At 57.3% G+C, this 115,343-nt stretch carries 108 protein-coding genes and 1 riboswitch (1 of these 109 running past the window's edge); of the genes, 56 read left to right on the forward strand and 52 right to left on the reverse strand.

The window, feature by feature from the left end; translation table 11 throughout:
- The 5 genes from GG681_RS14080 to GG681_RS14100 form a co-directional block, all read right to left on the reverse strand.
- Positions 1-179, reverse strand: a 179-nt coding sequence (locus tag GG681_RS14080) for an acetyl-coenzyme A synthetase N-terminal domain-containing protein (protein WP_153548670.1), incomplete at its 3' end; no start/stop codon positions are given.
- A gap of 545 nt (positions 180-724) precedes the next feature.
- Positions 725-2,053: a type II toxin-antitoxin system HipA family toxin gene (locus GG681_RS14085; protein WP_153548671.1), complete on the reverse strand. Its 1,329-nt coding sequence runs from the start codon at positions 2,051-2,053 to the stop codon at positions 725-727.
- The gene (locus GG681_RS14090) at positions 2,053-2,304 is read right to left on the reverse strand and encodes a helix-turn-helix domain-containing protein (RefSeq protein WP_153548672.1); all 252 of its coding nucleotides are present in this window, start codon (positions 2,302-2,304) and stop codon (positions 2,053-2,055) included. The genes GG681_RS14085 and GG681_RS14090 overlap by 1 nt, the downstream gene beginning before the upstream one ends.
- A gap of 233 nt (positions 2,305-2,537) precedes the next feature.
- Complete coding sequence (locus GG681_RS14095) at positions 2,538-3,227, reverse strand: aspartate/glutamate racemase family protein (RefSeq protein WP_153548673.1); 690 nt, start codon at positions 3,225-3,227, stop codon at positions 2,538-2,540.
- Positions 3,224-4,156: a LysR family transcriptional regulator gene (locus GG681_RS14100; protein WP_153548674.1), complete on the reverse strand. Its 933-nt coding sequence runs from the start codon at positions 4,154-4,156 to the stop codon at positions 3,224-3,226. The genes GG681_RS14095 and GG681_RS14100 overlap by 4 nt, the downstream gene beginning before the upstream one ends.
- 105 nt (positions 4,157-4,261) lie before the next feature.
- Between GG681_RS14100 and GG681_RS14105 the strand changes: the two genes are divergently transcribed.
- The 4 genes from GG681_RS14105 (at position 4,262) to GG681_RS14120 (ending at position 8,615) form a co-directional block, all read left to right on the forward strand.
- A complete protein-coding gene (locus tag GG681_RS14105; protein ID WP_153548675.1) occupies positions 4,262-5,503 on the forward strand; it encodes an NAD(P)/FAD-dependent oxidoreductase in 1,242 nt (413 codons plus the stop codon).
- Positions 5,504-5,544: 41 nt separating this feature from the next.
- Positions 5,545-6,525, forward strand: coding sequence for a TRAP transporter substrate-binding protein (locus GG681_RS14110; RefSeq protein ID WP_153548676.1), 981 nt, complete (start codon positions 5,545-5,547; stop codon positions 6,523-6,525).
- Positions 6,526-6,597: 72 nt separating this feature from the next.
- Positions 6,598-7,311, forward strand: coding sequence for a TRAP transporter small permease (locus tag GG681_RS14115; RefSeq protein ID WP_153548677.1), 714 nt, complete (start codon positions 6,598-6,600; stop codon positions 7,309-7,311).
- Positions 7,308-8,615, forward strand: coding sequence for a TRAP transporter large permease (locus tag GG681_RS14120; protein WP_153548678.1), 1,308 nt, complete (start codon positions 7,308-7,310; stop codon positions 8,613-8,615). The genes GG681_RS14115 and GG681_RS14120 overlap by 4 nt, the downstream gene beginning before the upstream one ends.
- Positions 8,616-8,693: 78 nt before the next feature.
- Here GG681_RS14120 and GG681_RS14125 read toward each other — a convergent pair whose 3' ends face one another.
- The 3 genes from GG681_RS14125 to GG681_RS14135 all read right to left on the reverse strand — a co-directional run bounded on the left by GG681_RS14125 (position 8,694) and on the right by GG681_RS14135 (position 12,787).
- Positions 8,694-9,134 (reverse strand): universal stress protein, encoded by a 441-nt coding sequence (locus GG681_RS14125; protein WP_153548679.1) that lies wholly within the window; start codon positions 9,132-9,134, stop codon positions 8,694-8,696.
- Positions 9,131-11,752 carry a TRAP transporter permease gene (locus tag GG681_RS14130; protein ID WP_153548680.1) on the reverse strand — a complete coding sequence of 874 codons (2,622 nt, stop codon included), beginning with the start codon at positions 11,750-11,752 and terminating at the stop codon, positions 9,131-9,133. Before GG681_RS14130 ends, GG681_RS14125 begins: the two co-directional genes overlap by 4 nt.
- 93 nt (positions 11,753-11,845) lie before the next feature.
- A complete protein-coding gene (locus GG681_RS14135; protein WP_153548790.1) occupies positions 11,846-12,787 on the reverse strand; it encodes a TAXI family TRAP transporter solute-binding subunit in 942 nt (313 codons plus the stop codon).
- 312 nt (positions 12,788-13,099) lie between these two features.
- Here GG681_RS14135 and GG681_RS14140 point away from each other — a divergent pair, with 312 nt between their 5' ends.
- On the forward strand, positions 13,100-15,433 hold the full coding sequence (locus GG681_RS14140; RefSeq protein ID WP_328593397.1) for a cache domain-containing protein: 2,334 nt from the start codon (positions 13,100-13,102) through the stop codon (positions 15,431-15,433).
- Positions 15,430-16,062, forward strand: coding sequence for a response regulator transcription factor (locus GG681_RS14145; protein WP_328593398.1), 633 nt, complete (start codon positions 15,430-15,432; stop codon positions 16,060-16,062). Before GG681_RS14140 ends, GG681_RS14145 begins: the two co-directional genes overlap by 4 nt.
- A 378-nt stretch (positions 16,063-16,440) precedes the next feature.
- Here the strand turns inward: GG681_RS14145 and maiA are convergent, their stop codons facing one another.
- Positions 16,441-17,055 (reverse strand): maleylacetoacetate isomerase, encoded by a 615-nt coding sequence (gene maiA / locus GG681_RS14150; protein ID WP_328593399.1) that lies wholly within the window; start codon positions 17,053-17,055, stop codon positions 16,441-16,443.
- Positions 17,056-17,174: 119 nt separating this feature from the next.
- Between maiA and hmgA the strand changes: the two genes are divergently transcribed.
- The 8 genes from hmgA to GG681_RS14190 all read left to right on the forward strand — a co-directional run bounded on the left by hmgA (position 17,175) and on the right by GG681_RS14190 (position 25,552).
- Positions 17,175-18,530, forward strand: a complete 1,356-nt coding sequence (hmgA, locus tag GG681_RS14155) for a homogentisate 1,2-dioxygenase (protein ID WP_153548682.1) — start codon at positions 17,175-17,177, stop codon at positions 18,528-18,530.
- 65 nt (positions 18,531-18,595) lie between these two features.
- On the forward strand, positions 18,596-19,816 hold the full coding sequence (gene fahA, locus GG681_RS14160) for a fumarylacetoacetase (protein ID WP_214645148.1): 1,221 nt from the start codon (positions 18,596-18,598) through the stop codon (positions 19,814-19,816).
- Positions 19,817-19,880: 64 nt separating this feature from the next.
- A complete protein-coding gene (locus GG681_RS14165) occupies positions 19,881-20,831 on the forward strand; it encodes an MBL fold metallo-hydrolase (protein WP_153548684.1) in 951 nt (316 codons plus the stop codon).
- Between the two features lie 21 nt (positions 20,832-20,852).
- A complete protein-coding gene (locus tag GG681_RS14170; RefSeq protein ID WP_153548685.1) occupies positions 20,853-22,472 on the forward strand; it encodes an FAD-dependent oxidoreductase in 1,620 nt (539 codons plus the stop codon).
- Positions 22,473-22,475: 3 nt separating this feature from the next.
- Entirely contained in the window at positions 22,476-22,697 is a 222-nt protein-coding gene (locus GG681_RS14175; protein WP_153548686.1) for a DUF2783 domain-containing protein, read from the forward strand.
- Positions 22,681-23,715, forward strand: coding sequence for a TRAP transporter substrate-binding protein (locus GG681_RS14180; RefSeq protein WP_153548687.1), 1,035 nt, complete (start codon positions 22,681-22,683; stop codon positions 23,713-23,715). Before GG681_RS14175 ends, GG681_RS14180 begins: the two co-directional genes overlap by 17 nt.
- The gene (locus GG681_RS14185) at positions 23,715-24,236 is read left to right on the forward strand and encodes a TRAP transporter small permease (protein WP_235899977.1); all 522 of its coding nucleotides are present in this window, start codon (positions 23,715-23,717) and stop codon (positions 24,234-24,236) included. The genes GG681_RS14180 and GG681_RS14185 overlap by 1 nt, the downstream gene beginning before the upstream one ends.
- Entirely contained in the window at positions 24,236-25,552 is a 1,317-nt protein-coding gene (locus tag GG681_RS14190; RefSeq protein ID WP_153548688.1) for a TRAP transporter large permease, read from the forward strand. The genes GG681_RS14185 and GG681_RS14190 overlap by 1 nt, the downstream gene beginning before the upstream one ends.
- Before the next feature lie 28 nt (positions 25,553-25,580).
- Here the strand turns inward: GG681_RS14190 and GG681_RS14195 are convergent, their stop codons facing one another.
- The 7 genes from GG681_RS14195 to GG681_RS14225 all read right to left on the reverse strand — a co-directional run bounded on the left by GG681_RS14195 (position 25,581) and on the right by GG681_RS14225 (position 33,954).
- A complete protein-coding gene (locus GG681_RS14195; RefSeq protein ID WP_153548689.1) occupies positions 25,581-26,036 on the reverse strand; it encodes a MarR family winged helix-turn-helix transcriptional regulator in 456 nt (151 codons plus the stop codon).
- 93 nt (positions 26,037-26,129) lie between these two features.
- Complete coding sequence (locus GG681_RS14200; RefSeq protein ID WP_153548690.1) at positions 26,130-26,888, reverse strand: PaaX family transcriptional regulator C-terminal domain-containing protein; 759 nt, start codon at positions 26,886-26,888, stop codon at positions 26,130-26,132.
- A gap of 31 nt (positions 26,889-26,919) precedes the next feature.
- Positions 26,920-28,962, reverse strand: a complete 2,043-nt coding sequence (gene paaZ / locus GG681_RS14205; RefSeq protein WP_153548691.1) for a phenylacetic acid degradation bifunctional protein PaaZ — start codon at positions 28,960-28,962, stop codon at positions 26,920-26,922.
- Positions 28,963-28,987: 25 nt separating this feature from the next.
- Positions 28,988-30,340, reverse strand: a complete 1,353-nt coding sequence (locus GG681_RS14210; protein WP_153548692.1) for a TRAP transporter large permease — start codon at positions 30,338-30,340, stop codon at positions 28,988-28,990.
- Complete coding sequence (locus tag GG681_RS14215) at positions 30,325-30,831, reverse strand: TRAP transporter small permease (RefSeq protein ID WP_153548693.1); 507 nt, start codon at positions 30,829-30,831, stop codon at positions 30,325-30,327. The genes GG681_RS14210 and GG681_RS14215 overlap by 16 nt, the downstream gene beginning before the upstream one ends.
- 73 nt (positions 30,832-30,904) lie before the next feature.
- Positions 30,905-31,924 carry a TRAP transporter substrate-binding protein gene (locus GG681_RS14220; RefSeq protein ID WP_153548694.1) on the reverse strand — a complete coding sequence of 340 codons (1,020 nt, stop codon included), beginning with the start codon at positions 31,922-31,924 and terminating at the stop codon, positions 30,905-30,907.
- Positions 31,925-31,950: 26 nt separating this feature from the next.
- Positions 31,951-33,954, reverse strand: a complete 2,004-nt coding sequence (locus tag GG681_RS14225) for a 3-hydroxyacyl-CoA dehydrogenase NAD-binding domain-containing protein (protein WP_153548695.1) — start codon at positions 33,952-33,954, stop codon at positions 31,951-31,953.
- Between the two features lie 112 nt (positions 33,955-34,066).
- On the opposite strand from GG681_RS14225, the gene paaG reads away from it, so the two are divergent.
- From paaG to GG681_RS14245, 4 genes are read left to right on the forward strand one after another with little or no spacing between them, the layout of a single operon-like run.
- Complete coding sequence (paaG, locus tag GG681_RS14230; protein WP_153548696.1) at positions 34,067-34,864, forward strand: 2-(1,2-epoxy-1,2-dihydrophenyl)acetyl-CoA isomerase PaaG; 798 nt, start codon at positions 34,067-34,069, stop codon at positions 34,862-34,864.
- Positions 34,865-34,866: 2 nt separating this feature from the next.
- Positions 34,867-35,292 carry a hydroxyphenylacetyl-CoA thioesterase PaaI gene (gene paaI / locus GG681_RS14235; protein ID WP_153548697.1) on the forward strand — a complete coding sequence of 142 codons (426 nt, stop codon included), beginning with the start codon at positions 34,867-34,869 and terminating at the stop codon, positions 35,290-35,292.
- A gap of 11 nt (positions 35,293-35,303) precedes the next feature.
- Complete coding sequence (paaK, locus tag GG681_RS14240; RefSeq protein WP_153548698.1) at positions 35,304-36,614, forward strand: phenylacetate--CoA ligase PaaK; 1,311 nt, start codon at positions 35,304-35,306, stop codon at positions 36,612-36,614.
- Positions 36,615-36,617: 3 nt separating this feature from the next.
- A complete protein-coding gene (locus GG681_RS14245; protein ID WP_328593400.1) occupies positions 36,618-37,217 on the forward strand; it encodes a TetR/AcrR family transcriptional regulator in 600 nt (199 codons plus the stop codon).
- 50 nt (positions 37,218-37,267) lie between these two features.
- Here the strand turns inward: GG681_RS14245 and GG681_RS14250 are convergent, their stop codons facing one another.
- The 5 genes from GG681_RS14250 to GG681_RS14270 form a co-directional block, all read right to left on the reverse strand.
- On the reverse strand, positions 37,268-38,515 hold the full coding sequence (locus tag GG681_RS14250; RefSeq protein ID WP_153548699.1) for a Tm-1-like ATP-binding domain-containing protein: 1,248 nt from the start codon (positions 38,513-38,515) through the stop codon (positions 37,268-37,270).
- 119 nt (positions 38,516-38,634) lie between these two features.
- On the reverse strand, positions 38,635-40,119 hold the full coding sequence (locus GG681_RS14255; RefSeq protein ID WP_153548700.1) for an aldehyde dehydrogenase: 1,485 nt from the start codon (positions 40,117-40,119) through the stop codon (positions 38,635-38,637).
- A 6-nt stretch (positions 40,120-40,125) separates the two neighbouring features.
- Positions 40,126-41,658, reverse strand: a complete 1,533-nt coding sequence (locus GG681_RS14260; RefSeq protein ID WP_153548701.1) for a tripartite tricarboxylate transporter permease — start codon at positions 41,656-41,658, stop codon at positions 40,126-40,128.
- 9 nt (positions 41,659-41,667) lie between these two features.
- Positions 41,668-42,204: a tripartite tricarboxylate transporter TctB family protein gene (locus GG681_RS14265; RefSeq protein ID WP_153548702.1), complete on the reverse strand. Its 537-nt coding sequence runs from the start codon at positions 42,202-42,204 to the stop codon at positions 41,668-41,670.
- Between the two features lie 57 nt (positions 42,205-42,261).
- A complete protein-coding gene (locus GG681_RS14270) occupies positions 42,262-43,191 on the reverse strand; it encodes a tripartite tricarboxylate transporter substrate-binding protein (protein WP_153548703.1) in 930 nt (309 codons plus the stop codon).
- Positions 43,192-43,300: 109 nt separating this feature from the next.
- On the opposite strand from GG681_RS14270, the gene GG681_RS14275 reads away from it, so the two are divergent.
- The gene (locus GG681_RS14275) at positions 43,301-44,080 is read left to right on the forward strand and encodes an IclR family transcriptional regulator (RefSeq protein WP_194287189.1); all 780 of its coding nucleotides are present in this window, start codon (positions 43,301-43,303) and stop codon (positions 44,078-44,080) included.
- A 33-nt stretch (positions 44,081-44,113) separates the two neighbouring features.
- A complete protein-coding gene (locus tag GG681_RS14280; RefSeq protein ID WP_153548705.1) occupies positions 44,114-45,466 on the forward strand; it encodes an aminotransferase class III-fold pyridoxal phosphate-dependent enzyme in 1,353 nt (450 codons plus the stop codon).
- Positions 45,467-45,533: 67 nt separating this feature from the next.
- Here the strand turns inward: GG681_RS14280 and hpaR are convergent, their stop codons facing one another.
- Positions 45,534-45,974 (reverse strand): homoprotocatechuate degradation operon regulator HpaR, encoded by a 441-nt coding sequence (gene hpaR, locus GG681_RS14285; protein WP_153548706.1) that lies wholly within the window; start codon positions 45,972-45,974, stop codon positions 45,534-45,536.
- A gap of 107 nt (positions 45,975-46,081) precedes the next feature.
- Between hpaR and GG681_RS14290 the strand changes: the two genes are divergently transcribed.
- The 8 genes from GG681_RS14290 to GG681_RS14325 all read left to right on the forward strand — a co-directional run bounded on the left by GG681_RS14290 (position 46,082) and on the right by GG681_RS14325 (position 54,050).
- Positions 46,082-46,480 (forward strand): 5-carboxymethyl-2-hydroxymuconate Delta-isomerase, encoded by a 399-nt coding sequence (locus GG681_RS14290; RefSeq protein ID WP_153548707.1) that lies wholly within the window; start codon positions 46,082-46,084, stop codon positions 46,478-46,480.
- Between the two features lie 3 nt (positions 46,481-46,483).
- Entirely contained in the window at positions 46,484-47,995 is a 1,512-nt protein-coding gene (gene hpaE / locus GG681_RS14295; RefSeq protein ID WP_153548708.1) for a 5-carboxymethyl-2-hydroxymuconate semialdehyde dehydrogenase, read from the forward strand.
- A 132-nt stretch (positions 47,996-48,127) separates the two neighbouring features.
- Positions 48,128-49,111 (forward strand): 3,4-dihydroxyphenylacetate 2,3-dioxygenase, encoded by a 984-nt coding sequence (hpaD, locus tag GG681_RS14300; protein WP_153548709.1) that lies wholly within the window; start codon positions 48,128-48,130, stop codon positions 49,109-49,111.
- Positions 49,112-49,193: 82 nt separating this feature from the next.
- Positions 49,194-50,591 carry a pyridoxal phosphate-dependent decarboxylase family protein gene (locus GG681_RS14305; RefSeq protein WP_153548710.1) on the forward strand — a complete coding sequence of 466 codons (1,398 nt, stop codon included), beginning with the start codon at positions 49,194-49,196 and terminating at the stop codon, positions 50,589-50,591.
- On the forward strand, positions 50,588-51,439 hold the full coding sequence (locus GG681_RS14310) for a fumarylacetoacetate hydrolase family protein (RefSeq protein ID WP_153548711.1): 852 nt from the start codon (positions 50,588-50,590) through the stop codon (positions 51,437-51,439). The genes GG681_RS14305 and GG681_RS14310 overlap by 4 nt, the downstream gene beginning before the upstream one ends.
- The gene (gene hpaH, locus GG681_RS14315) at positions 51,439-52,239 is read left to right on the forward strand and encodes a 2-oxo-hept-4-ene-1,7-dioate hydratase (protein ID WP_153548712.1); all 801 of its coding nucleotides are present in this window, start codon (positions 51,439-51,441) and stop codon (positions 52,237-52,239) included. The genes GG681_RS14310 and hpaH overlap by 1 nt, the downstream gene beginning before the upstream one ends.
- 12 nt (positions 52,240-52,251) lie before the next feature.
- The gene (locus tag GG681_RS14320; protein ID WP_153548713.1) at positions 52,252-53,319 is read left to right on the forward strand and encodes an aldolase/citrate lyase family protein; all 1,068 of its coding nucleotides are present in this window, start codon (positions 52,252-52,254) and stop codon (positions 53,317-53,319) included.
- Positions 53,319-54,050, forward strand: a complete 732-nt coding sequence (locus tag GG681_RS14325; protein WP_153548714.1) for a metallophosphoesterase family protein — start codon at positions 53,319-53,321, stop codon at positions 54,048-54,050. Before GG681_RS14320 ends, GG681_RS14325 begins: the two co-directional genes overlap by 1 nt.
- 36 nt (positions 54,051-54,086) lie before the next feature.
- On the opposite strand, the gene GG681_RS14330 is transcribed toward GG681_RS14325, so the two are convergent.
- The 6 genes from GG681_RS14330 to pcaF are packed head-to-tail and all read right to left on the reverse strand — an operon-like array spanning position 54,087 to position 58,849.
- Entirely contained in the window at positions 54,087-55,151 is a 1,065-nt protein-coding gene (locus GG681_RS14330; protein ID WP_153548715.1) for a 2Fe-2S iron-sulfur cluster-binding protein, read from the reverse strand.
- 9 nt (positions 55,152-55,160) lie between these two features.
- Positions 55,161-55,619, reverse strand: coding sequence for a 1,2-phenylacetyl-CoA epoxidase subunit PaaD (gene paaD, locus GG681_RS14335; RefSeq protein ID WP_153548794.1), 459 nt, complete (start codon positions 55,617-55,619; stop codon positions 55,161-55,163).
- Positions 55,619-56,374 (reverse strand): 1,2-phenylacetyl-CoA epoxidase subunit PaaC, encoded by a 756-nt coding sequence (paaC, locus tag GG681_RS14340; protein WP_153548716.1) that lies wholly within the window; start codon positions 56,372-56,374, stop codon positions 55,619-55,621. Before paaC ends, paaD begins: the two co-directional genes overlap by 1 nt.
- Positions 56,374-56,667 (reverse strand): 1,2-phenylacetyl-CoA epoxidase subunit PaaB, encoded by a 294-nt coding sequence (gene paaB / locus GG681_RS14345; RefSeq protein WP_153548717.1) that lies wholly within the window; start codon positions 56,665-56,667, stop codon positions 56,374-56,376. The genes paaC and paaB overlap by 1 nt, the downstream gene beginning before the upstream one ends.
- Positions 56,664-57,641: a 1,2-phenylacetyl-CoA epoxidase subunit PaaA gene (paaA, locus tag GG681_RS14350; protein WP_153548718.1), complete on the reverse strand. Its 978-nt coding sequence runs from the start codon at positions 57,639-57,641 to the stop codon at positions 56,664-56,666. The genes paaB and paaA overlap by 4 nt, the downstream gene beginning before the upstream one ends.
- 2 nt (positions 57,642-57,643) lie before the next feature.
- Positions 57,644-58,849 (reverse strand): 3-oxoadipyl-CoA thiolase, encoded by a 1,206-nt coding sequence (gene pcaF / locus GG681_RS14355; protein WP_153548719.1) that lies wholly within the window; start codon positions 58,847-58,849, stop codon positions 57,644-57,646.
- An 852-nt stretch (positions 58,850-59,701) separates the two neighbouring features.
- On the opposite strand from pcaF, the gene GG681_RS14360 reads away from it, so the two are divergent.
- From GG681_RS14360 to GG681_RS14375, 4 genes are all read left to right on the forward strand, one after another.
- Positions 59,702-60,640: a substrate-binding domain-containing protein gene (locus GG681_RS14360; RefSeq protein ID WP_153548720.1), complete on the forward strand. Its 939-nt coding sequence runs from the start codon at positions 59,702-59,704 to the stop codon at positions 60,638-60,640.
- Between the two features lie 93 nt (positions 60,641-60,733).
- Positions 60,734-61,816 (forward strand): ABC transporter permease, encoded by a 1,083-nt coding sequence (locus GG681_RS14365; protein WP_153548721.1) that lies wholly within the window; start codon positions 60,734-60,736, stop codon positions 61,814-61,816.
- Positions 61,817-61,820: 4 nt separating this feature from the next.
- The gene (locus GG681_RS14370) at positions 61,821-62,597 is read left to right on the forward strand and encodes an ATP-binding cassette domain-containing protein (RefSeq protein WP_153548722.1); all 777 of its coding nucleotides are present in this window, start codon (positions 61,821-61,823) and stop codon (positions 62,595-62,597) included.
- A gap of 111 nt (positions 62,598-62,708) precedes the next feature.
- Positions 62,709-63,710, forward strand: a complete 1,002-nt coding sequence (locus tag GG681_RS14375) for a LacI family DNA-binding transcriptional regulator (protein ID WP_153548723.1) — start codon at positions 62,709-62,711, stop codon at positions 63,708-63,710.
- A gap of 67 nt (positions 63,711-63,777) precedes the next feature.
- On the opposite strand, the gene GG681_RS14380 is transcribed toward GG681_RS14375, so the two are convergent.
- From GG681_RS14380 to GG681_RS14390, 3 genes are read right to left on the reverse strand one after another with little or no spacing between them, the layout of a single operon-like run.
- Positions 63,778-64,911 (reverse strand): Gfo/Idh/MocA family protein, encoded by a 1,134-nt coding sequence (locus GG681_RS14380; RefSeq protein WP_153548724.1) that lies wholly within the window; start codon positions 64,909-64,911, stop codon positions 63,778-63,780.
- Positions 64,912-64,922: 11 nt separating this feature from the next.
- On the reverse strand, positions 64,923-65,810 hold the full coding sequence (locus tag GG681_RS14385; protein WP_153548725.1) for a TIM barrel protein: 888 nt from the start codon (positions 65,808-65,810) through the stop codon (positions 64,923-64,925).
- Positions 65,811-65,822: 12 nt separating this feature from the next.
- Positions 65,823-66,920: a Gfo/Idh/MocA family protein gene (locus tag GG681_RS14390; RefSeq protein ID WP_153548726.1), complete on the reverse strand. Its 1,098-nt coding sequence runs from the start codon at positions 66,918-66,920 to the stop codon at positions 65,823-65,825.
- 135 nt (positions 66,921-67,055) lie between these two features.
- Between GG681_RS14390 and iolD the strand changes: the two genes are divergently transcribed.
- From iolD to ahpF, 8 genes are all read left to right on the forward strand, one after another.
- Complete coding sequence (iolD, locus tag GG681_RS14395) at positions 67,056-68,921, forward strand: 3D-(3,5/4)-trihydroxycyclohexane-1,2-dione acylhydrolase (decyclizing) (protein ID WP_153548727.1); 1,866 nt, start codon at positions 67,056-67,058, stop codon at positions 68,919-68,921.
- Complete coding sequence (gene iolC / locus GG681_RS14400; RefSeq protein WP_153548728.1) at positions 68,921-69,901, forward strand: 5-dehydro-2-deoxygluconokinase; 981 nt, start codon at positions 68,921-68,923, stop codon at positions 69,899-69,901. Before iolD ends, iolC begins: the two co-directional genes overlap by 1 nt.
- A gap of 12 nt (positions 69,902-69,913) precedes the next feature.
- Positions 69,914-70,771 carry a 5-deoxy-glucuronate isomerase gene (locus GG681_RS14405; protein ID WP_153548729.1) on the forward strand — a complete coding sequence of 286 codons (858 nt, stop codon included), beginning with the start codon at positions 69,914-69,916 and terminating at the stop codon, positions 70,769-70,771.
- Positions 70,768-71,601, forward strand: a complete 834-nt coding sequence (locus GG681_RS14410; RefSeq protein WP_153548730.1) for a class II fructose-bisphosphate aldolase — start codon at positions 70,768-70,770, stop codon at positions 71,599-71,601. The genes GG681_RS14405 and GG681_RS14410 overlap by 4 nt, the downstream gene beginning before the upstream one ends.
- A complete protein-coding gene (iolG, locus tag GG681_RS14415) occupies positions 71,598-72,584 on the forward strand; it encodes an inositol 2-dehydrogenase (protein ID WP_153548731.1) in 987 nt (328 codons plus the stop codon). Before GG681_RS14410 ends, iolG begins: the two co-directional genes overlap by 4 nt.
- A gap of 270 nt (positions 72,585-72,854) precedes the next feature.
- Positions 72,855-73,760 carry a LysR substrate-binding domain-containing protein gene (locus tag GG681_RS14420; protein WP_153548732.1) on the forward strand — a complete coding sequence of 302 codons (906 nt, stop codon included), beginning with the start codon at positions 72,855-72,857 and terminating at the stop codon, positions 73,758-73,760.
- 186 nt (positions 73,761-73,946) lie between these two features.
- The gene (ahpC, locus tag GG681_RS14425) at positions 73,947-74,510 is read left to right on the forward strand and encodes an alkyl hydroperoxide reductase subunit C (RefSeq protein ID WP_328593402.1); all 564 of its coding nucleotides are present in this window, start codon (positions 73,947-73,949) and stop codon (positions 74,508-74,510) included.
- 117 nt (positions 74,511-74,627) lie between these two features.
- Positions 74,628-76,202 (forward strand): alkyl hydroperoxide reductase subunit F, encoded by a 1,575-nt coding sequence (gene ahpF / locus GG681_RS14430; protein ID WP_153548734.1) that lies wholly within the window; start codon positions 74,628-74,630, stop codon positions 76,200-76,202.
- 65 nt (positions 76,203-76,267) lie between these two features.
- Here ahpF and GG681_RS14435 read toward each other — a convergent pair whose 3' ends face one another.
- Positions 76,268-77,314 carry a helix-turn-helix domain-containing protein gene (locus GG681_RS14435; protein ID WP_153548735.1) on the reverse strand — a complete coding sequence of 349 codons (1,047 nt, stop codon included), beginning with the start codon at positions 77,312-77,314 and terminating at the stop codon, positions 76,268-76,270.
- A gap of 112 nt (positions 77,315-77,426) precedes the next feature.
- Here GG681_RS14435 and GG681_RS14440 point away from each other — a divergent pair, with 112 nt between their 5' ends.
- The 3 genes from GG681_RS14440 to hglS all read left to right on the forward strand — a co-directional run bounded on the left by GG681_RS14440 (position 77,427) and on the right by hglS (position 81,055).
- Positions 77,427-78,440 (forward strand): alpha/beta hydrolase family protein, encoded by a 1,014-nt coding sequence (locus tag GG681_RS14440; RefSeq protein ID WP_153548736.1) that lies wholly within the window; start codon positions 77,427-77,429, stop codon positions 78,438-78,440.
- 221 nt (positions 78,441-78,661) lie between these two features.
- The gene (locus GG681_RS14445; protein ID WP_153548737.1) at positions 78,662-79,600 is read left to right on the forward strand and encodes a LysR substrate-binding domain-containing protein; all 939 of its coding nucleotides are present in this window, start codon (positions 78,662-78,664) and stop codon (positions 79,598-79,600) included.
- A 75-nt stretch (positions 79,601-79,675) separates the two neighbouring features.
- Positions 79,676-81,055, forward strand: a complete 1,380-nt coding sequence (hglS, locus tag GG681_RS14450; RefSeq protein ID WP_153548738.1) for a 2-oxoadipate dioxygenase/decarboxylase HglS — start codon at positions 79,676-79,678, stop codon at positions 81,053-81,055.
- Positions 81,056-81,215: 160 nt separating this feature from the next.
- On the opposite strand, the gene purU is transcribed toward hglS, so the two are convergent.
- The 7 genes from purU to GG681_RS14485 are packed head-to-tail and all read right to left on the reverse strand — an operon-like array spanning position 81,216 to position 88,560.
- Complete coding sequence (gene purU / locus GG681_RS14455; protein ID WP_153548739.1) at positions 81,216-82,100, reverse strand: formyltetrahydrofolate deformylase; 885 nt, start codon at positions 82,098-82,100, stop codon at positions 81,216-81,218.
- Positions 82,101-82,151: 51 nt separating this feature from the next.
- Positions 82,152-83,054 (reverse strand): bifunctional methylenetetrahydrofolate dehydrogenase/methenyltetrahydrofolate cyclohydrolase FolD, encoded by a 903-nt coding sequence (gene folD, locus GG681_RS14460; RefSeq protein ID WP_153548740.1) that lies wholly within the window; start codon positions 83,052-83,054, stop codon positions 82,152-82,154.
- On the reverse strand, positions 83,051-83,605 hold the full coding sequence (locus tag GG681_RS14465; protein ID WP_328593403.1) for a sarcosine oxidase subunit gamma: 555 nt from the start codon (positions 83,603-83,605) through the stop codon (positions 83,051-83,053). The genes folD and GG681_RS14465 overlap by 4 nt, the downstream gene beginning before the upstream one ends.
- Positions 83,598-86,543 carry a sarcosine oxidase subunit alpha family protein gene (locus tag GG681_RS14470; protein ID WP_153548742.1) on the reverse strand — a complete coding sequence of 982 codons (2,946 nt, stop codon included), beginning with the start codon at positions 86,541-86,543 and terminating at the stop codon, positions 83,598-83,600. Before GG681_RS14470 ends, GG681_RS14465 begins: the two co-directional genes overlap by 8 nt.
- The gene (locus GG681_RS14475) at positions 86,540-86,818 is read right to left on the reverse strand and encodes a sarcosine oxidase subunit delta (RefSeq protein ID WP_153548743.1); all 279 of its coding nucleotides are present in this window, start codon (positions 86,816-86,818) and stop codon (positions 86,540-86,542) included. Before GG681_RS14475 ends, GG681_RS14470 begins: the two co-directional genes overlap by 4 nt.
- Positions 86,812-87,297, reverse strand: coding sequence for a pyridoxamine 5'-phosphate oxidase family protein (locus GG681_RS14480; protein ID WP_153548744.1), 486 nt, complete (start codon positions 87,295-87,297; stop codon positions 86,812-86,814). The genes GG681_RS14475 and GG681_RS14480 overlap by 7 nt, the downstream gene beginning before the upstream one ends.
- 12 nt (positions 87,298-87,309) lie before the next feature.
- Positions 87,310-88,560 carry a sarcosine oxidase subunit beta family protein gene (locus GG681_RS14485; protein ID WP_153548745.1) on the reverse strand — a complete coding sequence of 417 codons (1,251 nt, stop codon included), beginning with the start codon at positions 88,558-88,560 and terminating at the stop codon, positions 87,310-87,312.
- A gap of 94 nt (positions 88,561-88,654) precedes the next feature.
- Between GG681_RS14485 and GG681_RS14490 the strand changes: the two genes are divergently transcribed.
- On the forward strand, positions 88,655-89,632 hold the full coding sequence (locus GG681_RS14490) for a GlxA family transcriptional regulator (protein WP_235899979.1): 978 nt from the start codon (positions 88,655-88,657) through the stop codon (positions 89,630-89,632).
- On the opposite strand, the gene GG681_RS14495 is transcribed toward GG681_RS14490, so the two are convergent.
- Positions 89,596-90,549 carry a GlxA family transcriptional regulator gene (locus tag GG681_RS14495; protein ID WP_153548746.1) on the reverse strand — a complete coding sequence of 318 codons (954 nt, stop codon included), beginning with the start codon at positions 90,547-90,549 and terminating at the stop codon, positions 89,596-89,598. The two genes, GG681_RS14490 and GG681_RS14495, sit on opposite strands and share 37 nt — an antisense overlap.
- A gap of 280 nt (positions 90,550-90,829) precedes the next feature.
- On the opposite strand from GG681_RS14495, the gene GG681_RS14500 reads away from it, so the two are divergent.
- Entirely contained in the window at positions 90,830-92,176 is a 1,347-nt protein-coding gene (locus tag GG681_RS14500) for an NAD(P)/FAD-dependent oxidoreductase (RefSeq protein ID WP_153548747.1), read from the forward strand.
- A gap of 76 nt (positions 92,177-92,252) precedes the next feature.
- Here the strand turns inward: GG681_RS14500 and GG681_RS14505 are convergent, their stop codons facing one another.
- The 5 genes from GG681_RS14505 to GG681_RS14525 form a co-directional block, all read right to left on the reverse strand.
- Entirely contained in the window at positions 92,253-92,939 is a 687-nt protein-coding gene (locus GG681_RS14505; RefSeq protein WP_328593404.1) for a D-lyxose/D-mannose family sugar isomerase, read from the reverse strand.
- A gap of 182 nt (positions 92,940-93,121) precedes the next feature.
- On the reverse strand, positions 93,122-93,814 hold the full coding sequence (locus tag GG681_RS14510; protein ID WP_153548748.1) for a thiamine ABC transporter ATP-binding protein: 693 nt from the start codon (positions 93,812-93,814) through the stop codon (positions 93,122-93,124).
- Positions 93,801-95,297 (reverse strand): ABC transporter permease family protein, encoded by a 1,497-nt coding sequence (locus GG681_RS14515; protein ID WP_153548749.1) that lies wholly within the window; start codon positions 95,295-95,297, stop codon positions 93,801-93,803. Before GG681_RS14515 ends, GG681_RS14510 begins: the two co-directional genes overlap by 14 nt.
- Positions 95,273-96,253: a thiamine ABC transporter substrate-binding protein gene (locus GG681_RS14520; protein ID WP_153548750.1), complete on the reverse strand. Its 981-nt coding sequence runs from the start codon at positions 96,251-96,253 to the stop codon at positions 95,273-95,275. Before GG681_RS14520 ends, GG681_RS14515 begins: the two co-directional genes overlap by 25 nt.
- A gap of 55 nt (positions 96,254-96,308) precedes the next feature.
- Positions 96,309-96,412, reverse strand: a riboswitch (TPP riboswitch).
- 110 nt (positions 96,413-96,522) lie between these two features.
- Positions 96,523-97,467: a PDR/VanB family oxidoreductase gene (locus tag GG681_RS14525; RefSeq protein WP_153548751.1), complete on the reverse strand. Its 945-nt coding sequence runs from the start codon at positions 97,465-97,467 to the stop codon at positions 96,523-96,525.
- Between the two features lie 181 nt (positions 97,468-97,648).
- Here GG681_RS14525 and GG681_RS14530 point away from each other — a divergent pair, with 181 nt between their 5' ends.
- The 6 genes from GG681_RS14530 to GG681_RS14555 all read left to right on the forward strand — a co-directional run bounded on the left by GG681_RS14530 (position 97,649) and on the right by GG681_RS14555 (position 103,729).
- The gene (locus GG681_RS14530; RefSeq protein WP_153548752.1) at positions 97,649-98,554 is read left to right on the forward strand and encodes a LysR substrate-binding domain-containing protein; all 906 of its coding nucleotides are present in this window, start codon (positions 97,649-97,651) and stop codon (positions 98,552-98,554) included.
- A gap of 92 nt (positions 98,555-98,646) precedes the next feature.
- Positions 98,647-99,804 carry an aromatic ring-hydroxylating oxygenase subunit alpha gene (locus GG681_RS14535; RefSeq protein WP_153548753.1) on the forward strand — a complete coding sequence of 386 codons (1,158 nt, stop codon included), beginning with the start codon at positions 98,647-98,649 and terminating at the stop codon, positions 99,802-99,804.
- The gene (locus tag GG681_RS14540) at positions 99,801-101,252 is read left to right on the forward strand and encodes an aldehyde dehydrogenase family protein (protein WP_153548754.1); all 1,452 of its coding nucleotides are present in this window, start codon (positions 99,801-99,803) and stop codon (positions 101,250-101,252) included. Before GG681_RS14535 ends, GG681_RS14540 begins: the two co-directional genes overlap by 4 nt.
- Before the next feature lie 2 nt (positions 101,253-101,254).
- Positions 101,255-101,494 carry a hypothetical protein gene (locus GG681_RS14545; protein WP_328593405.1) on the forward strand — a complete coding sequence of 80 codons (240 nt, stop codon included), beginning with the start codon at positions 101,255-101,257 and terminating at the stop codon, positions 101,492-101,494.
- A gap of 32 nt (positions 101,495-101,526) precedes the next feature.
- On the forward strand, positions 101,527-102,636 hold the full coding sequence (locus GG681_RS14550) for a mandelate racemase/muconate lactonizing enzyme family protein (RefSeq protein WP_153548756.1): 1,110 nt from the start codon (positions 101,527-101,529) through the stop codon (positions 102,634-102,636).
- 4 nt (positions 102,637-102,640) lie between these two features.
- Complete coding sequence (locus tag GG681_RS14555) at positions 102,641-103,729, forward strand: alcohol dehydrogenase family protein (RefSeq protein WP_235899981.1); 1,089 nt, start codon at positions 102,641-102,643, stop codon at positions 103,727-103,729.
- Between the two features lie 26 nt (positions 103,730-103,755).
- Here the strand turns inward: GG681_RS14555 and GG681_RS14560 are convergent, their stop codons facing one another.
- Complete coding sequence (locus GG681_RS14560; protein WP_153548757.1) at positions 103,756-104,796, reverse strand: replication initiation protein; 1,041 nt, start codon at positions 104,794-104,796, stop codon at positions 103,756-103,758.
- A gap of 521 nt (positions 104,797-105,317) precedes the next feature.
- Between GG681_RS14560 and GG681_RS14565 the strand changes: the two genes are divergently transcribed.
- Positions 105,318-106,520, forward strand: a complete 1,203-nt coding sequence (locus GG681_RS14565) for an AAA family ATPase (protein WP_153548758.1) — start codon at positions 105,318-105,320, stop codon at positions 106,518-106,520.
- On the forward strand, positions 106,517-107,524 hold the full coding sequence (locus GG681_RS14570; protein ID WP_153548759.1) for a ParB/RepB/Spo0J family partition protein: 1,008 nt from the start codon (positions 106,517-106,519) through the stop codon (positions 107,522-107,524). The genes GG681_RS14565 and GG681_RS14570 overlap by 4 nt, the downstream gene beginning before the upstream one ends.
- A 282-nt stretch (positions 107,525-107,806) precedes the next feature.
- Here GG681_RS14570 and GG681_RS14575 read toward each other — a convergent pair whose 3' ends face one another.
- The 6 genes from GG681_RS14575 to GG681_RS14600 all read right to left on the reverse strand — a co-directional run bounded on the left by GG681_RS14575 (position 107,807) and on the right by GG681_RS14600 (position 113,520).
- Positions 107,807-108,859 (reverse strand): tyrosine-type recombinase/integrase, encoded by a 1,053-nt coding sequence (locus tag GG681_RS14575; protein WP_153548760.1) that lies wholly within the window; start codon positions 108,857-108,859, stop codon positions 107,807-107,809.
- 362 nt (positions 108,860-109,221) lie between these two features.
- Positions 109,222-110,298: a molybdenum ABC transporter ATP-binding protein gene (modC, locus tag GG681_RS14580; protein WP_153548761.1), complete on the reverse strand. Its 1,077-nt coding sequence runs from the start codon at positions 110,296-110,298 to the stop codon at positions 109,222-109,224.
- On the reverse strand, positions 110,298-110,990 hold the full coding sequence (gene modB, locus GG681_RS14585) for a molybdate ABC transporter permease subunit (RefSeq protein ID WP_153548762.1): 693 nt from the start codon (positions 110,988-110,990) through the stop codon (positions 110,298-110,300). Before modB ends, modC begins: the two co-directional genes overlap by 1 nt.
- Position 110,991: 1 nt before the next feature.
- Complete coding sequence (gene modA / locus GG681_RS14590; RefSeq protein ID WP_235899982.1) at positions 110,992-111,801, reverse strand: molybdate ABC transporter substrate-binding protein; 810 nt, start codon at positions 111,799-111,801, stop codon at positions 110,992-110,994.
- 192 nt (positions 111,802-111,993) lie between these two features.
- Entirely contained in the window at positions 111,994-112,557 is a 564-nt protein-coding gene (locus GG681_RS14595; protein ID WP_153548763.1) for a chemotaxis protein CheD, read from the reverse strand.
- 24 nt (positions 112,558-112,581) lie between these two features.
- Positions 112,582-113,520, reverse strand: a complete 939-nt coding sequence (locus GG681_RS14600) for a CheB methylesterase domain-containing protein (protein WP_153548764.1) — start codon at positions 113,518-113,520, stop codon at positions 112,582-112,584.
- A gap of 619 nt (positions 113,521-114,139) precedes the next feature.
- On the opposite strand from GG681_RS14600, the gene GG681_RS14605 reads away from it, so the two are divergent.
- The 3 genes in view from GG681_RS14605 to GG681_RS14615 are tightly spaced (at most 1 nt apart) and all read left to right on the forward strand, a layout consistent with a single transcriptional unit that may run on beyond the window.
- On the forward strand, positions 114,140-114,427 hold the full coding sequence (locus tag GG681_RS14605) for an STAS domain-containing protein (RefSeq protein ID WP_153548765.1): 288 nt from the start codon (positions 114,140-114,142) through the stop codon (positions 114,425-114,427).
- Positions 114,424-114,798 carry a response regulator gene (locus GG681_RS14610; protein ID WP_153548766.1) on the forward strand — a complete coding sequence of 125 codons (375 nt, stop codon included), beginning with the start codon at positions 114,424-114,426 and terminating at the stop codon, positions 114,796-114,798. Before GG681_RS14605 ends, GG681_RS14610 begins: the two co-directional genes overlap by 4 nt.
- A 1-nt stretch (position 114,799) precedes the next feature.
- Positions 114,800-115,343 carry the beginning of a chemotaxis protein CheA gene (locus tag GG681_RS14615; protein WP_153548767.1) on the forward strand. Its footprint extends 1,562 nt past the window's final position, so the window shows 544 of its 2,106 coding nt (coding positions 1-544); its start codon is at positions 114,800-114,802; its stop codon lies beyond the right edge, outside the window.

Raw genomic sequence — 115,343 nt, forward strand, 5'->3', positions numbered from 1 at the left:
TCTTTGACCTGGGTGAACGGTTTGATCCAATCAATCCGCTGCGCCTGCTCACCCCAGAACGCTTCGGGATCTGAAACAGAAGCCTCATAAAGCGCGGTGTAGGATTTTTCGGTAACGTTTGCCTGCGCAACAAAGTCGGGCGACGGGGCATAGGTGGCATTGGTGACGTCGGCGGTCATGCGATCTCTTCCTCCCAAGAGCTATGTTCGTTTGCTGCGCCCTCCAGCTAGCAGCGTTGTTCAAAGGATAGGGCATTTTGAAAAGAACTGAATAAATAACTGAAACTACGCAGCAAAAATGTAAATAATATTTCACAAGCACTACCAAGAACTGTAAATTAACTTTCACAAAACCAGAGTTTTGCATAAATTCGGATACTTACAGCACCTTCCGACGGCGCGAGTAGCCTATGCGTGTACCGCCGTGACGGCACAATTTACAGCTGTTTGGGGGTGGGCTGTTTAACCGGTATATGAAGGTTTAACGCAACCATAACGATCACAGTAAAGCGGCTCACAGCAGCAGTGGTGGGAGAGATGCGAATCGAATCAAAGGTTGCGCGGAGGTGAAGGCGCGTATGATTCTTGCGTCTGATGCCGGTCAGAAGACAGATTCGCTTGTGTGAGTTGATGTGTCGTTTTTCGACCGGTCGCGCAGTTATTGGACGGTCTGGGGCTAAAAAATGAGCTGATGAAGTGGCCCAAGGTAAGCTGGCTGTCGAAGTCTAATCCAGCAGTGCGAGGACGGCGCGGGCACGGGTGTTTGCGTCGGTTTGGATTGGATCGGTGACACTGCGGGGCACCTGGCTGCCAAGACCATTGATGCTGCGTTCAATCGCGGTTTCTAGTTTTGCAGACATATCCCGCAGCAGCGCCTGCACATAATCAGCGCTGAAACCGCTTGCGGCCCCTTCGGCCACAAAATGGCGCGGAACCAGTTCATCAATGCCGTAGTGGCCATCAATTGACATGGCCAGACGATAGCGTTTGCGTTGCAGGCGGCCCATTGCCACCACCGGGGCCAGGCTGATGATGTCATAAAGCGGCGCAAGGCGGAAGCGGCCCTGACGGCCGAGGCGCAGGCTGAAATTCTTGGCGTGACCGTCGCTGGCCCCGATCAGGTAGAAAAAGATCTGCGCCTTGAAGAACGTTTCGCGGTCTTGTCTTGGGTCATCGGATTCACGCAGCAGGTTCAGAATGTCAGCCACGCTGGGGCCGCCGCTTTTTTGGTATTTCTGACTGGATGCCACACCAAGCGATTGGCACAGATCTTCCTGCGGCAGGCGTTTCAAAACGTCGCCGTCCCATATGCGGTCAAACCGCTCAACCGCCAAGGCGGTGATTTCGGGGAGCGTGATTTTTTCGACCCGCGCAACGGGCAGGCCGATTTCATGCGCCAGTGTCATGCAGAACAGTTCGTTTTCCACGCTGTCGCTGAGGTCGATCTGCTCGGGGCCGGGTAAGATACCCATTGGGGTTTTGAAAATATGGCTGGTGGGGGTGATGCCGCGTGGTTTTGCCCAGCCCGATGTGAGGCGCAGATAGGCGGTTTTCTCCTGGGCCCCGGCTATGGAAATTCTGAAATCCTTATCGGTGCCAATGGCCAGCGGCGCGGCGGCCAGACCGGTGAGATCGGCCTGCATTTCGGCGTTGCTCACTGCGCGATAACACATGTCTTGGGCTGCGGGTTGTTCATTCTCGGGGAGAAACTGGAGCGCGCCAACGCAGTCACGGCCCAGAACAGACAGTAGCGAATAGGGATCGACCCCTGCGGCCCCGATGCGTTCGGCAATCTTTTCGCGCAGCTCCCCTTCGGCGTCGGGGAGCAGGTTGTCAAAGACCGATATGACCATGGGCCCATGCAGCGTTTCGCTGCTGAGCGGGAGTGAACTGGCCACCGGAAAGGCATCTGCATTTTGTAGCCATGTGGGCGCATAGGCGAATGTCACGCGGCCATCCGGGGCTTTGACGAGGGTGCCAACCTGACTGCGCCCATACCAGACGCCGGTTTTGAAAGTTTTGGGCCGTCGTAAGGCGCGCGGATTTCGGGCCATTACGCCAAACCTTCATCTTTGCTACGGTCGGACACAGTGAGTTCCGCATCGAGCGCTTCGAGCAGGCGGAGATAGACATCAAGGCTGACGGAGACATAGCCGCCCTCAATGTCTGAGATGCTCGATTGGGCGGTGCCGGTGGCGGTGGCCAGCTGCATCTGCGTCATGTTCTGCGCCTTGCGACGTCGGCGCAGGATGTCACCGGCCTGTCGCAGGCTGCGGACATGAGAGGGGGCGAGGGGGGCTGTCATAGCTATTTATAGGCTGATAGCTATAATTACTCAATATATCTTTGGAGCTATATTTGTGAAATATAGGCAATTGGCTATAGGGCGGCTCACCTGATGGAGCGGCTGGGGAAGCCGATTTGGGATGCCGGGTGCAAATGCATGGCGATCAGTAAAGGCCGTGGTTGCAACGCCCCGTGAAATTATCCCCCCGAAATCACCCCTGAGCAACCACCCCTGAAATTGCAGAGTTTAGATTATTGCGGGTATGCGATTGGGGCGAGCCCGGCGTGAAACCAGTTGATGAAACTCACGATTGAGAAAACAGGACATCCCGTTGCCTGCGCAATCTCAGCGGCATAGGGGGCCATATTGGTGCACTCCAGCACAATTGCGCCGGTCTTTTCTGTCATCAGCGCTTGGGCCTGAGCAATCATTTCGCTTTGGCAGGCCGCGTGGTCCAGTTCGGTCTGGTCGGTGAGAATAGCACTTGCAAACGCCCCAGCAGGCGGCATGCCCATAATCCGAGTGTCAGCGCGCGCTCCGGCGGCGCGTAGGTGATTGGGCGATAAGCTGTCTTTTGAGATGGTCAAAACCACAGCTTCTTTACCCGCAGGCAGCGTGGCCTCGATCAGCGGCAGTTGCATCAAGGATGAGCTTGCAAAGGGAACGCCCAGTTCTGCTTTCAATTCTGTTTGAAGCAGTGAGAGAAATCCGCAGGAGGTGGTCAGTGCCCCGCAGCCCTGTGCAATCAAATCACGCCCCGCTTCGACAAAATCGGGCAGCAGTTTCAACGGATCATCAAACACAACGCTGGCAGCATTTGCGCAGTTCACAGTGCGAAATTTAACCGGAAAATCAAATGTTTCCGGGTTGCCGATATCCCCAACAAAACGGGGAAACTGCGTGTTGAGCATTAAAATGCCAATGGTGGGTTTGGTTATCATGTTGTGCCGATCTCAAGCTGGGTCAAAGGTCTTTCTTCCGCAGAATAGGGCGCAAGTTTTTCCAAAAGGAAAGCCAGAAACTCCTTGCCGACCTGCGACAACGGGCGGGTTGAGGCGGTGACAATGGCCATATCCATGGTGATCTGGGGCGCAAAGCTGCGGGCGACAACACGGTCATCATAGTCAAATTCAAGGCCAAACCGATCCACCAGAGCAACCCCCATGTCCTCTTTTACAAAGCTCAGCAGGTTTTTGAACAGATGGGAATGAACCCTTGGATTCAGCGGGATGTTTTTCTCGTCAAAGGCCCGTCGCAACCGCCGTGATGTAATGTGATCCGGCCCCATAACAACAAATGGCACATCTTTGAGCAGCTCGGGTGTCAGCACCTCATGCTGGGCTAAAGGATTGTCCCGGTGAAGTGCGATTTTGGTTTCCACATGCAGCGGGTGAACCGTCAGCGTATCATAGAGCAGCGGCATTTCACACACGCCGATTTCAAACAGGCCTGACAAAATCCATTCCTGGATCTTGGAACTATATTGCGACTGAAACGAGATATTCATATCTGGGCGATCGCGGGAAAACTCGGCAATGAGTTCGGGCATGATACCAAAGGACATGGAATGCTGGGACGCCACCTGCAGATGCCCGGCTTGTTTGTTTTGCAGATCCACAACGGCTTGGGTCACATGGTCGAGCCCGCGCACCACTGTTTCAATTTCACGATACAGGATGTGGGCTTCTGGAGTGGGCACCAGGCGGCCGTGCAGACGTTCAAACAATCGCAAATTGGTCTGCCGCTCCAGCTCTGCCAGCAGATTTGAAATGCCGGGTTGGGAAATGCCCAAGGCTTCAGCGGCACCTGTTACGGTGCCGGTGTCTACGATTGCGTGAAACGCCTGAAGTTGTCTGAATTTAAGTTTCATATCTGTCTATATCATCTTTTATGATACTTTGTGCATTTTTTTGTATTTGAAATGATGAACTTCACTTGCGACAATTGGGCCCACCACCAAAAGAGCTTGGACAAGATGAAGACGAAACACATCGTGATTGTAGGCGCCGGTATTGTTGGGGCTGCAACAGCCATCTGGTTAAAGCGTTCTGGTTTCGACGTAACCCTTGTGGACAAAGCGACGCCTGGCATGGCGACCTCATATGGCAACGGCTGTATTCTGGCGAGTTGTTCCGTTGTACCCGTCACCGGCCCCGGGCTGATCAAGAACAGCCCAGGCTATCTTGCGGATCCCAATTTCCCTTTGTTTCTGCGCTGGAGCTATGTGCCCAAACTGATCCCGTGGTTGGCGAAATATCTGTCGCATGCCAATGCCAAGGACGCAGAGCGCATCAGTAAGGGCCTGACCACGATTGTTGGCGACAGTCTGGAGCAGCATCAATCGCTTGCGGCTGGCACCAGGGCTGAAAAATGGGTGCAAAGCAGCCTTTATAGTTTTGCTTATGCTGATCGTGCCGCCTTTGACGCGGATGCCTTTACCTGGAAACTGCGCGCTGAGGCGGGATTTGTCCCCGAGTTGATCGAAGGCGCGGCGGTTCAGGAGGTTGAGCCGATCCTTGGCGCGAACACTCAGCTGCTGGCGGTTTTGAAAAACCACGGGTTCATTCTCAACCCGGCGTCCTATGTGCAGGATCTGGTGGCTGTGCTGGCGGATCTGGGGGGGCGTTTTGTGCAGGCTGAGGTGAAGGATTTTGATCTCAGCGGTGGGCACGTCAGCGCGGTTGAGACAACACAGGGCCGCATTGAGTGTGATGAGGTGGTGATCTCTTCGGGGATCTGGTCGGTGCCATTGATGAAAAAACTGGGTCTCAATGTCCCACTTGAGGCGGAACGAGGGTATCACGTCACGCTAAAAGATCCCAGCATGCGGCCCAATAACCCGATGATGCTGGCCGCTGGGAAATTTGTTGCCACGGCGATGGATCAGGGCATCCGTTGCGCGGGTGTGGTTGAATTTGGTGGCCTCAGCGAAAAGCGCTCGAAGGCGCCGCTGAATTTGCTGCGCCGCAAGGTGAAAGAGGTGTTCCCAAATCTGGAATATGCCTCAGATGAGGAATGGCTTGGCTTTCGCCCGGCACCGTCGGACAGTTTGCCTTTGATCGGCCAAGTCCGGAATACCGGCATCTACACCGCATTTGGGCACCATCATATTGGCCTGACAGGGGGGGCAAAAACCGGCCGAATGATCGCGGAGCTGATCAGCGGCACCCATCCCAATGTCGATATGGCGGCCTTTAGCCCCATGCGCTTCAATTGAACAAGATAAACAAAAACCAACACAAACCCAGGGAGAATACCATGACTTCATTTGCTCACCTCAAATCGGCGGTCGCGCTTGCGGCGCTTTCTGTTGCAGCAACGGCGGCAACGGCTGAGAAATGGGACATGCCAATGGCCTATGCGGCCACGAATTTTCACTCTGAACATGGGGTGATGTTTGCGGATAAAGTGCGCGAATACACCAATGGTGAGATCGATATCACTCCGCATCATGGTGGTTCTTTGTTTGGTGGCGGAGAAATCAAACGTGCGGTTCAGACTGGCCAGGCTCCGATTGGTGAACGTTTCATGTCTGCCCATGCCAACGAAGACCCGATCCTGGGTTGGGATAACCTGCCGTTTGTGGCCACAAGCTATGCGGATAACAACAAGCTTTGGGAAGCGGCAAAAGGCCCGGTGAATGAACGCCTCGCGGAGCATAATCTGGTGACACTTTATACCTGCCCCTGGCCGGGACAGGGGTTTTATTTCAACCAAGAGGTCAACTCATCAGCGGATATCGCCGGAGTGAAATTCCGCGCGTACAATACGGCAACGGCCAATATTGCAGAGACGCTTGGCATGGTTCCGGTTCAGATCGAAGCGGCCGAAATTGCCCAGGCTTTTGCAACCGGTGTGGCCTCTTCGATGATTTCTTCGGGCTCAACCGGATATGACCGCAAGCTCTGGGAGCATGTGTCGACCTACTACAAGGTCAACGCTTGGTTCCCACGCAACTATGTCATGGTCAACAAAGGGATCTGGGATGGTCTGGATGCGCAGACCCAGGCTGCTGTCCAAAAAGCCGCTGATGAAACCGCAGTGTCATGTTCTGCCAAATCCGAAGAGCTGGCAAACTGGTATTTTGAGCAGTTCGCGGAAAACGGCATGGTGGTTTCTGAGGCAACCCCCGCGTTTCGCGCAGAGCTTGAAACGATTGGCGAAAGCATGACCGCAGATTGGCTTAAGGCGGTTGGCGACGATGGTCAGGCCATTCTCGACGCTTACAAAGCCAACTGAATAATACACTGAATTTTGCAACGGTTCCTTCCTGTAAGGAGCCGTTGCGCATTTGATACGGGGAGTATGTCAATGCGAGATTGGCAACCGTTTCTGGGGCTGCCTCTTTGGGTGTGGCTATTCGTTTTTCCAACCCTTCTGGCCTTATACTGTTTGTGGCAGGGGCCGCGTGCAGTGCAGTTGCTGGGCCCGGTCTGGCGTGGCCTTGATGCGGTATACAAAGCTGCGGGGGTCATTGCCGCCGGTTTCATGGTGACGATCCTGCTGCTTATCATCCTGCAGATGGTTGCGCGCTGGACAAGTTCGGCCTTTCCGGGCGCAACGGAATATGCGGGTTACGCCATGGCGGCGACTTCGTTTTTTGCCTTGGCACATACATTGGTCCAGGGCGGCCATATCCGCGTGTCGGTGCTGTTGCAGATCAATGCGTTTACCCGCTTTTGGCTGGATGCATTGGCCATGTTTATCGCTGCAGTCACCGCCACCTATTTTGCCCGCTATGCGATCAAGACCAATATCGTGTCTGAAATGATCAATGACCGTACGCAGGGGCAGGATTTTGTGCCTGAGTGGTTACTGACGGTGTTTTCGATGTTTGCGACCGCTCCGGCACAATGGGGAGAGCTGTGGGCGCAGTCTGGCTCGGAATGGGTGCCCACTCCGATCTGGTTGCCGCAGCTGCCAATGTCGATTGGGGCCGTGCTGCTTGCGATTGCCATTTGGGACTATCTGACCCGGCTGCTTGCTTATGGAGAAAGCCAGATCCAGGGGGAGGTTGTCGAATGAGCGAGCTATACACAACGGTTATCTTCCTATTTGTGCTGTTTGCATTGCTGGGGGGATCGGTCTGGATCGGCCTGGCGTTGATGGGTGTTGCCTGGGTCGGGATGGAGCTTTTCACCTCACGTCCTGCGGGTGATGCAATGATCACAACCATCTGGGCGGGGTCGTCCAGTTGGACCCTGACGGCGCTGCCGCTGTTTATCTGGATGGGAGAAATCCTGTATCGCACCCGATTATCCCAGGATATGTTCCGCGGTCTGGCCCCCTGGATGCGGTTTCTGCCCGGTGGGCTTTTGCACACCAATATTGCGGGTTGCGCCATTTTTGCCGCGGTTTCAGGTTCGTCTGCGGCCACGCTGAATATGGTTGGCAAAATGTCGATCCCGGAGCTGCGCAAACGTGGCTATCCTGAGTTCATGATCATCGGCACCTTGGCCGGGGCGGCAACATTGGGGCTGATGATCCCGCCGTCGCTGACGCTTATTGTCTATGGTGTGACGATCAATGAAAGCATCACCAAACTGTTCATGGCAGGCGTGTTTCCCGGTTTGGTTCTGGCGGGGCTGTTCATGCTTTATATCGTGTTCTGGCACGTTGTTTACAAAGATCAGCGCCCTGAGCCAGAGCCTGCAATGCCATTTAAGCACATGCTGGCAGAGAGCCGGTTTCTCCTGCCGCTTTTGGGTCTGGTCTTTGTTGTCATTGGCTCGATGTATATGGGGTTTGCCACCGCGACCGAAGCTGCTGCTGTTGGGGTGACGGGTGCTTTGCTGCTGTCGGCTGTGCAAGGTTCGCTTTCGTTGCGGACCTTCAAAGAGAGTTTGATGGGCGCCACCAGAACCTCGGCGATGATTGCCTTTATCCTGATGGGGGCAGAGTTTTTGTCGCTTTCGATGGGCTTTACCGGCCTGCCACGTGCCTTGGCTCAAACGATTGACAGCTATCACCTGTCTCCGGTCGCGTTGATTGCGGTGCTGACCGTGTTCTACCTTATCTTGGGTATGTTCATGGACGGGCTGTCATCGGTTGTACTGACCATGGCCATTGTCGAGCCGATGATCCGCGCGGCAGGTATTGATGTGATTTGGTTTGGCATTTTCCTGGTTGTGGTCATCGAAACCGCACAGGTTACGCCGCCGATCGGTTTCAACCTGTTTGTGCTGCAAGGGATGACCCGCCACCAGATCGGCTATATCGCCAAGACAGCTATCCCGATGGTGGGGCTGATGCTGCTGATGGTGGTGATCCTTGTGGTGTGGCCGGAACTGGCGACCTGGCTGCCTGATAACATCCGCCGCACCCCATAGGGTTGATGGTGGCTTGATTGGCGCTGGATCCGTCCAGCGCCAATATCAATCAGGTTTGTCTTTGTCCGTCACACGAACCTAGTCATTGTCGCGGACAACAAAAACCGATGTGGTGGCATGGCGCACAACGCGCGCCGCATTTGGCCCCAGCAGATAGTCTTTTACATCCGGCTTATGAGCGCCCAGCACGATAAGATCGGCATTGTCGGTTGCGGCCGTGGTCAGGATCACATGATAGGCTTTGCCAACGCCAACAATGTGGCGCACCTGATCATTTGCCTCTTCGCCAATGGTGTTTTTGACCAGATCAAACAGGATCTGGCGCGCAGCCTCGCGGGCTTTTTCAGTGTGAGCCTCATCAAAGAACGTGCCAACAACGCTCATACCGAAATCAGGAATAACGGTGATCACATCAAGCTGGGCCTGCTCCATCTGTGCCAGCTTAAAAGCCTGCAACAGGACTTTGGCTTCGGCGTCCGGCCGGTTGACGTCCAGCGCACATAGGATGGTCTTGGTCATGCGGTCACTCCTTGCTCATAGTCTTCCTGTTTGGCGCGCCGGGTCTGCAAAAGCGCAATAAGACCCAACAGCAGCAGAGCCGGAATAAAGATCAGCTCCTTGGGCATCTGTTCCGCGGGCGCCTGAACTGCGGTGATCTGCACCGGGTCATCGCCGTAGAAATCAAAGCTCGCCAGCTTGTCTGCGAGAGCAGTGCCAAACATCGGCTCATCCAGCTGCATGATACCATCTTGCGGCACCACAGTCAGACCTGCGGCTTCAAGACGGGCGGTGCCGCCTGCTGCGTCTGCGACATTCAACACTACAGTCAGGTCTTTTACGGCCAGCGTGTCAAAGTCTGGTCCTGAAATCACCACGCGGATGGCATCACCAACCTCGGCCGTTTCAAAAGCCTGTTCAACCTGTGTGGGGGCAATTTCAGCAAAGGGTGGCTGGATCTGGTTCATAAAGAAGCCGGGACGGAACAGGGCAAAGGCAACCAGCAGCAGCGCAGCGGTTTCCCAGATACGCGATTTGGTGAGGAAGAATCCCATGGTCGCAGCGGTGAAGACCAAAATACCAATGGTAGCGACGATAAAGACGATGATGCCCTGCGTTAGTGTCACATCAATCAGCAACAGATCAGTGTTGAAGATGAACACAAAAGGCAGCGCCACGGTGCGCAGGCTATAAAAGAACGCGGTGAAGCCGGTGCGGATGGCATCGCCGCCCGACACAGCCGCAGCCGCAAAACTGGCCAGCCCCACAGGCGGTGTCACATCGGCCATAATGCCGAAGTAGAACACAAACAGATGCACCGCGATCAGCGGGACTACCAGACCGGATTGCGCACCCAGTTCAACCACAACGCCAACCATCAGCGAAGACACCACGATGTAGTTTGCAGTGGTGGGCAGCCCCATCCCCAGGATCAGTGACAGAATCGCCACAAACATCAGCATCAAGATCAGGTTGCCGCCGGACAGAAATTCAACAAAATCTGCCATCACCTGACCAATCCCGGTGAGCGAAACAGTCCCCACAATGATGCCCGCGGTTGCGGTGGCAAGGCCGATGCCGATCATATTGCGTGCGCCGTCGATCAGCCCTTCGATCAGATCAGTGACACCTTCATGCAGGCGTACCGCCGGATCGATCTCGCCGCGGAAGAACGCCTTGAGCGATTTCTGAGTCAGCAGAATGCCAAACAGCAGCATGGTTGCCCAAAAGGCCGAAAGCCCCGGTGATTTGCGTTCGATCATCAAGAAATAGACCAACACAATAATGGGCAGCAGGTAGTAGAGGCCGGATTTGTAGATCTTGGCCACATCCGGCAGCTCAACGATTTCTGCGTTGGGGTCATCCGCTTCCAGATCGGGAACCTGTGCCGCGAGGTAGACCAGGAACACATAGATCGCAAAAAGGATGAGCGATAGCGCCCAGCCAGAGCCTGCAGGTAACAAGGAAACAATCCAGCCCACCGGGTATTGGGTGGCATAGCAAAGCGCCGCAAACCCTGCAAAAAAGGCAAACATGCCGCCGATGGTTTTGGCGAGTGAAACAACTTTGTTGCCAATGGTCGGCATGCGGTTTTTCACCGCTTCCAGATGCACGATATAGACCAGCGCGATGTATGAAATGACCGCGGGCAAGAAGGCGTGGGTGATGACTTCGACGTAGGAAATCCCCACATATTCAACCATCAAAAACGCAGCAGCACCCATGACCGGGGGCATGATCTGACCGTTGACTGAGGAGGCAACCTCAACCGAGCCCGCCTTTTCAGCGCTAAAGCCCACGCGTTTCATCAAGGGAATGGTAAAGGTGCCGGTGGTGACAACATTGGCGATGGAAGAGCCGGAAATCAGCCCGGTTGCAGCAGAACCCACAACCGCGGCCTTGGCCGGGCCACCGCGCAGGTGACCAAGGGCGCCAAAGGCCATCTTGATGAAATAATTGCCTGCGCCCGCGCGATCAAGCAGCGCACCAAACAGCACGAACAGGAACACAAATTTGGTCGAGACCCCAAGCGCAATGCCAAACACCCCCTCGGAGGTGATCCACATGTGGCTCATGGCTTTGCGCAGACTTGCACCGGCCCAGCGGATCTGGTCGGGCACAATTTCGGAAGAGCCAAAAAACACATAAGCTAAAAAGACGATCGCAAGCGCCACCATCACCGGCCCTAATGTACGATAGGCCGCCACGAACAAAAAGAGCAGGCCCGCCACCGCTGCATAGGCGTCTGTCTGATCCGCAAGCCCGCCATTGTTGACGATTTTCTGATAGAAGAAATAGCCATACAGCGCCAGAAACACGCCGCCGAGGCCAAACAGCCAGTCATACCACGGGATGCAATGGCGCGGGCTGGACTTGAACAAAGGATAGGCCATCGCCGCCAAAAACATCGCAAAAGCCAGATGGAACTGGCGCGAGTTGTTGATCAGATCGCCGGGCAGCACATAGGGTGCAATGGGTGAGGCCAGCAGCACCTGAAACAGAGACCAAATCACCGCAACCGCAGCGATCAACAGGCCAACTGACCCGTGTGGATCCCGTGCCCCGGTATCGCTGGCGGCGACGAGCTCTTGTAGCTCGGCCTCGCTCAAAGCTTGGTTTTTTGTGCTATCTGACGACATATTCCCCCCTCACGTCATGCTTATAACTGTCTGTAAAAATTGGACTTTAGGAAAAACCAAGGCGGCTGAGAGCCGCCTTGGTTCAAGTGGATTTTACTCAATCCAGCCTTGTTCTTTGTAGTATTTCGCCGCACCCGGATGCAGCGGAGCGGACAGGCCCGCGGTTGCCATCTCTTTGGGGTCAAGATTTGCAAATGCAGGGTGCAGTTTTTTGAAATCCTCGAAGTTTTCGAAAACCGAAGACACAACTACATACACCGCTTCGTCAGACACATCTGCGGAGGTCACGAAGGTTGCGCCAACGCCGAAAGTTGCGGTGTCGGCGTCATTGCCACGGTACATGCCACCTGGAACGGTTGCAGAGCGGTAGAAAGAGTTGTCTGCGATCAGTTGATCTACAACGTCACCCTGAACATTCACCAGAACCGAGTCACAGGCGGTTGTTGCCTCTTGGATAGAACCGGACGGGTGACCAACGGTATAGACCATTGCGTCGATCTGGTTGTCACACAGTGCTGCAGATTGTTCTGCTGCCTTCAGCTCGGTTGCCAGGGCAAAATCATCTGTGCTCCAGCCCATCGCGCCGAGCAGAACTTCCATGGTGCCGCGCTGACCGGAACCGGGGTTGCCGATGTTTACACGCTTGCCTTTGAGGTCTTCAAAGGAGGTCACACCTGCGTCCGCACGGGCCACAACGGTGAAGGGCTCCGGGTGCACGGAAAACACCGCGCGCAGGCCTTCGAATGCGCCTTTGTCTTCAAATTTTGAAGTGCCGTTATAGGCGTGATACTGCCAGTCAGACTGGGCCACACCAAACTCCAGCTCGCCTTCGCGGATGGTGTTGATGTTGTAAACGGAACCGCCAGTAGATTCCACCGAGCAGCGAATACCGTGATCACGACGACCTTTGTTTACCAGACGGCAGATCGCGCCACCGGTCGGGTAGTACACGCCGGTTACGCCGCCGGTGCCAATTGTAATGAATTCTTCCGCAAATGCGGCCGGTGCTAGGACAGCTGCGGCTGCCACACCCATCGCGGTTGTTTTGAACTTAGAATACAATTCTATCTCTCCCTAAATAGCGGATGCTAGTGTTTCTCGTGCCGACTGTGCGCCCGTCGCAATCGCAAAAAATTTCCCAGGTGCAGCTGTGCGGCGATACGGTACTTGTTAATTTCACGATCGGTGCTGGAGTCTATACGAGTGATTACGTATGTTGAGTGCCGACGCTTTGTGAAACACTCCCGCAGAGCGGTTTCAGAGCAGCAAGGCCTCGTCATCAAAATCAGTCGTCAAAACCAGCCCGGGCGTGCCGAATTGGGCACCAGAAGGCAGACAAACCGCAAAGTGGTTTCGCTCAAGGCGGTCTTAGCGCTCAGCCTTGGTGGCTTACAGTTTGTGGCGGTTTTGACCGTGGTGCTTTCGACTTATTTCACCTCGGAACGCGCGATCCTGCGCCAGCTTGGCAGCACCATGCATGAGGTGAATTTCAGCATTATTAGCCAGGTCACAAGCTTTCTTGATCCGGCCCGCAACACGCTGAACACGACCCGGCGCCTGGCCGAAAGCGACCTGCTCGACATTTCAGATGACGCAGCCCTGGAAAAACATTTTTTCCAACAGATTCAGGTCGCTCCGCAGTTGGCAGGGCTTTATTTTGCGGATGCTTCCGGCCGTTTTGTCTATGTGATGCGCACCGATGAACCACAGCGCTATCGCAGCAAATTTGTGCCCCCATTTGACCAAGGCGCTGCGCACCACCCTGCGTCATTTATCTGGCGCAATGACCGGTTTGTGATCGAGGACAGGGCACGGGATCTTTCCGACCAATATGAAGCGCGCACGCGGCCCTGGTATGTGAACGTCACGGCATCCCGCGAGCCGGTCTGGACCAACCCCTATATCTTTTTCACCACGCGCCGTCCGGGCATCACCTACGCGGTGCCCATTCTTGCGGCGGATGGTGAGATCCGTGGCATCCTGGGTATGGATATCGAGATTGATGCGATTTCAGATTTCATGCGCAATCTCTGGTCAGACCAGCAGGGTGCGACGCTTATTCTTAATGAAACGGGGGAGGTGATCGCCCATCCCGAGCTCAACCTGATCAAAAACGATGCCGATCAGAATTACCCTGAACTCGTGCGGGTGGATGAAATCAATGATGACATCGCCAATGCGGCCTTTGGTGCCATGCCTGACGTGCCGGATCTGGGGCGGGGGGAAACCATCTTCTCCAACTTCGAATTCGATGGAGAGCGCTATGTCTCAACGTTGGTTAGCATTGTTGAGCCAGACGTCAGATGGATGATTGGCATCTATGTGCGTGCGGATAATTTCATTGGTGAAATTCGCAAGGACCGCTACCGCGGTATCTGGATCGCGCTGGCGATTGCGTTGTTGACCAGTTTCATCGGGCTAAAGATCGCAGATCGCATCAACCGGCCGCTGCGCGTTTTTGCTGATCGCACCCGGCGTGTGTCTGCCGGGCAGGGTGGGCCGCTCGAGGCGCTCAGCAGCCCGTATCGCGAATTGGATGCCACCAGCCAGGCCTTTACCAAGGAAATCAAGCGACGGCAGAAATTCGAAAACGCCTATGGCCGCACGTTTGAGCTGGCGTCGCGCGGCATGGCGCAGATCGATCCCAATTCTGGAGGCTTTTTGCGCACCAATGCGCAGTTGGGGGCCTTGCTTGGCTATGATCAAGACGTGCTGTCACGGATGAACCTGGACGACCTAATGGGTCAGAATGGGCTCAGCTTTGTTGACGATATTCTCAAGGCGCTGCTTGAAGACAGTGAATATATAGATGAGCACCGTTTTGCTCGCAAAGATGGCTCACCGATCTGGTTGCGTATGAATGCGATCTTGATCCGGGATGAACGGGGCGATCCCGATCACGTGGTGATTATCTTTGACGATATTGATGAACAGAAACGCACCGAAGCCTTTGCCGCCCAATTGAAACGCGATGTGTCCCATACGGCGCGGGTCAATCAGATGGGGGAAATGGCCTCAAGCCTTGCGCATGAGCTGAACCAACCGCTGAGCGCTATTTCATATAATGTGGATGCGGCGATGCTGTCGTTGAATTCCCCGGATGACGCAGATGATGAGCTGAAGGAAATTCTAGGTGATATTGATCGCCAGTCTTTCCGCGCGGGTGAGATTATCCGCGCTTTGCGCGGCATCGTGCGCAAGGACCGGGGCCGTATGCTGCCGTTTGATCTGAACGATCTGGTTCGTCAGTCCGTGTCGCTTATTGAGGCGGAGGCAAAACAGCACGGTGTCACGATCAAGCAGCAAAGGACTGATACGCTTCAGGTGGTTGGCAATCGGACACAAATTGCCCAAGTGGTTGTGAATCTGCTGAAAAATGCAATTGAAGCCATCAGCGAAAGCGGCCAGGGCAAAGGCAGCATCCACATCAGCTTTAGCGCAGAGGGGGATGAGGTGACTACTCAGATCAGTGACAGTGGACCGGGGGTTGGGGCCACGGAATTGTTCCAGCCTTATGACACGCTGAAACAGGGCGGTATGGGGCTGGGTCTTTCGATCTGCAGAACGATCATTCAGGACCACGGCGGCCAGATCTGGAATACGCCGGATGTTGCGCGCGGTGCGCAGTTTTGTTTCTCGCTCAAAGCGGCCTCGGCAGATGATAAGGATTTCGCCCAGTGACACAGGTAGTGACACAAACAGAGACACGCGCGCCAACGGTGTATCTGGTTGATGACGACAATGACGTTCGCACCGCATTGACGCGCTCGCTTAGCAAGCGGGGTTTTCATGTGCTGTCGTTTGCCAGTGCAGATGCTTTCCTGCAGGAGGTTGAGCCGGGTGTTGATGGCTGCCTGATCCTGGATTACGGCATGCCAAAAATGGATGGTCTTGAACTGCAGGCCCATTTGAATGCAACCGGCTGCGATCTGCCGGTTATCTTCATTACCGGACATGGTGGCATTCCGGAATCGGTGCGCGCCACCAAGGCGGGCGCGCTCGATTTTCTGGAAAAACCCTTTTCGCTGCCCATTCTGCTGGAGCGCATAGAGACGGCTTTGGAAATTTCAACACAGCGGTCTAAGGCCAAGGAGAAAGAGGCTGAAATTGCCAATCGGCTGGCAACGCTCACCAAACGTGAGCATGAAGTCTTTGCCTTTATTCTGGCCAACCCGTCGCTCACCTCCAGCAAGGAGATTGCCCAAAACCTGGGGATCAGCCCGCGCACTGTCGACATTCATCGCGGCCGGGTGCTGAAGAAATTAGTGGTTAAAACAATGGTTGAGCTGATCGACGTTTATGCGGTGTGACATCTGGCGAAACGCCACTTTGGATCACCGCTCCCGTTGCGATTATTTTGCAGAGTGCCTGCTGGATCGGGTTTGACCCAGAGGCAGTTCTAGTCAACCATTGTTCATGGCATCGTTGACCCAGATTGAAATCTTGCTCCCGGAATTGCGGCCTATGCGTTTTCTTTGGTGCGCAATGCCTATAACAAACTGCCGCGACGTTGGAGCAATGGCGTCATCTAGCAGCTCAGGTGGGGATTCCGCATTCACTGCTGGTCACTCAGGGGTGTTAGCCCGTCTTTGCTCACCAGAAGGTCTTCGCCTGCCGTTGCGGCGCGAATGGTGCTGACCCTGCTGCGCAAACCTGGACACTGAGCGAAGGCCATTACCACTGCGCGTTTACTCTGCCCATTGATCCGGATGCGCCGCCGCAAAGGCCGGGTGTTGCGCCAGCGCGGTTTCAATGGCGCGCAGTTTTGGCAAGGCTGTAAGATCAACTTGCCAGCGGTGGGCGTTATACATCTGTGGCATCAGGCAGATGTCCGCGAGGCTGATCGTATCACCGCAGGTGTAGGGGGTGTCATCGGCAACCAACTGTTCAACCGCTGCAAGTCCGGGCGTGATGAAGGCCTGCATCCAGTCCTGCATGTTCAGTTCGCTTTGAGACGTGGCAAAGCGCGCGACTTTGAGATTGCAGATCGGGTGAATATCCATGGCAATGACATGTGACACCGAACGGGTTTTTGCGCGTTCAACCGGGTCATTTGGCAGCAGGCCAAGATCGCGGGTTTCGTTGAGGTACTCCACAATTGCCAGCGACTGGGTGAATCGCTGCCCATCGATATCAAGCACCGGCACCAGACCCTGAGGATTGCGCGCGAGGTGTTCGGGCTGTTGCTGGGCACCGGCAACCAGATCGACCGAAAGGGCCTGCCAGTCCAGCCCAGCAAGGCCGAGCGCGATTCTTACCCGGTAGCTCGCCGATGAACGCCAGTAGTCATAGAGCTCAATCACGGATCATCCTCCTCAGTCGATCATGTTTGTTTCATTTGCAACGAATAGCTTGACATCGTTGCGATTGCAACGAACTATTACATCAATTCGAATCTGCATCGCTGGCAGGGGAGGGCACTATGCAGCGTTATGATCTACCCGAGGGAATGATTCAGGCATCCGGTGGCAGTGATGCGCATCCAGGTTATATGCCAGGCTGGGGCAATGACTTTGAAAGTGAAGTGTTGCCCGGTGCGCTGCCGCAGGGGATGAATTCTCCGCAAAAATGCGAGTACGGCCTTTATGGTGAACAGCTGTCGGGCACCGCTTTTACCGCGGATCCGCCAGAGCGCACCTGGACCTATCGCATTCGCCCCAGCGTCAAACATTCCAGCCGCTACGAGCGTATTGATCTGCCTTACTGGTGTTCTGCGCCCCATGTGGTGGAAGATGTCACCAGCCTTGGCCAATATCGCTGGGATCCGGTGCCCCACAGCGATGCACCGCTGACCTGGCTGACGGGTATGCGTACCATGACCACAGCGGGGGATGTGAATACGCAGGTTGGCATGGCGGCCCATGTCTATCTGGTGAACACCTCGATGCAGGATGAGTATTTCTTTTCAGCGGATAGTGAGCTGTTGGTGGTGCCGCAGGAAGGTCATCTGCGCTTTGCCACTGAGCTGGGCATTATTGATGTGGCACCAAAAGAGATTGCTATTCTGCCGCGCGGGCTGGTGTATCGCGTTGAGGTGCTGGAAGGGCCGTGCCGTGGTTTTGTCTGCGAAAACTACGGTCAGAAGTTTGATCTGCCGGGGCGCGGACCGATTGGGGCCAATTGCATGGCCAACCCGCGCGATTTCAAAGCGCCGGTGGCCGCCTATGAAGACCGGGAAGTGCCGTCAACCGTGACGGTGAAATGGTGTGGCCAGTTCCACCGCACCAACATCGATCAAAGCCCGCTGGATGTGGTGGCCTGGCATGGCAATTATGCGCCGTATAAATATGATCTGACCACCTATTGCCCGGTGGGGGCGATCCTGTTTGATCACCCGGATCCGTCGATCTTTACCCTGCTCACCGCGCCTTCTGGTGTGCCGGGCACCGCAAATATCGATTTTGTGCTGTTCCGCGAGCGTTGGATGGTGGCGGAAAACACCTTCCGCCCGCCGTGGTATCACAAGAACATCATGTCAGAGCTGATGGGTAATATTTACGGCCAATATGATGCCAAGCCGCAGGGGTTTGTGCCGGGGGGCGTGTCGCTCCACAATATGATGCTGCCGCATGGGCCGGATCGCGATGCCTTTGAAGGGGCGTCGAATTCCAACCTTGGGCCCGAGAAGCTCGACAATACCATGTCGTTTATGTTTGAGACCCGTTTCCCACAGCATCTGACCCGTTTTGCGGGCAATGAAGCACCGCTGCAGGATGATTACATCAGCTGTTGGGACACGCTGGAAAAGAAATTCGACGGCAAGCCCGGCGTGAAATGAACGAACTGGGGGCGTTGCCCCCAGACCCCCAGAGTATTTTTGAAAAGATGAAGGACGCGCGTGAGATGGAGACCTCCTGGCTTGAGAGTGCAAATGGGGACACTGATTTCCCGATCCAGAACCTGCCGTATGGGGTGTTTGATGCCGGAAGCGGCGCACGCATGGGCGTGGCTATCGGTGATCTGATCCTGGATGTCGCAGCCGTGGATCACGGGCTGGATCCGGCACTGTTTTCTGCACCCAGCTGGAACGCGGTGATGGCGGCGGGGCCTGAGGTTTGGGCCCGTTTGCGCGCGCGTCTGACCGAGCTGTTGTCGGATGAAAGCCAGCGCGCCGCTGTTGAGCCGCATCTGGTGGCGCAATCGGGGGCACGGATGCTGATGCCGCTTGAGGTGGTGGAGTTTACTGATTTTTATGCGGGCAAACATCACGCGATGAATGTGGGCACCATGTTCCGCGGGGCAGAAAACGCGCTGCCGCCGAACTGGCTGTCGATCCCAATTGGGTATAACGGTCGCGCCTCATCGGTTGTCGTGTCAGGCACCGATGTGCGTCGCCCCCATGGCCAGCTGAAAGCGCCGGATGCGGAGCTGCCGCATTTTGGCCCCTGTAAACGGTTTGATCTGGAACTGGAGCTGGGCGCGATTGTGGGCCAGCCGTCCACTGGTCCGGTGAGCGTGGCTGCGGCGGATGAGATGATCTTTGGCTATGTGTTGCTCAATGACTGGTCCGCGCGTGACATTCAGGCCTGGGAATACCAGCCGCTGGGCCCGTTTCAGGCCAAGGCCACCGCAACCACCGTCAGCCCCTGGATTGTGACCAAGGCGGCGCTGGAGCCGTTCCGGGTGTCAACGCCCGCGCGTGAGCGTGATCTTCTGCCCTATCTGCAAGAGCCCCAGCCGATGCTTTATGACATCGACCTTGAGGTGGGGCTGGCGCCCGAGGGCAAGGATGAGAGCATCATTGCGCGCACGAATTATCGCGAGATGTATTATTCCGCCGCGCAGCAGCTGTGCCATCACACCACCTCGGGCTGTCCGATGCGGGTGGGCGATCTGCTGGGCTCGGGCACCATTTCCGGGGCGGAAAAACATCAGCGTGGCTCCATGCTGGAGCTGAGCTGGGGCGGCAAAGAGCCGATAACACTCGACAGTGGTGATGAACGCAGCTTCCTTGAAGACGGCGACACGCTGACATTGCGCGGCGCGGCCAAAGGCGAGGGTTATCGCATTGGCTTTGGTTCTTGCGCGGGCAAGGTGACGCCCGCGGGTGAGTTCGGCGCGTAACAAACAGGTATTTGGCGCGCGACCGCAAAAACGGGCGCGCCACACAGAACGACAGGAGAGAGACATGGGTAAGGCTTTTGCGTCACAAGGTGACATGGAAGACAAAGAGATCAGCTTCACCGAGGTGGGCGAGGGGCTTTATGCCTTTACCGCTGAGGGTGATCCCAACACCGGTGTGATCATTGGTGACGACAGCGTCATGATTGTTGAGGCGCAGGCCACCCCGCGCCTCGCGCGCAAGGTGATTGAATGTGTGCGCTCTGTCACCGACAAGCCGATCAGCCATGTGGTGCTGACCCATTATCACGCGGTACGGGTGCTGGGAGCGTCAGCTTATGGCGCGCGCGAAATCATCATGTCTGATGCCGCCGCTGCGATGGTCGAAGAGCGTGGCCAGGAAGACTGGGACAGTGAATTTGACCGTTTCCCGCGCCTGTTTCAGGGCCATGAGGAAATCCCTGGTCTGACCCGTCCGACCACCACATTCAGCGACAAAATGACGGTTTACCTTGGCAAGCGCCGGGTGGATCTGATCACGCTGGGTCGCGCACATACCGCGGGCGACGCGGTGATTTGGGTGCCGGATCAGGAAGTGATGTTTACCGGTGATATCGTTGAATACCACTCTGCATGTTATTGCGGTGATGGCCATTTTGGCGACTGGGAACAGACCCTGCAAAACATCGCCGCCTATGAACCCAAGGCGATTGCGCCGGGGCGTGGGGATGCGTTGATCGGCGAAGAGATGGTTGGCAAAGCGATTGCTGCTACGGCGGATTTTGTGCGCTCGACCTATAAGCCCGTGGCGCGGGTTGTTGGCCGTGGCGGCAGCCTGAAAGAGGCCTGGGACGCGGTGCGTGCGGAATGCGACCCGAAATTCAAGGACTATGCCATCTATGAACACTGCCTGCCGTTCAACGTAGCGCGTGCTTATGACGAGGCTCGCGGCATCGACACGCCACGCGTCTGGACCGCTCAGCGTGACAAAGACATGTGGAACGAACTGCAGGGGTAACCCAACGAAAGGAGAGCACCAATGTTGCAAGATCGCTATCAGCTGGCTTTCCGGCTTTATCCATATGAACGCAGTCAAGATCAGGACGCGGCAGAGATCCCCCGTCACCCGGTTGTGGTGATGGGCGGAGGCCCGATTGGCATTGCCATGGCGCTTGATCTGGGACTTGCGGGCATTCCGGTTGTGGTGCTCGACGATCACGAAGGGGTGGGCCAGGGCAGCCGCGCCATTTGTTTTGCCAAACGCACGCTTGAGATCGCAGCGCGGTATGGCTGCGGCCAGGAGATGGTCGACAAAGGGGTGATCTGGAACCTTGGCAAAGTGTTCCACGAAGACCGTAAGGTATTTGAATTCAATCTGTTGCCCGAAGATGGCCATGAATACCCGGCCTTTATCAACCTGCAGCAGCCCTATTTTGAAAAGTTCCTGGTGGATCGGGTGCGCAAGGCACAGGCGGAAGGTGCGCCGATTGAGCTGCGCGGCAAAAACCGTATTGATGCAGTACATCCCGAAGATGATCACGTGCGTCTTGAAATCAGCACGTCCGAAGGCCCGTATACCATTGAAGCTGAGTATCTGATCGGCTGCGATGGGGCCTCAAGCCCGTTGCGGACCATGCTCGGGCTGGAATTTGAAGGGCGGGTGTTTCAGGACAGCTTCTTGATTGCCGACATCAAGATGAAAAACACCGAGTTCCCGACCGAGCGTTGGTTCTGGTTTGAACCAACCCACGGATCCGGGGCTTCGGCATTGCTGCACAAACAGCCCGATGATGTGTGGCGGGTTGATTTCCAGATCGGCTGGGATGTGGACCGGGCCGAAGAGATGAAACCCGAAAACATTCACCGCCGTTTGGATGCGATGTTTGGCGATGATGTCGACTATGAGCTAGTGTGGTCATCGATTTATACTTTCCAGTGCAAACGGATGGAGCGGTTCCGCCACGGACGGGTGATTTTTGCCGGTGATGCCGCGCATCAGGTGTCGCCCTTTGGCGCGCGCGGGGCCAATTCCGGCATTCAGGACGTGGACAACCTGGGTTGGAAACTGGCGATGGTGCTGAAAGGTGACGCGCCTGAAAGCCTGCTCGAAAGCTATAACGAAGAGCGGATTTATGGCGCGGATGAAAACATCCTGAACTCGACCCGCTCTACCGACTTCATCACCCCAAAAAGCAAGACAAGCCATGTGTTCCGCAATGCGGTGCTGGATCTGGCCGAGCGTCATTCCTTTGCCCGGCCGCTGGTGAACTCTGGCCGCTTGTCGCTGCCGTGCACCTATGACGGCTTGTCGCTGACCGGAGAAGACGCGCTGACGGATGGCCCAGCCCGCACACGTCCCGGCAGCCCGTGCCCGGATGCACCGCTGGGGGCCGATGATTATCTGCTGGCCTCGCTTGGCAATGATTTCACCCTGCTGACAGTGAACGTGGATATTGATGCCGCGCTTGATGATCTGGATGTGCCGCTACGCCGGCTTGCGTTGAACGCTGACAGCGGGCCCCTGGCAGAACGTTATCTGGGATCGGCCAAAAGCGCGATCTATCTGATCCGTCCGGACCAGCACGTTGTGGCGCGTTGGGCTGAATTTGATGAAACCGGTCTGCGCGCTGCGCTGCGCCGGGCCCTTGGGAAGGACTGAGCCATGGCAGAGCTGATCACCACCCCCAATCTGGCGGATCCGGACAAGTTCTACGCGGCACTGATCGAGGCCTATGAAGGACTGGATACAGACGCAGCAAGCGCCTTTAGTGCGCGGCTTATCCTGCTTTTGAGCAATCACATCGGAGATGATGCGGTATTAAAACGGGCGCTTGAGGAGGCGACCGGCAACACGGAGGAAAATCATAATGTTGGCGACACTTAAAACAATTGTGCGCGCGTCAGCGCTAGCGGCGCTGTCTGCGGGTACCCTGGCTTCAAGCGCCTGGGCCGAAACCGAGCTGGTAATGTCAAGCTGGCTGCCACCGCGCCACCCGATTGTGGTTGGGGCGATGAAGCCTTGGGCCAAAGAAGTAGAAAAAGTGACCGAGGGCCGTGTCAGCGTGCGGGTTCTGGCCCGTCCGCTTGGTGCGCCGCCGGCCCATTATGATATGGCTGAAGAAGGGGTTGCAGATATCACCTATGGTCTGCACTCCTTTACCACCGATGATCGTTTCCAGCGCTCGCGCATTGGGCAGTTTTCCTTCCTCGGCGATGATGCGGTGAGCGCATCTGTGGCGTTCTGGAATGTCTATTCCGGCCCGCTGGATGCCCAGAGCGAGCACCACGGCACCAAGCTGTTGGGCCTGTTTGTTCATGGTCCCGGTGCGCTGCATAACAATGTGCGCAAAATCGAAGCGGATGGGGATCTTTCTGGTCTCAAAATCCGGGTGCCCGGCGGCTATATTGCGGATCTGATGGGTGATCTGGGTGCGAGCACCCTGTTTATGTCATCGGGTGAGGTCTATGAAAAACTCAGCCGTGGCGTGATTGATGGGGTGACCTTCCCAAAAGAAGGGCTGACCGCCTTTAACCTGACCGACGACATCAGCTATTCGCTGAACATTCCCGGCGGCCTGTATAACACCACCTGGTTTCTGGTGATGAACGACGGCAAGTGGAATGAGATCTCTGCCGAGGATCAGGCGGCAATCGAAGCGATTTCCGGCGAGGCGTTTGCCCGTCTGGTGGGCGCAGCCTGGAACAAGGCGGATGGCGCGGCCGTTGATAAGCTGAAATCAGCAGGCATTGATGATCACATGGCGTCTGATGCGCTCGTGGCCAAAATCAAATCTGTGGCGGCCGCCCATGAGGCAAGCTGGGCCGATGCGATTTCTGGTGCGGGCTTTGATGGGGCGGCGGCCCTGGCTGAGCTGCGCAAGCAAACCGGCGTAGACTACTGATGCGGGCCCATCACAGCCATATGTGGCTGCGCCCCCTGTTGGAGCGCAGCCTGGGCCTTGGAGCGGCGCTGATACTTGTGGCGCTGATAGCCATCACCTGTGTGGATGTGGTGGGGCGCTATTTCCTTGATGCGCCGTTGCGCGGTGCGTTTGAATTGACTGAAATTCTGGTGGCAGCGCTGGTGTTTAGTGCGCTGCCCCTTACCACCGAGCGGCAGGAACATGTAGAAGTTGACCTGTTGCAGAGCCTGTTTACCCCGGCCATGAACCGCTGGTGTCAGCTGTTTGCTGGCTTGTTTTCGGCAGCGCTGTTGCTGACTTTTGCGTGGCGACTGCTTTCGCAGGCACTCAAGACCTTACACGACGGCGCTGTAACCAATGCGCTTGAAATCCCGCTGGCACCCTTTGGCTTTCTGGCGGCAGCGGCCTGTTTGATCAGCGCAGTTCTGGCGGGCTTGCGTGGCATTTACCCAGCCGAAATACGTGCCTTCCCGGCGCCATCAGACCAAAAGGACAGCTGATGAGTGAATCTTTGATCGGCTTTGCCATCCTGCTTGTGTTGACACTGTTGCGGGTTCCAATTGCTTTTGCCATGGCGGCGGTGGGCGGTATCGGTTTTGCGCTGATGCGCGGCTGGGAGCCAGCCTGGGCGATGACGGGGCAGGTAGCTTTTGACACCGCGCTATCTTATTCGCTGTCTGTGATCCCTTTGTTTATTTTTATGGGCAATGTGCTGGCGGCTTCAGGCGTGGCGCATGGGCTTTTTGCTGGGGCGGATCGGCTGTTTGGCCGATTTCGCGGTGGGCTGGCGTTGGCGTCGGTGTTTTCCTGCGGGGCGTTTTCCGCCGTGTGCGGATCATCACTGGCCACGGCAGCAACCATGTCAAAAGTGGCGATGCCATCTATGCGCAAATTTGGCTATGATGACCGCCTGGCGACGGGATCGATTGCGGCGGGTGGCACCTTGGGGATCCTTATTCCACCTAGCGTGATCCTGATCATCTATGGGCTGATCACAGAAACTGACATTGCCAAACTGTTTGTTGCGGGCATCCTGCCGGGGCTGATCGGCATTGCCCTGTATCTGGCAGCGGTGCGGATCACCGTGATGATCAACCCGGATCTTGCGCCAGACGTTGAAGAAAAAGAACCGATGGACCGCAAGGACAAGATCGGGGTGATCTGCGTGCTGGGGCTGTTTGCCTTTATCATGATCGGCATCTACGGCGGGTTTTTCACCCCAACCGAGGCTGCGGGCATGGGTGCGGGCGCCTCGGTGCTGATCGCCATCGGATTGCGCACAATGGGCTGGGGCGCGTTCCAAGCAGCGCTGTTTGATAGCATTCGCGCCACTGCGATGATCTTTGCCATTATCATTGGGGCGGAACTGTTCACCAATTTCATCAACTTTGCGGGCTTGCCCGATGCGCTTGCGGATCTGGTGCTGGACAATGAACTGCCGGTCTGGATGGTGATGCTGTCGATCCTGGCGATCTATATGGTTCTGGGCTGTGTGCTAGAGAGCCTGTCGATGATTTTGCTGACGGTGCCGGTATTTTACCCGCTGATGTATCAGCTGCCGTTTGAAAACAGCATGTTGCTCAACCCGGAAAACGCGCTGATCTGGTTTGCGATCATTGTGGTGGTGGCGACCGAAATCAGCCTGATCACCCCGCCGGTTGGAATGAATGTGTTCATTCTGAAGGCGGTGTTGAAGGATGTGTCGCTGGCCACAGTATTTCGCGGAGTATTCCCGTTTTGGGTGGCAGACATCGTGCGCATTGCGTTGCTGGTCTGTCTGCCGGGGCTGTCGCTGTGGCTGGTGGGGCTGATGTAGCCATCAGCCCTTGGCACCTATCTGGCGTTCAATTGTCGGGCAGCGCGTTTTCGCCCTGCTCGGCAATAGCGTTTTCAAGCGCCGAAAGACCCTGTTGCAGCGCCGAAAGATCCGTATCTGACATGCTGGTGAGGATCTGATTGGCGCGGGCCTGAACCTCGGGCAGGATGGCGTTGAACAGCGCCGTGCCCGCATCTGTTGACGTATAAAGCCGCAGACGGCGGTCTTCGGGAGCGACTTGCCGGGTGATCAAGCCCTTGTCCTCAAGCCGTTGCGAGGCGCGGCTAACCTGCACCTTGTCGAGCGTGGTTTTACGAGTAAGTTCCAGCGAGGTGACGCTATTGCCCCCCGCCAGCAGAAACAGCAGCCGCCATTCTTCGCGCGTTAGCCCATGCTGGCGGCCGTACACATCCACAAGGTTGCGCGAAAAGGCCTCAGCCGTGGCGGCGAGTCGATAGGGAAAGAAGTCATCAAGTACAGTCATGGTAGGGCAACTATGGCATGGAATCATTCGTTGCGTCTGCAACAAACTGTGTTGCGTGCCCGTATTTTACTTAGGTTTTCAAAAATCACACCTCTATTCCAGCAGATCCACGCCTTGTTGGGGAAACTGGCAAAGCAGGCGCTGGCAGAGGTTGCGGCACGCTGCGCCGCTCCAGTCTGGGCCAAAGGCGTGATCGGGCAACGGCGGCAGTTTCAACACGATCCGTCGCCAGCTGTGCACCAGCAGAATGCGCAGCGTTGCGATCTGTAGCGGGCTGAGCGTGCCGCTGTTGTCAATGTCGGCGCAAAGCGCGGAAAGCTGGGTGGCAAGTTCCGCCGCATCGGTGCGGGTATCCTCATCGCAAAGCCGATCGAGGATCCAGCCGGGCAAAGGGGCACCGGGCTGGATTTCATGACAGATGTATTCGGCATCCTTAGGGTTCAGATTGCTGACAAAGCTTTGCGCGCCAAGCGACACAGCGCCATCGGGACGCGGGCTTTGGGCGGGGCCAAGGCAGAGCCAGGCCTGCGTGGCCAAAGGATCCGCTGCGTAGATGACCGGGCGCGCTTTGAGCGTTTCTTCGCGCCCCAAAGGGGTGAGGAAATAATTGCTGCTGCGCCCTGTTTTCTGGCTGATGATCCAGCCGTTTTTGCGCAAACGGTGCAGCGCCACCCGCATGGCTTCGGGTTTGATGCCAATTTCGGTGCAAATCGCGGTGAGGGTCGCGCCTGAGATGTGGATATCTGCGCCCTGGGTAAGTTCCCCAAAGACTGTAACCAGAAAAGACCAGACCCGCGGGGTCTGGCCGTTGAGAAAGGCGGCGACAAGCTGGCGAAATTGCTCAGTGTTCATCTCACCTGTCTAGGTTGGATAGGCCCGCGCTTCAAGCGGGCTTGGCATAGGCATTCATGGTCAAAAGCTCATATTCAGCCACAAGTTCAGCGTTTTGGTTGCTGAGCGTCACATGCCAGCGCACTTCGCCATATTCATCATTGCGTGGGGTCTTCTGTTTCACCGTTAGGCGCACGCGGATGCTGTCTCCGGCTTCGACTGGTTTCATGAAACGCAGCTTATCAAGGCCAGTATTGGCCAGAACCGGCCCTTCATTGGGTTCCACAAACATGCCGGCCGCAAAGCTGATCAACAGATAGCCGTGCGCGACGCGATCGGGGAAGAAGGGATTTCGCTTGGCCGCCTCTGCATCCATATGCGCATAAAACCGATCGCCGGTGAAATTTGCAAATGTCTCGATATCGTCAAGCGTGATTTCACGCGGTTCGGTATAAAGGGTTTCGCCAATTTCCAGCGCGTTGAAATCGCGGGTAAACGGATGCGCGTGTTCTGTGATCTCGGCAGCACCGGGCACCCAGCGTGGGCCAATCGCGCTGAGAATATCAGGTGAGCCCTGCACCGCGGTGCGCTGCATGTAATGCATCACGCCACGCACGCCGCCCATTTCTTCACCGCCGCCGGCACGACCGGGGCCGCCGTGTACCATATGGGGCAGGGGAGAGCCGTGGCCGGTGCTTTCTTTCATTGAGGTGCGGTTGTTGAAATACAGTCGCCCGTGGTAGGCACCCGCCCCTGCCACCACCTGTCGTGCCACATCGCCATCCTGGGTGATCACCGAGGCCACAAGACTGCCTTCGCCGCGGTTTGCGAGCGTGACGGCGTGGTCAATATCGCGGTAACCCATGATGGTTGAAACCGGACCAAAGGCTTCTTTGCTGTGCACAATGCTGGCCGTGTCGGGGTTCTGGCAGTGAAACAGCATTGGCGGCACAAAGGCCCCGGTTTCATGGTCCGCCCCTGTCAGGGCAAAATCATCCGGGTTGCCAAAGACGCGTTCCGCCTCGCGGCTGATTTCAGCGGCGGTGGCCAATACATCGTGACGTTGTGCCTGTGACACCAGTGCGCCCATGCGCACGCCTTCCACGCGGGGGTCACCAATCACGGTTTTGCTGAGCCGGGCGCTGAGCGCGTCAATCACCGCATCTGTCTGCGCCTCGGGCACGATAATGCGGCGGATGGCGGTGCATTTCTGCCCCGCTTTGGTGGTCATCTCGCGCTGCACCTCTTTGACAAAGAGATCAAATTCCGGCGTGCCCGGTGTGGCATCGGGGCCCAGGATCGATGCGTTTAGGCTGTCTTGTTCGGCAACAAAACGGATTGAGTTTTCCAAAATATGCGGTGCGGAACGCAGCTGCAGCGCGGTGCTCGCAGAGCCTGTGAAACTGACCACATCCTGATGGGTGAGGCGATCCAGCATATCACCGAGCCCGCCGGACACGAGCTGCAGGGCTCCAGCAGGGAGGATACCACTGTCGAGCATGATGCGCACCGCGCGCTCGGTCACATAACAGGTGGCGGTGGCGGGTTTGACAATAGCGGGAACCCCCGCAAGCAGGGTGGGGGCGAGCTTTTCCAGCATCCCCCAGACCGGGAAATTAAATGCGTTGATATGAACCGCGACACCGCGCAAAGGCGTGCAGATGTGCTGACCCAGGAAGGTGCCGTTGCGCGAGAGTTGTTCAACCTCGCCATCCAGATAGACCTGCGCATCCGGCAGCTCACGTCGACCTTTGGAGGCAAATACAAACATGGTCCCAATACCGCCATCGATGTCGATCATATGGTCAGACTGGGTCGCGCCGGTGGCAAAGCTGATATCATAGAGCGCGTCTTTGTGTTTGCCGAGCTCAATCGCCAGCGCCTTGAGCATGCGGGCACGATCATGGAAGCTGAGCGCGCGCAGGGCCGGGCCACCAACGTTGCGCGCATACTCCAGCATTGCACCACAATCGAGCGCGCTGTTGCCTGCGCGCGCAAGGGGCGCGCCGGTGACTGCATTGGCGATCTCACGGGCATTGGCATCGGGGATGATCCACTGGCCAGCGGCGAAGCTTTTGACGTCAATCAGGGACATGGTGATACTCCTGTGCGGGGCGGGCCTAGTGGCCAAGCGCCCCCATATGATTGGGAAGGAAGAGAACAAGCGAGGGCAGCAGTACGATCAGTACAAGGCGCAAAATGTCAGCCGCCCAGAACGGGGTGACGCCGCGAAACACGGTTGCAGTGGTGACATCGCCCACCACCCCTTTGAGGATGAAGACATTCAGCCCAACCGGCGGAGTAATGAGTGAAATCTCAACCACCACCACAACCACAATGCCAAACCAGATTGGGTCAAAACCTAGCGACGTGATCAGCGGGAAAAAGATCGGCACCGTCAGCAAAAGCATCGACAGGCTTTCAAACACGCAGCCCAGCACCACATAGACCAGCAGGATCAGCACGATCACCGTGAAGGGCGAAACGTTGTTGGCACTGACAAGGTTGATCAGCGCTTCAGGTAGCCCTGCAAGATTCACAAAGTTGGAAAACACTTGCGCACCGATCAGCACCGCAAACAGGCTGGCGGTGGTAAAAGAGGTTTCGCGCAGCACATCAAAGATGTCGCTGATACGCAGCCCACCACGTGCTAGCGCAATGGCAAAGGCACCCATTGCGCCCATGCCTGCGGCCTCAGTCGGCGAAAACGTGAGATTGAGCGGTGCAACATCAAAGATACCATAAAGCCCACCAATCACGAGGAAAAACAGCAACAGCACCGCCCAGACACCGCGCAGCGCAGTGATGCGGGAACGCCAGCTGGTTTTGGGGCCAGCAGGGCCCGCAGCAGGATTGCGGAACACGCTCCAGCGCACCGCGAGCAGATAGAACAGAATGCCAAGCAGCCCCGGTATGATCCCGGCCATGAACAGTTTGCCGATCGAGGTTTCCGTTAGCAGGCCGTAAATCACCAGGATCACGCTGGGCGGGATCAGAATGCCCAATGTGCCGCCCGCCGCGATCGACGCAGTAGAGAGCTGGTCGGAGTAATCAAAGCGGCGCATTTCCGGCATTGCAACTTTGGACATGGTGGCAGCAGTGGCCAGCGATGAGCCACAGATCGCGGAGAAACCACCGCAGGCCATCACAGTCGCCATGGCAAGGCCGCCGCGAAAATGGCCCAGAAAGGCATTGGACACTGCATAAAGCTCGCGCGCCATGCCGCCTTTGTTCACGAATAGGCCCATCATAATGAACAGCGGGATGACCGATAGGCCGTAATCCTGTGCGGTATCGGTGATCTGGCGGCCCACCATAGACAGCGCCGCCTTGAGCCCGCGTTCATCAAACATGCTGCCACCGCGGATATGGGCAACGCCAAAGGTGCCCACGATCCCCATTGCAAACACAATGGGCATGCGCACCAGAACCAGGACTAAAACAATGGCAAAGCCGATTAATGCGCTTTCCATGCAAGCACCTTTTTGGTTTGGGAGGGGAACAGCAGAATGGCGAGACCACAGGCCACCATGCACAGCGCAGTCAGCGTTACCGAGAGCGCGATAAAGCCCATGGGCAAATATTGTGGAATGCCGATGTATTCGGTGACATCCCCATAAGAGCGGGTGCGGTCCATCAGGGTCCAGAGCCGCCCAACGGGCCAGAACAGCAGACCGCCACAGACCAGATAGAGCAGCGCATCGCGCAGGGTCGACAGCTGGAAGCGATCAAACAGCGTATCTGTCAGATCGACTGCAATCTGGCTGCGGCTAAGGGTGACATGGGGCATCACGGCAAAGACGGTGATCGCCACCAGAATACGTGTGAGTTCAGTTGCTTCTTGGATTGGAGCGTCAAAACTGGAGCGCGCGACCACATCGCAAAAAGTCATGATCATCAGCAAAAACAGGGCTGCCGCGGCCAGCCAAACCGGCGCGTTGACGCACAAACGGAGGTATTTCATCAAAGGTGTCCTTTGCTAGCGATCCGACGCGCACGGTTTGTGCGCGTCGGTCTGGCTCAGGGTCTGGCTCAGGTTAGTTCTGGGCGAGGTTCGCGCGGAAGGTTTTCAGCGCAGCTGTGGCATCAATACCTTTGGCAGAGACCTCTTCGATCACGGCGCTTTCGACTTCGGCAGCGATGCTGTCAAAACGGCCAAGATCGGCGTCGCTGATCAACACATTGGTGTTGCCGTTGGTGGCGTTGGTGAGGTCAATCGCTTCAACATCGGCGGCGTCCCAGGCTTCACCCGCCTTGCGGCTGAGGGTCGGGCCAAACACCTTGTCCTGAAGGGCGGTGCGCAGGTCTTCGGGCAGGTCTGCCAGCACGTCTTCGTTCATGATGAAGGCAAAAGAGCCGCGAAAGAAACCACCGGGTACGGAATAGAAATGCGGGGCCACTTCGGTGAGGCGGAAGCTTTTGCGGCTCTCGGTTACCATCATCACCCCATCTGCGGCTTTAGACGCCAGGGTTTCATAGACCTTTGGCGCGGGCACTTTGATGCCGGTGGCCTGCAGTTTACCGCCAATATCAGAGGCAACACCGCCAGGCATACGCAGTTTCAGCCCGGCGATATCATCAAGGCCTTCAATGGCGCTGCCAGTGTGGAGCTGGCCGGGGCCATGTACCATCAGGCCGACCACCTCTACGCCGCGGTGCTCGTTCAGTTTCGCAAGATGAGACTGATGCAGATCCCAGTAAGCGGCAGAAAGATCAGCGGCGCTGGCTTCTACGCGGGGCAGTTCCACCAGCTTGTAGCCGGTAAAGCGGCCGGGCTGGTAGCCGTGGAACACATAAGCAATGTCCACTGCGCCATCAAGCACCAGATCCATCTGTGCTGGTGGCGGGGCAAGGCCCATGCGAACCTCGGTGGTGACGCGCCCATCTGTGGCCTCTTCGACCATGGCTTGAAGCCCGGTCAGGATTTCACTGTTGATAATATGGGTGGGCGGCACCCAGCTTGAGACCACCAGCGTGTGTTCGGCCTCAGCCTGTGCAAATGACGCGCTGCACATCAGTGCTGCGGCAATAGATGCAAGTTTGGTTTTTAGTGACATTGGATCTCCTCCCTCAAAGGTCCAGTTCAGGTGAAGCGGCGCGCGCGCCGCCAGCTGTTCGGGCTGCTCTCCTCCAGAGCGGCCAGAGCCTCTTGAATTTTGCTGTTCCCCAGTGCTTGGGCTGCCTGCATCGGGCCGCCGCGCCAGCGCGGGAAGCCGTAGCCATGCACTTTGACCAGATCGACAGCGGCATCAGATTGGGCGATGCCTTCCTCCACGATGCGCGCGCCCTCATTGGCCATGACAGCCAGCAACAGGGTTTGAATTTCGGTGGCTGAGAAACTGCGGCGGGTGATGGATTGCTGCTGGGAATAATCCTCGATCAGCGTGGTGACAGCTGAATCGGGCAGGGGTTTGCGCCCCTCATAGCGATACCAGCCCGCGCCTGCGCGCTGACCAAAGCGACCCATTTCGCACAGCTGATCACCAAGGGTGACATAGCGTTCGTTGGCGGGCCGGTCTGCGTCCTGACGGCGGCGGTTGGCCTCGGCGATTTGCAACCCGCTCATGTCTTGGGCTTCAAATGGACCCATCGCCAGACCGTATGCGCGCATGGCGGCGTCAATCTCTTGCGGCAATGCACCATCTGCCAGCAGATATTCAGCGGCACGGCGGTAGGCGGCCAGAATACGGTTGCCGATAAAGCCATCACAGATCCCCGCCTGCACCGGCAATTTGCCAAGACTGCGGGCAAAGGCAAAGGCGCTGGCAAGGGTTTCGGTTGATCCGTCAGTCAAGGCGACCACCTCAACCAGTTTCATGATATGCGCGGGCGAAAAGAAATGCAGGCCAAGACAGCGGCTGCGATCGCGCACTGGGGCAAAGATCTCTTCGGGGTTCAGATAGGATGTATTGGTCGCAAGCAACGTGTGCGGCGCAGCGATTTGATCGAGTTCGGCCATGACGTTTTGTTTGACGCTGAGCTCTTCAAACACCGCTTCAATCACCAGATCGGCGTTGGCTGCGGCGCTGTAGCCCTCGGCAATGGTGCAGTCTGCCAGCAGTTGATCAAAACGGGATTGGCTGATTTTGCCCCGCTGGCGTGCGCCATCCAACAGACGCGTGAGGGTTTCGCGCGCGCGCTCTACCCCGGCGGCGTCGCGTTCACAGAGCGCAACATTCATCCCCTTGAGCAGACAGGCCGCCGCAATGCCAGACCCCATCAGCCCGCCGCCGATTACCACTATATTATTGAGTGTGGCGGCAGTGATGTCGCGCAATGCAGTGGGGCGGGTGACGGCGCGTTCGGCAAAAAACACATGGCGCAGGGCTTTGCTTTCGTTGGATTGACGCAGCTCCAGATGCAGGGCGCGTTCTTTTTTCTGACCCTCAGCAAAGGGGGTGATTGCCCAGCTCAGCGCATCCAGGTTTAGCAGTGGTGATTGCTGGCCACGGCTGCGCCCAATGAGAGTTGCACGTTTTTCCGTAAGCCAATCCGCATCCAGCAGCGGCGTGTCGCGCTGCGACACTGGTGTCGGGCGCGGCGCATCAAAATCCTTGGCGGCCTGCATGAGATCATCAGCAATCAGATCAATCCCACCGTGTTCCAACATTGTGTCAGTGGACAGCAGTTTGCCACTACAAGCCATATCTGCCGCCAACTCCCAGCCCAGAAGGCGCGGCGCGCGTTGGCTACCACCAGCACCGGGGATAAGGCCAACGTTGACTTCGGGCAGGCCAAAACGTGTGCCCGGCGCAGCGATGCGCCAAGCGCAGGCCATGGCGATTTCCAGCCCGCCGCCAAGGACATTTCCATGCAGCAGTGCCAGAAACGGGGTGTCGCTTTGCTCAATTGCATCCACCACATCCGGCAGATGTGGCTCTTGCGGTGGCTGGTCAAATTCGGACATGTCCCCGCCGGCAATGAAGCTGCGTCCTGCACAAGAGAGCACCGCACGGCGGCAGCCCTGCACCTCATTCACCGCCAAGAGCAGTTCATGACGCAGTTGAGTAGAGGTGGCATTTACCGGCGGGTTGTTGATCTCAACCCAGGCGATCCCCTCGGAGACTGCGATGCTGACAAGGCCCATTCTGCGTTTCCCTATGGTTGTGGCGGTGCGTCGGTGGATTCGTATTGAAATATTGACCGACCGGTCGGACTATGCAAGATTATTTTTACAAAACCGTTGAGGGAGGCTGCGGATGAGTGAAGAAATTCTGGTTCAAGTCCATGAAAATTGGGCGGAAATTACCCTAAATCGGCCGGATCGGTTGAATGCGTTCAATGAGACGATGCATCTGTCGCTGCATGCGGCTTTGGATGATATCAGGGCGCAGGTTGAGGCGCGGGAGGTGCGCGCACTGCTTTTCACGGGCGCGGGACGCGGCTTTTGTGCAGGGCAGGATCTGGGAGATCGGGACCCCGCCAAAATGGAAGGCGCGCCGGATCTGGGTGATACGGTACGCAGGTTTTACGCGCCACTGGTACGGCGTCTGCGGGACATGCCCTGCCCGGTGGTCTGTGCCGTCAACGGGGTTGCAGCGGGTGCGGGGGCTTCGGTTGCGCTGGCCTGTGATATGGTGCTGGCCGCGGAAAGTGCAAAATTCATCCAGTCTTTTGCCAAGGTTGGCCTGATCCCGGATACAGGTGGCAGCTGGCATCTGCCGCGTCTGTTGGGTGAAGCGCGCGCCAAGGGCCTTGCGATGACGGGTGCACCGATTTCGGCAGCACAGGCCGCCGATTGGGGGCTGATCTGGCAGATGCTCCCTGACGCAGAACTGATGCAGGGCGCGCGCGCCCTAACGGCGCAGCTGGCAGCAGGCCCAACCCTTGGACTGGCGTCAACCAAACAGGCCATTCACGCCGCTGCGCAAAACTCATTGGATGCACATCTGGAGCTGGAAGCCGATCTGATGAAGGTCTGTGGCGAAAGCGCCGACTACGCCGAAGGTGTTGCCGCATTTTTGCAAAAACGTCCCGCCGCGTTTCAGGGGCGTTGACAATGACCCCCGAGGAAAAAGCCCATAAATCCGCTGTTGCCATGTGGGATGAGGATCACGCCTCAAAATGGCTTGGCATGGAACTTGTGCAAGTGGCGGAAGGGGCGGCCACGCTCAGCCTTGTGGTGCAGCAGCACCATTGCAATGGGCATGGCAATTGCCATGGTGGGGTAACATTTGCCCTGGCAGACAGCGCCTTTGCTTTTGCGTGCAACAGTCGGAACGAAAGGAGTGTCGCACAGCATAATCTTATCAACTACATCGCACCCGCCCGCGCGGGAGATGTGCTGAAAGCCGTTGCGCAGGAGGTCTCATTGCAGGGACGCAGCGGCATTTATGATGTGCAGATTTTCAACCAGCACGATCAGTTGATCGCCACCTTCCGGGGCATGTCCCGCAAGGTTCAAGGCCAATTATTCGAGGAATGAGGAGATCCTCCATGAAAGATTTGTCACCGCGGACCAGTGATCTGGACCCGATTGAAACCGCGTCCATTGATGAAATCCGTGCTTTGCAGCTGAAGCGAATGCAATGGTCGCTGCAACATGCCTATGACAATGTGCCGCTTTATAAGCAGCGCTTTGATGACGCCGGGGTCCATCCCAGCGATCTGAAACAACTGAGCGATCTGGCCAAGTTTCCGTTCACCTACAAAAAGGATCTGGTGGACAACTACCCCTTTGGTCTGTTTGCCGTGCCACGCGCCGATATTTTGCGCCTGCATGCTTCATCGGGGACAACCGGGCGCGCGACCGTGGTGGGTTATACCAAAAACGATCTGTCCATGTGGGCGGATGTGGTGAAGCGTTCGCTGATGGCAGCAGGCCTGCGCGCAGGTGATCTGATCCACAACGCGTATGGCTATGGGCTGTTCACGGGCGGGCTTGGCGCGCACGCGGGCATCGAACGGCTGGGTGCAACCGTGGTGCCGATGGGCGGCGGGCAGACTGACAAACAGGTGGGGCTTATCCAGGATTTCCAGCCCAACGGCATTCTGGTGACACCTTCTTATATGCTCAACATCCTCGAAGGGTTCCGTCGTGCGGGCGTTGATCCGCGGGAAAGCTCACTGCAGGTGGGCGTGTTTGGTGCCGAAAGCTGGACCAATGCGATGCGGGCTGAGGTTGAAGACGCCTTTGATATGCATGCGGTTGATATCTATGGCCTGTCGGAAATCATCGGCCCCGGCGTTGCCAATGAATGTGTCGAGACCAAAGATGGTCTGCATATCTGGGAAGATCACTTCTACCCCGAAATCATTAATCCGGCGACCGGTGAAGTGGTGGAAGACGGCCAGGAAGGTGAGCTGGTACTGACCACCATCACCAAAGAAGGCATGCCGATGATCCGCTACCGCACCCGCGATCTGACGCGACTGATGCCGGGCACCGCACGTTCCATGCGGCGGATGGCGAAAATCACCGGCCGCTCCGATGATATGATGATCCTGCGTGGGGTGAATGTATTCCCAACCCAAGTGGAAGAGCAGGTGCTGGCGCAAGGCGGCCTAGCCCCGCATTTCCAGATTGAGCTGTTCAAATCCGGCCGGATGGATGCGATGCGGGTTAATGCCGAAGCGCGTGAGGCCGAAGCCAGCACAGATGCGCGTGCAAATTCAGCAAAGATGTTGACCAAACGCATTAAAGATATCATCGGCATATCGGTCGAGGTTGTGGTGCACGCACCGGGATCTATAGAACGCTCACAAGGCAAGGCCGTGCGTGTGATTGATAAACGAGACAAGGATTAACCAGTGGCGCGAACCATAGCAAAAGACCACAACGAGAAACGCGACCATATTCTGAAGACAGCGGCGCAGGTCTTTGCAGATGAAGGACTGGCCCGTGCCTCTATGGCACAGGTCGCCCGTGCCTGTGGCATTAGCAAGGCCAATATCTATCACTATTACAACAGCAAGGATGCCTTGCTGTTTGATATTCTAGACAGTTATCTGAAAGAGCTGCGCGACCAGATCTGCACCGCCGAATGTGGCAGCGAGGATGCAATCGAAAGGCTGACCCATATTCTGTCGGTGATCTTGATTGCCTATCAGGGCATGGACGCGGAACATAAGATCCAGACCGAAGGAATTGCCCTGTTACCCGAGGCGCAGCAGGATATCCTAAAAGGGTATCAGCGCGAAATGGTGCTGCATCTGAGTGAGATCCTGCGCACAATCGCACCGCAGGTGCTGGAACAAGACCGGGCCAAGCTGCATGCCGCAACCATGTCGGTCTTTGGCATGATCAACTGGTATTATATGTGGAATAAGGATGCGGACGCCCAGGCGCGTTCAGACTATGCAGAGCTTGTTGCCAAGCTGACCGTGAACGGGGTTCAGGGGCTGGCGTGATCCGACAGCGCGTGGCGCTGCCGGTCGGTGTGTGTCTGGCCGTTTCGGCGCTATCTTTTTTGCGCATCCTGATTGATCAGCCCTTCGGCAACCCAGGTATCAAATTGTGCCAATACCGCATCACAAAACGCGCTGTCGTTGATGTGGGCGTCAATCTCAGTTGTGGGAATGCGCCCCGTCATCACCTTGCGGGCTTCGTCGACCATATCGGCAAGCGCCTGGGGATCATGGGTTTCGCCGCCTTCTGTGTCCCAGGCTTCGACCCCTTGCACCGGAAGGAAGAAATGCACAGGTCCCTGGGCATTTTCCAGTCGGTTGGCAAGTTCACGTACCCAGGCGCGGCGTTCTTCGCCACAAAAGACTGAGCTTTTGATCAACCGGTTGTGTTCGTGAAACGGGCGGTCGCTATATTGTTCTGGGATCTCCTGCCAGCCCGCAAAATCCAGCAGATCCAGCGCGCCCGGCGCAACCATTTGCGGGATGCCAGCAGCACCTGCGTTGCAGAGCCGATCCGCACCGCTTGAAACAACAGAACCTGCCAGCATATTGCCAAATTCCTGCATGCAGAAATCCATCACACAGACAAAGGCGCTCTCGGCGGCGAGTTTTTCAAAGGCCATGCCGCCCATGCCGGTGGAATGAAACACTGCGACCTCAAAACCACGCTCTTCCAGCGCCGGTTTCAGGATCTTCATGTAGCGCAGGCAGGATGTACCAAGGCTGGTCATCCCAATCAGTGGCTTGCTGCGATCCGGCGCAACCGCTGCTTTGGTGGCACCAACCACTGCGCCCGCTGCCTGGCTGAGCGACGAGCGGCAGATCGAGTTCATACCATAAAGCCCGCCGGCCCAAAGGATCATCTGAATATCAGGTGCCAGACGATGCGGCGGGATAAGCGGTGAAAAGCTGACGGTTGAAACGATGTATTTTGGCACCCCCATCGGCAAAGCCTGCGCGCAATCAAGCGCCAGATCAGTGCCCATAGTGCCGCCAGTGGCCAGCATCCCATCAAAGCGCCCTTGCGCATAGGCCTCAGCCACCACCTTTGCAGCCCCCGCCGACATCACGCGGAAGGCTTTGTTTTCATCACCTAGCGCGATCACTTCATCAATGGTCATGCCTTCGGCGGCGGCAACGTCGTGTTTGGAAATATCGGTGGGCTGTTTGGGATCGCCCAGAACCGAGACATCCATGCTCAGAACCTTCGCACCCTGAGCCCGTATAACATCTTCGATGAAGCGCATCTCTGGGTCCTTGGTGTCATAGGTCCCGATCAGCAGGATTGTTTTATCTGTCATGTTTTCCTCCCATGAAGATGCGCTATTGCAGATAGTGCGTCATCTGTTTGCGCGCGGTTTCTATGAACCGCTTGTTGCGGGCGTCAGATCCATCTTCGCGCCGTTGATTTGTTCCTCAATCAGAGCTTTATCCAAGCGGTTTTCAGATCGAGATATTTTTCAAACGCATGCAGGGATTTGTCGTGCCCATTGCCGGATTGGCGCACCCCACCCAACGGCACGGTCAGATCAGAGCCACCATAGGTGTTAACGTGAACAACACCCGCCCGGATGCCAGAGATCATTCGATGGGCACGGCCAAGATCAGAGGTCCAGACCCCAGCAGACAACCCGTACACACTGTCGTTGGCGAGGCGGATCGCCTCTTCTTCGTCTTTAAACGCGCTGACGGCCAGCACGGGGCCGAATACTTCGTTTTGAAACAGGCTGTCGCGTGGGCTGACGCCGCCCATCACCGTGGGCTCCATATAATAGCCGCCGCTTTGTTCCAGAATGCGATCGCCGCCGCTCAAACGTTCGGCGCCTTCTTCCTCGGCCTTGGCGACAAACGCGAGATTGGCCTCAAGTTCAGCCTGGGAATGAACCGCGCCGATCTGGCTATTCAGATCCAGCGGATCGCCCACCCGCATGGCCTGCGCATGTTGGACCAGTTCAGCGACAAAATCATCGTGAATGTCTTGCTGCACCAGTAGCCGCGATCCGGCGATGCAGATCTGGCCCGAATTGCGGAAGATTCCAGCGGCAGAGACTTTTGCCGCCTCAGCCAGATCGGGGGCATCGTTGAAGATGATATTGGGGGATTTTCCGCCCAGCTCAAGATAGCAGCGCTTCATGTTGGAGCGCGCGGAATATTCCAACAGTCGTCGCCCGGTTGCGCCCGAACCGGTGAACACCATGATGTCCACATCCATCGACAAGGCCAGGGTTTCGCCGACCACGCTGCCCGCACCGGTGACAACGTTCAACACGCCCTCCGGCAGCCCAGCTTCGGCGGCGAGTTCGGCCAGTTTGAGCAGGGTGAGAGAGGCGCTTTCAGCGGGCTTCAACACAACCGAATTGCCGGTGGCAAGCGCTGGAGCCAGTTTCCACGCGCCAATCATCAGCGGCATATTCCACGGCACAATTGCCCCAACAACACCCACCGGGGCATGGTGGATCAAGCCCAGCACGCTTTCGCCCGTGGGGGCAATCTGGCCATAGATCTTATCGATGGCTTCGGCGTAATAGCGGAAAGTGGCTGCCGCCGACATCGGCTCAGCCTTGATCGCCATGGTGATTTCGGTGCCGTTGTCGCGCACACCAAGCACAGCAAGCTCTAATGCGTGCTGTTCAATCAGATCCGCGAGTTTCAGCAGCACTTTCTTACGTTCAGCCGGGGCGCGGCGGGACCAGCGACCATCCTCAAAGGCAGCGCGTGCGGCGCTGATTGCGGCTTCCATATCAGCCGGGGTACCTTCGGCGATTTGCGTCAACACAGAGCCATCAATCGGAGAGATCACATCACGCTGGCCACCGTTTACAGCGGCAACCCAGCATCCATTGATGAAATGTGACCGCGGCGAGAGAACCTGCGCGCGCAGGGCGTCGATATCGGATTGTTTCATATCAAGTTAGCCTTGCTGGTTAGGATGTTCAGAATCGAGAGGTTGGATATTGGGCTCCGGCTTCAACTTGTTGCGGAACTCAAAATACAGCGTGCGGAAATGGAGCAGCAGGATCAGCGCAATCAGCCCGGCCAGAATGGCCGCGATCGGCCGGTCGACAAAATCAAGCGGGGTTTTGACCCGCGCCATGGCGCTGCGCAGTTTGACCTCCATGATGCCGCCGAGAACCATACCCAAAATGATGGGCACAATTGGCAGATCAAGCCGTTTCAAGATCAGGCCAAACACTCCAAAGCCAGCCGCGATGGCACAATCAGTGATCGAATTGCGCAGGCTATAGACGCCGACAAAGGCGAGAATCAGGATCATGATGCCAAGAAAACGGGTGGGAATCTGGATGATTTTCAGCAGCAGATTGGTCGAAAACAGCAGGAAAACCAACACGATGACATTCAAAAGGATCAACGCCATATAGAGCGCCATCACAAAATCCATCTGGTTTTCAAAAAGCTGCGGGCCGGGGATCACATTGTGGACGTAAAACACCGACAGCATCATCGCCGTAAGCGCTTCGCCGGGAATACCCAGCGCCAAAAGCGGGATCATCGCCGCCCCGGGCACAGCATTGTTTGCGGCCTCAGATGCCACCAGCCCCTCTGGTGAGCCTGCACCAAAGGCTTTGGGATCTTTGGATGTTTTCTGCGCGTAGGTGTACGACAGAAACTGGGACGTAAATTCTCCGGTGCCCGGCACCATGCCCATGATCACACCAATTGATGAAGACACGGCCGCCACGCGTTTCAGGCCCAGCAGCTCTTTGAGGCCCGCAAAAAGATTGCCGTTCACATGGGTGTCGCCGGGGGTGTGGTTCTTTTCCAGCAGCAATAAAAGCGCCTGACTGATGGCAAACAGCCCCAGCACAACCACAATCAGATCAAACCCCGAGGCCAGCCAGCTTTGATCAAAGGTGAAACGGCGGGTGTATTTGACCGGCTCCAGCCCTACCGTGTTGAGAAACATCCCAAATGCGGCCAGAGCCCCGGCAATAAAGATCTGACCGCGGTGGGCCAGCACCACCAGAACAATGCCTAAAAGCGCCGCTAGAAAGATCTCTCGGCTGCCAAAATGGGGCGCGATCAACGCCAGCACCGGAGACAGCACCATCAGGCAGATAATCGCAAACACCCCTCCAAAGAACGAAGCGGAATAGGCCAGCGAAAGGGCGCGGTGGCCTTCGCCGCGTTTGGTCATCGGAAAACCGTCATAGGTGGTCAGCGCATTGACCGCAGTGCCGGGGGTGTTGATCAGGATTGCAGGGATTGCACCGCCATACATTGACGAACCATAGATCCCCAACAGCAGTGTCAGCCCCACAATAGGTTCAAAGGCAAAGGTTGCAGGCAACAATATGGCAATGGCCACGGCAGCCCCGACACCGGGCAGGGCACCAATGATGACACCACCGATAGAGCCAATGAACAAAGCAACAATCACCTGCCATTGTGCCAGCATCGTAAGACCGGACAGAAGCGTTTCCATAACGAAACCTCAGAGATATGTCAGCGCAAAGGCGCGGATCGTGTCGGGCAAGTATTCATAGACTGCACCTGCTGGAATTTTGACCTGCAAAAAGGCGCGGAAAACCACGGTAACTGCCACGCCGAAACCCGCCGCGATGGCCAAGGTGCGGGGGCTGCGAAATCCGGTGCGCAGAGCCAAAAACAGGGCAAAAAGTACAGATGAGGGGAGATAGCCCAGCAGCGGCACGAGTTTTACATAGGCCATGAAATAGGCGATGTATTCCAGCGAGCGCAGCCACAAGCCCACTTCAGGCCAACGGCCGGGGATGCGATCTGACAAGGCAGAACTCAGCCAGTGTAGAAAGCCAAAAACCACCATCGCCCAGAGCGATACCATCGGCCAGAAGTTAGGTTGGGCGAACCATTTGGTGCGCTTGACCACCTTGGTTTGTTCCCCAAGCTGCAACAGCAGTACAAGCGCGAACAGCAGAAATACAAAGGCAAACACAACATCGCCGGGCCGACGATAGCGTTTGAACATATCCTGAAGTGTTTTTGCGATCATGATCCCCTCCCCATCGGTCTTTGGGCCGCGCAGGTTTCCACCCGGCCCAACACTGTTCTATTCGCCAATCAGCTCGCGGATAGCGGCGATGGTCTGGCCGTCTGCTTCGATCTGGGCTGTTGCCGCAGCAGCATCCTGCCAGTAGATCAGCACACCGGTTTCACCGATCAGGTTCTGCGCTTTGGGCGTTTGCAGTGCTTTCTGGGCCGCGGCGGCGATTTTTTCGCGGGCCTCAGTCGGGGTGTCTTTGTGCACGAACAGACCGTTCCACAGCGCAACATTCAGTTCCGGGTGCAGCTCGCTCACGGTTGGGGTGCCTGGGGTGAGGCCGATGCGCTGGTTGCCGATGCTGGCCAGAACATTGACCTTATCCATGCAGGGCAGGATCAGCTGCAGGGTGGAGTTGATCACATCAACATCACCAGAGGCGAGCGTGTTGCAATCCAGCGCGTCAAAAGCCGCTTCGCTGGCGAAATCAAAGCCTGAATTGATCGCAGCCGCAAAGGTCACCTGGGTGGGCGGCAGGAAGGATCCGAAATGGCCCAAGGCAACATCGTTTTCCTTGCTGTGGGCCGCCAGTTCATCCCAGGTTGAGAATGCGGCGGTTTTGCTGGCAGCAATCACAAACGGGTAGGTCATAAAGATGCCGATGGGCTCAAACGGGTTTGGGCTGAGCTCTGGTATGCCGATCTCCGGACCACTGACGGGCACATCGGTCACAAAAGAACCAATGGTGTAGCCATCCGCCGGGGACGAGGCCACATCAACCGCGCCAGGGAACGGACCGCCGCCGCCGCCGGGTTTGTTCACCACGGCGGCAGGAACGCCATACATCGCCTGAAACTCATCCGCGATGATCCGGGTTAACACGTCTTCCAGATCACCCGGAGGCCAGGGCACCACAAAAGTGACTGGTTTTTCGGGATATTCAGCCAGGGCAGCAGTTGCAGAGGCCACAAAAATGGCTGCTGTTAGGATTTTTTTCATTCACACCTCCCGTTGATTGGTTCATTAGTTGAACCTAGTTAACAATTAATATGTTGTTTTGTTAAGTTTGTTCTGTCAAGTATTACCTGACTGGAAGGAGATGAAACCGATGGGGACTGCATTGAATGCCCTCAAGATGCTCGACTACTTTTCCAACGCTCGCCCTGAAATTGGGCTGAGTCAGTTTGCGCGCCTGTCTGGCCTGAACAAAGCCACAGCCCTACGGCATCTGCGCGCGCTAGAGGAATTCGGACTGGTCGAACAAAACCCGATGACCAAATCCTACGCGATTGGTCCAGCGGCTTTGCGCCTTGCAGCGCTGCGCCAGATTGCCCGGCCAGGGATTGAGAGCGCACGCCAGAGGCTGCAGATCGCCATGCAGGACGTGGGCGAAAGCCTGCATCTTTCGCTGCTGGAACGGGGAGCGTTGCAAACGGCGCTGGTGGTGGAAACCAATCGCCACAGTGTGCGTGTCAGCCTGGATCCCAGTGAGGTTTTGCCAATTAATGCAACAGCTTCGGGCCTGTCGATCCTCAGCTTTGGCCCGCCGGTACTGCTGGAACGTATGGGCGAGGAAGAGCTGCCGCGCTTTACAGATGCGACGCTTGTTGACCCGGACGTAATCAAAGAACGCGTCGCTGCCACGCGTAAGGCAGGCTGGTCAAGCAGCAATGGCAGCTTTGAAGACGGCGTCTTTGGCTTTGCCGCTCCGATATTTGGCATTGATCAGGTGGCGTTTGGCACCATTGCGATTGCCGTGCCCGAAAGCCGCGCCGGCCGCGATCAGCAGCCCAAAATCCTGTCCACGCTACACGCGCTTGTAACCGATCTGACAGCCAGTTTTGGCGGACAGATCCCCGATGCATTCCCGTCTGAGTTTCTTCCTTAACCAGACGGCTACACCCCCCTGGAGGCCCGATACATGACCGATTCGAACTTTCTGAAAGAGAACAATGCGCGCTATTTCTGGCACCCGATGGCGCATCCTGCCGACAGTCAGAAGAACCCGCCGACCATCCTGCAAGGTGGAGAAGGGGTCAGCATTATCGATGTTGATGGTCACAAGACCATCGATGCGGTCGGAGGGTTGTGGAATGTCAATCTGGGCTATTCCTGTGAGCCGGTGAAGCAGGCGATCAGCGATCAGCTGAATGCGCTTCCGTATTATTCCACCTTCCGGGGCTCCAGCAATGATAAGGCAATTGAGCTGTCGTATGAACTGGCGCAGTTTTTTGAACCCGACGGGCTGACCCGCGCGTTTTACACATCGGGTGGCTCTGATTCCGTTGAGGTGGCGCTAAAGCTTGCGCGCCAGTATCACAAAATACGCGGCGAGGCGGGGCGCACCAAATTCATCAGCCTGAAACAAGGCTATCACGGCACCCATTTTGCGGCAGCGTCTGTGAACGGAAATCAGAAATTTCGCGCCGCCTATGAGCCGATGATGCCGGGCTGTTTCCACGTGCCTGCGCCCTGGACCTATCGCAACCCGTTTGATGAAACCGATCCTGAACGTCTGGCGCAGCTTTGTGTCAACGCGCTTGAGGCGGAGATCGCTTTTCAGGGGGCAAATACGGTCGCGGCCTTCATTATGGAGCCGGTGCTGGGGGCAGGCGGGGTGATCCCACCGCATAAGAGCTTTATGCCTATGGTGCGTGACCTCTGTTCAAAACATGGTATCTTGTTGATTTCCGATGAAATCATCACCGCCTTTGGCCGCACCGGTAGTGAAACCGGCGCACGTCATTGGGGGGTGCAGCCCGACATCATGACCACCGCAAAAGCCATCACCAACGGGTATTTTCCTTTTGGGGCGGCCATGATCTCAGGCGCAGTTGCAGAAGTGTTTGAAACAGACACAACCGGCAAAGCCTCAGTAGATCAGGGCTATACCTATTCAGGACATCCCGTTGGTGCGGCCGCGGCGCTGGCCGCGCTGGCGGAAACCAAACGCCTGCGGATCTGGGAAAACGCAGCAGTGCGTGGGGATGAGATGTTTGAGGGGCTGAAAAAACTGGCCGAAAAGCATGATGTGATTGGAGATGTGCGTGGCGGCGAAGGGCTGATGTGTGCGCTGGAGCTGGTATCAGACCGCGCAAGCAAGACCCCGGTTGCCAAACATCTGCCGATGCAGGTGCAAAAAGCGGCCTATGAAGATGGAGTTATGGTTCGGGTGTCCGGCAATAATATCATCCTGTCACCGCCGCTGGTGGTCACCTCTGGCGATGTGGCGAAAATTCTTTCGGCACTGGACACTGGCCTGTCCACATTGTGATCCTGCGCTGACCCCGTCACAATCGGCGGGGTCGCGCTCGGCTGTGCGGCCTGAGGTAGCTATCACCTCAGGCTTTGATCGCCTGAAGTTCTTCGAGCAGATCAAGCAGCTGATCCAGCTTTTCACGGCCCATTTGCTCTTCGATGTTTCTGGAAATTTCAAGCGACGTCGCCAGGTTGTTTTCCAAAACGGCACGTCCTGCATCAGTGATACGCACCATTGTACGGCGTTTGTCGTCTTTGTCACGACGACGGGTGACATGACCATCTGCTTCCATCGTGCGCAAAATACGGGTGAGGCTGGGCAAGAGCAGGCAGGCTTCATGGGCGATGGTGCTTTGCTCAACTTCACCCAGCTCGTCCAGAACCCGAAGCGTGCGCCACTTCTGTTCGGTGAGATGAATGTCCTGCAGCATGTCGCGAATTGGTGCCATGACGGTTTCCCGAGCACGCAATAGTGCAATCGGAAGGGATCTGGCGGTGCGTTTCGTATGGCTTTGACTTGTCATGCAGCCTTCTAGAGTGGCTGGATCAGAAATGCAAAGATTAACAAAGCAAGTTATTGACGCACGGCACGCGCAATGATAAACATGTTAACCAATGGAGGAGAGATCGCATGCCACATTTTCACATCGAATACTCCGGCAACCTGGAGGATGTGATCGACATGGGCGGCCTGTGTGAATGCATCAGGGCCACCGCAGCCGACATTGAGACATTCCCAACGGCAGGCATTCGTGTTCGGGCCACGCGGGTTGATCACTATGCGATCGCCGATGGCAAGCCGCACCATGGCTTTATCGATATCTTGGTACGGCTACGTGCAGGGCGCCCTGCTGACGTTAAAAAACAGGCCACCCAGTGCATTTTTGAAGCGGCGGAAGCCTTTCTCGCGCCCGCCTTCACGCATCATTCCCTCGCGCTCTCGCTTGAGATGCGTGACATCGACCCCGAGCTTTCGCCCAAGACCGGCACCATTCGTGACCACCTTGACGCGACACCGCAGGAGAGCTGAGCTATGAGCGCATTGGACGCAAATATCGAAAAACTGGCCGGTTTCCTGGCACGGTTCAAGGAAAGCGGCATCCCAAATCGCATCGCGGGTGAAGATGTCGCTGGATCGGCGGGTGTGTTTCAATCCACCTCTCCGGTAGATAAATCGATCATCTGCGACGTTGCGCATGGCAGCGCCGTGGATGTGGACGCAGCCGCCAAAGCCGCGCATGCAGCCTTTGCATCCTGGCGCGACACGCCCGCTGCAGAACGCCGCCGCATCCTGCTGAAGGTTGCAGATGCAATTGAGGCTCGCGCCGAAGAGATTGCGCTGTGTGAATGCTGGGACACCGGTCAAACCCTGCGGTTTATGTCAAAGGCTGCGCTGCGCGGGGCGGAAAATTTTCGCTACTTTGCCGATCAGGTGGTGCAAGCGCGCGATGGTCAGCATCTGAAATCACCCACGCTGATGAATGTCACCACCCGCGTGCCAATCGGCCCGGTTGGGGTGATCACGCCGTGGAACACGCCGTTTATGCTGTCGACCTGGAAAATCGCCCCGGCGTTGGCGGCGGGCTGTACCGTAGTGCATAAACCGGCCGAAGACAGCCCGCTTTCGGCGCGCCTCTTGGTCGAAATTGCCGAAGAAGCCGGCCTGCCCAAGGGCGTGTTGAACACGGTCAACGGCTTTGGTCCCGACGCGGGCAAGGCGCTGACTGAACACCCGCTGATCAAGGCAATTGCCTTTGTTGGAGAAAGCCGCACAGGGTCAACAATCACCAAACAGGGTGCGGATACGCTGAAACGGATGCATCTGGAGCTGGGTGGCAAAAACCCGGTCATCGTTTTTGACGATGCGGATCTGGAGCGTGCGCTCGATGCGGTGATCTTTATGATCTATTCGATCAACGGGGAACGCTGCACATCCTCTTCGCGTCTGTTGGTGCAAGACACCATCAAAGACAGATTTGAGGCCAAGCTGATTGAGCGGGTCAATAATATCAAAGTGGGACATCCGCTGGATCCGGCAACCGAAATCGGCCCGCTGGTCACCAAAGAACACTACAACAAAGTCACCAGTTACTTTGACATCGCTAAAGAAGAGGGCGCAACCGTTGCTGCCGGCGGTGAAACGCTGGGCGATGAGGGGTATTTCATCCGTCCAACCCTGTTTACCGATGCCAACAACCAGATGCGCATTGCACGTGAGGAAATTTTCGGCCCGGTGCTGACGTCGATCCCCTTCACCAGCGAAGAAGACGCGCTGGAAATGGCCAATGACACCCCCTACGGGCTGACAGGCTATGTCTGGACCAATGATTTGACACGGGCGCTGCGCTTTACCGACAAGCTTGAGGCCGGCATGATCTGGGTGAATTCAGAAAACGTGCGCCACCTGCCAACGCCCTTTGGTGGGGTCAAGGCCAGCGGTATCGGGCGTGACGGCGGTGACTGGTCGTTTGAGTTCTACATGGAGCAAAAACACATCGGTTTTGCCACCGGTCAGCATAAGATTATGCAGCTGGGCAAGCTCTAACGCCATTCATTGCCCTACGGTGCCCAGGATTGGGGTACTTAAGATCGCAAATGTAAGGGTGTGACCGGATATTTCCCTAGCTCGGTCACCAGCCAGACAAACGTTATTTTCCCGGTTTAACAGGAGCTTCCTATGCCCGTTCCCGCCCCAAATCTGTATCCGGATTTCAACACCATCCGATTGAGCCATGTCTGCCTGAACGTCAGTGATCTCGCCGCGTCCCGCAAGTTTTACACTGAAATTCTGGGTTTGCAGGTCTCAGATGAAAGCGAAAGCCACGTCTATCTGCGCGCGATGGAAGAGCGCGGCCACCATTGTGTGATTTTGCAGAAATCCGACCAACCCGGCTCCGTCGAAGTCATGGGGTTCAAGACCTTTGACGAAGAGGATCTGGACAGGGCAAAAACCTATTTTGAGTCCAAGGGCCGCCCAACGCAATGGGTTGATCGCCCCTATCAGGGCCGCACCCTGCTGACCTCTGACAATATGGGCATCCCGCTTGAATTTTATCACAAGATGGATCGGCTTGAGCCCATCCATCAAAAATATGCGCTCTATCGCGGGGTAAAACCGCTGCGCATTGACCACTTCAACTGTTTCTCCAGCAATGTGGATGACAGCGTTGCCTTTTACAGCGACTTTGGTTTCCGGGTCACCGAATACACCGAGGATGCAGAAAGCAAACGCCTCTGGGCGGCTTGGATGCACCGCAAAGGCGGCGTGCATGACATGGCCTTCACCAATGGCACGGGACCGCGCATGCACCATGTTGCCTTCTGGGTGCCGACACCGCTCAATATCATTGATCTGCTCGATCTGATGTCGACCACCGGCTATGTCGACAATATCGAGCGTGGCCCCGGCCGTCATGGGATCTCCAATGCTTTTTTCCTGTATGTGCTGGATCCCGATGGGCACCGGATCGAAATCTACTGCTCTGATTATCAGACCGTGGATCCGGATCTTGAGCCGATCAAATGGGATTTGAAAGATCCGCAGCGACAGACCCTTTGGGGCGCGGCGGCACCGCGCAGCTGGTTCGAACATGGCACACCATTTGTGGGCGTCGAGCTGAAAGATTCAGATCTTGCCGCAACCCCAATTGTCGCGCCGTAAGGATTGATCATGCTAGCGATAAACGATCTGCTCTACGGTGCAGATCGGTTCACGCTGGACTGAGGTTGAATAAGAGGTGCACATGAACTGGGACGAGTTTTCACACTGGGGCAAATCCATCTCGGATTGGGCTGCAGACTATCACAAAACACTGTCTGAGCGCCCGGTTCGTGCGCAAACCCAACCTGGTAACATCGCTGCGCAGCTGCCGGTATCACCGCCGGACGGTGGCGAAGCGATGGAAACCATCATGGGCGATTTCGAACGGATCGTGATGCCGGGCATGACCCATTGGCAGCATCCCCGTTTCTTTGCTTATTTCCCGGCCAATGCAGCCCCCCCTTCGATGCTGGCCGAGATGCTAGTCACCACAATCGCGGCGCAATGCATGCTCTGGCAGACCTCACCCGCGGCAACCGAAGTTGAAACGGTGATGATCGACTGGCTCCGACAGGCGCTGGATCTACCTGAAGGCTACTGCGGGGTTATCCAGGACAGCGCGTCGTCGGCGACCTTGTCGGCGGTGCTGACCATGCGCGAACGCGCCACTGGTTTCACCGGCAACCGCGAAGGCCTGGCGACCAAAGGCAATCTGCGCATTTACTGTTCCAATCAGGTGCACAGTTCAATTGATCGCGCCTGTTGGGTGACGGGCATTGGCCAGGACAATCTGGTTAAACTGCCAACAACCGGCCCGCGCCACGCCATTGATACCAAGGCGTTGCAGGCCGCGATTGTGGCAGATCGCGCCGCAGGTCACATCCCTGCGGGCATCATTGCCATCACTGGCGGCACTGGCATCGGGGCTTGTGATGATCTTGCCCCGGTGCTCAAGATTGCGCAGCAAGAAGACCTGTATACCCATCTGGATGCCGCCTGGGCCGGGTCTGCAATGATCTGCCCTGAATTTCAGCAAGATTTCTGGGCCGGTGTTGATGGCTATGACAGTATTGTCTTTAACCCGCATAAATGGATGGGCGCGCAGTTTGATTGTTCGGTTCAGTTCCTGCGTGATGCGGATCCGCAGCTCAACACCCTAAAAATCGAGCCTGAATACCTCAAAACGTCCGGCGCAGCGGTCACCAACTATTCGGAATGGACCATTCCGCTGGGGCGTCGCTTTCGCGCGCTCAAGATCTGGTTTTTGATCCGCGCCTATGGCCTGGATGGGCTGCGCAGCCGGATCCGCAACCACGTCACATGGGCCACTGAGGTCTGCGAAGCCATCCGCGCACTCGATGGATTTGAGATTGTTACCGAGCCGATCCTAAGCCTGTTTTCGTTCCGTTGCCCCGGAGACGACGACGCGCAACAGCGGCTGGTGGACGCCCTGAATGAAGATGGTCGGATCTATCTGACCCAAGGGACATTTGCAGGCCGCAAGATCATTCGTTTTCAGGTGGGCCAATTCGACACCACCCGCAAGGATGTGATGATGGCCGCAGATGTTATTCGCGACGTATGGAGTAAACTCGCATGAAATTTGCAACCTATACCGCCCAGAACACGCGCTTTTTTGGTGCCATCACCGACGCAGGCGCCATCGCGCTGAACCCGGCCTTTCCAGAGCACAACAGCCTCTATGAGGTGATCGCAGCGGGTGCGTTTGATCAGCTATCTGCCGCAGCATCTGGGCGTGCCGTGACCCATACGGAATTCAGCTATGATATGGTGATGCCCGATGCGCGCCGTATCCTGTGCGTTGGGGTGAATTTCCCGGATCGCAATGCGGAATATAAAGATGGCAGCGCCCAGCCCAAATATATGTCGCTGTTTCCCCGTTTCGCCAGCGGTTTCACCGGTCATGATCGCCCGCTGATCCGCCCACCAGAGAACCACACGCTCGACTATGAAGGGGAAGTGGCCATTGTCATCGGCAAGGCCGGGCGACGGATTTCGCAAGACAACGCCTATGATCACATCGCCGCGCTGACCCTGTGCAACGAAGGCACGATCCGGGATTGGGTGCGCCATGCGAAATTCAATGTGACCCAGGGGAAAAACTGGGATTGCTCGGGGGCGATTGGCCCCTGGCTTGTGCCCTTTACCGATGCGGCGCAGCTGGATGACGCCCGCATTCAGACCCATGTGAATGGGGAATTGCGTCAGGACGATACGCTTAATCGGATGATGTTTCCCATCCGCCGAGAGATTGAATATATCTCTACTTTCATGACCTTGCAGCCCGGCGACGTGATTGTAACCGGCACCCCAACGGGCGCGGGTGCCCGCTTTGATCCGCCCAAATACCTGACCCCCGGCGATGTGGTTGAAGTCTCTGTCGACGGCATCGGCACATTGCGCAACACGGTAGAGGACGAAACGTGATGACCCCCGATGAGCACAACCGCGCCGCCGCCGATCTGCTGGCGGCGGAACGCAAACGCGAACAGATCGGACTGCTCAGCCTGCGCCATCCGGATATCGGCATGGATGACGCCTATGAGGTGCAAAATGCCATCTACCGCCAAAAGCTTGCGCAAGGGCGCAAGGTGGTCGGCTGGAAGATTGGGCTGACCTCAAAAGCGATGCAATATGCGCTCAACATTGATATTCCAGACAGCGGGATCCTGTTTGATGATATGGTGTTTGAACATGGTGCCACCGTACCTGCGGGCCGCTTTATCCAGCCCCGGATCGAGGCCGAGATCGCCTTTGTGATGAAATCCGCAGTTGCTGGTGCAAACATCACCCGCAACGATATCATTGCCGCCACTGATTTTGTTGCCCCCTCTATCGAAATCCTTGATACGCGCATCCAGCGGATCGACCCTGAAACCGGCAAGGCGCGCACCGTGTTTGACACCATCTGCGACAATGCAGCCAACGCCGGTGTGGTACTGGGGCAGGCGCGCCATCCGATAGATGCATTTGATCTGCGCTGGGTTGGGGCCATGGCCTTTCGCAATGGCGAGATTGAGGAAACCGGCCTTGGGGCGGGGGTTTTGAATGATCCGGTTGAAAGCGTGGTCTGGCTGGCCCGGCGCATGGCGCAATATGGCCAAAGCATTGAACCCGGGCAGATTATCCTGTCAGGTAGCTTTATTCGCCCGATCGAATGCCCCCCAGGCACTGAGATCCACGCAGATTTTGGCCCGTTTGGGCACGTTGACATAAGTTTCGCCTAAAGGAGCCATCAGATGCCCGCGCCCCACAACACCTTTAAAGCCGCGCTCAAGGCCGGGCATCCGCAGATCGGGTGCTGGGTTGGTCTGGCCAATGCCTATACGGCGGAAATCGCCGCCACCGCCCAGTTTGACTGGCTGTTGGTGGATGGCGAACATGCGCCCAATGATCTGCGCTCGATCCTCGAACAGGTGCGCGTCATCGAAGGATCCGGCAGCACCCCTATGGCGCGCCTGCCGATTGGGGAAACCTGGATGATCAAACAGTTCCTCGACGCCGGGGTGCAGAACCTGCTTGTCCCTATGGTTGAAACTGCGGATCAGGCGCGCGATCTTGTGCGCGCGGTGCAATATCCGCCACATGGGGTGCGCGGTGTGGGGTCTGCTTTGGCGCGCGCTTCGCAATTTTCGGCAATTCCGGACTATTTGCAGACTGCAGATGATCAGATCTGCCTGCTGGTTCAGGTCGAAAACCGGGCTGGCATGGAAGCCTTGGATGACATCCTGAAAACCGATGTGGATGGTGTCTTTATTGGCCCCGCCGATCTGGCCGCTGATATGGGGCATATCGGCAAAACCGATCACCCCGAAGTGGTTGCAGCTGTGCTTGATGCAATAGAACGCATCGTGGCCGCAGGCAAAGCTGCGGGCATCCTGACGTTGGATCCCGATATGCAGCGCAAATGTCTGGATCTGGGTGCAACCTTTGTCGCCACCAATATCGATGTGACACTGTTTGCAGGTGCGATGCGCGCCGCAGCCAATGCAGGCATCAGCCTGTTGCCGGATCAATCTGTATCGGGTGTTGCACATACTGCACATGCAAGCAAATACCTGCAGCAGCTGTGCAAACACTGGTCGCACAAGGGCGGAGTTTCGTTTGACGAAACCCGGGGCAATGTCACATTTCCAACCGGTAATCGTGTTGAACTTGTCGCGCATGAAGATCGGCTGTCTCTTGAGGCTGCAACCGGGCCCCGTGGCGATCTCGCGCACTGGCAAGACGTGATTGACGCACATCTGTGCCGCTTTGCCTTTCGCGAAGAGCTCACCATTAACTGGTCCAACCCAACGCAGTCCTAATGTCGGATCCTATTTACGCCATCGGTGATATTCACGGCCAGCTCCCCAAGCTGCAAGAAGTACTGGCGCGCATTGAAAAAGACGGCGGGGCTGACGCCAAGGTCGTCTTTCTGGGCGACTACACTGATCGCGGCGCCTACAGCCGTGAGGTCCTGGATCTGTTGCAATCGGGCCAGGCCGAAGGGCGCAACTGGATCTGTCTGCGTGGCAATCACGATCAGATGTGCGCGATGTTTCTAGAGGAATACCCCCGCAATGATGCGCGCCTGCTGCTAGGATACCACTGGCTGCACCCTCGTATTGGCGGCATTGAAACGCTGAAATCTTATGGCGTTGACGTGGACGAAGGCGCGCGTGTGTACCAGGTACACGCGCGCGCCAAAGCCGCGGTGCCGCAGGCTCATATTGATTTTTTACAAACGCTCAAACCTTATCATCAGGACGGCGAGCTGCTGTTTGTTCACGCAGGCATCAAGCCCGGTGTGACCCTCGCCCAGCAAGACCCGGATGACATGATCTGGATCCGCGAAGCGTTTTTAGATGATCCGCGCCCACATCCCTGGCTGGTGGTACACGGGCACACACATGTGTGCACGCCCGAACACCACGGCAACCGGATCAATCTAGACACCGGTGCCGGGTATGATCACGATCTGACCGCAGCCGTGTTTGAAGGCCGAAACTGCTGGATTCTGGGCCCAAACGGCCGCAGCCCGTTAGCTGCGACCTAGTTTCGCGACCCATCTAGATTTTGAACCCGCGCGTGATCAGTGCTGATCGTAATCCACCACCACTTTGTCGCTCAGCGCATAGGACTGACACGACAGCACAAAGCCGCGTTCAACTTCATAATCTTCCAACGCATGGTTGGCGAGCATTTCAACTTCGCCCTCCAGCACCTTACATTTGCAGGTCGAACACACCCCTGCCTTGCAGGCGTATGGTGCATCCAGCGCATTTTCGAGCGCAGTATCGAGCACCGAAGTCTGCGGGTCCATCTCCAACTCATGCGGGGTGCCATCAATCAGCACCCGCAGCTGTGACTTGGCTTGATCTGCCCCGACCTGCTGGCGACGCTGTTTGAGCTGCCCCACCTGAGCTGAGGCAAAGAGTTCAAACTTGATCTGTTCTTTTGCCAGACCGTGATCTTCCAGTGCAGCAGCAATTGCCAGCATCATCGGCTCTGGGCCGCAGATAAAGGCAGTATCCACCTGCTCCACATCGATCCAATGTTCAAAAAGCCCGGCGCATTTTTCCGCATCAATGCGGCCACGGAACAGTTCAATGTCTTCGGCACCGCTTTCGAGCACATGCACCACATTCAAACGCCCCATAAAGCGGTTCTTCAGATCTTCCAGCTCTTCGCGGAACATGATCGTGTTGACGCCGCGATTGGCATAAACCAGCGTGAATTGCGACAAGGGCTCCTGTTGCAGCACCGATTTCAGGATCGACAGCACCGGGGTGATGCCGGAACCGCCAGCAAAGCCAAGATACTGTTTCTGCTGGGTTTCAACAATTGGCGTGTGAAAGGTGCCCATGGGCTCCATCACCTCAAGCTCCATGCCGATTTCCAGCTCATCATTGGCCCAGGTGGAAAAAGCACCACCTGCAACCTTTTTGATGCCCACCTGCAGCTGGCCTTCATGTGGTGCCGAGCAGATCGAATAAGAGCGGCGCAGTTCGGTGCCGTCGAAATCACGGCGAAAGGTCAGATACTGACCGGGGATGAACTCAAAGCCCATATCTTTGGGCGGCGTAAGGCTGACCACCACCGCATCGCGGATGGTTTTGCGCACATCGCTCACGGTGAGTTTATGAAAGCGAGCCATGGGATCTCCTCAGATGCATTTGAAATAGTCAAACGGTTCAAGGCAGCTGTTGCAGCGCCACTGTGCTTTGCAAGGTGTTGAGCCAAACTGGCTGATCCGTTTAAGATCTGTACTGGCGCAGCGCGGGCATTCTTTTGGCCCACCTGCAGCGGTTGGCGGCGCGATGCCGTATTGGTGCAGTTTCTCTCGGGCACTGTCGCGCATCCAGTCAGTGGACCAAGCCGGAGCAATGCGCACTTTGATTGCCAGATCCTCAATACCGTGATCACGCAGCGCCTGTTCGATATCCATCGAAATGACGGATGTCGCCGGGCAACCACTGTAGGTGGGCGTCACAACCACCTGCAGCTGCGCACCTTCCCAGCTGAGGTCGCGAACAATGCCAAGCTCGACCACTGATACAACCGGGATTTCCGGGTCGGGCACATCCTCAAGCCATTGCCAGATTTCGCTGGTGGCGGGCTGCATCACCACTCAGCTCCCGGATAGGCGCGCTGCATCCACTGCATCTGCGCCAGCAGATGACCAAGATGTTCAGAATGGCGAAAGCCGCTTTTGCCACCGCTATGGGCAAAATTACCCTCGGGCCGTTTCAACGTTGCGCGCGCCAACACATCGGCCACCGCCAGATCATAGGCGTCGCGCAAACTGTCGGGACGCGGTGCAATTGCCGCTTCTGCCATGGCCTGATCCACATCATCGCTGGCAAAGAGTTCACCAACATAGGGCCAGGCCCAATCAAGCGCCGCCTGCATCCGGTCATGGCTTTCAGCGCTGCCATCACCAAGCGCCACCACAACTTCAGCAGAGCGTTCCAGATGATAGGTCACTTCTTTTACGGCCTTGGCGGCAATGTCAGCAACCTGTTGATTTGAACTGTCACACAGCGCCTGCAACTGCAGCAGATGGAACTGATCAAACAGATATTGGCGCATCATGGTGCGGCCAAAATCCCCATTGGGCTGTTCCACCAACAACGCATTGCGGAAATCCCAGGCGTCGCGCAGCATGGCCAGATCATCAGCACTGCGACCCGCGCCTTCGGCCTCGGCGGCGAGGCCCAGCCACATCTGGGTCTGACCAATCAGATCGAGCGCAATGTTTGCCAGCGCAATATCTTCTTCCAACGCCGGTCCGTGACCACACCATTCGCTGATGCGGTGGCCAAGGATCAGCGTATTGTCACCCATGCGGCAGAGAAATTCGAACAGACTTCCTGACATCACATCGCCCCAACTTCATCGGGGATGTCGAAAAATGTCGGGTGGCGGTAAACCTTGCTTTGCGAGGGTTCATACAGCGGCCCTTTTTGCGAGGGCGACGAGGCCGTAATTTCAGCCGCAGGCACCACCCAGATGCTGACGCCTTCGTTGCGGCGGGTATAGACATCGCGGGCATTCAGGATGGCCATTTCAGCATCCGATGCGTGCAGGCTGCCCACATGACGGTGTGACAAGCCGTGCTGACCACGGATAAACACCTCCCACAGAGGCCATTCATTGGCTGGCGTGCTCATTGTGCTGCTACCTTTGCTTGCTGTTTTTTGCGCCCGTGGGCCAAAAGCCCTTCGCGCACCCAGGCGTTGTCATCCCAGGCTTTGTTGCGGGCCTCTAGGCGATCCACATTGCAGGGGCCATTGCCCTGAATAACGTCGAAAAACTCGCTCCAGTCCGGTTCTGAGAAATCATAGTGACCACGCTCTTCGTTCCAGCGCAGGTTCTCATCGGGCACAGTGAGGCCCAGATACTCGGCCTGTGGCACGGTCTGGTCTACGAACTTCTGACGCAGCTCGTCATTGGTGTTCATCTTGATTTTCCACGCCATCGACTGCGCCGAATGCACGCTGTCCTTGTCGCTGGGGCCAAACATCATCAGCGAAGGATACCACATCCGATTGAGCGCATCCTGCGCCATACGTTTCTGCGCAGGCGTGCCCTGGGCCATTTTCATCATCACGGCATAGCCCTGACGCTGGTGAAAACTTTCTTCTTTGCAGATACGCACCATGGCGCGGGCGTAGGGCCCATAAGACGTGCGTTGCAGCGGCACCTGATTCATGATGGCTGCGCCATCCACCAGCCAGCCCACAGCCCCCATATCGGCCCATGTAAGCGTGGGATAGTTGAAGATGGAGCTGTATTTCATCCGCCCATCCAGCAACATTTCCGTCAGTTCATCACGGCTGACACCCAGCGTTTCAGCGGCGCAATAAAGATAAAGCCCATGCCCGGCCTCGTCTTGTACTTTGGCCAGCAGGATCGCCTTGCGCTCCAATGTGGGCGCACGAGTGATCCAGTTGCCTTCGGGCAGCTGACCAACGATTTCGGAATGGGCGTGCTGGCCGATCTGGCGGATCAGCGTTTTGCGGTAGCCTTCGGGCATCCAGTCCTTAGGCTCGATCTTTTCATCCGCATCAATGCGAGCCTGAAAAGCCGCCAGCTGCGCGGGATCATCCTGCGTGGCCTCTGATTTTACCATCTGGGCATACATGTTCAGACCCTTTCAACAACTAGTGCAACGCCTTGGCCAACGCCCACACACATGGTGCACAGCGCATAGCGCCCGCCGCTGCGGTGCAGCTGGTTCACGGCCGTCAGCACAAGACGCGCACCTGACATGCCTAGCGGATGCCCCAGCGCGATTGCGCCGCCATTTGGATTGACCCGCGCATCATCATCAGCAACGCCAAGCTCGCGCAGAGTGGCAAGACCCTGGGCCGCAAAGGCTTCATTGAGTTCAATCACATCCATCTGATCAATGCTCAGCCCCAGCCGTTTCAACAGCTTCTGGCTGGCCGGAACCGGGCCAATACCCATGATTCGCGGTGCAACACCGGCGCTGGCCATGCCAAGAATACGTGCCTTGGGCGTCAGGTTGTGGGCCTTGAGGCCCGCTTCGCTCGCCAACAAAAGTGCCGCCGCGCCATCATTGATGCCACTGGCATTGCCTGCGGTCACGCGACCGTCAGGCGTTACCACGCCTTTGAGGCTTGCAAGCTTTTCAAGCGATACACCAGGGCGCGGGTGTTCATCGTCGCGCACCTCCAGCGTCGCACCGCGTGGCTGGGGCACTGTGACGGGCGCGATCTCATCGGCAAAGACGCCCGCTTCATGCGCCGCCTGCCAGCGGATTTGTGAGCGCTGCGCGAAACGGTCCTGATCTTCGCGGCTCACGTTGTAATCCATGGCGACGTTTTCGCCAGTTTCCGGCATGGAATCGCTGCCGTATTGCGCCTTGAGCGCCGGGTTCACAAAACGCCAACCGATGGTGGTGTCATAGATTTCCACTTTGCGTGACAAGGCTTTATCCGATTTCCCCATCACAAAGGGCGCGCGGCTCATGCTTTCAACGCCGCCGGCGATCGCCAGATCATATTCTCCGGCCTTGATCGCGCGCGACACCATGCCAACCGCATCCAGACCCGAAGCACAAAGCCGGTTGACGGTAATGCCGGGCACGCCCTCGGGCAGCCCCGCCAAAAGAGCGGCCATACGCGCCACGTTGCGATTGTCTTCGCCCGCCTGATTGGAATCGCCCAAAATGACTTCATCAACGGCGCGCCAGTCCACCTGGGGCAGGCGTTCCATCAGCGCCGCAATCGGGGCAGCCGCCAAATCATCTGCACGCAAGGCAGCAAGTGCGCCGCCGTAGCGGCCAATGGGGGTGCGCACCCCGTCACAAATGTAGCTGTCGAGCATAGCGAATCCCTTCCCAAATTAGCCGACCGTTGGGTCGAATAAACAGTGCAAGGTCGTTTCGATCAACCAATAAGTAACACAAATTACGCCACGTATAAATATGTAACATATCAGGCCAGAGCACCTTATAGAGCGCGAGGCACGTTGCTTTGCCGTTGCGACGCAGGAAAACAATCGTTCTGACGCTTCAACGCGTAGATGCACGCCTACCCAAGGAAAATTACATAAGACAGATTATTGGCTTCTGCCTGCCGATATAGTATTCTGACAAACATAACGAATACACGACCGGCAGCGCAGCATCGCGACCTATCCGTAAGGGTAAAGCCATACCATTGCTTCGCTCCGGGCAAAGACGCTACATTCCAATAGGCATTCACTGAAGGCAGCCTCACCGACTTGCCTGCCTAGGAATAAAAACTGTGCTGCCTGACAACCTGGCAGACCAGTCGAAGACAAATTCAGGCTCACGCCATAGAGGCCGGATTGAAAATCCTGGCGTCAAAGGCCCTGGGTCACAGCTTTTTCAAAAAGACGCACTCCACTCACCGGCGGGTCGGATACCCGTATGATCAAGGTGATTTTGGATCTTAGCGTACCGCCAGATGCCATGAACGCTCCAAACGACGCGTTCGGCAAAGATGAAATATGGCACGAAACAATTTATGCAACCGGTTGCAATATGATTTCAGATGCGTCAATATCCTGTGGTGACTCGACGAGAGCTGGGAGGAATCGGCACCGGGATGGGTAACATCCAAGGGCTGAGGTAAACATCTCGTTGGGAACGAACCGGCAAGCGCATTGCCACTCAAACACAGCGTGACACCAACACGCATTCTGGGAGGAATTATGAAAAAGCTTCTGATGACCGCGGGGATCTCCGCGTTACTGGCGACCACAGCAATGGCGGAAACCATCGGCGTTTCCGTAGCACGCTTTGACGACAACGGCCTGACCATCATGCGCAATGGCATGACTGAGCATGCGGATGGCCTCGCAGGCGTTGATCTGATCATGGAAGATGCGCAAGACGACGTGGCGCGCCAGCTCGACCAGATCAACAACTTTATCGCCACCGGCGTGGATGCGATCATCGTCAACGCGGTCGACACCAATGCAACCGCGGCGATGTCGCAGGCAGCAGCCTCTGCAGGTGTGCCACTGGTCTATGTGAACCGTCAGCCGGTCAATATGGACACGCTGCCCGAAGGACAGGCCTTTGTGGCATCCAATGAGGTCGAATCCGGCACTCTGGCGGCCTTCCGCATGTGTCAGGATCTGCGCGCACAGGGCAAATCCGGCGGTGCCAAAGCCTATATGCTGATGGGCCAGCTCTCCAATCAGGCTGCGGTGCAACGCTCCAAGGACTTCCATGACGTGATCGGCATGGATATGTGTAACTTCATCGAACTCATCGACGAGCAGACGGCGGAATGGTCCCGTGACAAGGCGCAGGATTTGATGACCAACTGGATCTCTTCCGGTGAACCTTTTGACGCGGTCTTTGGCAACAATGACGAAATGGCCATTGGTGCCATTCAAGCGATGAAAGCATCAGGCATTTCGATGGATGATGTTGTGGTTGGCGGCGTTGACGCAACCCCAGACGCGCTGGTTGCGATGCAGGCCGGTGAAATGGACGTCACCGTGTTCCAGGATCTAGCCGGTCAGGGCGCAGGCTCCATCGACACTGCATTGAAACTTGCTCAGGGTGAAGACGTCAACAAAACCGTCTTTATCCCCTTCAAACTGGTAACTCCGGAAAACGTTTCCGAGTTCCTGAACTAATCCAACCCATTCTAGATTTGGGCGGCGCACTCGCGTCGCCCTGTCTCACGCATCTGTTGCGTGACCCTTTTGACGTGGCAGGGAGTGCTATAAATGGCCAATTCGGCACATGGCATCGGCGGGCTCAAGTATGACGCGAAGAAACGCGCTTGGCCCAATGAGCTGAACATCTTTTTTGCTTTGATCGCTATCATTGCGACCTTTGAAGTATTGGGGCAGGCTTTGCCCTATATGAACGATCAAAGCTTTCTGTTTGACACCCGTGATCGCTTTGACTCGATCTTCAATGAAGCGCGTCTGCGCATCATCATCCTACAGGTGTCAATCATCGGTATTATTGCCCTGGGCGTGACCCAGGTGATCATCTCTGGCGGTATCGACCTCTCCTCGGGGCCGCTGGTGGGCGCAACCGCGATGATCGTGATGTCATTTGCCCAGACAGAGCTGGTCAATGGCAACCCCAACCCCAAAGCCGTGTTTGGCACCTGGGCGTTTGATCTGCCGGTGCTGGCACCGGTGGTTGTTGGCCTGGCCTTTGGAGCCTTTATCGGCGCAATCAATGGCAGCCTGATCGCCTTTACCCGCATTCCGCCTTTTATTGCCACTTTGGGCATGTTCCTGATCTGCCGCGGCATTGCTCAGGCCTGGACCCGTGGTAAACCCGTATCCTTCCCAACCGACTCCTTTGCCGCGCTTGGCAAGGGGATGATGCCGGTCTACTGGTTCATCGGTCTGGCGATCCTGTGCCATTTCATCCTGAAATACACACTCTATGGCAAACACACCTATGCGGTTGGATCCAACGAAGACGCCGCCCGCATGTCAGGGATCAATGTGCGCCGCCATAAGATCTTCGTCTATATGATTGCCTCGATGCTGGCTGCCTTTGCCGCTATTATCCTGAGCTCGAAAAACCTGACCGCACAGTCCGGCATGGGCATCTTCTATGAGCTTTATGCCATCGCCATGGCCGTAATCGGCGGCGTCAGCCTCACCGGTGGGCGTGGTTCCATCATCGGCACCGTGCTTGGCGCGATGGTCTTTGGTGTGATCCAGTCAGGCTTCACCTATATCAAACTCGACGCCTTTTATCAGCTGATGGCCATGGGTGGCATCATCATCAGCGCGGTGGTTCTGGACAAAATGCGCCAGGATCGCTCTGGCGGAAGGAGCTAAGCAGATGAGCGATATCATTCTGGAAACCCGCGGCCTGACCAAACACTACGGTGGTGTACACGCGCTTAACGATGCCAACTTCGTGCTGCGCAAGGGCGAACATGTGGCGATCATGGGTGACAACGGGGCGGGCAAATCCACCTTCGTGCGCCAGATCACCGGGGTTGAACAACCCACCAGCGGCTCCATCATCTTTGATGGCCAAGAGGTGAATTTTGCAGGCCCTCTGGATGCGCGCGAAGCTGGGATCGAAACCGTGTTCCAAACGCTTGCGCTGGCCGATGATCTGGATGTGCCGGACAACCTGTTTTTGGGTCGTGAGATCACCAAATTCAACTGGCTCGGCCCGTTTCGGATCTTGGATTACAAGGCCATGCGCGAAGCCACCCTTGAAGGGTTGCAACGCACAGCGGTGAAAATCCCCAATATTCGCAACACCATCCAGAACATGTCCGGGGGGCAGCGCCAATGTGTGGCCATTGCCCGCACCGCGACCTTTGCCTCGAAACTGGCAATCATGGATGAACCGACCGCTGCGTTGGGGGTGCAGGAAACCGCACAGGTGGAAAACATCGTGCGCACCCTGAAAGAGGCGGGTGAGCCGCTGATCCTGATCAGCCACAACATGCGGCAGGTGATGGATCTGGTGGATCGGATCGTGGTGTTCAGGCGCGGCCGAATTGTGGCCGATCTGCGCAAGGAAGAAACCGATGGCCAGGACGTGGTCGCCTATATCACCGGCGCCAAGACCCAGCCGGAATTTGATATCGAAACCACCTGATTTTGCGGTAATGCGGCAGGGCCACGGGCCTTGCCGCTTTTATTTTATGGTGCTTTCACCGATTCCTTCTTGGCGCTATATCCGATCGGGACGCATCTGAAAGGTTCTTCATTGCCTGTAACACTGAAAGAAGTTGCTGCGCTTGCCGGGGTATCCCGTTCGGCTGTCTCACGCTGTTTTACCGAAGGCGCTTCGGTTTCTCCGGCCACGCGCGCAAAAATCCAAAAGGCCGCAGACCAGCTGGGTTACCGACCTAATGCACTCGCTTCATCCCTGACCACCGGGCGCACCAAGCTCATCGGCCTCGTCAGCAACAACTTTCACAACCCGATCTTTCTAGAGGTGTTTGACCTCTTCACCCGCGCGCTTCAGGAGCGTGAGCTGCGACCCCTCTTGGTCAACCTCTCAGATGAAAGCGATCCGCAGGCCTCGCTGCGTCTGCTGCAGCAATATTCCGTAGATGCGGTGATTGTGGCCTCATCAACCCTACCCATCAGCTTTGCCGAAAGCTTTCATGTGGCAGGCGTTCCGGTGGTTCATAGCTTTGGACGCCACACGGATAACCCCCAGGTGAATGTGGTAGGCATCGACAACAAAGAAGCCGGGCGCATCGCAGCCAAGGCTCTGCTGGCACGGGGGTATAAACATATCGCCATGCTGGCAGGTCCACAGCAGGCAACCTCAACCGAGGATCGCCTGTTTGGCTTTCTGGATGCGTTGAAATCCGAAGAGGGCATCAAGGTCACCACGTCCTTTGCCGCCAGCTATTCCTATGATGCGGGCTGGGAAGAAATGCAGCGCCTGCTTGCTGCAGGAGACATCGCTGATGGCTATTTCTGCGGTGATGACGTGCTCTCCATCGGGGCGCTGTCCGCATTGCATGCAGCGGGTAAACGCGTGCCCGAAGACGTGGGGCTGATCGGGCTCAACGATATGGAAATGGCGCGCTGGCGCAATATCGACCTCACCACCATTCGCCAACCAATCCCTGAGGTGGTACGTCTCTCGGTTGAGATGGTGTGCCAGATGCTAGAAGATCAAGACCTGCCTGTTCAGGCCCATCTGCTGCCGTCCGAGCTGGTAGAGCGCGGCACCCTGCCTGCGCTTTCCTGATCGGGCTCAGATGTAGGTGGCAAACATGTTCAAGCGGCCCAGATAGAGCCGCTTGAAGAGGTATTTATCAGCGTAGCAGCGCCGGGCGCGCATCAACCCACGCCCCGCCAGAGCGCGCAGATTCAACACAGTAATGCACCGCCGCCATAGAACGCAGACCATCGGTCGCAGTTGGGAACGCCCCGTGCGCCTGGCCACGGATTGCGGCTGCGAGATCCACATAGATGTTGGCCACAGCCATCGGGAAGCCCTCTGGGTGGGCGATCGCAACACGCGACAGACGCCCCGCCTCATCCGAAAGCCCGCCTTCACCTTTTTCCATGATCTGAGTGCGGCCACCCAGCGGAGTATAGTAAACTTGGTTGGGTTGCTCCGCATGCCAGCGCAGACCACCGGTTTCGCCAAATACCTGAATTTCAAACCCGTGCTGACGACCAATCGCCACCGAAGAGGTCCACAGACGGCCCACGGTGCCGCCTTCCATGCGGAAGTTGACCATTGCGTCATCTTCCAGTTCACGGCTGGCAATGGTTGAGGCGAAATCGGCCGAAACCTCTTTGACCTCATCACCGGCAATGAAACTGGCCATATGCATTGCGTGGATGCCGCAATCGGCGAACTGGCCGGACACACCCGCCATTGCCGGATCATAGCGCCAGCGCACCCGTGGATTATCCGCATCACCTGCGTCACCGTGGTGGCCGTGGCTAAAGTTCGCCACAATCACCCGCACCTTGCCAATTTCGCCATTGGCCACCATCTGGCGCATTTCACGCACCATCGGATAGGCGGAATAGCAATAGTTCACCGCGCAGATTTTGCCGCTGGATTTGGCGATTTTTACAATCTCCTCACCCTCTTCAACCGTCATGGTCATCGGCTTTTCGCACAGCACGTTAAAGCCCGCTTCCAGGAAGGATTTGGTGATCTCGAAATGGGTCGAGTTCGGCGTCGCCACCGTCACCAGATCAATACGATCATCGCGACCCTTTTCACCCGCCAGCATCTCCTGCCAATTGCCATAGGCACGGTCTGCTGCCACGCCCAGACGCTGGGCGTAATCACGCCCGCGTTGCGCGTCATGATCCAGCGCGCCAGCTGCCAATACAAAATTGCCATCCGCCTGCGCGCCCATACGGTGGGCCGGCCCGATCTGGCTGCCTTCGCCGCCGCCAATCATACCCCAGTTCAAACGTGTCATGATGATTCCTCTCAGAAACCGATGCTTTGCAGATATTCGCGGTTCGCTTGCGCGTCTTCGGTGGGTGTGCCTGGCAAGGTTGGATCACAATCCTGTTCAACTGTGCACCAGCCGTCAAATCCGGCCTCCAGCAGCACCTGACGCACCGCGGGGAAATCAACATCCCCCTGCCCCAGGTTGCAGAAGATCCCCTGGCCGCAGGCCTTGTAGAAATCGGTGCGGTTGGCCACCACATCAGCTTTCACATCCGGGTTGATGTCTTTGAAATGCATATAGCTGATGCGTGAGACATTGCGCTTCATAAAGGCAACCGGATCAAAGCCCGCATAGGAATGGTGGCCAGTGTCAAAACAGATTTTCAACAGGTCCTCATCCACCTCATTCAGCAGACGATCAAGCTCGGGCTCAAAATCCATAAAGCCCGCAGCATGGGCGTGAATGCCCACGGTCAGCCCGTGATCCACACCGATCTTGGCTGCTTCCTGAATACGGTCGCGGAAGGCAATCCATTCCGCCTTGTCCATCTGCTCTGCCTCATCGGCACGCCCGGCCGTGGGGGCGCGGCGCGGTGAGATCGAATCAATCAGCACCAGGTGTTTTGCATTATGAGCCTGAAGCGCCTTACAGGTCCGCACGGTGCCATCCAGCACATCATCCCAGGCGGATGCGTCGTGGAACGGGCGGAACACCACGCCACCAATCAGCTCCAGATCAAACTCATCCAGCGCTTCTTTCAGCTCTGCCGGATCTTCGGGCATAAAGCCAACCGGCCCCAGCTCGATACCCTTATAGCCCGCCTCGGCGCAGTCCTTCAGCACTGAACGCCAGGTGGGGTTGCGCGGATCATCCGCAAATTCCACGCCCCAGCTGCAGGGCGCATTGCCAATCAAAATGGTCATTCTCAGGTATCCTTAGTCAGAGATAACATCTTGCCAGCGCCCGCTTTCAGCAGAACGCAAAGCCGCATCGGTCACTTCGATCACGGCCAGGCCATCTTCGAAGGTGGGCCAAAGGTTTTCACCGCGATGAATCGCCGTCAGAAAATCCTTGGCCTCGATAGTGATCTGATCCTGGTAACCAGTGCCATGCCCCGGCCCCAGACAGAAAGGTTCGTAATCCGGGTGGGCAGGCCCGGTCAGGATCTTGGTGTAGCCGCGCGCAGCCTCTGGGCCTTCCGCGCGATACAGCCACAGGGCATTTTGATCTTCCTGATCAAACTTGATGCTGCCCTTGGTTCCAAAGATTTCATAAGCATAGCCCATTTTGCGCCCGGTCGCGACGCGTGAAGAAAACAAATGCCCCATGACGCCGTTTTTGAACCGACACATCATCTGCACCTGGTCATCATTGGTGACGGTGCCGCCGGGGCGATCACGATGCACGGTTTCAACCTCAGCCATCACCCGTTCAATCGGACCCATCAACGCCAGCGCCATATTGAACAGATGCGGCGCCAGATCGCCGATGCAACCATTGGCGATACCATCAGTACGCCAGTTCACCGGAAGCGTGGGATCAGCCAGGAAATCTTCGGCGTTTTCGCCGCGAAACCAGGTCACATCCCCAATCGCACCCTCGGCCAGCAGCTTGCGCGCATATTGAGTCGCCGGGGTGCGGATGTAGTTATAGCCAACCATATTGATATGACCGCACGCCGCCTGAACCATAGCCTGCGCATCCTCAAGCGAGGCCCCCATGGGTTTTTCGCAAAACACAGGCTTACCTTTTGCAAAGGCCGCTTCGGCAATCTCGCGATGATACGCCTGCGGCGTCGCGATCACCACGGCCTCGACCTCGGGATCATTGACCAGAACGCGCCAATCCGCCGTTGCCCGCCGAAAGCCAAAGCTCGCTCGGTAGCGTTCCGCAGAAGCCTCGCTTGAGGCACAGATCATCTCAAGCCGGGGGCGCAGAGGCAGGTCAAACACAGCCGCCGCCGCAGACATGGCCACAGAATGCGCCTTGCCCATATAGCCACCACCAATGATGCCAACTCCGATTTCCGTCATCCGTTCCTCCTCCTCAGAAAGCACTTGCAACCGGTTGCAAAAGTGATAGCTTCGGATTCGTTGCGACACAAGGCTCAATCTTCACACTGTGAAAGAATTCTGGCCACGACAGACGTCGCAAATCGGGAGGACTTTATGAGCGATCAAACCGTGCGACTGACTGTGGCGCAGGCAATCATTCGATATCTGGAAAACCAGTTCATCGAAATTGACGGGGAAGAGCTGCGCCTGTGCGGCGGCGGCTTTGGTATCTTTGGCCATGGCAATGTGTGCTGCCTGGGCGAGGCCCTATATAATGCGCAGGACACGCTGCCGCTGTATCGGGGCCAGAATGAACAGGGCATGGGCTTTGCCGCGGCCGCCTATGCCAAACAATGGCTGCGCCAGCGTTTTATGTTCTGCACCGCATCAGCCGGGCCCGGCACCGCAAATCTTTTGACCTCTGCCGCGCTGGCCCATGCCAACCGGCTGCCGATGCTATTGCTGTGTGGCGACGCCTTTGTCACCCGCTTGCCCGACCCTGTGTTGCAACAGCTCGAACATTTTGGCGATCCAACCTTTGGGGTGAATGATTCCTTCAAAGCCGTGTCGCGTTTCTGGGATCGTATCAGCCATCCGGCGCAAATCCTGCAATCGCTGCCCGCCGCATTGGCCACCTTGCTGGACCCGGCGGATTGTGGCCCCGCCTTTATTGGCCTGCCGCAGGATGTTCAGGGCTGGACATATGACTATCCAGTTGAATTTTTTAACAAAAAAATCCATCGCATCCGCCGCATTGCCGCTGATCTGGATGAAGTAGCCGATGCCGCAGCGGCGTTGCGCGCCGCCAAACGTCCGATGATCATTGCCGGGGGCGGGGTGCAATATTCACGCGCCGTTGCTGAGCTCACCGCCTTTGCCGAAACGCATCAGATCCCGGTGGTCGAATCCATTGCAGGGCGCGCCAACCTTGTGGCCAGCCATGATCTCAACATCGGCCCGATTGGCGTGACCGGATCTAATTCCGCCAACACAATCGCCGAAGAAGCCGATGTGATCCTCTCGGTAGGCTGCCGCCTGCAGGATTTCACCACCGGTTCCTGGACCGCCTTTGCCAAGGACGCGCAGATCATCGGCCTTAACGCCGCGCGCCACGATGCGGGCAAACACCGTTCATTGCCTGTAGTGGGCGATGCCAAACTGGGGCTGACCACCTTGGGCGCAGCGCTTGAAGGCTATAAAGCGCCCGAAAGCTGGACCGCCAAAGCCCGCGCAGAACGCGCAAAATGGGATGAATACGTCACCCAGAACACCACCCCCGGCAATGGCCCGAACTCATACGCGCAGGCCATCGGCGTGGTCAACGCGCTGTGTGATCCCCGCGACCGGGTGCTTGCCGCGGCCGGCGGGCTTCCTGCCGAAGTCACCGCCAACTGGCGCACATTGGATGTGGGCACCGTGGATGTGGAGTTTGGTTTCAGCTGCATGGGCTATGAAATCGCAGGCGGCTGGGGCGCGCGCATCGCACAGGCAGAACGCGAGCCCGATCAAGACACCATCGTCTTCTGCGGTGATGGCTCATATCTTTTGATGAACTCTGACATCTATTCATCGGTCCTGACCAATAAGAAGCTTATCCTGCTGGTGCTCGACAACGGTGGCTTTGCGGTGATCAACAAGCTGCAAAACAACACCGGCAACGAAAGTTTCAACAACCTGATCGCCGACACGCCTACGGCCACCACTCAGGTTGGGGTGGATTTTGCCGCCCACGCGGCCTCGATGGGGGCACGTACCGAAACCGTGGCAACCCCCGAAGAGCTGGGCCACGCCTTCCTGCGCGCCAAAGCCGCTGATCGCACCAGCGTGATTGTCATGAAGGTTGATGCCTATGAAGGCTGGACCAAAGAAGGCCACACCTGGTGGGAAGTGGGCACCCCCCATATCACCAACAGTGACCGCGTGCGCCAGGCCCATATCGATTGGGAAAGCAGCCGCTCCAAACAGCGAAAGGGCGTATGATGGAAGCCTTGATGAACGGCATCCGCAAAGGTCGCTTTGTGGTCTTTGGGCGTGCGGGCATGGATATGTACGCCGACCCACAGGGAACCCGTGCCGAACACGCAGATCTGTTTCGCGCCGATCTCGGCGGATCATCCGCCAATATCTGCGCGGGCCTGTGCAAACTGGGCATGCAGTCTGCACTGGTCACCTCGGTCAGTGATGACACCGTAGGGCGGTTCTGCACCAATAAATTGGCGCATTACGGGGTGGATACCCAATACATAAAGGTGCTGGGCGGCGAATACCGTGTGTCGCTTGCGGTCTATGAAAGCGTGCTGGAGGATTTCCAGCTTTGCATCTATCGCAACAATGCGGTGGATTTCCAGGTCACCGATAAAGACGTCGACCAGGTGGATTATCAAAGCTTTGGCGCATTGGTGACCGCTGGTACCGTCTTCGCGGCAGAGCCTTCGCGCAGTTCCACCTTCCGCGCCTTTGAAAATGCCCGCGCCGCCGGGCTGCCGGTGATCTTTGACATTGATTACCGCCCATACAGCTGGCCCTCGGCCGAGGTCGCCTCGGATGTGCTCACCTGCGCGGGTGAACAAAGCGATCTGATCGTTGGCAACGACGAAGAGTTCGGCTTCATGGCAGGCGACCCTTCAAAAGGGCTGGACAAAGCCCGCGAACTCGCCGCGCAAGGCAAGATGGTGATCTATAAGATGGGCGAAAAAGGCGCACTCACCATCGCAGATGGCGAAGAAATCCGCACCGGCATCTTCCCGGTCACCGCCGTCAAACCCAATGGGGCCGGCGATAGTTTTATGGCAGGTCTGCTGGCCGCCATCAGCGAAGGTCGCCCGCTGCAAGAAGCTGTGCTGCGTGGCTCTGCCTGCGCCTCCATCGTGGTGTCGCAACCGGGCTGCGCGCCCGCCATGCCCACCACCGAGCAGCTCGAAACCTTCCTCAACACCCATCCTGGCGCTACTGCCGCCTGAAAGGAACCCGCTATGCATATCGCTCCTTATGACAACCAGAACACTCCGATTGTTGACGCCGAAGACGCGCTGGTTCCGCTGAACTATTTCAACATCGTCAAACTGCGCAAAGGTGAAAGCTTCGAATACAATGTACCGGGCTATGAAACCTGCGTGGTGCCTGCAACCGGCACCGTTGATGTTGACGTAGATGGTGCAAGCTACCCGGAACTGGGCCTGCGCCGCGAAGACGTCTGGGACGCAGACCCCGAAGGCGTCTATGTGCCCGTTGGCGCCAAAGTGCGCATCACCTGCACATCAGACAGCACCGAAACCTTTATTGCCGGCGCAAAATACGACAAGGTGCTAGAGCCGTTTGACGTGCGCGCCGCCGACATTGATCTGGTACAATACGGGTCAGACGACACCAAAACCCACCGCAAAATCAAACACATCCTTGGCGCAAACCAACACGGCAAGGTCGGCCGCCTGCTGGTGTCTGAGCTCTTTACCGTTGGCGAAGGCGGCTGGTCTGGTTTCCCAAGCCACAAACACGACACCGACCGCCGTGATGAAAACGGAGAGCTGATCGAGACCCGCCACGACGAGACCTATAACTTCCGCTTTAAACCCAACTACGGTTCGGGCCTGCAGATGCTGCAGCGCGAAGAGGGCAAACCCGGTGATGCCTATCACATTGTTGATGGCTCAACCCTTTGCATCGACAAGGGCTATCACCCCTGTGCGGTACTGCCGGGCTATCAGATGTATTATTTCACCATTTTGGGCGGGCTCAGCCAGCGCAGTCTGAAACAATACTTCCAGCCCACCCACGCCGAACAGCTGCACACAATTCCCGGCATCATGGATATGGTGGCAAAATTCAAATGAGCCTCGTAACCCTAAAAGATGTCCTACAGCCCGCGCTGCAACACGGTTATGCGGTGGCGGGCATGGTCACCCTCGGCTGGGAAGACATGCGCGCCTATGTGGCCGCCGCCGAAGCCGAAAACTGCCCGCTGATTTTGCAGGCGGGCCCGGGCTGTCGCGCCCATACGCCGCTGCCGGTTCTGGGCAAGATGTTTCGCCATCTGGCAGAACAGGCCAGCGTGCCGGTGGTGGCGCATCTTGATCACGGCTACACCTATGAGGAATGCCAAGAGGCGCTCGATGCGGGCTTTACCTCGTTGATGTTTGATGGCTCGCGCAAACCGCTGGCTGAAAACATTTCTGAGACCCGGCGCGTGGTCGAACTCGCCCATGGGGCCGGGATCTCCTGCGAGGGGGAGATCGGCTTTGTGGGTTATGACGGCGGCGAAGGTTCCGCGGGCACCAACCCACAAGAGGCCGCTGAATTTGCCCGCGAAACCGGTGTGGACGCCATGGCAATTTCCGTAGGCAATATGCATCTGCAAACCGATCAAAGCGGCGGTCTGGATGAGGCGCGCATTGGGGAAATTCAGGCGCTAACCTCAGTGCCCTTGGTGATCCACGGCGGCTCTGGCGTGCCTGCAGCCCAGCGTCAGCATCTCGCCCGCACCACCAATATCTGCAAGTTCAACATCGGCACCGAATTGCGTCAGGCCTTTGGCACGGCTCTGCGTGCGGCAGTCAACAAGGATGAAACCCGCTTTGATCGGGTGGAAATCCTAAAAGACACCCACGCACCGGTCATGCAGGCGGCGCGCACGGTACTGCAAGCAATGAAGAGGCCCTCATGATCAGAATTGGACTTCTCGGCTGTGGCCGCATTGGTCAGGTACATGCCCGCGCCATCAAAGACATCGTTGATGCGCAGGTGGTTGCAGTGGCAGATGCGCTGCCTGCTGCTGCCGAAACCCTCGCACAAACCACGGGTGCCACGGTACGCAGTGCCGATCAGATTATCGCCAGCGATGATATTGATGCGGTGGTGATCGGCACCCCCACCACCACCCATTACGATCTGATCCACGCCTGCGCCCGCGCTGGCAAAGCGATCTTTTGCGAGAAACCGGTGGATCTTTCCTCTGATCGCATCCGCGACTGTATTGAGGTGGTCGAAGACAGCAAGACCCCCTTCTTCACCGCTTTTAATCGCCGCTTTGACCCAAACTTTGCCGAGGTGCAACGCCGCATTAGCGCCGGTGATATTGGCGCGGTAGAGCTTGTGACCATCCTGTCGCGCGACCCTTCCCCACCACCGGTTGACTACATCAAAACCTCCGGCGGGCTGTTCCGCGATATGATGATCCACGATCTTGATATGGCGCGTTTCCTACTCGGCGAAGAGCCTGTTTCGGTGTTTGCAGTTGGATCAGCGCTGGTAGATCCAGAAATAGGTAAAGCCGGGGATGTAGACACCGCAGCGGTCACATTGACCACCGCAAGCGGCGCGATCTGTCAGATCTCCAACTCTCGTCGTGCCACCTATGGCTATGATCAACGTATCGAAGTCCATGGTGCCAAAGGCATGCTGCGCGCCCACAACCAGCTGGAAAACACGGTTGAATTGGCCAATGCACAGGGTTTTGTGCAGGCCCCGACGCAGAATTTCTTCCTGGAACGCTACGCGCAGGCCTATATCAACGAGATGACCAGCTTTGTTGCAGCGTTGAATACCGGCACCGCGCAAAGCCCCAATATCCATGATGGGCTCAAGGCACAGCTCTTGGCTGATGCCGCTGCGCACAGTCTTGAAACCGGGCAAGCTGTTGCGCTGTAACAGGCTCTAACGCGTGCAAATCTAACACAACCGGGCAACCACTCCCCTGCCCGGCTGTGGGCCAGCCGCAGAATTCACGGTCCCCCTACCGTATTCGGGCTGGCCTCCATTTATCCACAATTCTCCCAACCCAGCGCTCGGCGGTCTGCCGATGCGTCTGCGCGGGAAAACCCAATTTCAATCACCTGTTTTTACCTCGACCCGGCACTGGCATGTCGCTATTTTGCAGCCGCTGATACTCTACATCCAGATCTGCGAAAGACCCCCACGATGAATTTGCGTGAACTCGAATATTTGATTGCGGTCTTTGAGCTGAAACACATGAGCCGCGCGGCTGAGTATTGTAATGTCAGCCAGCCCACGCTCAGCACCCAGATCAAAAAGCTGGAGCAGGAGCTGGGGGTGCAATTGTTTGAACGCACCGGCCGCCAGGTTCTTCCAACGGAAACCGGGCTTAAAATCATCGAATGTGCCCGCCGCATCATCACCGAGACGGTGACAATTAAAGAACTGGCCAAAGCCGCGCATGATCCGTTTTCCGGCTCCTACCGGCTGGGGGCTTTTCCAACCCTTGCCAGCTATCTTTTCCCCGATCTTGTACCGTTGCTGCGCCACGCCATGCCAGAAACCCGCCTGGTGCTGATCGAAGAGAAATCCGAACAACTGCTGGAAAAACTGCTGAAACGTCAGATCGATGCGGCCTTCCTGACCCTCCCCATCGAGGCGGATGGTCTGGTGGTTGAACACGTGTTTGACGATCCCTTCTATGTGGCGGTCTCACCGGAAAACCCGCTGTCGCAACGGGACAATATCAACACGGCGACGCTGGCACAGGAACATTTGCTGCTGCTCGAGGAAGGCCACTGCCTGCGTGATCAGACGCTTGAATTCTGCCAATTCATGAACGCCGGTGAGGATGTGGATTTTCGCGCCACAAGCCTGGAAACCCTGCGCCAGATGGTACGCGCCAACTCTGGTGTCACCGTCATGCCGGAAATCGCCATCAACAAAGGGGACAGTGGCGACATCCGCTACCTGCCTTTTGAAGGTGGGGAAACCTATCGCTCCATTGCCTTTGTGCGCCGCAAAAGCAGCCCCAGAGCACCGGTTTTTGATCGCATCAATGCGCAGTTGAAGATCTGGCAGAAAACACTCCAGCCCCCCACATCGCCTTAAACGGCACCACCTTCATAGCTCACATCTATCAATTAGATAGAAACAATCACTTTGATATATTGATTCAACCCCGGTATCGCCTCCCCATCGGAAGCGCTCATACCTGTTTGGCACAGTGGCTTCCTGCTCAAACATGAAACGGCAAGCTCCTGTTTTGCCTTTAAAATCAAGCGAAAGAGAGACAACGTGTCTTTGATCAACACTGCCATCAAACCCTTCAAAGCAACCGCATTTAAAAACGGTCAATTTGTCGACATCACCGAAGCCGACGTTGCTGGCAAATGGGCGATTTTCTTCTTTTATCCTGCTGATTTCACCTTTGTCTGCCCCACCGAGCTGGAAGATCTGCAAAACGAATACGCCACGCTGAAAGAGCTCGGCGCCGAGGTCTATTCCGTCTCGACCGACACACATTTCTCCCACAAGGCGTGGCATGCAACGTCGCCCGCGATTGGCAAAATCCAATACTACATGGTGGGCGATCAGACCGGCACCATCACCCGCAACTTTGATGTGATGCGCGAAAACGAAGGTCTGGCGGATCGCGGCACCTTTGTTGTTGATCCCGATGGCATCATCCAGATCATGGAAACCACCTGCGAAGGTGTTGGCCGCAACGCATCCGAGCTGGTGCGCAAGCTGAAAGCAGCAATCTACATTCGCAACAACCCCGGTGAGGTTTGCCCGGCAAAATGGGAAGAAGGCGAAGCCGTTCTGGCCCCCTCCCTTGACCTCGTAGGCAAAATCTAAAGCGGCAACAGCCCTTTAACGCCCCGCCTGCCCTGGCAGGTGGGGCACCTCCGCGCCCCATCGCCGTTAAAGACACATTAAGTCGCAAAAACCCGCTGTTTTGCGAAAGGAATCCCTATGCTTGATCAAAATCTTAAAACGCAATTGAGTGCCTATCTGAAAAACCTGCGCCGCCCGCTGGAACTGGTTGCCTCGCTTGATGACGGCAAAGCCTCCAAGGATATGGAAGCGCTGCTGAACGATATTGCCGAAACCTCTGATCAGGTGCGCTGGTCGCACAGTTCTCAGGGCGGCGGTCAGGATCGGGTCCCCTCTTTTGCCATCACCAGCCCCGAAGCCGATGCCAAAGTCAGCTTTGCGGGTCTGCCGCTGGGTCATGAATTTACTTCACTTGTGCTGGCGCTTTTGCATGTGGGTGGTCACCCGCCAAAAATCGATGATGCCACCATCGCCCAGATCAAGGCGCTGAAAGGCCCCTATGATTTTGAAGTCTTCTTTTCCTTGTCCTGCCAGAACTGCCCCGATGTGGTGCAGGGCCTGAACACAATTGCCGCGCTCAATCCCAAGGTCAAAGTGACCTCAATCGATGGCTCGCTGTTTCGCGAAGAAGTGGAAGCGCGCGAAATCATGTCGGTGCCGGTGGTGTTTTTGAATGGCGAACCCTTTGCCTCTGGCCGGATGGAGATCGAACAGGTCCTCGCCAAACTCGACACGGGCTCTGATGAACGCGCCGCCAAAGAAATCGCCGCTAAAGACCCGTTTGACGTTTTGGTTGTTGGTGGTGGCCCAGCCGGTGCGGCCGCAGGCATCTATGCCGCGCGCAAAGGCATTCGCACTGGTATCGCAGCGCAGCAGTTTGGCGGCCAGGTGCTGGAAACTCTGGCGATTGAGAACCTGATTTCTGTGCCCCATACCGAAGGGCCAAAACTCGCGCAGGCGCTGGAAACCCATGTGGGTGAATATGACGTTGATGTCATGAACCTGCAGACCGCCACCAAACTGATCCCGGCCCCTGCCGCAGGTGGGTTGCACACGATTGAACTGGCCAATGGTGCCAGCGTGCAGTCCAAAACCCTGATCCTCTCCACCGGGGCACGCTGGCGCCAGCTTGGTGTGCCGGGTGAAGAGAACTACCGCAACAAAGGTGTGGCCTATTGCCCGCACTGCGATGGCCCGTTGTTCAAAGGCAAGCGCGTTGCGGTTGTTGGTGGCGGCAACTCTGGCGTTGAGGCAGCCATTGATCTGGCGGGTATTGTGGCCCATGTGACCTTGTTGGAGTTTGACAGCAAGCTGCGCGCTGATGCGGTGTTGCAAACCAAACTGCGCAGCCTCCCCAATGTGGAGATCATCACCAACGCCATGACCACCGAAGTCAAAGGCGATGGCAAACGCGTCACCGGGCTCACCTATAAAGAGCGCACCAGCGATGCAGCCAAAGACATCGCCCTTGAAGGTGTGTTTGTGCAAATCGGTCTGGTGCCAAACACCGAATGGCTCAACGGTGCGATTGATCTGTCGGAACGGGGTGAAATTATCACCGATCTGCGCGGTGAAACCTCGCTGCCGGGGGTTTTTGCTGCCGGGGATGCTACGATCACGCCCTATAAGCAGATCATCATCTCAATGGGGGAAGGGGCCAAAGCAGCGCTGTCAGCCTTTGACTATCTCATCCGTATGAACCCCGACGCATAAAGACAGTTGAAACCCGGCGTGCTGATCACCGGGTTTCGACCCTAACACAGCGTTTATCTGCAGTTTCACGAACCCGTTGAAATTCCGCCCGCCATCCGTGTCACGTTAGAGGTCTCGCCTCGCCGCCACTGGCTTGGCGATACACCTGTTTCGCGCAAAAACGCGCGATTGAAATTGGATTTTGTATTGAAGCCGCTGTCCAGCATTGCAGCGGTCACACTGGCCCCCTGTTCGATCCTGCTGCACGCATGGCGAACCCGCCAGGAATTGATATAGCGTGACACATTGGCACCCGTTGCACGATTGACCGCCATAGACAGGCGTTTTTCAGGCAGATGCAGCCGACGGGCCAGCCGCGCCAGGGTCAGGTTGGGATCCAGATGCAGCGGCTCACGCGTTAAAAACACTTCCAAACTTTTGATAATCTCGATGTCTTCCTGGCTTGTTTGCCGCGGCGCTTGCGGCGTGGCTTGCCCCTCATCACTGGCCTCAACCCCCGGTGCACCACTGGCCGAGGGGCTGCCGCTCAACACGCCCAAAAGCAAAAGCGCCAGCGAAGAGGAAATCGTGATCAGCCAGTTGGCCCACTCCGCATTGTTGGTCAGAAATGCCACCACAATCAGCACATCACTTAGGGCCGAACCAATCAGCGCCCAGCCCAAAACCTGCCAAAGCATCGCAGGCACCCGCCCTGCCTCAAGCCGGGCCAGCGGCATGTCAGAGCCCGCGCGCAGCTGCAACAAAAGCGCCCCGCCGTAGCCCGCAAAAACAAGCGGAACAACAAAATCGATCGTCTCGGGAGCAAAGACGCGGCAAAACAGGGTAAAGGCCGGGGCCACCGCATGCACCAGCATTGCCCGCAACGACATCCGCCTGACCAGCGCATCTTGAAAACTGATCCAAGCCAGCGGCGGCACCAATGTGGCGCTCACCGGTAAGATGGGCTGCAATTCGATAATGCCATACCCCCCGACCAAGGCAACAAGCAGCGACTGAACCGCGCAGGCGAACAAAAACAACACCAGAAACAGCCTGCCCTCTGACAGGGCGGTGCGGATCGCAAGATAGCCAAGAACAAGGGCAACAAAGGCAGGGATCGGAATCATGGGCATGGGGCGACTATTGTCCAAAAACCGGATTGTGACGACCTGAATCCCGAAAACAGGACGCCACACTCCGCAGTTTTCTCCATCGCTTGGACATCGTTCACCTATGGAGGTTCCTATGAAACGTCTCGCTCTTGGCGCATTGTTCACCCTATGCGCGGCTTTGCCCGCCGTCGCCGATATGTTGCCCGGCTATGACCGTTTTGATCTGAAAGCCGCGCATCGCGCCCGGCCCATCGCCGCGTCAATCTGGTATCCGGCCGCAAACCCAACCTACCCGGCCCCGGTGGGGGACGGGCCGATTTTTGATCCTAGCCTTGCCTTCATCGGCCCAGCCGTCGCTGCAGGAAAACACCCGCTGGTGCTGTTGTCACACGGGTCTGGCGGCAATGCGGATGCTCTGGGCTGGCTCAGCAGCGCGCTGGTGGCACGTGGTGCGATTGTGCTTGCGGTCAATCATCCCGGCTCTACCAGCGGTGACAGCTCGCCGCGCAGATCCGTCGATCTTGCGGCGCGGGCAAATGATCTCTCCGCCGCGCTTGATATGGCGCTTGCAGATCCGGCCTTTGCCCCGTTCATCGATGAAAACCACATTGGGGTTGTCGGGTTCTCGCTGGGCGGTGCAACCGCGCTTGGCCTTGCGGGGGTGCGTTTCAACGGCGCGGCTCAGGATGCAAACTGCGCAACCGGCCCCGACGCGGCGGACTGCGTTTTCTTCCATCTCGGTGGGGTCCGCTTTGCCGACCACCCGGGCTTTGCCAGCAACATGCGCGATCTGCGCATCAACGGTGCGGTGATCATTGATCCCGGTTTTGGCGGCGCGGTTGATCCCGCAAGCCTCAATCAGGCCATCTCAGGCATAACATTGATCAACCTTGGTGACGCAGACCGCCTTGGCGCGGCGGATGTCGGCCCCAATGGCAACGGGCTCGCAAACCGCCTGCCCGACACCACCTATGTTGAAATCAGCCCGGCAAATCATTTCACCTTTCTCGCCACCTGCAAACCTAACGCGGCACAGATGCTCGCGGACTATGGTGACGATCCCATCTGCACCGACCCCAAAGACACCGATCGCGCCTCCGTTCACACGCAGCTGATTGATGTAATCGCAGCCGGGTTTGGCCTATAACCACAACCTCCTTCCCCGCCTTAGGAGGAGACCACCCACAATGCACCATTCTGGCGGCTGACCGACCTCACGTCGATGGACGCCCGTTTGCTGTGCTGATCACCGATGCCCAGGCGGGGGCGTTCAAAATTTCTCTCGTCCATACTCAGAGAGGTTTGCAGCCTGTGATACACATCCCTAATCTGTTCCTTGCTTCTCTCCACTTTGATCGCAGTATTTAAATGGACATATTCCGCCCCCGAACACAGCCCCCCAGCCTCTCGGCACTGATCTGCTTTGAGGCGGCTGCGCGCCACGAAAGCTTTACCGCCGCCGCCGAAGAGCTGGGCCTCACCCAAAGCGCCGTCAGCAAAACCATCCGCGAGCTTGAGGCAACCCTGGGCGTCCAGCTGTTTCGCCGGGTCGGGCGCGGCATCAAACTCAGCGCGGTGGGGCGCAGCTATGCCGCCGACACCACCCGCGATCTGCACAAACTTGAACACTCCCGCCATCGCGCCATGCTTTTGGGTCAGGGCAAACATCTGCTCAGGGTCGCAACCCTGCCCACATTCACCAACCTCTGGCTGGTGCCGCGCCTGCCCGAGTTTCTAAGCACCCATCCCGAAATCGAGCTTGAATTCGCCACCCGGCTGCTGCCTTTTGATCTGGGCGCAGATAGTTTTGATCTGGCGTTTCACTATGGCCTTCAAAACTGGCCCGACACCCGGATGATCCCGCTGTTTGGCGAAGAAATGTTGCCCGTTTGCACCCCTGAATTTCAGGCCGCACATGGGCTCGGCTCTCCTGCGACCATCTACAAGATGCGCCTGCTGCATATGACAAGCCGCCCGCGCGCCTGGAGCGATTGGTTCCAACACGCTGGCATCCATGCGCTGCCCCCGGCCCCCGGTCTGAGCTTTGATCAATACGGCATGGTGATCAATGCGGCCCTGTCTGGCCTGGGTGTGGCCCTGGTGCCCCGCCATATGGTCGCGCCCGAACTGCGCACAAACCAACTGATCGCGCTTGCGCCAAAGATGCCCGCCTCTGACACCGCCTATTATATCGTGCATCCCACCGGCCCCTTGAGCCAAAGCGCAAAGGCCTTTGTCAGCTGGGTGCAGGGGCTCACCGCTGAAGTGAAACCATATGGAATGAGTGCGCAACAAAAAGACAACTAATACTTATGGTTTAAATCACCTACATCTGATCAGACCCCGCGCCCCACAGCCGTTTCATCCCGTCAGGATCCCGCCATGTCTCATATCTCCGCCAATGAAATCCGCCATCAGTTTGCTCAGGCCATGTCGGCGATGTTTCGCGATGAAGTTCCCGCCTATGGCACGCTGGTGGATATGGTCGCTTCCATCAATGACACCACGCTGAAAACCAACCCAGACCTGGCCGAACGCCTTGTGGCCACCGATGGGATTGACCGGCTGAACGATGAACGCCACGGCGCAATCCGGGTGGGCACCGGGGCCGAACTCAGCATGCTGCGCCGGATGTTTGCGGTGATGGGGATGCAGCCGGTTGGCTATTACGATCTCTCGGTCGCGGGCATCCCGGTGCATTCCACCGCCTTCCGCCCGGTTTCGGCCGAGGCCCTGGCCCATAACCCCTTTCGCATTTTCACCTCATTGCTGCGCATTGACCTGATTGCGGATGCTGATCTGCGCCAGATCGCCCGTGATCTGCTCGCCAATCGCAACATTTTCACCGACCGCGCGGTTGCGCTGATCCAACAGGCCGAAACCGCCGGTGGGCTGACACAGGCTGAGGCGGATGAATTTGTCACCGAAGCGCTGGAAACCTTCCGCTGGCATTCCAACGCCCAGGTGGATCAGGCCACCTTTGAACGCCTGTTGGCGCAGCACCGGCTGATCGCGGATGTGGTCTGTTTCAAAGGCCCCCATATCAACCATCTCACCCCGCGCACCCTCGATATCGACACGGTGCAGACCGACATGCCCAAACGGGGCATCACCGCCAAAGCCGTGGTCGAAGGCCCCCCCAGCCGCGCTTGCCCGATCCTGCTGCGCCAGACCTCATTCAAGGCGCTGACCGAAGCGGTGCGGTTCAAACAGGGCGACAGCTGGATCGATGGCCACCACACCGCCCGCTTTGGCGAAATCGAACAGCGCGGGGTGGCGCTGACACCCAAGGGTCGCGCGCTTTATGATGCATTGCTCAACAATGTTCGCGCCCGTGTCACCCCCGCGCCCGATGGCTCCAACGCCGATGAATACACCGCGGTGCTGGCAGAAGAATTTGCCGCCTTCCCCGATGACTGGGCCAAAATCCGCGCGCAAGAATTAGGCTATTTCCACTATTTCCCCAAAAATCCCGGCGCGGATCCGGTCTCGATCCAATCGCTGGAAGACGCCATCAGCAAGGGGCTGATCGATTTTGCCCCGCTCACCTATGAAGACTTCCTGCCGGTCTCAGCTGCCGGTATCTTTCAGTCAAACCTAGGCGATGATGATGTGGCCACCCCGGAAGGCAACGCAAATCAAACCCTGTTTGAACAGGAACTCGGCGCACCGGTGCTGGATCCCTTTGCCCATTACGCCGGGCTTGAGCAGCGCTCGATTGATGCAAGCCTCGCGCTGCTTGCCCGCCCCACAACGGCCTGACACACTCCTCAGCTTCGCGGTGCGCAAACACAAACCGCCCAAAGCATGCTCTGGGCGGTTCATTTCGTCTCTAATGCAGGGCAATCAGGGCCAGCGGGCGATCAAACGCGCCCGGTTCACGGCATCAGGAATTTCTAATACCACCCGCGCCCCGCAGGATTTAGCCCATTTTTTCGCTGGAGAAACTGCCGGGGCTTGCGGGGAAGACCACGGTTTTAGTACCGTTCAGAAACACCCGATGGTGCACATGGGCGTGGATGGCGCGTGAAAGCACCTGGCTTTCCACATCGCGCCCCAACGACACGTAATCTGACGCTGACTGCGCGTGATTGATGCGCACGATGTCTTGTTCGATGATCGGGCCTTCATCCAGATCCGCCGTCACATAATGTGAGGTGGCACCAATCAGTTTCACCCCTTTCTCAAACGCCTGTTTGTATGGGTTTGCGCCTTTGAACGACGGCAGGAAGGAATGGTGGATATTGATGATGCGGCCCGACATCTTCTGGCACATTTCATCGGACAGGATCTGCATATAGCGCGCCAATACGATCAATTCCGCACCGGTGTCTTCCACCACCCGCATGATCGCGGCTTCGGCCTCGGGTTTGTTTTCCTTGGTCACTTTGATGCAGTGGAACGGAATATCCTGGTTCACCACAACCTTTTGATAATCCATATGGTTTGAGATCACCGCCACCACTTCGATCGGCAGTGCCCCGATGCGGGCACGATAGAGCAGATCGTTGAGGCAATGACCAAAACGGCTGACCATAATGATGACTTTCATCTTCTCGGCCTCATCGTGGAAGGCCCAGGTCATCTCAAACTGTTCGGCCACAGCGGCAAAATCCGCCTGCAGCTCCTCAAGGCGCGCACCGGTTTCCGCAGCAAAGCTGATGCGCATGAAAAACTGCCCGGTCTCGCCATCGTCATATTGCGACGCATCCGAAATATTGCAGCCGTGATCGGCCAGAAAGTTTGAAACAGCAGCCACAACCCCGCGGGTTGAAGTGCAGGTGACGGTGAGACAGAATTTTTGCATGATGTCCTCAGGAGAAAGAGCTGACGGCACCCAAAGCGCCGCCAGAGGGAATTAAGCGGTGAGCCCTTCGGGCTCAGCCAGATCATGGGCGCGGCAGCAGGCGGTCACGGTATTGGCCAGCAGGCAGGCAATGGTCATCGGCCCGACACCGCCGGGCACCGGGGTGATGGCGCCTGCCACTTCGGCGGCGCTGGCAAAATGAACATCGCCCACCAGACGGGTCTTGCCTGCGCCTTTTTCCGGCGCATCAATCCGGTTGATGCCCACGTCAATCACCGTGGCCCCGGGTTTGACCCACGCGCCCGTCACCATTTCCGCACGACCCACCGCCGCCACCAGAATATCGGCCTGACGGCAGACCATTTCGATGTCTTTGGTACGCGAATGCGCAATGGTCACGGTGCAGCTGTCGCCCAAAAGCAGCTGCGCCATCGGCTTGCCAACAATGTTGGAACGCCCCACCACAACCGCGTTCAAGCCGCTGAGATCACCCAGATGATCGCGCAGCATCATCAGACAGCCCAGCGGGGTGCAGGGCACCATGGATTTCTGCCCTGTGCCCAAAAGCCCCACGTTAGAGACATGAAACCCATCCACATCCTTTTCCGGCGCAATCGCATTGATCACCAGATCGCTGTTGAGATGGTCGGGCAAAGGCAGCTGCACCAGAATGCCATGCACCGATGCATCTGTGTTCAGCTGATCGATCAGCGCCAGCAATGTTTCCTCTGACGTATCCGCAGGCAGCTTATGCTCAAAGGAGTTCATGCCAACTTCGACGGTCTGTTTGCCTTTGGAACGCACATAAACCGCCGAGGCCGGATCCTCGCCCACCAGCACCACCGCCAAACCGGGGGTGATGCCGTGATCCTGTTTCAGCCGGGCAACATGGCCCGCAACCTGATCACGCACTCCCGCTGCAAAAGACTTCCCGTCAATCAAGGTCGCGCTCATGATGTCGTCTCCAGACGTTCAAGCGTGGTTTCAAGCCCGTGCCACAAGGTTGTGGCCAGGGTGCGCATGCCAATCAGGGCAAGCTCGGTATCGGACCTGCGCAGGAAAAACAGGCTCATATGTTCAAAGCTCGTGCGGGTGGCGCGTCCCGGCGCCAGATCGGACGCGGGCAAATTGGCCAGCCGTTCCAACAGCGCGGTGATCTGCGCCGAGGTTTCGGCACGAATTTCAAACGCGGTCCAACCGTCGGTCTGCTCGGTCACCCGAGCCTCAGGCGCTTCGGCCAGCAGAGCGCGGGCAAAATCGGTTTCCGCCAGATCCGCGCCTTCCACCATCCATTGGTTGGGGCCGGTCCAGAACGCGCCATACTGGCCTGCGCGGGTCAGCTGCCCGGGTTCGGGCAATGTCAGGCCAAAGGGCTGCGGCGCGGTATCCGGCACCGAGAGCGACGCCAGCGCCAGCGCGCTGTTTTCACGCAGGCTGTAGCTACCGATGGTCAGGCTACGCGCATCCCGCGCGCCAAGGGCGGTGATGGGGGTCAGATCAGTCACGCAGACGCTCTCCTTTTGGATCGATAAAGTGGGCGGAAACCACCCGTACGCGGATGCTTTCACCTTCAATCGGGTTGGCGGCGACCATCTCTTCGCCGATGCGCTGATCGCCATTTTCCAGATAGCCAAGGCCAATCATCGATCCCACATGCGGCGAATAGGCCGCCGAGGTGATCCAACCCTGATCGTGATCAAGATCCACTGGATCGCCAACGTTGATCAGATGCGCCCCAGCTGTGACCGGCTGGGATTTGTCCACCGGTTCAAACCCCATAAGGCGGCGGTCATCATTGGCCATGCCTTCGCGTCGCGACATCACCGCGCCAATCGAATCTTTCTTGGCCGAGACCATTTTGCCCAGCCCCAGCATCGCGGCGGTGGTCTGACCCGTCAGCTCGTTGCCGGTGGCATGGCCTTTTTCGATCCGCAACACACCCAGCGCCTCGGTGCCGTAAGGGGTTGCGCCAAGGTCTTTGCCCTCCTGCAACAGCCGCTCCATCAACGCATTGCCGTAACGCGCAGGCACCGCCAGCTCAAAGGCCAATTCGCCCGAGAACGAAATGCGGAACAGGCGCGCGCGCAGGCCTTTGCACACGGTCAGCTCACGGCAGCCCATGAACGGGAAAGCCTCGTTAGAGATATCAACATCATCCACAATGCGTTCCAGCAGCTGGCGCGAGTTTGGCCCCGCAACCGCAAACTGTGCCCAGGCATCCGTGGTCGACATCAAGGTAACATCAAGATCCGGCCACAGACATTGGCGGGCAAATTCCATCCGCTGATACACCGGGCCTGCATTGGCGGTGGTGGTGGTGACAACATAGTGGTTTTCACCCAGACGCGCGCAGGTGCCGTCATCATACAGATGACCATCTTCCCGCAGCATCAGGCCATAGCGCACCATGCCCTCTTTCAGCGTGCCCATCATATTGGCGTAAACCCGGTTGAGGAACTCAGCCGCATCCTTGCCCTGCACATCGATCTTGCCCAGCGTGGTCACATCACAGATGCCAACACCCGAACGCACTGCCAGCGCTTCGCGATCCACGCTTTGACGCCAGTGGGTTTCACCGGGCTGCGGGAAATACTGCGCCCGCATCCATTGGCCAACCTCAACAAAAACCGCACCTTGCGACTCGGCCCAGCTGTGGCTCGGCGTCAGGCGACGGGGGCGGAAATTGGCCCCGGTGTCGCCACCACCCAACACACCCATGCTGACAGGGGTATAAGGCGGGCGGAAAATGGTGGTGCCGGTTTCGGGGATGGTTTTGCCGGTCAGCTCAGCCATCACCGCCAGCGCGGTGACATTGGCGGTTTTGCCCTGATCGGTCGCCATGCCCAATGTGGTCCAGCGTTTCAGATGTTCCACCGGGCGCATATTTTCCTGATGCGCCAGTTTGATGTCTTTGACGGTGACATCGTTCTGGAAATCTACCCAGGCGCGTTTGCTGCCGGGCACATGCCAGATCGCCTCAATCGCACCTGCTTCTTCCTGTGCTTTGGGCAAGCTGATATCAACCGCGCTACGTCCCAGTGCGCTCAGCGCCTGGCGCGCCACCGCAAGCCCATCAGCCAGCGCCTCTTGCGTGCTGCCCTGACCACGGGCCGCGCCAGCAATCAACAGACCCTTGGGCGGGTTGTCATCGGGCACAAATGTCAGCTTGGCATCATCCCAAACCGGACGGCCACGATGGTGTGACGCCAGATGCACATTTGGGTTCCAACCGCCAGAAACCGCCAGCGCGCCACAGTTCAGCCATTCGCGCTGACCATTGCGCGACATCTCGATCGAGGTCAGCCCCTTGCGGCCACGGGTGCCGGTAACAGTGGCATTGGCATAGGTGGTATAATTGCCAAAGCTTGTGACATTGGCGCGCGCATCAATCACCCCCAAGAGCGGCACGCCTTTTTGTGCCAAAGCCTGCGCCGTGCGGTGACCATCATCATTGTTGGTGAAAATCGCCACCGGTGCGTCATTGCGACGGTGCGGTGCCACCGCCCAACGGTTGGCGTAGGCGCGCATCGCCCCCGACAGCATAATGCCCGGACGGTCATTGTCGGCAAAAGGCATGTGACGCTCGGTTGCGCCCGCCGCCAGAATGGCTGATTTCGCAGTGATCCGCCACAGGGTCTGACGCACGGAATTGCCTGGCGTCACCTTATGGTCTGACACCCGCTCAACCGCGCCAAAGATGCCGTGATCATAGACCCCAAACACCGTGGTACGGCTGAGAATACGCACGTTGGACAGACTCTCAAGCTCGGCGCGCACGGCTGCAACCCACTCGGTTGCGGGCGCGTCATCAATCAGCCCGCCTTCGCCCAACAGGCGACCGCCAAGCTGGCTGTCCTCATCTGCAATGACCACTTCGGCGCCGCTGCGTGCGGCCACAAGCGCCGCCATCAAACCCGCAGCGCCCGCACCGATGATCAGCAGATCCGGGTGCAGATAGCCGCGATCATAGGCATCAGGATCGGCCTGCCCAGACAGTTTACCCAGACCCGCCGCACGGCGGATCGCCGGCTCATAGAGCTTTTCCCAAAAGGCGCGCGGCCACATAAATGTCTTGTAATAGAACCCCGCCGACAGCACCGGTGACAACAGATCGTTCACCGACAGCAGATCGCGTTCAAGTGAGCCCATGTGGTTCTGGCTTTTGGCGGTCAGCCCGTCATACAGTTCCACCACTGTGGCGCGGGTATTGGGTTCCTGCCGGCCACCATCGCGCAGCTCAATCAGCGCATTAGGCTCTTCGGAGCCAGCACTATAGATGCCGCGCGGACGGTGATATTTAAAACTCCGCCCCACCAGCTGCACATCATTGGCCAGCAGCGCAGAGGCAAGGGTGTCGCCTTCAAAGCCTTGATAAGACTTATTGTTGAAGGTGAAGTTCAGCACTTTGTTGCGGTCAATCAGACCACCCTGAATACGGCTCATTTGCCCCTCCGCGCCACTTGAGTGGCCAGTTCAGCATCCAAAATTTCATGGGTCAGCGTGTTGCGCGTCACCACCAGCCAGGATCGGTCGCCCTGCTCATGGAACCACAATTCGCGGTGCACACCCGCAGGGTTTTCGCGCATGAACACATAGTCGCAAAACGCAGCTTCGGCGTTTTCGGCCGTGGGATCTGGGCGCTCCAGCAGTGAAGCATCGCCCAGATAGGTAAACTCCTGCGCGTCACGCAGGCCAAGAAGCGGGTGCGGGATCAGCATTCGGCGACCTCCTTGCTTTTGTGGCGGATATTGACGTTTTGCACATGCTGCATCCAATGACGGCGCAGCTCATCCTGCTCGCTTCCCACGTCATAGGCAGGGGTGCAGATCGGGCGGCAGGCGCTCACGGTGATCAGCACCAGCCCTTCGGCCTGTGGTTCCAGCTCAGACCAGCGGCGCGAAAACGGCGCCCGCAGCATCTGATATTCCTCACTGGCGCGGCTGACAAACCGGGCGCTGCCGCTGATATGCAGGCCACGCCGGGTGAGAACATCAACAAAATTCACATCCACATCCGGGCGCGCCGCCAGATTGGCGCGGGTATTGGGCGAACGGATATCAGCATAGGCAATGGTGCTGTCATCGAGCACCACAAAGGTCCCCTTGGGCGACACATTGGGCCGCCCCTCACCATCAACCGAGGCCACAAAACCCAGCGGCCAGGTCTCGATCAGCTCTTTGGCACTTTTGGTAATCATCTCAGCGCCTCCTCAATGCAGGTTCGGCTGGGCACCAACGCCCTTTTCGTCAACCACATACCCGCGGGCAAAACGGTCAAAGCGATAGGCGGTGGCCACCTCATGCGGGGTATCCGTGGCAAGAAGATGGGCAAAGACATAGCCGCTTGCAGGCGTTGCCTTAAAGCCGCCGTAACACCAGCCACCGTTGAAATAGAGCCCGTCGATCGAGGTCTTGTCGATAATGGGCGAGCCATCCATCGACATATCCATCACCCCGCCCCAACTGCGCAGCAGGCGCGCGCGGCCCAGCATCGGCATCAGGGCCATGCCGCCTTCGATCACATCTTCGACCACCGGCAGGTTGCCGCGCTGCGCATAGGTGTTGTAGCCGTCAATGTCGCCGCCAAACACCAGCCCGCCCTTGTCGGACTGGCTCACATAGAAATGGCCCGCGCCAAAGGTGATAACCCCCGGAATGGTGGGTTTCAGACCTTCTGACACAAACGCCTGCAACACGTGGCTTTCCATTGGCAGCCGCATGCCCGCCGCTGCCATCACCCGCGAAGATGAACCTGCAACCGCAACCCCAACCTTTTTCGCGCCGATGTAGCCTCGGCTGGTTTCCACCCCGATGACCTTGCCATCCTGCTGGCGGAACCCGGTGACTTCGCAGTTCTGGATAATGTCAACGCCCAGCAGATCTGCCGCACGCGCATAGCCCCAGGCCACCCCATCATGGCGCGCGGTGCCCGCACGTTCCTGACGCAGACCACCCTTGATCGGGAAACGGGCATTGTCGAAATTCAGAAACGGCGCGATCTCGCGCAGCTGCTCCGGCGACAGCATGGTGCCACCCGCGCCCGACAGATGCATCGTATTGCCGCGACGACGATAGGCATCGCGCTGGTTGTCGGTGTGAAACAGGTTGATAATGCTGCGCTGCGACATCATCGCGTTAAAGTTCAGATCCTGCTCCATGGTCTCCCAGAGCTTCATGGAGAACTCATAAAACGGCTGGTTGCCCGGCAGCAGATAGTTCGAACGCACGATGGTGGTGTTGCGGCCAATATTGCCCGACCCCAGCCAGCCCTTCTCCAGCACCGCAATGCGGCTCTGCTTGAAGGTCTTGGCCAGGTAATAGGCTGTAGCCAGCCCGTGACCACCGCCGCCAACGATGATGAAATCATAATCCGACTGCGGCTCAGGGTTGCGCCAAAGCTTGCCCCATCCTTTGTGGCCGGTCAGTGCCTCTTTCAGAACCCGGACGCCCGAGAAACGCATTGTGTGACTCCATCGTTGCTTTCCTTATGGATAGACCAGCTGAATGGGTGTATCTCGCAGAAAAAGGACATCTACTTTCGAAAAAGGGTCGCAGATGGCACGGCGGATCGGATTCTTTCTGGTGGAAGGCTATGCAATGATGAGCACAGCCGCAGCGATGGAGCCTCTGCGGGCTGCGAATCTGTTCAGCCAGGACCCGCTTTATGAGATTGTGCTGCTGTCGTCGCAGGGCGGTATGGTTGCATCATCGCTGCCCGGCGGCTTTGAAACCACCGCCCTGTCAGATGCCGGGCACAACTTTGACATGGTATTTGTGGTGATGGGCGGCAACCCGTTCCGGCTGCATGACACCGCGCTGGTCACCTGGCTGCGCCAGCTGGAGCGCGCCGGGGTGGCGCTTGGCGGTATTTCCGGCGGATCGGCGGTGCTGGCGCGTGCCGGATTGTTGGAAAACCACCGCTTCACCATCCACTGGCACCACCTCGAAGAGCTGCGCACCCAGTCGGATCGTCACCTGCTGGAACGCAGGCTCTATGTGATTGACCGCAACCGTTACACCTGCGCGGGCGGGGCTGCGCCGCTTGATATGATGTATGCGATGATCTCGGCAGAACACGGCAGCCGGTTTGCCCGTCAGATCAGCGACTGGTTCATCCAGACCGAAATCCGCGTCTCGGATGCGCCGCAACAGGCCAGCGTACCCGCGCGCTATGGCCCGGTTCCCCGCGCCGTCGGCGAAGCGCTGGAACTGATGGAAAGCCATATTGCCGACCCGTTGGATCTGGCGCAGATCGCTGATCTGGTTGGGCTGTCGGCGCGCCAGCTGCAGCGCCAGTTCACCGATACCTTGCAACAATCGGTGATCCAGACCTATCGCAATATCCGGCTCGACACTGCGCGCGATCTGCTGAAAACCAGCCGCGTGCCCATCGCCGAAGTGGCGCAGATCACCGGGTTCACCTCCCAGTCGACCTTCACATCCGCCTATCGCAGCCGCTTCTCTCATGCGCCGCGCACAGAACGCCAAGCTGAACGTCAAACCGATCGCAGCGATGAGGGCGAAACGCCATAGTAACCTGAAAACGCATAGGAAAAATACGACGCCGAGCGAAACCCCGTCGCCAGCGCAATATCCAGCAGCGGCAGGTTGCTGTGCAACAGCAGATCATGTGCCCGCTCCAGCCGCTGCACCTTGCAAAACTTCGAAGGCGTCATCCCAACGTATTTGAGAAACAACCGCTCCAGGGTGCGTCGGCTGGTGCCCACCGCCTCCGCCAGCTCCAGCGGTGCCACCGGGGTTTCCATGTTTTCGCTTAGAATCAACACCGCGCGGTGCAATTGTTTGGGGGCGGTATCGGCAATATGTTCGCTGCCCGCAGATTGCACCGCCACCCCGCTGCGGGTCCGATCCATCTGCAACTGATTGCTGATAGACCGCAACAGGCGCGCATCGTGATTGTTGGCAATCAGCGCCATCACCATATCAAACGAGGACATGCCACCGGCACAGGTGACAATACTGCCGTCGATTTCAAAAATCGCATTGCTCAGCGCAATATCGGGAAATTCATCGCGAAACGCAGGCTGACCTTCCCAATGCATCGTGCAGCGACTGTTGCGCAGCAGTCCCGCGCGCGCCAAAAAGATGGTGCCCATGGAAATCGCCCCCATCGTCACCCCCGCCGCCGCCCGCCGATTGAGAAAGGCCGACAGCCGGGTGGGATGCGCCGCCGTCATGCTAAGACCGGCACAGACAAAACTGTAATCCGGCCGCCCCCCCGCCCCGATCCGATCCTGACTGTCGAGCACCATCCCGTTTGACGCCTGCACCGGGCTGCCATCTTCGCTGACAATCGACCAGCTATAACACCCATGCCCCGCCATGCGATTGGCCACACGCAGCGGTTCAATCGCCGCCGTCACCGACAGCATGGAAAACGCATCCAGCAGGACAAATTCAAACGTAATGCATTTCTGGGGGCTGTTCATGGCGCGACTCACGGCGAAAAAAGCTCAGGATCTCACCAGCATAGGCACACTTTCGAATATGCGCCATTGCCGATCAAATAAACCGCAGAATACAGCAGAACCATACAGTAAACACCTTATTTTCATGCAGATAAACGAAATGTCTAATCGTAAACCACCCAACCACTTCTGACGCTAATTCTAAAATAAACGGCAAAACATCTTAAAGGCGCCCCCGCACAACATCCCATTCTAGAAAAGAAATCGGCGCAAGCCGCCGAAGGTTTGAACGGAGACACAGATGTCATTTCCTCAAAACGTGCCCTATCTGATCATCGGCGCAGGTATTCACGGGCTGTCCACCGCGCTGCACCTTGCAAAATCGCTCAAATCACGCAGCAAGGGCACCGGCGCAGATATTGTTGTGATCGATAAATCCGGCATCGCAGCTGGTGCCTCAGGCATTGCCTGCGGGGTGGTGCGCAACAATTATTACCAGCCCGCCATGCGCGAACTGATGGCCCATTCCGTCACCCATTGGGAAGCCCATGCCGAGGCGTTTCAATACAACCCGGTTGGCTATCTGCAGATCTCATCCGAAAGCATGCATGAGGACGTGGCCCAGATCCACAAGGAACAGCAGGCCATCGGTTATAGCTCTGATTTCATCGAAGGCGAAGCAGAGTGCACCGCCTATATGAAAGAGATCTTTTCCGACTGGCGCGCGCAAAACATCACGTCCGTGCTGCATGAAAAAAAGGGCGGCTATGCCCACAACGCGGCTGCGATCTATGCGCTGGCCAAAATGGCCGAAGAGGAAGGCGTGCGCATTGTCACTGGCGTCACCGTGACCGGGCTAAAGGGGGCCAATGGCGCCAGCTCCGCGATCACCGCGGTGGAAACCGATAAGGGCGACATTGCCTGTGATTATCTGGTTGTGGCCGCAGGCCCCTGGGTGCGCGATTTCTGGACCATGGCCGAGCTGCCCGACACCATCAGCATCAAGGCCCAAAATGGCGCGCTGCATGATGGTATCCCAATGTGGAAATTCTGGCAGCTCGAAGAAGGGGTGCTGCGGGTTGATCCCGAAAGCTTCAAAACCAATGATGGCAAACTGCCCCCGGTGGTTCATGTGGATACCGATGCGCCGCTGATCTCTGATGTGGATGGCAGCGTCATCACCGAAGACATGTGGGGGATCTATTACAAGCCTGATTTCAACTTTGGTGGCATTCAGGGCGGCGCGATGCCTTACCCGGTGGAAAAACCGGCAAATGACGTGGCGATTGATCCTTATGGCCCGTCTTCGCCGGAATTTGTCTCTTCGCCTGAGTTTGCCCATATGTGGGTCTCGGCGCTGGCCCATTGCAACGAACGCTTCTCTGGCACCATGCCGAAATACCACAAAGAGCCCTCAGGCGGTGTTGGCTGTTTCACCCCCGATAGTTTTCCGGTTTTTGATGTGTTTCGGGAAAACTGCTACATCATCGCCGACAGCAACCACGGCTATAAAATGATCGGCGTTGGTGAACTGGTGGCCCAGGAAATCATCGGTGATACCTCAGCACTGCTGCAGCCGTTCCGCTATGACCGCTACGCCGAAGGCAGGCTGCACCCGGTTTCCAACAGCCCCTACCCCTGGAGCTGATCTCCCGCGCAGACCGGAGAGCACAATCCGCTCAGAACGGAATATTTAAGGGGAGGCCACGGCCTCCCTTTTTTGATCAGCCTAACCATCTGGCGTAGTCGCTGACCAACAGATGCGTCGGGTCTTCATCTTCCTCGACCAGGGCAAACCGGCCGATGGGCGCGCGAAAGATATTGTCGGTCTCATCGTCATTCACAGTCGAGACTTCACCAATCAGCACATCCCCACCTTCGCCCCAGAACGCATGCCAGTCACCCGGGCGCAGGGTAACGCTTTCGCCGGGCGCAAGCCGCAGCTTGTCACCGGGCGCAAACGCACGGCGGATCCCATCACACCAGACCACGCCGCCCTGATCCTCGGCAAAACCACCCGCCGCATCCGAGCCATAAAGCTCAACCACTAATGTGGCGCCACCCCGGTTGATGATGTCTTCCGCCTTTAGCACATGGGTGTGCATCGGGCTCAGCTGGTCCTGACGCGAAATCAACAGCTTCTCGGCGTAGCACATGCCACCACCCTTGGCCAAATCGCGCTGCACCCCATTGCGCAGGGTAAACAGAAACAAACCCATACGATCAAAATCCCCATCACCGTAATCGGTGATATCCCAGCCGCAGCGCACATCAATCAGATGGCGCGCGTCGTTGGCGCGCGATTTGAACGCATCCGGGCTCCAATAGGCAAAGGGCGGCAAGCAAAACCCATAGCGGCGGATCATATCATCCGCTTCGGCCATAATGCGATTGATGGTGGAACGTTTCACGCGGTTTTATCCTATGTCTTCAAAGTGCCCATAGCCGCGGTTCAGACAAACGGGCCACAGGGCACGGCCACAAACAAGCCGTGGCATTCAACAAACTGGTCAGCACCGCCAGTCTGCGCGATCAAACGCAGGCTGTCATCCCCATTGCGCGTGCCAGATCCAATGTGGGTTGGCTCTAAAACCTAGCCGCGCGCGAAATAGTCAGACAGCGCAGTTGGCGGATCTTCCATGAACGCCTCCGTCGGCAGGGGCGCAAAAGCCTGCCCGCCGCTCACACCAATCACCTCATCGGCGATGCGCTTTGCATCAGCTGGATCATGGGTCACCATAATCACGGTGCGCTGCGCCGCCAGCGCCACAGACAGATCCAGCATTTCTTGTTTCAACGCCGGGCCAAGCGCGCTGAAGGGTTCATCCAGCAACAAGATCGGCCGATCCTGCAACAGGGCACGGGCCAACGCGACGCGGCTTTGCTGCCCGCCAGATAGTTCAGCAGGTTTGCGCCCGGACATGGCCTGCAAACCAACCTGTGCCAGCATCGCCTCAACCGCATCAACAACCGCCCGAGCGGGCCGCAGCCTCTGCGTGCGCGCCAAAGCAACATTTTGCAAAACCGTCAGATGCGGAAATAGGTTATTGTCCTGAAACAGCATCGAAACGGGCCGCTGATCCGGTGCAAGCGCGCTGATGTCTTGCCCGGCAAACAGGGTCCGCCCCGCGCTCTGTTGGGCAAACCCCGCAATGCCATGCAGCAATGTCGATTTCCCGGCCCCAGACGGCCCGATAACCGCGGTGACCTTCTGATCAGCCACCGCCAAATCAGCAGCAAGCGCAAACTCATCATTGGTGAAAACGGCTTTGTCAAAAATCAGCATCTGCGCGCCCCAGCTGGTCAAATACCCAAAACAGTGCCAGCGACAACCCCACCAGCAGCAAAGCCGCCGCATAGGCCGCCTCCATCTGATATGCGCCCATCAGCTGGTACATTATCATTGGCAACGTGCCGTCTCCCGGACGCGAAAACAATGTGATCACCCCAAGATCCCCCATCGCCAAAGCTGCCGTCAATCCCGCCGCAAAGCCAAGCGGCCGTCGCAATCGTGGCAGATAAACAATACGCCAAAGCGCCCATCCACGCAGCCCCAACGCCTGTCCAAGCTTGCCAAAATCGGCCTTGGCGTTTTCGATCCCGGGGCGAATGATCCGCAACACAAACGGCAACGACATCAAAACATTCACCCATAACGTCACCGGCAACGCCATGTCCTGCGGGTTGACGATAGGTTGAAGAAGCAAAAACAGCCCGGTGCCCAGCACCAGCCCAGACACTGATATTCCCAGCAATGATGCAATTTCGCCTGCCCGCGTCGCCAAAGGCAGCGCCAGCACAAGCGTCAGCACCGCCGCCGCAACCGCAATGGCAATTGAACGCAAAGCAGCAGGCCATATGCTCGCGGGGAGATCCAACAGACCGGGCAGCCCCGCCACCAGCACCGCACCAAGCGGCAACAGCAAAAACGCCGCGGCCGCGCTCACCCAAAGTGCATCCACCAGCCGTGAACCATCCCAGCGATGAACCACACGATCAAAGCCCGCTCCCAGCAGATCCCCCTTCGCAAGCGCAAGCGCCACCAGACCGGCCACGCCCCCCAACATCAGCTGCACAATCGCCAGATAGGCCGCTTTGCTCAGGTCAAAGTCGAATTTAAACGCCTGATATATCGCCAACTCAACCGTGGTGGCACGCGGCCCGCCCCCCAGCGTCAATGCCACCGCAAATGAGCCAAGACAGATCACAAAGATCACCGCAAACGCGCCGGGGCCAATGCGTTTAAGCATCGGCCATTCCAACAGCCAAAAGACCGACGCACCCAAGGATGCCGCCACCCGAAACCGTTCAGAAGGGATCGAAAGCCAGCCCTGCAAGATCAGGCGCACCGCCAGCGGAAGATTGAAAAACACATGCGCCAGGATCACGCCGTGGGGGCCGTACACCTTGATCGCCGGCAGGTGCAGCTGCGCCAGGGCAAGATTGACCAACCCCTTGCCGCCAAAGATCGCCAACAGGCCAAGCACCGCAACAATAACCGGTAAAATAAACGGCGCGCCCATCACCGAAATCAGCGCTGAGCGACCCCAAAAACTGCGACGCGCCAGGGCACGCGCCACAGGAACCGCCAACACAACGCTGATCGTTGCCGACCACAGCGCCTGCCAAACGGTGAATTTCAACGCGCTCCAGTCCGCCGCAGAGAAATCAGCCGAACTGCCCCCGCGCCACAAAACTGCGGCGACGGGAACAAGAACAGCTGCTGCAACACAGACCGCAGCACTTATTGTGAGAGCGCGCTGCGCCATGCTTCAATTGCCGCCGCCCGCAGCTTTGCCGATTCATCTTCTGTATAAAACAGAACTTTTTCCGGCACCGGCAGCTGCTGGAACCCCTCGGGCCATTTCTCTTGCGCCAGCGCCGCCGGGAAAGACCAATTGGTGGTTGGGATCATGCTCTGAAACTCTTCTGTCAGCACAAACTCCATGAACTGCGCCGCAAGCTCGGGCGTATCGGTGCCAGCCAGTTTTGCCGCCGTCTCAACCATGAAATAATGGCCTTCCTCAAAAATCGCGGCCGATTTTGTCAGATCCTCTTCCGCAATGATGTGATAGGCAGGCGAGGTGGTGTAAGACAGCACCACATCCGCCTCACCATCCGTGAACAGACCATAAGCTTCCGACCAGCCTTTGGTGACGGTCACAATCTTTGGCGCCAGACGTTTCCAGGCTTCTACTGCCTGATCGCCATAAATCGCATTGACCCACAAAACCAAGGCCAGACCCGAAATCGACGAACGGGGATCTTGGATCACCACCCGCACATCATCCGGCGCATTCAACAGCGCCTCAAAACTGTCGAACCCCGCTGATTTGGTATTGTCGTAGATAAAGGCAACATGGCTGTAGTTGAATGGAACAAAGATATCATCGTTCCACTCCAACGGCAGCGTCAGCCCCGACACATCCACATCATGGGGCGCAAACATGCCGCTGTTGCGGGCGCGTTTCATAACATCCGTATTAAACCCAATCGCAACGTCAGCTTGGGTGTGGGCCCCTTCCAACAGCAGGCGCGGCAACAGATCACCGGTCTGATATTGCAGATCACAACCGCAGCGCTTTTCAAACGCGGCTTCAATCGACGGCCCCGGCCCCCATTCGGACCCGAAATAATCCGGAGCATAAACAGTAAGAACAGGCGTCTGCGCTGCTGCCACATTGGCACTCAACAGCCCCGCCGCAACCAATAGTGTCTTGAACATCTTTTTTCCTCTCGACGCTCCGGAATCTGCTCCAGACAGAGAAAGGGGACACCACAACCGTGTCTTTGACCTTCCCTCCGCCGGTCTGAACCGGATCAGGTTCAACGGGTCCGCCCTATTGGCATCTCAGCTTTTTACAAAGCTCCCCGAGGTGTCATACCCGAGTATGCGACGCCGCTCCTTTACGCAAGCACCCCGATCTCAGACCACACCAAATGGCAATTGGAAAAATGATGTAACAGCCCTGTCTCAGCAGGGTGATGAGCGGCTCACAGATCGAGCACAAGCCGCTTGCCCTTGGCGCGCGAAACACAGGCACACATATAGCTGTTGGTCGCCTGCTCTTCCGGGGTCAGGATGCCATCGCGGTGGTCGATCTCCCCCTCGATCACATCCACCATACACGACCCGCACAGCCCTTCGGAGCAGCCGAAATCCACATGCACCCCATTGGATTTGAGCACCTCAAGCACGGTGTCATCGGTGCCAACGTCATAGACCGCACCACTGGAAGCAACCTCAATTTCGAATGTCTCACTTGCACCGTGATCCACCTCACTGCTGGCGGCAAAGCGTTCAAAATGGATGGTGCCGCCGCGCATGGCGCTGCCCGCATCCAGCACCGCATTCAACATCGGCTCTGGCCCGCAGGTGTAAACATCACTGTCCAACGGCAGGCTGCGCATCAATGCTGCCAGGTCAAACACCCCATCGGTTTCATCGCAATGCAGCCGATACCATTGATCCAGCCCCAGCGCGCGAAACTTGGCATCCATCGCCGCCAGTTCCCGGTTGCGCACCAGATAGATCACCTGAAAATCGCGCCCCTCATTGAGCAGCTGGCGCGCCATTGCCACAATCGGGGTCGCGCCAATTCCGCCAGCAATCAGCGTCACATAGCTGGCGTTTGACTGCAGTTTGAAATGGTTGCGCGGGCCGCCGATCTGCACCTTGGCCCCTTCCTCGAGCGCATGAATCGCGCGCGATCCCCCCCGGCCTTCATCTTCACGTTTGACCGCAACATTCAGGGTTCGCCCATCCAGGCTCCAGCTCCAGATCGAATACTGCCGCACCAGATCCGCGCCCAGATGCACATCCACATGCGCCCCCGCCTCAAGGCCCTGAAACCGCCCCGCCTCAATCTCAAAGGCAAAATCACTGGTGTCCGGGCTGAGCGCGGTTTTTTTGATCAATTGTGCTGTGACTGTTTGCATCAGATGTCCTATCTGCGCCGTGGGCCGGGGCTTTTGTGTGCTGCGAGGGCATGGGTTTGCCTCCGAAAAGTGTTGCTCCTGAAAAAATGTATTTGCAGGACTCGTTCAATTCGAAAAATACTCATACAAGGGTGAACTGAATTCACCCCTACCCCATAGCCAGCCCCAAGCCCGAGCCGCCATGTCCAGACGCCATTATGAGATCCCCCCCTTCACCACGCTGGCCGTGTTTGAAGCTGCCGCCCGCCATATGAGCTTCAAAAACGCCGCGCAGGAATTATCCGTCACCCCGGGGGCAGTCAGCCATCAGATCAAGGCGCTCGAATCCGAGCTTGGCACCCAATTGTTCCTGCGCCAGCACCGTGGGGTGACGCTGACCAAAGATGGCGAAGCGCTGTTTGAAACCCTCGCCTCCAGCTTTGCCCAGATCTCACAGCAGGTGGCCCGCATCCGCCAACCCAGCGAAGATCAGGCGGTGACAGTTGGCTCCACCACCGCGGTGGCCGCGCTCTGGCTGTCGCCCACGGTGATTGATTTCTGGCGCGACCACCCGGAAACCAATGTGCATCAAGTGACCCAGGATCGCCCCTTCACCCAGGGCCAGAACCTTGATCTTTTCATCAACTACGGTCCCCCCGAAAGCCCGGCGCTCAGCCAGACGCCGATTTACCGCGATGAGCTGGTGCCGGTGGCCGCGCCACAACTGGCCGCCACCCTGAATGGGATCAGCCTCGAGGCGCTGGCCCAGCAACGTCTGATCCACCTGGAATCCGCCCTGCCCGCCTGGACGCGTTGGTCGGAATGGTTCGCCGGGCTGGGCTATGACGGCAAAATCAATCAGGGATCGCGGGTCACCAGCTATTCGGTAGCGCTGCAATTTGCCCAACAGGGCGCAGGCATCGCTTTGGGCTGGCGTCGCCTTGTGGCCTCATTGGTGGATCGCGGCAAACTGGCGGTTGTCAGCCCCCACAGCCTGCCCGCCCCGCATCGGTTTCACCTCTGCGGCAAGCCCGATGCCAACCTCTCCCAAGGGGCGCGCGCGCTCAAATCCTGGCTGCTGGACAGCGCCTCTGGAAATTCAGGTTAGATCAATTCAACCGTAAATGAGCTTTTTCGATATTGAGCGGTTTCACAAATATCTTTCATTAGGCGGGTGATACATCAGCCAGGGAAAGTTCGATGAACCAACACAGCTCCTTATCTTCTGTCCTGCGCGACGTGAATACGGCCAACGGGCTCCCCAACAACCATTACATCGATCCAGACACCTTTGCCGAAGAGCGTGACGCGGTGCTGTTTGCCAATTGGTCCGGCATTGGCTTTGGCAAAGACATCCCAACCGCCGGTGATGCAAAGCCCGTGGATTTCCTTGGCATGCCGCTGCTTTTGGTCCGCGATCGCACCGGTGAAATCGGCGTGTTTCAAAACACCTGCCGCCACCGGGGCATGATCCTGGTGGACAAGCCGCAAAAGATCCGCGGCGCGATCCGCTGCCCCTATCACAGCTGGTGTTACGGTCTGAACGGCGAATTGCGCACCGCCCCCCATGTGGGCGGCCCGGGCCAGAACACCCATGAAGATCTCGATTTCTCCAAACTGGGCCTTGTGCGCATCCGCTCCTACGTCTGGCGCGATGTGATCTTTGTCAATATCGACGGCAATGCACCCGAATTCGAAGAGGTCCACGGTGAGCTGATGCAGCGCTGGAAAGATTTCGACCAGCCGATGTATCACGGCGGCGAAGGTGCATCGGTCTATCTTGAGCTGAATTCAAACTGGAAACTGGCGGTGGAAAACTACTGCGAAAGCTACCACCTGCCCTGGGTTCACCCCGGCCTCAACAGCTATTCCCGCCTCGAAGATCACTACAATATCAACGAATTGGGCAAATACTCAGGTCAGGGCACCTATGTCTATCGCCAGTTCGAAGGCGAAAACGGCGAAAAGCTCAAAGACTTCGACGATCTCAGCGAACAATGGAACGAAGGCGCAGAATACATCGTGGTCTACCCCAACACATTGATGGGCGTGCAGCGCGACCACGGTTTTGCCTTCCTGATCGATCCGGTCAGCCACGAAAAATCCTGCGAACGCATTGAACTTTACTACGCGCAAAAACCCGAAGACAGCCCCGAACACGAACCCCTGCGCGCACAAAACGCAGCGCTGTGGAAAACCGTGTTCGAAGAAGACGTCTTTGTGGTCGAAGGCATGCAAAAAGGCCGCCACGGGGTGAAATTTGATGGCGGTCGGTTCTCGCCTGCGATGGATGGCCCGACCCATTGTTTCCACCATTGGGTTGCAACCCAAATCGAAAAGGGCCGCGCAGAAGGATGAGCGATTTTCTAAAGGACGGTCTGGCCCGAAACTACCTCGCAGGATCCTGGGTCGAAGGCGACGCAGGCGCCCATCTCGCCGTCGAAGACCCCGGCAACCTTGACCATGTCGCAGATTGCGCCAAGGCAGGCGAGGAGACCCTCGCCCATGCCCTGAACGCTGCGCGAACCTCGTTTGAACGCGGCGATCTTGCTGATATGGCCCCATCCGAACGCGCACGTCTTATGCTGCGCATCGCAGGTGAAATCCGCAATATCGCAGATGAGGGCGCGCTGCTGCTTTGCCGTGAAAGCGGCAAAACCCTAGACGCGGCGCGCGATGAATTTATCGAAGCCGCCCAGTATTTTGAATATTACGGCGGTGTCGCCGACAAGATCGAAGGCAAATCCATCCCGCTGGGGCCGGATTACGTTGATTACACCATCTACGAACCCTTTGGCGTGTCGGCCCAGATCGTGCCGTGGAATTTCCCGGTGTCCATCGCCGCGCGTTCGCTTGCGCCCTCGATGGCTGCGGGCAATTCCACCATCATCAAATCCCCCGAGCTGGACCCGCTTGCGCTGGCGATGTTGGGGGTTGCGCTCGACCGCGCCGAGGTGCCCGCAGGCTCAGTGTCAATCCTCAACGGGATTGGCGCAGATCTTGGCGCGCGTCTGGTGGCCAGCTCTGAGGTGGATCAGATCGTGTTCACAGGTTCGGTGCCCACCGGCCAGCATATTCTGAAATCCGCCGCTGATACGGTGACACCGGCGCTGATGGAACTGGGTGGAAAATCCGCCGCCGTGGTGTTTGATGACGCTGATCTCGACACGCTGATGACCAGCCTGCAAAGCGGCATTTTCTACAATGCCGGTCAGGTCTGTTCGGCGATGGCGCGGGTGCTGGTGCATCGCTCGATCTATGATCAGGCGGTGGAACGCGCCGCTGCGCTGGCCAATGGGCTCAGCGTCGGTCACGGGCGTGACAATCCCGAACACACGCCGCTGATCTCGGCCCATCAGCTTAATCAGGTGGAAACCATCACCCAGGCCGCGCGCCAAACCGGTGCCCGTGTGGCGGCCGGTGGCACCCGGCTTGATCGCGCCGGGCATTTTATGGCCCCCACCATTTTGGCCGATGTGGATCCAAACAGCCCGGTGGCACAGCGCGAAATCTTTGGCCCGGTCACCTGTTTCACCCCGTTTGACAGCGAAGCTGACGCCATTGCCCTGGCCAATGGCACCGAATTTGGTCTGGTCGCCGGTATTTTCACCCGCGATCTTGCCCGCGCCCATCGGGTGGCGCGCAAACTGCGTGCGGGTCAGGTTTTTGTAAACGAATGGTTCGCCGGCGGCATTTCCACCCCCTTTGGGGGCGTGGGCAAATCCGGCTTTGGCCGCGAAAAAGGGCTTGAGGCGCTTTATAACTACGTGCGCACCAAGAATATCGCGATTTCGCTGAAAGGCTGACCGTGGAGAGTGACACGCTTGATACCCAATTGCTGCAGGCACATGCGGACAACGATGTGCCTGCTCTGATGCGCCTTTATCACGAGGCCTTCAAACAGGCAGAGGCGCGCCAAGACCATGATGCCGCCTGTTTCTATCTCACCCATGCCTTTGTTTTTGCGCTCGAATATGGCGCACCCGAGGCAGATGAGCTCAATCGTCAACTTGTTGAACGTGGCCGCGCCCATCGCCTGACGTTTTAACTGTCCCCCGGCACACCCATTGCGAGACACAGATGAAAATCACCGAAATCCATATCTACGCCCACGATCTCCCGGTTGAAAACGGCCCCTACACCATGGCCAGCGGTGCGGTCTGGGCGCTTGATACCACGTTGGTGAAACTGGTGTCTTCCACCGGTCATGTGGGCTGGGGCGAAACTTGCCCGATCGGCCCCACCTATGCCGAGGCCCACGCCGACGGCGCGCGCGCCGCGCTGAACCTGCTGGCCAAAAGTCTGATCGGCAGCGATATCACCCCCGGCCAACTGCGCCGCAAGATGGACAGCCTGCTTACCGGGCACAATTACGCCAAAGCGGCGCTTGATATTGCTGCTTATGATCTTTTTGGCAAAACGCTTGGGGTCAATGTTGCTGATCTGCTCGGCGGGGCCGAAACCAATCGCGTGCCCTCTTATTACGCGACTGGTGTGGGCGCGCCCGATGATATTGCCCGCCTTGCACGTGAAAAACACGACGAAGGCTACCCCCGCCTGCAAATCAAGGTCGGCGGCCGCCCGGTGGAGATTGACATCGAAACCATCACCAAAGTCTGGGAAGTGGTCAAAGACACCGGTATGCGGCTCGCCGTAGATGGCAACCGCGGCTGGACCACCCGCGACGCCCTGCGCGTCAGCCGCGAGCTGCCCCATATCCCCTTTGTGATGGAACAGCCCTGTAACACCTATCAGGATCTGGAAAAAATCCGCCCGCAGGTCAATCACGGCATCTATATGGATGAAAACAGCGTTGATCTGAACACGGTGATTTCCGCCGTGGGCACCGATCTGGTGGATGGTTTTGGCATGAAAGTCACCCGTATCGGCGGCCTCACCCCAATGCGCAGCTTCCGCGACATCTGCGAAGCGCGCAACATTCCCCACACCTGCGATGACAGCTGGGGCGGTGATATTATTGCCGCCGCCTGCACCCAGATCGGCGCAACCGTCAAACCCGACCTCTGCGAAGGGGTCTGGCTTGCAGCCCCTTACATCATAGGCAATTATGATCCTGAAAACGGCGTCAAAATCATCGACGGCCATATCAACCGCCCCACCGGCCCCGGCCTTGGCGTCACCCCCGATGAAAGCCGCTTTGGCGCACCGATTGCATCATTCGGAGGCTAACGCCATGATCCCTGAAACCATGAAAGCGGTGCTGCTCACCGGTCACGGCGGGTTTGATAAGCTGGAATTTCGCAAAGATGTTGCCACGCCCCAACCTGCCGCAGGCGAAGTGCTGATCCGCGTCGCCGCCGCAGGTGTGAACAACACAGATATCAACACCCGCATCGGCTGGTACTCCAAGGCGGTGACCACAGATACCGAAACCGGCGGGGCCGCAGGTTTTGACAGTGTTGATAATGATGATGCCAGCTGGTCTGGCGTGCCGCTCAGCTTTCCACGTATTCAGGGTGCGGATGTCTGCGGCCATATCGTAGCGGTGGGGGCAGATGTCGATCCCACCCGCATCGGTGAACGGGTGATCGTACGCAATATGCTGCGCAGCTATGTGGATTACCGCCCCTTTGAATGCTGGACCATCGGCAGCGAATGCGATGGCGGTTTTGCCCAATATTGCAAGGCCCCGGCGCGCGAAACCCATGCGGTCAACTGTGACTGGTCCGATGCGGAACTTGCCGCCATCCCCTGCGCCTATTCCACCGCCGAAGGCATGTTGCACCGCGCCAATCTGGGGGCGGAAACCGTGCTGATCACCGGCGCGTCCGGCGGGGTTGGCTCTGCCGCGGTGCAGCTCGCCAAACGGCGCGGCGCCACGGTGATTGCGCTGTGTTCCGCTAGCAAAATCAATGAGGTCAAAGGGCTTGGCGCCGATCGCATTCTTGATCGCAACGCAGATCTTGTGGCCGAGCTGGGCAAGGGATCGGTTGATGTGGTGGTGGATCTGGTTGCAGGCCCGCAATGGCCCGCCCTGCTTGAAGTGCTGCGCCAGGGCGGCCGTTACGCCACCGCCGGTGCCATTGCCGGGCCAATCTGCGAAATCGACATCCGCACGCTGTATCTCAAGGATCTCACCCTGTTTGGCTGCACCTTTCAGGACGACATCGTGTTTGAAAACCTTGTGCGCTACATCGAGGCTGGTGAAATCCGCCCCAAAGTCGCCGCCACCTACCCGCTCGAGGATATCGCCCGCGCCCAGGAAGATTTCCTAGCGAAAAAACACACCGGCCAGCTGGTGCTGCTGCCACCGCAGGACTAATCACAGCCCCCCATCTCGAAGCTGTTTCAGATCGGGTTGCGCTCGGCAAATTTGCGGAAAAACGCCAAAAACGCCTTATCAGGGTCTTTGGGCGCGTCTTTATCCTGCGCCCAGGCCCGCCATTCAGACTCTACATGATAGATGTCATAGCCGGGAAATCGCAGCTTGGCGGTTTCATAGGTTTCGGTGCGCAACGCTTCCCCTGCCCGCGCGAGCCAGGCCGGACGTGGCTTCACTTCAGCAACCTGCGCCACTTCCACCACCGCTTCCACCCGGCCCTCACGGCGCGCCTTGCGGCCCACTTTGGAATACTCCAGCTCACGATCGACCGCCGATTGCCCTTCGGCATTTTTGCGCGTCCAGGCCAGCACAACCCCCGCCACCCGCCGCCCTTCTTTGTAGGGCGTGATCGACACGTTGTAATCTGACAGCACATTCACCTCTTCAACGGCGGGTTTCAGCGCCCTCAGCTGCAGGTTCGACCAGGTGGTCAGCTTGCCCTTGGGCACCCCCAGAATGCCGCGTAGCTCCTCAAGGGTGAATTTATCCGAGGATTTGAACCGCAGATTGCCGCGCTTTTGCACCATCTCATAGAGCGTCAGCGCATATTTCGACGACAGGGCAAACATCACCTCTTTTTGCAGCCGCGCAAACACGGTGGAGTTTTTGATAATCCGCCGCAGCGCCCGCGGGATCTCATAATAGAGCATCCCATCAGGCTGTTCTAATTCGATGTTGCCACCCAAAAGCTGCACCCGTTCAATCGCCGGTTCGCCATCTTTCAGCACCGACACTTTCACAATCGCCCGCATCAGGCGTTCAACCGATTCCCCAATGCGATCGTTGGAATTATGCGTGCCCCGCAGCGTCGCCTTTGACACATGATGCACCACCGGTTTGTCGATCTCATCCCAGGCGTGTTCCAGCATCAGGTTGTAAATGCGCCGATCATTCAGCGTCAGCGGCGTAACCTCCACCAGATCCACCAATTCACCGGGTTTGATCAGCGAGTCCGCATTTGGTTTTGCATCCAAACTGCTATAGGGTTTCTTGGTCTCTTCCGCCATTTGTGACGCTTACATCCAACTCTTACTTTTTGTACGTTTCGTTGTAAGAAAAAATCCAGCGGGGGTCAAATCTTTCGCGCCCTCTCTCAAGAAGGCACCCAAAATGTAAGTTTAAAACCCGTCACGGGCGGCAAGTGTAAGCGCCAGCGAGACGCCAAATGAATCAAAACAAAGGGTTTTTTAGACCCTGATACCACCCCATCCGAATCGTAAGCTTTTCCCACCCAATCCGTAAGAGTTGCCATCCCAATCTGTAAGTTTTACCACCCGATATGTAAGGTTAAGCGGTAAAATACTATATCTTTCAATCAGATAGCTCCTACGAACACTTGAACCAAAAGAATCAGAACAAGCCGTTCAAGGCACAGATACCCTCATAAATGTCACCCCACAGAGCGATTTCCACGAATCGCGCCATATCTTTGTTGCGGTGGCGGGTAATTTTTGAAAAAACTCTATTATCAAAAGCAGTTTTGCCTTTTCAGCGAAACAGAGCAAAAAATCAAAAATTGTGAGGCACAATGGCCGATCCAATTCTCCCACCCATCTCTCTGGATGATCTGGAGATCCTCTCCAACCGTGCAACCTCTGTCATTGATCGCCTGCGCGATCAGGTCTTTGCCCCCGGCACTCAGAAATCGCTGGATGTCAGGTTCAATGTTCGCACCGCCGCGCAAATGGTCGGCCGTTCGGAAACCTTGATCCGTGATGCTGAGAAAGAAGGCCGTTTGCCGGAACCGGAAAAGGACGAAAAAACCGGACGGCGCAAAGGCTACGCGTTGCATGAGATCAACAACATGCGCGAGATCTTTGGCACCCTGCCCCATCGCGCCTCTGATGATGATGCTTTGGTGCTGGCGGTGCAAAACTTCAAAGGTGGTGTTGGTAAATCCACCCTGGTCACCCATCTGTCGCAATATCTGGCGCTGCAGGGCTACCGCGTCTGTGTGATCGATTGCGACAGCCAGGCTTCGACCACCTCTATCTTTGGGCTCAACCCTGATATCGACATCGACGAAGACGAAGAGACGCTTTATCCCTTCTTCCGTCATGGCGGCCCGCAGGATCTGCGCTATGCGCTGCGTGCCACCTATTGGCCCGGCATCGCGATGATCGCCGCCAACCTTGGTCTTTATGATGCGGAATATGAACTGGCCGGCCGGATGGCTCGCGAAAGCGGTTTTGTGCTGGATCGCCTGCGCGAAGGTATCAATTCGATCCGCGACCATTTTGATATTATCCTGCTGGATCCGCCGCCCGCACTGGGGATGATTTCGCTGTCAGTGCTGCGTGCGGCTGACTCGATATTAGTCCCTACTCCCCCCAATAATGTCGATTTTGGCTCGACTGTGCACTTCCTCAAAATGATGACAAGCACCCTGACAGAACTGGAAAGCGTGGGGGGTACGCATGGTTATAAGTTTGTTAAGATCCTTGCGACCAAAATGAATGACAGCAAGTCGGCGCATGTGGCCATCAAACGGATGATGGATGCGGTTTTTGCCGGTGACATGCTGCAATCCGTGCTCAAAGATTCTGCTGAAATCGACAATGCCACCGCCAATTTGCAAACGGTCTATGAGCTGACCGGCGCGGGCGTGCGCAGTGAAACCCACAAACGGTGCCGGGCCTATCTGGATTCAATCGGACGCGAAGTTGAGATTCTGATGCGCAAGACCTGGCCCAGCCAACGCGAAGCACTCAGCCGGGAGGGGCTGCTATGACCAAGAAACACGATGCAATTTTTGACGCCGTTCTCAGCGGTATTGGCGGCGACGAACGCGCACCCAAAAAGGATCGCAGCGCGGGCCGGTTTCTCAAACGCGGCAATGCCATTGGCGACAAGGTCAGCGGTGATGTGGATGAAAAAACCCTGCAATGGGTCGATCCTGAACGCTGCAAAATGTGGGATCGCCACAACCGCAACTATGATCTGCTGACGCCGGAAAACTGCGCCGATCTGATCGAAGGCATTCAGCAGCAGGGCAAACAGGAATTCCCTGCCGTAGTGCGCCGGGTTGAAGGCACGCCTGAGTTCGAAGTGATCTGCGGTGCGCGCCGCCACTATGCGATTTCCTGGCTGCGCGCCAACAATTACCCGCAGTATAAATATCTCGTCGAAGTACGGGATATGACGGATGAAGAGGCGTTTCGCCTCGCCGATATTGAAAACCGCGACCGGGCTGACATTTCCGACTATGAACGCGCCTGTGACTATGCCGCCGCGGTAAAGCTTTATTATGGTGGCAAACAGAAAACCATGGCGCAGCGCTTGCAGGTGTCTGAGGCCTGGCTGTCGCGCTATCTGTTTTTGGCCAAACTGCCCGAAGAAATCGTACACGCCTACCCGTCCCCCAATGACATCAAAGAGCTGCATGCGCGCACGTTGAAACCGTTCCTGGCCCAGGCCGCATCGCGTGAAGAAATGCTGGAACGCGCCGAGTGGCTGTCTTCGATGCGCGCGGTTGGCGCCACGACCGAGGGCATGCCGTGGAATGATGCGGGCAAAGTTCTGGCTGAGCTGAAACGCGCGGGCCAAGGCAAGGCGATCAAACGCACGCCCAAACCGTCGGTCAAACACACCTATAGCGCCAAGGGCACCAGCCATAATATCACCCGCACCGACAAAGGTGGCCGCATCCATCTGGAGATCGACAAAGAGATCCCAGAAAAAGACCTGCGCAAATTGCTGGATAAATTCCTGATGGACCGCGCCGAAGGGCTCTGAAAAATTGCCAATTGGCAATTTCTGGCAAAACTGTTGTTTTTCAGGATGTTAATCTGAAGTTGCCGATTTTGAACCGGGAAAGTGGCAATTGCCAGCCAAAACAGGGGCATCGCATCAGCGGTGCCCTTTTTTAGTGGCGTGGCGGGGGATGAAACTCACTGATGGGGGGGACACATCTGCGGCGTGATCGTCGCGGGCGGCGTATTTCGGGCAGGGCGATGGAGTCTTTTGCGCCGTCTTTTGGGTAGACGTTCAGTCAGCGCCGCGCTGTTGGGCTGATCATCAAAGTCGCGAATGCTTGACCCGTGTGAGCCGTAAACGCGCCGGGGGGCGTGGGGCCCGGTCATAGGTTTCGTCCAGCGCGCGCTCTTGGGCTGCGCGGGTGGCAACCTCGGCAGCGGTGTTCGACCCGGCGCGCAAGGACCGGCTGGAGAACAGCGCCAGCCGGTCTTTTTCAGGAATGTCGGCGCGGATCCCCGATTTTAACACAGTGGTTTTGATCAGGCGGGCGATGTGTTTGTCATTGAGCCGTGCGCCTTGTACCCCCGAATTATCCCGCAACACCCGACGGAAAACGGGGCCGCGCGCAATACCGGAAAACTGCAACCAGTGTTCCAGCGCCCGGATGGGGCAGCTGTGTTCTGAGGATCCCGGTGCGATCTCGGTCTCTGTCCAGCCGGTCTTGGTACGTTGGACAATCATCGCGTGGCCATCCTCCCATTCGATCCAGCCGCGGCCATCCTCGGTGTCGCCTTGGCGCGCATCAAGGTTGACGATCGCAGAGCGGCGCAGATCTCCGGCGTAGCCCAACAGCAGGATCGCTTTGTCGCGGGCACCGCGCAGATCGGAGGAAAGGGTGGCGACCATCGCGCGCAGCTCATCTGGTGTGAGCGGCTGTTTCTGCTGCGACGTGCCCGCGTGGTTGTTGCGGATCTGCTCCAGCGCTGTGGTGATATGAGGATCTTTGCGATCAAGATGCTGCCCGCGTTGGTGATAGGTCTTGGCCAATCCGGACAGACGCCGCGCTATCGTCGCAGGCGCAAGGGTGCCATCACACGGCGCGGCCATTTCAACGATGTAAGATCCAACCAGAGCGGGATCAGGCGGGAAGGGATCAGCGCCATGTCGAAGGCACCAGCTGGAAAAGTGGTTCCAGTCGCTGGCGTAGGCTCTGTTGGTGGTTTGGCTGATGGGTCCTGCGGTGTTTTTGACGGAACCTTTGATTGAACCTTCTGACGTCACTGCGCCAGCATCAGCGCGGGCTGGTTGCGTGGCCTCAACACCGGGCGCATCAAACGCGCGGGGGCTTGTGGGGTTTTTGGGTGGGTGCGCCATGGAGGGGGATTTTATCCATTATGTCCGATAATGCAATATTATCGGACATAATGAGGGAATGTAGGCGAGGCGGGGTGAGATAGCGATTTTTGCCTGCACATCGCGCGTTTCGCACAAGGATCTGGCGGGTGGTGTGGGGCAGGGGGCTACATTGGCTCTGCAGACAGAGCGGGAGACTTCGCGACGAATGTCAGTCGGCGGATCAGTGTCTAATAGGCGTCTTTGGGAGCATCCGCAGCCAATAGGGACGTTCTGCGCGTGGCAGGAACAAAAGGGCAGGGGGCATTGTGCCAGATGTCGTCACAGGTCGCTGCGGCAGGTGGGTTCAGATCAGCAGCGTCCCTGCACGTGCTGAACGGGCATCAGCTGATCTTGCCAGCAGAAATCGCCACGGATTTGATGATGGCATAGATCTCTTCTCCGGCGGTGATGGCCAGGCGATCAAGGCTGCGTTTGGTGATTTCGGCAAACAGCTGTTCTGTTCCGTTTTGCAATACAACAACCGCTTTGTGGTTGGCACCCGGGTGCACGGCGGACACGCGGGTTTTTAACACGTTGAGCGCAGAGATTTCTTGTGGGGCGTGGCGTGCCAGGATCACGTCTTGCGCCGCGATCTGAAGGTGCACCTGCGTGCCAACGGGCACTGAGAGTTGCTGAACAAATATAGGTTGCCCCCCAACCCGCAATGCCGTCAGCCCATCGTGATCATGCGCGTCGACCATTGCTGTCAAAACCGCCCTGGCGGGGTGGTCTGCGTCTGAGCACAGCTGGGCGCTGCCAAAGACCGTGTCAAACGAGCCTTGTTTCAGCACCTTGCCCTTGGACACAGCAACAACGGATGTCGCCAGTCGCGCGACCTCGGTCTGGGAGTGGCTGACATAGAGGATCGGCACCGACAGGGTGTCGCGCAGCTGCTCGAAATAGGGCAGGATTTCCATCTTGCGGCTCTGATCAAGGGCGGCCAGCGGTTCATCCGCGATGAGCAGATCCGGATCCGACAATAAGGCCCTGCCGATGGCGACCCGTTGTTTTTCCCCGCCCGACAGATGTGCGGGGTGACGGGTCAGGCTGTGTTCCAGCCCCAGCATGGCGATGATATCGTCATAGGACTGGCGCGTCTTGCGAGCACGGGCAAACCGGCGCCCATAGCGCAGGTTCTGCTCTACCGACAAATGCGGCAGCAGCCGCGCGTCTTGGAAGATATAGCCAATGCGCCGCTGATGCGGGGGCAGCCAGATGCTGCGATCGCTGTCGCATAGGATACGATCGCCAATGCGCAGCTCGGCCCAATCCGGCCGCAACAGCCCGGCCGTAATATTGGCAATTGTTGTCTTGCCCGAGCCAGAGGGGCCAAACAGCGCGGTGACACCGGCATGGGCCTCAAGGTCGATATCCAGGGCGAGGTTGGGCAGCTGGTGGCGCATTGCGATTTTCAGCATCAGAGCCCATCCAATCTGCGTTGCATGCGGCGGGCAAAGACTTCGGAGAGAAACAGCGCCAAGAGCGCAATCAGCACCGACAGCAGCACCATGCGCCCGACGCTTGCCTCAGCCCCGGGGACTTGCAGCAGCGCATAGATTGCCGAGGGGATCGTTTGTGTTTGCCCCGGAATATTGCCAACAAATGTGATGGTTGCGCCAAATTCACCCAGTGCCTTGGCAAAGGCCAAAATGCCCCCCGTCAGCAGGCCCGGCAGCATCAAGGGCAGCGTCACCGTGGTAAATACCCGCACGGGCGAGGCCCCCAATGTGGCGGCGGCCTGCTCAAGGCGTTGATCCACCGCTTCCAGCGACAGGCGCAGCGCCCGGAGCATCAAGGGAAAGGCCATGACCGCAGCGGCAAGGGCTGCGCCGCTCCAGCGAAAGGCCAGTACAATTCCGAGCTCTTTCAGATGCTGGCCAATGAAACCCTGGGTGCCAAAGACCACAAGCAACAGATAGCCGGTGACCACAGGGGGCAAAATCAGCGGCAGATGGGCCAGGCCGTTTACAATTGCTTTGCCCGGAAATTCCCACCGCACCAGCGCATAGGCGGTGAACAGGGCAACAGGCGCCATAAAGAGCGTGGCCCAAAAGGCGACTTTGGCGGATAGGAAAACGGCCTGCCATTCTGCGGGACCAAGAAACCCCATGTTATTGCTCCTCGGTGAACAGCGGCACAAACCCGTGGTGGCGCAAGGCGGCCCGTGCCGTTTCAGAGCGCAGGAACGTCAAAACCTGTTCTGCCTGTTCAGAGCCGGTGACAGCGGCGGCAGGGTACAGGATGGGGCTGTGGGTGTTTTCCGGAAACAGCCCCACCAGATCAATATCCGGGTTTTTATGGGCGTCGCTTGCATAGACGATACCCAGCCCCAGCTCACCCCGTGCCACCAATCGCACCGCAGCGCGCACATTATCCAGCTGCACGACATGTGGCGCAAGCTCGTGCCACAGGCCCAACGCCTCCAGCGCTTCTTTGCCGTATTGGCCCGCAGGCACCGCATGGACCAATCCCATGGCGATCTTTTGCTGTTTCTGCGTGGCCAAAACGCGGCGCAGATCCCTAGAGCCGGTTTCAAGCGTCTTGGCCGCGACCAGTGCAAGCCGGTTGCGCACAAGATCAAAACGGCTGTTGGGGTCAATGGCCCCCTGTGCTGCCAGATGATCCATCCAGCTTTGATTGGCTGAAATAAACACATCCGCAGGCGCGCCCAATTGTATCTGGCGCGCGATCAACGCGGATCCTGCATAGCTGAGTATCAGCGGGTTGCCGGTTTTGGTTTCATAGTGGGGCGCGAGCTCATCCAAGACCGGCTTTAAGCTGGATGCGGCAAAAACAGTGACCGGCTCTGCCCCGGCGTGGCTGGGCAAACTGGCCCCAATGCAGCCCCAGAGCATATATATCGCGGCCCCGAGCATAAGGCGCAGATGCGCGAAAAATGAAACAGCAAGTCGTTTGATCATATCAGGCCAACACCGATGACGTTCGGATATGGGTGCGGCATTCAACCATCCAAGTCAATCGGGATGCCAAAATGGTGAGATCTGTTTCCAGCTGCTGGCTCCCCGTTTTCGGGTGCAGGCAGGGAGCATATGGTAAAGATGCCCATCCAACGGGTGGACAGGCATCTGTATTTTTTGCTGCAAAATTGAAGGTCAGAACAGCATAACGTCGCCCGTTCCCGCCGCAGGCTTGGGTGCGGCAGGTGGGGGAGGGGCGGCGGCCGCCCGCTCGATCTTGTCGAGGGTTTGATCATTTTGCACATGGGTTTGCTGCGCCGCGCCGGAGACCGGGTGAAACCGCACCCGCCGTGCCGATGTTCCACCCACGCTGGAGGAGATACAGGGGATGCCTTCGTCGCGCAGGAAGCTTTGGATGAAGGCAGTGTTTTTTGCGCCGATATCCGAAAGGTTCACCGACATCTTTGCGCCGCCAAACACTTTGGCCTGAAGATTGCGCCGTTGGGCACCCTTCTTCATGATGCCATTGATCAGCAGCTCCATTGCATGCACGCCATAGCGCGCGCTGGCAGCCCCGGCACCATTGGAATGGGCCAACAGGAAATGGTTCATACCGCCGACGCCGTTTTGGTCGTCATAGACACAGGCCGCGATACACGAGCCCAAGACCGTAGACAGCACAACACTTGGATCCGTTGTGACGCGGTACTCGCCCTGAAGGACAGTCACCGTTTTCTTATTTGTGAATACACTGCTCAAAGCGGTTTTCCTTCCAAGGTTCTATTATGTTTTGCACGCCTGCAGCAACGCGCCGGCCATACGTGCAAGAGAGACTTGTTTCTGGGCACCGCCGTTTTCCCATGCAACACGTGGCATGCCGTAAACGACCGAGCTTTGTTTATCCTGGGCAAAGGTTGTGGCCCCGGCATTGCGCAGATCCAAAAGGCCTTTTGCACCATCTTGCCCCATGCCTGTCAGGATGGCGGCGACAACGTCTTTGGCAAAGGGCACGGCTGAGGAAAACAGCGCATCCACCGAGGGCATATGGCCCGAGATGGGTGGACCTTCTTTCAATCGGGTTCGAAGCGGTTTGCGCTGCGACATGCCGAAATGGCGCGTTTGGCCCGCCGCAACATAGACGTGCCCGTGTTCAATCGGGCGGTTATCATCTGCGGCAACCACTTTGGCCGGGCAGATCCGATCAAGCAGCGAGACCAGCCCCTGACCAAAGTTTTTACCAGTATGCTGTACGATCAATGTGGGAGGGCAATCGGTTGGAAAGCCAACCAAGACACTGCGCAGGGCTTCGACGCCTCCGGTTGAGGAGCCGATCAGAATCATCTTGTTGGATTTGGGCGCGCTTGGCTGCGCGCTTGGACGGCCACGCGTTTGTGGTGCATTCTTGCGCGGCGCCTTCACCATCATGTCGAAATATTGAATGAACTGGCGCGGGCTGTCAGATTTTGTCAGTTCAAAAATACCGGCCCCAACATTGAGCAGCGGTGAGGCACGACGCGCAGGAGCTGCGTTCATATCATCCATCACCGAAACCCAGCGAATATCCAAGGCGTTGAACAGTGCGAGCATCATTTCAAACTCAGCGAGTTTGGTGAACCCATCTTCCACAAAGGCAAATTTAGGCTGCCCCGCCTCGGCCTGATTGTAGGCCATCATCAAATTGTTTGCCAGCAGCACCTGCATGCCTGGATACGCGGCTTCCATGCTGGCTTGCAACGCGCGTGCGAATATTCGGTCTGTGGTAATGATCAAAACGCTAGAGGACGGCAATGCAGCACCTTTACCTTAATTCGACCATTGGTCGAGTGTATTTCTTAAATAGGGTTTAGGTCGTTCAAACGTCATACACCCCAATGGAGCCAGTATTCATATGAAAGTATTGCCGAAGGGTTTCTAAGGGCGTGAAAATGGCACCAAAGATATAAAACACAGGCCTTAAAATCCCTAAACATTGAAGCTTTGCTGGTTAGATTGTTCCTACACAGCCAGTGAAACAAGGAAGATCGATCCATGCGCGGTCTGTGCCAAAATATGTATTTTCTATGCGCATTATAATGTCGAAACTCGGCAGGAGAAGAATGCGGCCCCCATCAATAAGTCCGAAGTGGTGAAAAGCGGGCAGTTTTCGGCGCGTCGTTATGAATGCATACAAATACAGCCCGCGCGCATTTGATAAAAAAGCGAATTATTCAAAAGCTCGGTCAATACCCAAAAAGGGCTATTGAGCCTTGGGTGCGGCAATCAATTATTAAGGCCCTTGCCGTAGAAATCTCCTATCGCAAGTCAAATCTGTCGCCAACAACGGGGGTGTGAATCGCTGGATATGTCGATGGAAACACAAAAGTTCCCTTTGGATTTACCAAATCCGTACACTGAGCTCGATCCTCTGATCAATTTCCTTCGGGGAGCTCAATCACAAGCTGTCGAGATCGACTGCGGAGGTGTGAAAATCATGCCTTCCCGTGGATTGCAGCTTCTGCTCAGCGCCGAACAGCAATGGCGTTCCGAGGGGCTTGGTTTTGCCGTGAAAAACATCGGTGAAAGCTGCCGCAAATCCCTGACACTGCTGGGCTTAGAACCCGCCCGATTTGAAGACGAGGAAACAGCATGAAGACCAAAGTTCTGGCAATCGACGATTCCCGTACTATCCGGAATCTGCTTGCGGCCGCATTGGAAGAGGCCGGGTTCGAGTACCACAGCGCGGTAGATGGCCGCGAAGGTGTCGACAAATATCCCAGCGTGGCACCGGATGTGGTGATCACCGATATCAACATGCCCAACCTTGATGGCTTTGGCGTGATCGAAGAGCTGCGCGGCGACAAGATCAATTCCAAGGTTCCGATTCTGGTTCTGACCACGGAAAGCGCGCCTGAGCTGAAGGCCCGTGCCCGCGATGCAGGTGCAACTGGCTGGATCACCAAGCCGTTTGACGATCAGTCGCTGATTTTTGCGCTGAAGCGCGTTACAGGAGCAGCTGCATAAGATGTCCGGGTCGATTCAAGATACATTCTTTGAGGAGTGTGAAGACCTCCTCGAAGCGATGGACGAGGGTCTGACCGCCATTGAAGGTGGCGAACAAGACCCGGAGGTGGTGAACGCGGTGTTTCGGGCTGTCCACTCCATCAAAGGCGGCGCGGGTGCGTTTGGTCTCGATGAACTGGTGGCTTTTGCCCATAAATTCGAAACCGTGTTTGACGAGTTGCGCAGCGGTAAGCTGCAGTTTGATGGTGAGCTGATCCAGCTTTTGCTGCGCTCCAGCGACCATCTTGCGGATCTCGTCGCCACAGCGCGTGATGGCGGTAGCACCGATGAGGCACACCACAATGTGCTGATCGAGGCGCTGCTCAAATACATTCCGGAAGAGGAAGAAGATCTCACGTTTGAACCCATGGGTCTGGGTGGTGCTTTTGCGCCTGCTCCGCTGATGGATGAATCAGAAAAAACCTACGAGATCCGCTTCCATCCGCTCAAGGAAATGTATGGCACGGGCAATGAACCGTTTTTTCTGTTTCAGGCACTTTCTGAAC

It is taken from the genome of Tritonibacter aquimaris, from assembly GCF_009617595.1.
GTDB lineage: Bacteria > Pseudomonadota > Alphaproteobacteria > Rhodobacterales > Rhodobacteraceae > Epibacterium > Epibacterium aquimaris.

Bases quoted from the DNA above. Each gene is read 5' to 3' on its own strand.
- GG681_RS14085 (WP_153548671.1), bottom strand. From the start codon at position 2,053: ATGGCCCGAAATCCGCGCGCCTTACGACGGCCCAAAACTTTCAAAACC.
- GG681_RS14090 (WP_153548672.1), bottom strand. From the start codon at position 2,304: ATGACAGCCCCCCTCGCCCCCTCTCATGTCCGCAGCCTGCGACAGGCC.
- GG681_RS14095 (WP_153548673.1), bottom strand. From the start codon at position 3,227: ATGATAACCAAACCCACCATTGGCATTTTAATGCTCAACACGCAGTTT.
- GG681_RS14100 (WP_153548674.1), bottom strand. From the start codon at position 4,156: ATGAAACTTAAATTCAGACAACTTCAGGCGTTTCACGCAATCGTAGAC.
- GG681_RS14105 (WP_153548675.1), top strand. From the start codon at position 4,262: ATGAAGACGAAACACATCGTGATTGTAGGCGCCGGTATTGTTGGGGCT.
- GG681_RS14110 (WP_153548676.1), top strand. From the start codon at position 5,545: ATGACTTCATTTGCTCACCTCAAATCGGCGGTCGCGCTTGCGGCGCTT.
- GG681_RS14115 (WP_153548677.1), top strand. From the start codon at position 6,598: ATGCGAGATTGGCAACCGTTTCTGGGGCTGCCTCTTTGGGTGTGGCTA.
- GG681_RS14120 (WP_153548678.1), top strand. From the start codon at position 7,308: ATGAGCGAGCTATACACAACGGTTATCTTCCTATTTGTGCTGTTTGCA.
- GG681_RS14125 (WP_153548679.1), bottom strand. From the start codon at position 9,134: ATGACCAAGACCATCCTATGTGCGCTGGACGTCAACCGGCCGGACGCC.
- GG681_RS14130 (WP_153548680.1), bottom strand. From the start codon at position 11,752: ATGTCGTCAGATAGCACAAAAAACCAAGCTTTGAGCGAGGCCGAGCTA.
- GG681_RS14135 (WP_153548790.1), bottom strand. From the start codon at position 12,787: ATGGGTGTGGCAGCCGCAGCTGTCCTAGCACCGGCCGCATTTGCGGAA.
- hmgA (WP_153548682.1), top strand. From the start codon at position 17,175: ATGCAGCGTTATGATCTACCCGAGGGAATGATTCAGGCATCCGGTGGC.
- fahA (WP_214645148.1), top strand. From the start codon at position 18,596: ATGGAGACCTCCTGGCTTGAGAGTGCAAATGGGGACACTGATTTCCCG.
- GG681_RS14165 (WP_153548684.1), top strand. From the start codon at position 19,881: ATGGGTAAGGCTTTTGCGTCACAAGGTGACATGGAAGACAAAGAGATC.
- GG681_RS14170 (WP_153548685.1), top strand. From the start codon at position 20,853: ATGTTGCAAGATCGCTATCAGCTGGCTTTCCGGCTTTATCCATATGAA.
- GG681_RS14175 (WP_153548686.1), top strand. From the start codon at position 22,476: ATGGCAGAGCTGATCACCACCCCCAATCTGGCGGATCCGGACAAGTTC.
- GG681_RS14180 (WP_153548687.1), top strand. From the start codon at position 22,681: ATGTTGGCGACACTTAAAACAATTGTGCGCGCGTCAGCGCTAGCGGCG.
- GG681_RS14185 (WP_235899977.1), top strand. From the start codon at position 23,715: ATGCGGGCCCATCACAGCCATATGTGGCTGCGCCCCCTGTTGGAGCGC.
- GG681_RS14190 (WP_153548688.1), top strand. From the start codon at position 24,236: ATGAGTGAATCTTTGATCGGCTTTGCCATCCTGCTTGTGTTGACACTG.
- GG681_RS14195 (WP_153548689.1), bottom strand. From the start codon at position 26,036: ATGACTGTACTTGATGACTTCTTTCCCTATCGACTCGCCGCCACGGCT.
- GG681_RS14200 (WP_153548690.1), bottom strand. From the start codon at position 26,888: ATGAACACTGAGCAATTTCGCCAGCTTGTCGCCGCCTTTCTCAACGGC.
- paaZ (WP_153548691.1), bottom strand. From the start codon at position 28,962: ATGTCCCTGATTGACGTCAAAAGCTTCGCCGCTGGCCAGTGGATCATC.
- GG681_RS14210 (WP_153548692.1), bottom strand. From the start codon at position 30,340: ATGGAAAGCGCATTAATCGGCTTTGCCATTGTTTTAGTCCTGGTTCTG.
- GG681_RS14215 (WP_153548693.1), bottom strand. From the start codon at position 30,831: ATGAAATACCTCCGTTTGTGCGTCAACGCGCCGGTTTGGCTGGCCGCG.
- GG681_RS14220 (WP_153548694.1), bottom strand. From the start codon at position 31,924: ATGTCACTAAAAACCAAACTTGCATCTATTGCCGCAGCACTGATGTGC.
- GG681_RS14225 (WP_153548695.1), bottom strand. From the start codon at position 33,954: ATGGGCCTTGTCAGCATCGCAGTCTCCGAGGGGATCGCCTGGGTTGAG.
- paaG (WP_153548696.1), top strand. From the start codon at position 34,067: ATGAGTGAAGAAATTCTGGTTCAAGTCCATGAAAATTGGGCGGAAATT.
- paaI (WP_153548697.1), top strand. From the start codon at position 34,867: ATGACCCCCGAGGAAAAAGCCCATAAATCCGCTGTTGCCATGTGGGAT.
- paaK (WP_153548698.1), top strand. From the start codon at position 35,304: ATGAAAGATTTGTCACCGCGGACCAGTGATCTGGACCCGATTGAAACC.
- GG681_RS14250 (WP_153548699.1), bottom strand. From the start codon at position 38,515: ATGACAGATAAAACAATCCTGCTGATCGGGACCTATGACACCAAGGAC.
- GG681_RS14255 (WP_153548700.1), bottom strand. From the start codon at position 40,119: ATGAAACAATCCGATATCGACGCCCTGCGCGCGCAGGTTCTCTCGCCG.
- GG681_RS14260 (WP_153548701.1), bottom strand. From the start codon at position 41,658: ATGGAAACGCTTCTGTCCGGTCTTACGATGCTGGCACAATGGCAGGTG.
- GG681_RS14265 (WP_153548702.1), bottom strand. From the start codon at position 42,204: ATGATCGCAAAAACACTTCAGGATATGTTCAAACGCTATCGTCGGCCC.
- GG681_RS14270 (WP_153548703.1), bottom strand. From the start codon at position 43,191: ATGAAAAAAATCCTAACAGCAGCCATTTTTGTGGCCTCTGCAACTGCT.
- GG681_RS14275 (WP_194287189.1), top strand. From the start codon at position 43,301: ATGGGGACTGCATTGAATGCCCTCAAGATGCTCGACTACTTTTCCAAC.
- GG681_RS14280 (WP_153548705.1), top strand. From the start codon at position 44,114: ATGACCGATTCGAACTTTCTGAAAGAGAACAATGCGCGCTATTTCTGG.
- hpaR (WP_153548706.1), bottom strand. From the start codon at position 45,974: ATGACAAGTCAAAGCCATACGAAACGCACCGCCAGATCCCTTCCGATT.
- GG681_RS14290 (WP_153548707.1), top strand. From the start codon at position 46,082: ATGCCACATTTTCACATCGAATACTCCGGCAACCTGGAGGATGTGATC.
- hpaE (WP_153548708.1), top strand. From the start codon at position 46,484: ATGAGCGCATTGGACGCAAATATCGAAAAACTGGCCGGTTTCCTGGCA.
- hpaD (WP_153548709.1), top strand. From the start codon at position 48,128: ATGCCCGTTCCCGCCCCAAATCTGTATCCGGATTTCAACACCATCCGA.
- GG681_RS14305 (WP_153548710.1), top strand. From the start codon at position 49,194: ATGAACTGGGACGAGTTTTCACACTGGGGCAAATCCATCTCGGATTGG.
- GG681_RS14310 (WP_153548711.1), top strand. From the start codon at position 50,588: ATGAAATTTGCAACCTATACCGCCCAGAACACGCGCTTTTTTGGTGCC.
- hpaH (WP_153548712.1), top strand. From the start codon at position 51,439: ATGACCCCCGATGAGCACAACCGCGCCGCCGCCGATCTGCTGGCGGCG.
- GG681_RS14320 (WP_153548713.1), top strand. From the start codon at position 52,252: ATGCCCGCGCCCCACAACACCTTTAAAGCCGCGCTCAAGGCCGGGCAT.
- GG681_RS14325 (WP_153548714.1), top strand. From the start codon at position 53,319: ATGTCGGATCCTATTTACGCCATCGGTGATATTCACGGCCAGCTCCCC.
- GG681_RS14330 (WP_153548715.1), bottom strand. From the start codon at position 55,151: ATGGCTCGCTTTCATAAACTCACCGTGAGCGATGTGCGCAAAACCATC.
- paaD (WP_153548794.1), bottom strand. From the start codon at position 55,619: ATGCAGCCCGCCACCAGCGAAATCTGGCAATGGCTTGAGGATGTGCCC.
- paaC (WP_153548716.1), bottom strand. From the start codon at position 56,374: ATGTCAGGAAGTCTGTTCGAATTTCTCTGCCGCATGGGTGACAATACG.
- paaB (WP_153548717.1), bottom strand. From the start codon at position 56,667: ATGAGCACGCCAGCCAATGAATGGCCTCTGTGGGAGGTGTTTATCCGT.
- paaA (WP_153548718.1), bottom strand. From the start codon at position 57,641: ATGTATGCCCAGATGGTAAAATCAGAGGCCACGCAGGATGATCCCGCG.
- pcaF (WP_153548719.1), bottom strand. From the start codon at position 58,849: ATGCTCGACAGCTACATTTGTGACGGGGTGCGCACCCCCATTGGCCGC.
- GG681_RS14360 (WP_153548720.1), top strand. From the start codon at position 59,702: ATGAAAAAGCTTCTGATGACCGCGGGGATCTCCGCGTTACTGGCGACC.
- GG681_RS14365 (WP_153548721.1), top strand. From the start codon at position 60,734: ATGGCCAATTCGGCACATGGCATCGGCGGGCTCAAGTATGACGCGAAG.
- GG681_RS14370 (WP_153548722.1), top strand. From the start codon at position 61,821: ATGAGCGATATCATTCTGGAAACCCGCGGCCTGACCAAACACTACGGT.
- GG681_RS14380 (WP_153548724.1), bottom strand. From the start codon at position 64,911: ATGACACGTTTGAACTGGGGTATGATTGGCGGCGGCGAAGGCAGCCAG.
- GG681_RS14385 (WP_153548725.1), bottom strand. From the start codon at position 65,810: ATGACCATTTTGATTGGCAATGCGCCCTGCAGCTGGGGCGTGGAATTT.
- GG681_RS14390 (WP_153548726.1), bottom strand. From the start codon at position 66,920: ATGACGGAAATCGGAGTTGGCATCATTGGTGGTGGCTATATGGGCAAG.
- iolD (WP_153548727.1), top strand. From the start codon at position 67,056: ATGAGCGATCAAACCGTGCGACTGACTGTGGCGCAGGCAATCATTCGA.
- iolC (WP_153548728.1), top strand. From the start codon at position 68,921: ATGGAAGCCTTGATGAACGGCATCCGCAAAGGTCGCTTTGTGGTCTTT.
- GG681_RS14405 (WP_153548729.1), top strand. From the start codon at position 69,914: ATGCATATCGCTCCTTATGACAACCAGAACACTCCGATTGTTGACGCC.
- GG681_RS14410 (WP_153548730.1), top strand. From the start codon at position 70,768: ATGAGCCTCGTAACCCTAAAAGATGTCCTACAGCCCGCGCTGCAACAC.
- iolG (WP_153548731.1), top strand. From the start codon at position 71,598: ATGATCAGAATTGGACTTCTCGGCTGTGGCCGCATTGGTCAGGTACAT.
- GG681_RS14420 (WP_153548732.1), top strand. From the start codon at position 72,855: ATGAATTTGCGTGAACTCGAATATTTGATTGCGGTCTTTGAGCTGAAA.
- ahpF (WP_153548734.1), top strand. From the start codon at position 74,628: ATGCTTGATCAAAATCTTAAAACGCAATTGAGTGCCTATCTGAAAAAC.
- GG681_RS14435 (WP_153548735.1), bottom strand. From the start codon at position 77,314: ATGCCCATGATTCCGATCCCTGCCTTTGTTGCCCTTGTTCTTGGCTAT.
- GG681_RS14440 (WP_153548736.1), top strand. From the start codon at position 77,427: ATGAAACGTCTCGCTCTTGGCGCATTGTTCACCCTATGCGCGGCTTTG.
- GG681_RS14445 (WP_153548737.1), top strand. From the start codon at position 78,662: ATGGACATATTCCGCCCCCGAACACAGCCCCCCAGCCTCTCGGCACTG.
- hglS (WP_153548738.1), top strand. From the start codon at position 79,676: ATGTCTCATATCTCCGCCAATGAAATCCGCCATCAGTTTGCTCAGGCC.
- purU (WP_153548739.1), bottom strand. From the start codon at position 82,100: ATGCAAAAATTCTGTCTCACCGTCACCTGCACTTCAACCCGCGGGGTT.
- folD (WP_153548740.1), bottom strand. From the start codon at position 83,054: ATGAGCGCGACCTTGATTGACGGGAAGTCTTTTGCAGCGGGAGTGCGT.
- GG681_RS14470 (WP_153548742.1), bottom strand. From the start codon at position 86,543: ATGAGCCGTATTCAGGGTGGTCTGATTGACCGCAACAAAGTGCTGAAC.
- GG681_RS14475 (WP_153548743.1), bottom strand. From the start codon at position 86,818: ATGCTGATCCCGCACCCGCTTCTTGGCCTGCGTGACGCGCAGGAGTTT.
- GG681_RS14480 (WP_153548744.1), bottom strand. From the start codon at position 87,297: ATGATTACCAAAAGTGCCAAAGAGCTGATCGAGACCTGGCCGCTGGGT.
- GG681_RS14485 (WP_153548745.1), bottom strand. From the start codon at position 88,560: ATGCGTTTCTCGGGCGTCCGGGTTCTGAAAGAGGCACTGACCGGCCAC.
- GG681_RS14490 (WP_235899979.1), top strand. From the start codon at position 88,655: ATGGCACGGCGGATCGGATTCTTTCTGGTGGAAGGCTATGCAATGATG.
- GG681_RS14495 (WP_153548746.1), bottom strand. From the start codon at position 90,549: ATGAACAGCCCCCAGAAATGCATTACGTTTGAATTTGTCCTGCTGGAT.
- GG681_RS14500 (WP_153548747.1), top strand. From the start codon at position 90,830: ATGTCATTTCCTCAAAACGTGCCCTATCTGATCATCGGCGCAGGTATT.
- GG681_RS14510 (WP_153548748.1), bottom strand. From the start codon at position 93,814: ATGCTGATTTTTGACAAAGCCGTTTTCACCAATGATGAGTTTGCGCTT.
- GG681_RS14515 (WP_153548749.1), bottom strand. From the start codon at position 95,297: ATGGCGCAGCGCGCTCTCACAATAAGTGCTGCGGTCTGTGTTGCAGCA.
- GG681_RS14520 (WP_153548750.1), bottom strand. From the start codon at position 96,253: ATGTTCAAGACACTATTGGTTGCGGCGGGGCTGTTGAGTGCCAATGTG.
- GG681_RS14525 (WP_153548751.1), bottom strand. From the start codon at position 97,467: ATGCAAACAGTCACAGCACAATTGATCAAAAAAACCGCGCTCAGCCCG.
- GG681_RS14530 (WP_153548752.1), top strand. From the start codon at position 97,649: ATGTCCAGACGCCATTATGAGATCCCCCCCTTCACCACGCTGGCCGTG.
- GG681_RS14535 (WP_153548753.1), top strand. From the start codon at position 98,647: ATGAACCAACACAGCTCCTTATCTTCTGTCCTGCGCGACGTGAATACG.
- GG681_RS14540 (WP_153548754.1), top strand. From the start codon at position 99,801: ATGAGCGATTTTCTAAAGGACGGTCTGGCCCGAAACTACCTCGCAGGA.
- GG681_RS14550 (WP_153548756.1), top strand. From the start codon at position 101,527: ATGAAAATCACCGAAATCCATATCTACGCCCACGATCTCCCGGTTGAA.
- GG681_RS14555 (WP_235899981.1), top strand. From the start codon at position 102,641: ATGATCCCTGAAACCATGAAAGCGGTGCTGCTCACCGGTCACGGCGGG.
- GG681_RS14560 (WP_153548757.1), bottom strand. From the start codon at position 104,796: ATGGCGGAAGAGACCAAGAAACCCTATAGCAGTTTGGATGCAAAACCA.
- GG681_RS14565 (WP_153548758.1), top strand. From the start codon at position 105,318: ATGGCCGATCCAATTCTCCCACCCATCTCTCTGGATGATCTGGAGATC.
- GG681_RS14570 (WP_153548759.1), top strand. From the start codon at position 106,517: ATGACCAAGAAACACGATGCAATTTTTGACGCCGTTCTCAGCGGTATT.
- GG681_RS14575 (WP_153548760.1), bottom strand. From the start codon at position 108,859: ATGGCGCACCCACCCAAAAACCCCACAAGCCCCCGCGCGTTTGATGCG.
- modC (WP_153548761.1), bottom strand. From the start codon at position 110,298: ATGCTGAAAATCGCAATGCGCCACCAGCTGCCCAACCTCGCCCTGGAT.
- modB (WP_153548762.1), bottom strand. From the start codon at position 110,990: ATGGGGTTTCTTGGTCCCGCAGAATGGCAGGCCGTTTTCCTATCCGCC.
- modA (WP_235899982.1), bottom strand. From the start codon at position 111,801: ATGATCAAACGACTTGCTGTTTCATTTTTCGCGCATCTGCGCCTTATG.
- GG681_RS14600 (WP_153548764.1), bottom strand. From the start codon at position 113,520: ATGGAAGCCGCGTATCCAGGCATGCAGGTGCTGCTGGCAAACAATTTG.
- GG681_RS14605 (WP_153548765.1), top strand. From the start codon at position 114,140: ATGTCGATGGAAACACAAAAGTTCCCTTTGGATTTACCAAATCCGTAC.
- GG681_RS14610 (WP_153548766.1), top strand. From the start codon at position 114,424: ATGAAGACCAAAGTTCTGGCAATCGACGATTCCCGTACTATCCGGAAT.